Raw genomic sequence first — 115343 nt, forward strand, 5'->3', positions numbered from 1 at the left:
GACCAGGCATCGGCGCGGGCAGGGTCGGCGGCCAAGGCCCGGCGGGCGGCCTTTTCCGCCGCATCCGGCCGGTTCTGTTCCAAAAGCACGGCCGCGAGATTTGACCAGGCATCGATCAGCTTCGGGTTGGCGGCCAGGGCAGCGCGAAAGGCCTGTTCGGCGGCGGCGAACTGGCGGTACTGCATCAGCAGACCACCCAGATTGTTCTGGATCGCCGCCGATCCCGGCGCAGCGGCGGCTGCATCCATCACCAGCCGCAACCCTTCCTCGTCCTGCCCATTCTGACAAAGCGCCAGACCCAGCAAATGCGATATCTCCGCATTGCCGGGCAGGATTTCCCGTACTTTCCGATACAGGCTGATGGCCCCGCGCAGATCACCGCGTTGATGACTGGCTATGGCGGCATCCAACAAACTGGACGGCGAGTCGGGTTTCGGCGGGGTTTTCCGGTCCATTTCGGGCCTGTCTGGGGCGGGCTGCCAACACCTTAGCCCAAGCGACCTGCCGGAACCAACCCGGATGGCATCGGCACAAAGCATCAATCTGCGGAAAGACTTAACCCTGACCGGCAAACTGGCTAGCATGGGCGATTGCCAGCCCGCCAGCGAACCGGAATCCGATGAGCACCGAGCCTACCCGAGCCCCCGCCCTGTTCAAGGGCGCGTCCATCCTGATCACCGGCGGCACCGGATCATTTGGCCGGCAGTTCACGCGGTTCCTGCTCAAACATGGCAAGCCGCGCCGCGTGGTGATCTTCTCCCGCGATGAATTCAAACAATATGAGATGCAGCAGCAATTCGCGGACATGGATAACCGCGATGCCTTGCGCTTTTTCATCGGCGATATCCGCGATCAGCAACGCCTGTCCATGGCGATGCGCGAGATTGATTATTGCATCCACGCCGCCGCCCTGAAGCATGTGCCCACGGCCGAATACAATCCCATCGAATGTATCCGCACCAATATCAATGGCGCGGAAAACGTGGTGCAGGCGGCCTTGGCCAACAAGGTCAAGAAGGTCGTCGCCCTGTCGACCGACAAGGCGGCAAGCCCGGTGAACCTTTATGGCGCTTCCAAATTGGCGTCGGATAAGATTTTCGTGGCCTCCAACAATCTGTCCGGGTCCGTGGGAACACGGTTTGCCGCCGTGCGTTACGGCAATGTGGTGGGCTCCCGCGGGTCCGTGGTGCCATTCTTCCGCCGTCTGATTGCCGAAGGCGCCAGCGAGCTTCCGATAACCGACGAACGAATGACGCGTTTCTGGATCACCTTGAACAAGGGTGTAGATTTTGTTGCGTCCTCCTTCGCCATGATGCAGGGCGGGGAGATTTTTGTGCCCAAGATACCTTCCATGCGGATTGTGGACTTGGCCCGTACCATGGCCCCCCACCTTCCCCACCGGATCGTGGGCATTCGGCCGGGTGAAAAACTGCATGAAATCATGATCACCGAGGATGACGCCCGTCAAACGATGGAGTTGCCCGACCGTTACATCATTGAGCCCGCCTTTAACTGGTGGGATCGCGGCCCCTATGCCAAGCAGGGGGCGCATCCGGTCCCCGATGGGTTCAGCTATCGCAGCGACACCAACCCGGAATGGTTGTCGGACGACGCCATGCGCGGTCTGCTGGAGCGTTCTTCGTGACAGCTCGTTTCTTGCCCTATGGACGGCAATGGATCGACGAAGCCGATATCGCCGCTGTTGAGCAGGTGCTGCGGGGCGACTGGCTGACCCAAGGCCCGTCAGTCGGCTGGTTTGAGCGGGCCTTTGCCGAAAAGGTCGGTGCGCGCCATGCCATCGCCTGTGCCAATGCCACGGCGGCGCTGCACCTGTGCATGCTGGCGCTGAACCTGGAACCTGACGACGCGGTCGTCGTGCCCAGCGTCACCTTCCTGGCCACGGCCAATGCCGTACGATATGTCGGTGCCCAGGTTGCCTTTGCCGATGTCGATCCGCAGTCCGGCCTGATGCGCCGTCAGGATGCGGAAGACGCCATCCGTCGGGCCGAAGCGCGGGGATGGCGGGTCCGGGCCGTGATACCAGTCCATCTGGCCGGGCAGACAGCCGATATGGCGGGCCTGTCGGCCCTGGCCCGTGAGCGGGCCCTCTCCATCGTCGAGGATGCGGCGCATGCGGTGGGCACGCACCTGACCGGGCCCGATGGGCAGAAGGTCGCCGTCGGTGCGTGTGATCGGTCTGATCTCGCCTGTTTCTCTTTTCATCCGGTAAAGACCATGGCCACGGGTGAGGGTGGCATGGTCACCACCAATGACGACGCCCTGGCCCGGCGCATCCGCGTAGCAGTCAGCCATGGCATGACACGCGACCCGGCAGAATTCAGCGATACCCTCGCAGCCACCGCCGCCAGCGGACAGCCCAACCCCTGGTACTATGAGATGGGGGAGATCGGGCTCAATTACCGGATGACGGATCTGCAGGCCGCATTGGGCTTGTCACAACTGTCGAAACTTGACGCTTTTGTCCGCGCCCGTCAGACACTGGTCGATGCCTATGACATGGCACTTGCACCCCTGGCGCCTGTGCTGCGTCCTGCGGCGAAGGTACCGGGCGTGTCCGCTGGCTGGCATCTTTATGTCGCCCTGATTGATTTCGCGGCACTGGGACTGGACCGGGCTGCCGTCATGGGCCGGTTGCGGCAGGATGGCGTGGGCAGCCAGGTCCATTACATCCCCGTCCACACCCAGCCCTATTATCGTCGCCTATATGGTGACCTGACTCTGCCGGGCGCGCAGTCATGGTATCATCACTGCCTTTCCTTGCCGCTCTATCCCGCCATGTCAATGACCGACCATGACCGGGTGGTGGCCACGTTGACCCGTCTCATCAAAGGGTAAAGCATGCCTGCCCTTGTCAATCCCATGGACCTGTCGGGCCGCCATATACTGGTCACCGGGGCATCGGCCGGGATCGGCAGAGCCACGGCCATGTTAGCCGCAGGGCTGGGCGCCCGTATCACGATCACCGGTCGCGATGCAGCACGGCTGGCAGCAACTCTGGCGGCACTCCCCGGAGACGGTCATCGGGCCGATACTTTCGACCTGTCTGCCATCGACGCCATCCCCGGCTGGATAAAGACGGTGGCACAGGCCAATGGGCCCATTGACGGCCTGGCCCATTGTGCGGGCATTCAGACCCTGCGCCCCATCCGCATCTTCCAGGCGGATTTCTTTGAGGAGGTGATGCGCACCAATCTCGGGGCGTCGCTGGCCCTGGCCAAGGGCCTGCGGCAGAAGGGTGTGAAGGCGGGCAAAGCCAGTCTGGTCTATATCTCCTCCACCGCCGCCACCGCCGCCTCACCCGCCAATGTGGTCTATGCGGCGGCCAAGGGCGGCATTATTGCCGCGACCAAGGGGCTGTCAGCCGAATTGCTGCCGGACGCCATCCGCGTCAATTGTGTGGTGCCCAGTATCGTGATGACCGAACTGATCGAACGCGGCTTTGAGAAACTCAACGCCGACCAGATCGATCATCTGGAAAAGCTGCAACCGCTGGGCTTTGGCCATCCCGATGATGTGGCCAATGCCATCTGTTTCCTGCTGTCCGATGCTGCGCGCTGGATCACCGGCACCGCCATGGTGGTGGATGGGGGGCGGACGGCATGACAGGCTGGGCACTGCTGGGGCAAGCGGGCGATCTGGCCGAGCACGGGCAATGGATCACGGGTTGGGTCGGCACTGTACCGGTAGTGGTGCGCAACTTCAGCGGAAGCCTGCGCGGCTTCCGCAATGTCTGTTCCCACCGTTTTGCCCTGATGCTGACCGAACCAGCCGGTCGGGGACCTTTGCGGTGCCCCTATCACGCATGGGTCTATGATGCCGAGGGTATACCCAAGACCATTCCCTTTAACGACAGCGATTTCCATCTGGATGACACGGCGCGACAGGCACTGGCCCTGCCCGCGGTGGCGGTGTGCCTGACCGGCGGACTGATCTTCGTGAACCTGCAAGCCGATGCCGATCCGGCCCTGCCCGCGCAGTGGCTGACCAACGGTGACGGCACATTGCCCGACGGATCCGTCATTAAAGCGGATGGTACGATCCAGCACCGGTCCACAAAGGCCAGGACGGGTCCATGCTGAATTTTGATCAGGCACCACCGCGCCATTGCCTTCTGCCGCACCGCTGGTTCACGGACGCATCAGCCTATGTTTTGGAAAAAGGTGCCTTGGCGCGCCACCTGCCCTGGCGATATGCCGGGCTGGCCGGGGATGATGTCGATGGTGCCGATCTTGTCTCACTGGGGGGATTCCTGTTCCGACAACAGGTGCCGGATGCACCGCCGTTGGCCGAGTGGTTAGGCCCTTTTGCGGCAGACCTGTTGGCACGCGCGACGGCACTGGACAGCCCGGTGGCGCAGGATGCGGCGGTATTCGCCGCCAACTGGAAGATCCTGGTGGAGAACACGCTGGATGATTTCCATGGTCCTACCGTGCACCCGCATACCATCCACCCTGCTGTCCATGCCGACTGGCGCCAGCATCTGTCAACCAAACGGGCCGGACCACATAGCCGATCCAGTTGGAAACTGGCCGATGCCACGGCCGCATGGTGGCAGAAGCTGGTCGCGCGGGGCGGGCTGCGCCGGTTCGCAGACCAGGACCGTTACGACCATGTCTTCATTTTCCCCGACCTTTATGTTGCCAGCTTCTATGGAACAATGGTGATTGTTCATCGGGTGGTGCCAGAGGCGGTGGACCGGTCACGGCTGGAATGGCGGACGTTCCTGCCCAGCAACGGTTTGGTGGATGCGAAATCCGCCAGTTTCCGGCGCGGGCTGGTGGCCATGCTGTCCGCCGCTGCCCGCCAGGTGATTGAAGAAGACAAACCGCTTTGCGAACAGGTGCAGATCGCCCGTGCCGCCGCCATCGGACCCGGCATCCTCGGTTGGCGGGAACAGCGTATCGGTGATGTGCATGCCATGCTTACCCAGCTTCTGGAGAGGCCATGACCAGCCGGCCCCTGAGTTTCCGACTGCCAACACCCGATGATGCCGCCTTGCTGCTAGCCTGGCGCCGTCTGCCAGACATTGCCTCACAATCCTTTTCCGACGTGCCCGATGATGTGGAGCGTCAGCGCGCCTGGATCGAAAAGTCCAACGCCCGCAGCGACTATGTCCACCGCATCATCCAGGTTGACGGGGTGGATGTGGGATATGGCAGCATCACGGTAACCCACGCAGAATGGGGGGTTGGCACCATCGGGGTCTATATGGGTGACCGGCGCGGGCGTACAGGCATCGGCGCGCTGAACTTTGCCCCGATGCTAAACCATTGTTTCTTTCGCCTGGGCCTGCGCAAGCTGGTGAACCAGATTTTCGCAGAGAATCAGAAGGTTTTGAAAGGCCAAACACTGCTGGGATATCGCCATGTCGGGGTGCTGAAGGAACAGGCCCTGAAGGATGGTCAGCCGCGTGATGTCCATTTGTTCGAGATGCGCGCCGCAGACTGGGTCGCGACGCGCCATCGCTTCGGCCTGTTCTATGATCTGGACGGGCAGGATGTGGGGTAACGCCCTACCACCCGCCGCGTTGAAGCCAATCTTCCATCTGATCCATACGATCCGCCCCCCAGAAGGGTTCATGGCCTATAAAGAAGAAGGGGGCACCAAACACACCGCGGGCGATCGCGGCCTCCGTCTCTGCCCGCAGCCTGTCTTTTACCTGTGACTGGGCGATACCGGCCTCCACTGCGTCCCGTTCCAGACCAAGACTGGCAGCGACATCCAGCACATTTTCCGGTAGGGCCATGTCGCGCCCCTCTGCCCAATGTGCCTGGAAGACGGCCCGGGCCAAGGCCGCGGGACTGTGCTCGCCACCTACCTGGTCCAGCCAGTAGAAGGCGCGGGAGGCCGCCAATGATGGAAAGGGGCTTGGGAGCGGCTGGTGCAGCGGGATTTCCCAAAGCCGGGCGCAGCGTGGCACGTCAAGACGCAGATAGTCGCCCTGCAATGGTTTGTTCAGATTGGGCTGACCGCCACTGATCTTGAAGACAGCCCCCAACAGGATCGGGCGCCAGCGTACCGGTCGCCCCACCCTTTGCGACAGGCCATCTACACGCCCGGCGGCCAGATAGGCATAGGGCGAGGCGAAGTCAAAATAGAAGTCGATGACATCACCGCCCATGCGGTCCTCCGGTCACCAGGGGATGCGCCGCCCGTCAAAGGCGAAGAAAGCGCCGCTGTCCGACGCCGTGGCGGCAGCAATGATGCGGCGCATGCCGGCAACGCTGTCGGCGGGCACCACCGGCGCCTTAGGCCCGCCCATATCAGTTTGCACCCATCCCGGATGCAGCACGATACAGGTCACGCCATCATCGCGCCAATCAGCGGCGAGAGAGCGGTTGCCCATGTTGATGGCAGCCTTCGATGCACGATAGGCGTACATTCCGCCGGTTTCATTCTCAGTGATCGATCCAAGTTGGCTGGACACGGTCGCCACCTTGGCGCCTGCCGCCATCAGCGGCTTCAGCGCTTGTGCGATCAGTAAGGGGGCCAGGGCGTTGACCTTCATCGCCAGAAGCCAGCCCTCTGCGTCGATACCGTTCCTGGATTGCGCCGGCAGGTCCGGGCCCATGATGCCAGCATTGTTGATCAGCAGGTCGATGGAACGGCCGGCGAGCGCCGTGCCGAATGCTGCAATCGATGCCGGATCATCAACGGACAGGGCCTGTAATTCCACACCCGGCAGTTCAGACAGCCCACCCGGCTGTGCGAGATCCCGGATGGTGGCAATCACGGACCAGCCATCGGCGCTGTATTGCCGGGCAAACTCAAGTCCGATGCCGCGATTAGCACCAGTGATCACGACGGTGGGCATAAGGTTTCCTCCGGACCTGTTTCAGGGTTGGGCGGACAGGGCCGCCGTTAGTTCCCTGATGTTGTCCCCACCCGTAGCGACAAACAAGACCTGATCCAAGGCATCGGGACATTCCCCGACAAAAGCCCGGACCGTTTCGACGGCGATCCGGGCCGCCTGATCCTTGGGAAATCGATAGGCGCCGGTGGAAATGGCGGGGAATGCAATGGACCGCCCCTGCTTTTCCACACACAGCTCCAGTGCGCGGCGGTAACAGCGGGCGAGAACCTTGTCCTCCCCCAACTTGCCGGTAACATAAACGGGGCCGACAGCATGCACGACCCAACGTGCCTTCAGGGCGAAACCGGGTGTGATCCCGGCATCACCACGCCCGACCGGGTCCAGCGCGGTGGCGGCAGCGAACAGGTCCGGTCCCGCCGCCCCATGGATGGCGCGGGACACGCCGGTGCCCCCACCCAGGCCGGGCGCTGCCGCATTGACAATGACATCAACATCCAGAGTCGCGATATCGCCCTGGAGAACCCGCAGATCGGTCACTTCCCGTTCCTTGTATTGATCAGACCATAAAGGCCAGCGTTGCCGTACGGCCACCATCGGTGACAGTCAGGCCCGAAGACATGACCCGCATGATCTCCAGCCCACGGCCCGACTTCGCCTCCGCATTCGCCGCCGGGCGTATGCTGCCTGGATCATATCCATCACCCTGGTCGCTGATGCGGATATTCAGCCGCCCATCAGCCACCCAGGCGGACAGGTCAATACGCCGTGTCGCCTTGTTTGGATCGGCCAGGGTGGCGGTCAGCCGCTGACAGAAGGCATCGAACTGGCTGGGATCATCCACCAGCGAACCGCCCATGGCCAGATTGCCATGCAGAACAGCGTTGATGATCGCTTCATGCAGCGATAATTCCGCGTCATGCCGCACGGTTGCGGGCAGCAGGCCCCGCAGCAGCAAACCCTCACAGAACTGTGCCGCTGTATCCATTGTCCAGGCCAGCCGCGTGGTGAGCGATACCAGCAGATGCCCCTGTTCAAGGGCTGTCCGCAACGCCGCCGCCGGGAGTGTGCCGGGCGGCCCCTGTTCCACGATCGCCGCACAACCGGAACGCAGCGCGGTGACCAAGTCGGCCGCCGCCCCTTCCGGGATCAGGCGGACCAGAACACCTTCCGCATGCGGTCCCGCATCCGCCAAAGGCAAGCCCAGCTCCGCGGCGATGCGAGCCCGTTCGGCCCCGTCCAGCGTTTCACCGGCCACCTTGAAATCCATCGTCCCCCCGCCCTTCATCCGGAAGTGCCCTTCGACTGGTCTACCGCGACTGACCCGCCCCCGTCATCCGACAGATCGACAACCATGGGCGTGCCAACTGAAAATCCATCACCCGGCAGATAGGCCGCTGCGACCCGTCGTGCCAGATCATCACCCGATCGGGCGAATCCGTACAGTGTCTTTCCATCATTCCAGTCGCTCAGAGACGGATTGGTGACTTTGACCGCCCAGAGCCGGTCGACCCGCGTCCATTGCCGATCCACCATGGAAACGACCCGTCTTGGTGAACTACGTAACCTCTCAATTCGTGTTTCCGATGTGGAAATTATTCCCTGCATTTGCGTGATGTGACGCTCTGCTTCCTCCAGTGCCTGTCGGATCGCGGCCTCTTCCTTTTTCGCGTGTCGCAGGGCGGCAGCCGCGATGTTTTTCTCGTCTACCGCGCGCGACAACTTCCGTTCGACGATCCGGATCACCGCCAGCAGACGGCGCCCGGCCATGACCAGAGCGGCCCCAGCCAGTGCCAGCGCCAACAGACTGACAAGGTTCATCCAACTGGTGATCATCAGCCGTCACCGGCGCTGGACGACGAAATGTACGTTAGATCCTGGACTGCATAACCCGAATCGGCAGGAAATTCTGTCGCCAGCATCTGGCGTGCCGAACGCTCCCCCGGTGCCCAGATCCGCACGGTGTTCGTATAGCGCCAGATTACCGGGGCGCTGTCGAAATCGCGCTGTGCCTGTTCGGCCAACAGGCGGTTAGCGACACCGGCGCTGAACAGGCTGTCAGCCACACCCTGGCGGCCCAACTCATGCCAGACCTCAACCCGATCACGCTCCACCGCACTCAGGGTCATTTCAAGACGCGACACGTGCGATTTCATGCGGAAACGCTCGGCATTACGCCGATCACGCTGAGCAGCATTTTCCCTGTTGCGGGCCAGCAGCTTCTCCAGCGCTGCCTGCGCCTCCCGTGTTTCCCGCTTAACCTTTTCATGGTCGGCCACCCATTCATAAATGTCAGGGATCACGACACGCAGCATCTCCAGCAGGACGATCGCAACAAGGCAGGCGGCAGCCCCTGACAGGATAACAATGTCAGAGGTTGACAATTCCAGTTGCATCGCCCCTCCCGACCCACCGCCCGCGATGGCCCAACGTTTGGTGAGGGGGGTGATGATACGAAGACACGCGCCCGACAACAGCGAAATTTTTCACCCGTTGCCCCTGCCCTTGGCTATCCTGCCCCCAACCGGCGCAGATGCGCCAACATTGTCTGTCGTTGAGGAATCTGGTTATGGACAAGGGTTCGCCGAGGGCCATCCTGTTGAAGGATTACACAGCACCGGCCTGGTGGATCGACAGTGTCGATCTGTCGTTCGACCTGCGGGACGGGGGAACCCTGGTCACCTCCCGCCTGGGCCTTCGCCGCAACCCGGATGTGATCCGTTCTCCCCTGGTTTTGGACGGCCAGGACCTGGAGCTGCTCTCGGTTACGGTCGGCAACCGCCCGCTGGGTCCCGATGATTACGCTTTCACACCCGACCATCTGACCATACCCGACCTGCCGGGCGATCAGGTGGAGATCGAGATCGTCACCCGCATCCACCCGGAAAAGAACACAGCTCTGGAAGGCCTGTACAAATCGTCGGGCAATTACTGCACCCAATGCGAAGCTGAAGGCTTTCGCAAGATCACCTATTTCCAGGACCGGCCCGATGTGATGGCCAAGTACAGGGTACGGGTCGAAGGCGACAAGGCCGCCTACCCCGTGCTGCTGTCGAATGGCAATCTGGTGGATCAGGGTGACACGGCGGATGGCCGTCACTGGGCGCTGTGGGAAGATCCGTGGCCCAAGCCCTGCTACCTGTTCGCGCTGGTCGCTGGCAATCTGGTGCATATTGAGGACCGGTTCCGCACCCGGTCCGGCCGCGACGTCACCCTGCGCATCTATGTGGAGCCGGGGAACGAGGATAAGTGCAGCCACGCCATGGAGAGCCTTATCAAATCCATGAAATGGGACGAAGATGTCTACGGTCTGGAATATGACCTGGACATTTTCAACATCGTCGCCGTCGGCGATTTCAATATGGGGGCAATGGAGAATAAGTCCCTCAATATCTTCAACACCAAATACATCCTGGCCCGCCCCGACACCGCCACCGATACCGATTTCCTCGGCATCGAGGCGGTGGTGGCGCATGAATATTTCCATAATTGGACCGGCAACCGCGTCACCTGCCGCGACTGGTTCCAGTTAAGCCTGAAGGAAGGGCTGACGGTCTTCCGCGATCAGCAATTCAGTGCCGATATGAACTCTGCGCCTGTGAAGCGCATCCAGGACGTCACCCGCCTGCGTCAGGTTCAGTTCGCCGAAGATGCCGGCCCCACCGCCCATCCGGTGCGTCCCGACAGCTATATCGAAATCAATAACTTCTACACGCCGACTGTTTATGAAAAGGGGGCGGAGGTTCTGCGCATGTACCACACGCTGCTGGGTGCGGCGGGGTATCGGCGCGGCATTGATCTCTATTTCGCCCGCCATGACGGGCAGGCTGTTACGACCGACGATTTCCTGGCCGCCATGCGCGACGCCAATCCGGATGCGGACGTGGATTGGGAACAGTTCCGCCGCTGGTACCAGCAGGCCGGCACCCCCGGCGTCAGTGGCGAGGGTGCGTACGATCCCGCCACCCGCACCTATCGCCTGACCCTGCGCCAATCCTTGGCCCCCACACCGGGCCAACCCACAAAGCTGCCCATGCTGATCCCCGTCGCCCTGGGCCTGGTCGGGCCGGACGGGGCGGATCAGCCGCTGAAATTGTCCGGTGACACCGTCACCACCACGGGCACCCGCGTCCTGGCCCTGACGGATGCGGAACAGAGCTTCACCTTCACCGATGTGCCGGCGGTGCCGGTAGCGTCGCTGTTCCGCGGCTTCTCCGCCCCCATTAAACTGTCCTTCGATTATACGGATGCCGACCTGACCTTCCTGATGGCCCATGACAGCGACCCATTCAATCGCTGGGAAGCCGGACAGACGCTGGCGTCACGCCTGCTGTTGGGGCTGGTGGCAGATCGGGCGGCGGGGCGCGACATGCTGGTGGCGACGGGCTTCATCGATGCCATAGGCGCCACACTGTCCCGGGCATCTGAGGACCCGGCCTTCGCGGCCCTTGCCCTGACCCTGCCGTCGGAGAATTATCTGGGTCAGTTGATGGAGGTGATTGATGTGGACGGCATCCATGCCGCGCGCAACCTGGTCCGCGCTGCCATCGGCCGCACACACCGTGATGCATTGTTGTCCGCCTACCGCGCCAATGCCGAGCAGGGCGTGTTCAGTGTCAGTCCGGAGGCCATAGGTCGCCGCGCCCTGAAGAATGCTGCGCTTGCCTATCTGATGGCCGCCGACGATGCGACAGGCACAGCGCTGACCCTGACACAATATCGTACCGCCACCGGGATGACCGACGTGATCACGGCTCTGGCCCTGATCGCCGACAGCACAATGCCGGAACGCGGTGATGCCCTGGCGAGTTTCGCTGCCAAATGGAAGGATGAGGCGCTGGTCATGGACAAGTGGTTCATGATCCAGGCGACCGCCTCCCGCCCCGACACGCTGGCCAATGTCACGGCGCTGCTGTCCCATGCCAGCTTCAACATCCGTAATCCGAACAAGGTCTATGCCCTGGTCGGCGGCTTCACCAGCAACCCCACGGCCTTCCACGCAGCCGATGGTTCAGGTTACGAATTCCTGGCCGACCGGGTGATCGAGCTGAACCGGCTGAACCCGCAGGTGGCCAGCCGCATGGCCAAATCCTTTGCCCGCTGGCGTAAATATGACGGCGAGCGGCAGGCAGCGGCCAAGGTGGCGCTGGAACGTGTCGCCCATACGCCCGACCTGTCACGCGATGTTTATGAGATCATCGCACGTAGCCTGGAGGCTTGACGAAGAATGCCGGCAACCCAGCCTTAACACCGTTGGGACACCGGCACCCCGGAACGCATTGGCGATGAGGCCGCCTTGAATTTTCTGCTTAAGTTCCTGGCTCCCCAGGCGGCCACCGTGAAGCGACGGGTACGCCCGGCCCTGCCCCCCCCCCGCCTTATGGCGGTCGATGGCGTGCCCGTGCCGGTGGAGGTGCGGGTATCGGCACGGGCGCGGCGTCTATCCATGCGGGTGGACGCCGCCCGCAACATCGTGCGTATTTCCACACCCCCCCGGGTGATGGACAAGGATCTGCACCTGTTCGTAGGCCGGCACCGTGATTGGCTGCAACAGCGCCTGTCGGCTGTGCCTGACAAGGTGGTTTTTGTGCCCGGTGCTATCGTGCCCATCCTGGGTGTCGACCATGTTATCCGTCATCTCCCCACGGGTCGTCGCACGCCACAGCCCGTGACCTTGCCCGACGGCACGCACGAGCTGCGCGTGGGGGGGGAGGTTGAATTCGTGCCTCGCCGGGTGGCCGATTTCCTGAAGGCGGAGGCTCGCCGCCTTCTGGTCGCGCGGTCCCAGGACAAGGCCGCCCGCCTGGGCGCCCGTATCGCCGGTATCACGGTGCGCGACACCCGGTCGCGCTGGGGCAGTTGCTCACCTGACGGGCGGCTATCCTATTGCTGGCGGCTGGTCATGGCCCCCGATCCGGTCTTTGACTATGTGGTGGCGCATGAGGTGGCGCATCTGCGCGAGATGAACCATTCCGCGCGTTTCTGGGCGATCTGCGCCAGCCTGACGGACGGTGTGGCCGAACATCGCGACTGGTTGCGCGCCAATGGCGCCCGGCTGCACCGCTATGGCGCCTAAGGCGGTCGCCAGCATTCTGATCGGGCTGGCCGCATTGCTGGCCCTGTCGCTGCTGCTGGGTCTGCCGGCCGTGCCGGGCGACATGCTGGGGCCAGACCATCGGGGACCGGTGCTGGAACTGTCAGCACTGCTGGCCATCGCGCTGCTGCTGCCCCGTCGGCCAGGCAAGAAAGCGATCTGGGTCCTGGCCGTGCTGTGCTGGCTGATCCTGCTGTTACGTCTTGCCGATCTGGTCACGGTCATGACGGCAGGACGTCCGTTCGAACCAGCCTTTGATCCCGCCCTGGCACCCGCCCTGTGGGATGTGGTGATGCGTGGTTCTGGCGCCGTGCCGATGGTAGCCGCCATAGGTGCCGCGCTGGTCCTGTTATTGTTCATCTGCCGCTGGCTGTTGGACGTGATGCTGCGCACGCCCCCCCTGCCACGCGGGCCGTTCTTGAGCATCCTTGCCGTGCTGACACTGGTCACCATGCAGCCGCTGGACCGCGGTCCGATTGGCGCCGTGTGGGATCAGGGCCGACGCTGGCAGGAGGGTGAAGCACTGGCGGCACAGATGGTCACCACATTGGCTGAGGACCCCGTCGCCCGTCCCACAAAGGATCACCTTTTTGCGGCCCTGCGCGGCCGGCCCATCATTCTGGCCTGGGTGGAGTCCTATGGCCAGTCGGCGCTCACCGACCCACGCCAAGCGGACATCGTGGGAAACCGCCTGGATCAGTTGCAGCGTATGCTGACACAAGCAGGTTTCCATATCCGATCCGGGCTGGTGGAAAGCCCAGTAATCGGTGGGCGTTCCTGGCTGGCCCATGGCACGCTGCGCGCTGGCATCCGTCAGGATCAGCCGCTGGCGCAGCGCATGGTGCTGGCCTCCGGCCAGTGCGGCATGGTCTGCGCCCTGAACCGGGCTGGCTGGCGGACATGGGCCGCCATGCCGGGCCTGAGCCTGCCATGGTTGGAGGGACCAGCCTGGGGCTTTGACAAGGTCATGAACCGCGCCAGCTTCACCTATGCCGGCCCCAGCTATGGGTGGTCCCCCATCCCCGATCAGGCACTGTTGGCCAGCCTTTCACCTGACTGGTCAGGGCCACGTCCCCTTTATCTTGAGATTGTGCTGACCAGCAGCCACGCACCCTGGACGCCCCTGCCGCCCTGGAGGCCCTATAGCCAGGGGCTGATTGACGGGTCGGCCTATGCCGATGCAGACAGCGACGCGGATTATACCGACATGGGCGCCGCCTATGGCCGATCGCTGGACTACAGCCTGCGCGCGCTGGGCGATTGGGTCATGCAGGAGGTGCCGGACGACGCGCTGATCGTGGTCCTGGGCGATCATCCCGCGCTGGATTGGATCTCCAGCGGCCAGGAAAACCGTGTGCCGGTCCATATTCTGTCACGTGACCCATCCCTACTGGACCGTCTGAACGGGTTGGACCTGCAGCACGGCATGCGGCCCGGTATCGGTGCCAAATCGATGCCGATGTGGGAAATTTTCCCGACATTGCTGGCCCGTTTCGGCCCCTTGCCCCCGCAAACACCGTCAACCCGTGACGAGATGCCGAACAAGGCGGGGGAGGCCGTGCCGTGATCGACAAGCTGGAACTGTTTCTGGCTCTCGCCCGCGCCCGCCATTTTGGCCGTGCAGCGGCGGAGGCCGGGGTGTCACAGCCCACGCTCTCTGCTGGTGTAAAACAGCTTGAGGAAATGCTGGGCGTGCCCCTGGTGATACGCGGATCGCGGTTCCAGGGCTTCACCGCAGAGGGGGAGCGGCTGCTGGAATGGTCGCGCCGGCTGGTGGGTGACTGGCGGTCCATGCGTCAGGATATCGAGGCGCTGCGCAAAAGTGCTTGCGGCCATTTCCGGTTGGCCGCCGTGCCCACCGCACTGGCCATGGTGCCAAAACTGACCATCGCCGTAATCGACAAACATCCCGGCGTGGATTTCCTGATTCTGGCATCCACATCGCAGCAGATCATCGATCAGGTCGAAAACCTGGCGATTGATGCCGGCCTGACCTATCTGGACAATGAACCTGTCGGCAACTTCATTCAGATACCACTTTATCGGGAGCGGTATCACCTGATTACCGGTCCGGCCAGCGAGTTTTCCGGTCGCTACGAGGTGCATTGGTCAGAATTGCAGGATGTGCCCCTGTGCCTGCTGTCGCCGGATATGCAGAACCGCCGCATCATCGACCGCGCCCTGCATCAGGTGGGGGTAACGGCAGAGGTAGCAGTGGAAAGCAATTCCATGACGGCGCTGGCTGCCCATGTCCGCACAGGGCGCTGGACCAGCATCATGCCGACGGTGCTGATGGAGGCCTTGGGCCTGCCGGCGGAACTGGAGGCCATCCCACTGGTCGATCCCGTGATCGAACATACGATCGGGCTGGTGATGATGAACCGCGACCCGCAATCCCCCATGGCCGCCGCCATGATCGCGGCGGCCCGGAAATTGTCGCTGATGCAGGGGATGTGAGGGTTAGCTCACAATTTCCTTCAGCGCGGTCAGCAGCTTGTCCGTTTCCGCATCGGTGCCGATGCTGATACGCAGGAAATCGCTGATCCGGGGCTTGTTGAAATTCCGGACCAGGATGGCCTTGGCCCGCAATGCGGCCGCCAGTTCCCCGCCCGGACGCCCCGGAAGGCGGGCAAAGACAAAATTGGCGGCGGACGGCAGCACTTCAAAGCCCAGCGCGTGCAACGCCCCTGTCAGACGTTCGCGCGTGGCGATGATCATGTCACGGTGCGTTTCGAACCATTCCCGATCCTGCCAGGCGGCCAGCGCGCCGGCCTGGGCCAGCCGGTCCAGTGGGTAGGAATTGAAACTGTCCTTCACCCGTTCCAGCGCGTCGATCAGGTGCCGCTGCCCCACGGCAAAGCCGACGCGCAGACCGGCCAGCCCGCGCGATTTGGACAAGGTATGGACGACCAGCAGGTTGGGATACTTCTTGACCAGCGGGATGGCCGTCTCGGCCCCGAAATCCACATAGGCCTCGTCGATCACCACCACCTGATCGGGGTGTTCGGCGACCAAAGCCTCGATCCAATCCAGCGGCTTGGCAATGCCGGTGGGTGCGTTGGGGTTGGCGATGATGATGGCACCGCACGGCTGGCGGTAATCCTCCAGCCTCACCTCGAACCCATCATCCAGCGGCACCAGCACCGACGTGATGCCATACAGCCGGCAATAGGTCGGATAGAAACTGTAGGTGATATCCGGGTAGAGCAGCGGCAAGTCGTGGTTCAGCAGCCCCTGGAACACGTGGGCCAGCACCTCGTCCGACCCATTGCCGACGAAAACCTCGCCCGCATCCAGCCCATAGGTTTCGGCCACCGCGCGGCGCAGATGGATGCCCGTCGGTTCGGGATAAAGGCGCAGCGCGTCGCCATTGGCAGCATGGATGGCGGCGATGGCGTGGGGCGACGGGCCATAGGGGCTTTCGTTGGTGTTCAGCTTCACCAGCCCGGAAATCTGGGGCTGTTCCCCCGCCACATAGGGGCTGAGGGTGTGGACGATGGGACTCCAGAAACGGCTCATTCCAGTAACCTGGTTCTCATTTCGGATAAGGTTCACGAAACGAAGGATATGGACTTCCAACGCCCGCCGCCCATGGCGAAATGCCAGCCCTACCATGCATTCTGTCCAGGCTTGATCAGGATGTGCAATCGCTCAACAAAACAATCCCATTGATTCCGGCAGGGAAAGGGGAAACCCTGGCTTATTATTCGCGCCGTGGAGTGCCCGATGACCCCACCCCTGCCCTGGGATGCACGCCAAGCCGCTGAGATCATTGGTCGGCATCTACATCTGGAGGGTCCAGCCCTTCCGATCCTGCATGCGCTGCAGGCGGCGTTCGGTCATATCCCCGACGATGCCGTGCCGATGCTGGCCGATGCGCTGAACCTGTCGCGCGCCGAAATCCATGGTGTCGTCACCTTCTATCATGATTTCCGCCATGAACCGGCGGGCCGCCATACCATCAAGGTCTGCCGGGCAGAAGCGTGCCAGTCGCTGGGGTCAGAAGCGGCGGCAACAGCGTTGCTGGAGCGGCTGGGCATCGGTTGGGGGGAGACCACGGCGGACACAAGGGTGACGGTGGAGGCTGTCTATTGCCTGGGTCTGTGCGCCTGCGCGCCCGCCGCCCTGATTGATGGGGATCCTGTAGGCCGGCTGGACGGGGCGAAGCTGGCGGCGGCAGTGGAAGAGGTACGCTGGTCATGACCCGGATTTTCATCCCCCAGGATGCGGCCGCGCTCGCTGTGGGCGCCGAAAAGGTGGCAAAGGCCATCGCGGCACAGGCCGGCGACACCGTCACCATCATCCGCACCGGCTCACGCGGGCTGTTCTGGCTGGAACCGCTGGTGGAGGTGGAAACCCCTGGCGGTCGCATCGCCTATGGCCCTGTCACGCCGGCCGATGTGCCGGGCCTGTTCGCGGCCGGGTTCCTGACGGGGGCGGCGCATCCGCTGTGTCGGGGGCCGACGGCGCAAATCCCCTGGCTGGCCCGGCAGAACCGTCTGACTTTTGCCCGCTGCGGCATCATCGATCCGCTGTCAGTGGAGGATTACCGCGCCCATGGCGGGTTCAAGGGCCTTGCCCGCGCCTTGTCAATCGGGCCGTCCGACACCATTGAGGAGGTGGTGAAATCCGGCCTGCGCGGTCGCGGCGGCGCCGGCTTCCCCACCGGCATCAAGTGGCGCACGGTCGCGGCTGCCGCCGCCGACCGCCGCTATATCGTCTGCAACGCGGACGAGGGCGACAGCGGCACCTTTGCCGACCGTATGATGATGGAGGGCGATCCGCTGGCCCTGATCGAGGGCATGGTGATCGCCGGTTTCGCGGTCGGCGCGTCCAAGGGCTATGTGTATGCGCGGTCGGAATATCCCCACGCCAATCGCACCTTTGCCCGCGTCCTGGATGTCGCGCGGACGGCCGGGCTGCTGGGCGCCGACATTCTGGGCAGTGGTTTCGGCTTCGATATCGAACTGCGCATCGGCGCCGGTGCTTATGTCTGCGGGGAAGAAACAGCCCTGCTGGAAAGCCTGGAAGGCAAGCGCGGCGTGGTCAGGGCCAAGCCGCCATTGCCCGCCATCAAGGGCCTGTTCGGTCGGCCGACGGTCGTGAACAACCTGCTGTCGCTGGCGACCGTGCCCACCATCCTGGCCAATGGCGCCCAGGCCTATGCCGATTACGGCATGGGAAGGTCGCGCGGCACGATGCCCCTCCAGATCGCTGGCAATGTGAAGTTCGGTGGCCTGTTCGAGGATGCTTTTGGCCTCAGCCTGGGCGAAATCGTGAATGAGATCGGGGGCGGCACCCTGACGGGCCGGCCGGTGAAGGCGGTGCAGTGCGGCGGACCGCTGGGTGCCTATTTCCCGCCCTCGCTGTTCGACACGCAATATGATTATGAAGCCTTCACGGCGCGTGGCGGATTGATCGGCCATGGCGGCATCGTGGTGTTCGACGACAGCGTCGACCTGTCGGCCCAGGCGCGTTTTGCCATGGAATTCTGCGCCATCGAATCTTGCGGCAAATGCACCCCCTGCCGCATCGGCTCCACCCGTGGGGCGGAGGTCATCGACCGTATCCGCGCCGGGATCGAGGTGGAGGCCAACATCGCCCTGGTCGAAGACCTCTGCCAGACTATGAAATTCGGCTCTCTTTGCGCACTCGGCGGCTTCACCCCCTACCCGGTGCTGAGCGCCCTTCACCATTTCCCCGAGGATTTCCGGCGCGGGCACCTGCCCGTGGCGGCGGAATAGGGGGCGGGGATGCTTGGAGATTGTGCCATTTTGGCCTATGTTGATCCTATCGCCAGTGTGCGAAAGGAAACATCATGCCTCAACTTGATCGTATCACGCAGGACCCGTCCGTCATGGGGGGCAAGCCCTGCGTCCGTGGCCTGCGCGTCACGGTGGGCATGTTGGTCGCCCAGGTCGGTGCTGGACGTGGCATTGAGCAACTGTTGGCAGACTATCCCTATCTGGAACGCGAGGACATCCTGCAAGCCCTGCGATACGCCGCTTGGCGCGCGGAGGAGCGTGAGATCATCCTGGCATCGGCATGAGACTGCTGATCGATATGAACCTGTCGCCGCGTTGGGCAGATGCCCTGGCGACGGCAGGGATATCCGCAGTTCACTGGATGAATGTCGGTCCGGTGAATGCACCCGACTGGCAGATCATGGAGTAGGCGGTAGCAAACGGTCTGATCGTACTGACCCACGATCTGGATTTCAGTGCCATCCTGGCCGCCACGAAGGGCGCGCGCCCCAGCGTCGTACAATTGCGCAGCGACGACATCAGCCCGGAAACGATGGTGACCACACTGGTCACAGCCCTGTCGCAGATGGCGGACGATTTAGCCGCTGGTGCCTTGCTGACCATCGACCCGAAGCGGTCGCGGCTGCGGTTGCTGCACCTGGCCTGAGCCATCCCAATCATTCCACGTCGGGCGTCCCCCACAGCCATCCGGCCTCCCCCCTGCATCAGGAGCGGGCACCATGACCCTCATCCATGAAACCGATTTCGGCACGCCGGCGTCAAAGTCGGAAAAGCTGGTGACGCTTACCATCGACGGGCAGTCGATCAGCGTGCCAGAGGGTACCTCCATCATGCGGGCGGCGATGGAGATGGGGACGAAGATCCCCAAGCTCTGCGCCACCGACATGGTCGACGCCTTCGGGTCCTGCCGCCTGTGCCTGGTGGAGATTGAGGGGCGGCCCGGCACACCCGCCTCCTGCACCACGCCGGTATCCCCCGGCCTGAATGTAAAGACGCAGACGCCGCGCCTGAAGCAGCTACGCAAGGGGGTGATGGAGCTGTACATCTCCGACCATCCGCTGGACTGCCTGACCTGTGCGGCCAACGGGGATTGCGAATTGCAGGACATGGCGGGGGCCGTGGGCCTGCGCGAGGTGCGCTATGGCATGGACGGGGCCAACCATTTCAAACCCGACAGCCCGCTGGCGATGCCGAAGGATGAGAGCAACCCCTATTTCACCTACGATCCCGCCAAATGCATCGTCTGTTCCCGCTGTGTGCGGGCGTGCGAGGAGGTGCAGGGGACGTTTGCGCTGACCATTGAGGGCCGGGGCTTTGACAGCCGGGTGTCGCCCGGCCAGCATGAGGCGTTTCTGGACAGCGACTGCGTATCCTGTGGGGCCTGCGTCCAGGCCTGCCCCACCGCCACCTTGCAGGAAAAGTCGGTCATCGAGATCGGGCAGCCCGAACATTCCGTTGTCACCACCTGCGCCTATTGCGGCGTGGGCTGCGCCTTCAAGGCGGAGATGCGCGGGGATGAGCTGGTGCGCATGGTCCCCTATAAGGATGGCAAGGCCAACCGGGGCCATTCCTGTGTGAAGGGGCGTTTCGCCTGGGGCTATGCCACGCACAAGGAACGTATCCTGTCGCCGATGATCCGCGACAGCATCGACCAGCCCTGGCGGGAGGTCGGCTGGCAAGAGGCCATTGGTTTCGCCGCCAACCGGCTGAAAGCCATCCAGGCCAGATATGGCAGGGACAGCATCGGGGGCATCACCTCATCGCGCTGCACCAATGAAGAAACCTTCCTGGTGCAGAAACTGATCCGCGCCGGCTTTGGCACCAACAATGTCGATACCTGCGCGCGTGTCTGCCACTCCCCCACCGGCTATGGTCTGAAGACCACCTTCGGCACCTCTGCCGGCACCCAGGATTTCGACAGCGTCGAGCATACCGACGTGGTGGTCGTCATCGGCGCCAACCCGACCGACGGGCACCCGGTCTTTGCCTCCCGCCTGAAAAAGCGGCTGCGCCAGGGGGCCAAGCTGATCGTCATTGATCCGCGCCGCATCGATCTGGTGAAATCGCCCCATATCAAGGCCGAGGTGCATTTACCCCTGCTGCCCGGCACCAATGTCGCCATCGTCACGGCACTGGCCCATGTCATCGTGACCGAGGGGCTGGTGGATGAAGTGTTTGTGCGCGAGCGCTGCGACTGGGCGGAGTTCCAGGAATGGGCGGCGTTTTTGTCCGAACCGCGCAACAGCCCGGACATCGTGGGGCCGATGGCCGGCGTGGAACCCGACGCCATCCGCCATGCCGCCCGCCTGTTCGCCACCGGCGGCAATGGCGCCATCTATTACGGGCTGGGCGTGACCGAACATTCCCAGGGCACGACGACCGTGATGGCCATCGCCAATCTGGCCATGGCGACCGGCAATATCGGCCGGCCCGGTGTGGGCGTGAACCCGTTGCGCGGACAGAACAATGTCCAGGGCGCCTGCGACATGGGTTCTTTCCCGCATGAGTTTTCCGGCTATCGCCACGTCTCCGACGATGCCACACGGCAGATGTTTGAGGAATTGTGGGGCGTGCCCCTGTCGGGCGACCCCGGCCTGCGCATTCCCAACATGCTGGACGCCGCCGTCGATGGCAGTTTCAAGGGCCTGTATGTGCAGGGCGAGGATATTCTGCAATCCGACCCCAACACCCACCATGTCGCCGCCGGCCTGGCCGCCATGGAATGCGTCATCGTGCAAGACCTGTTCTTGAACGAGACGGCGAATTACGCCCATGTCTTCTTGCCCGGCTGCACCTTTCTGGAAAAGGACGGCACCTTCACCAATGCCGAACGCCGCATCCAGCGCGTGCGCCGCGTCATGGCGCCCAAGAATGGCTATGCCGACTGGGAAGTGACGCTGCTGCTGGCCCGCGCCATGGGCTTTGAGATGGATTACGCCCATCCCAGCCAGATCATGGACGAAATCGCCAAGGTCACGCCCAGCTTCAAAGGTGTGTCCTATCAGCGGCTGGAGGAGATGGGCTCCATCCAGTGGCCCTGCAACGACAAGGCCCCCCTGGGCACGCCCGTGATGCATATTGACGGGTTCGTGCGCGGCAAGGGCAAGTTTGTGATTACCGAATATATCCCGACGGAGGAACGCACCGGTGCGCGCTTCCCTCTGTTGCTGACCACGGGCCGTATCCTGTCGCAGTATAATGTCGGCGCCCAGACCCGCCGCACCGCCAATGTGGTCTGGCATGAGGAGGACCGGCTGGAGATCCACCCGCACGACGCGGAAAACCGGGGTATCTGCGACGGTGACTGGATAAAGCTGCAAAGCCGGTCGGGAGAGACTGCCCTGCGCGCCCTGATCACCGACCGGGTGGCACCCGGCGTGGTCTACACCACCTTCCACCACCCCGACACACAGGCCAACGTCATCACCACCGACTATTCCGACTGGGCCACCAACTGCCCGGAATATAAGGTGACCGCCGTCCAGGTCAGTCCTTCCAACGGCCCCACCCCGTGGCAGCAGGAGTATGAGGCCCAGGCCCAGCGCTCCCGCCGGATTGAGGGCCATGCGGTTGAGGCCGCCGAATGAGCCAGCCTGCAAAACCCCTCCATCGGCTGGCATGGCGCGACGGCGTGATGCGGGACGGAACCCGCGTTGTGGCCGACGAAGTGCCCGTCGCCATCGTCCATGACGGCACCACCTACGCCGTGATGATGGCCAGCCCCGCCGATCTGGCGGATTTCGCCATCGGGTTCAGCCTGACCGAAGGCATTATTGAAACGCCGAAGGAGGTCGACGATCTGGAACTGGTCGAAACCGACCTGGGCTGGGTGGTGCGTCTCTGGTTGTCTGAGCGACCCCGTTCGGCACTGACCACCCGCCGCCGCCATCTGACCGGTCCCGCCGGTTGCGGCCTGTGCGGGGTGGAAAGCCTGTCAGAGGCGGTGAAACCCGCCAAGCCTGTGGGTCCTGGCCGACCGCTGGCACCCTTGGCCCTGGCCCAGGGTTTTGACGCGCTGGCGGCACGGCAACCGCTGGGCGACCTGACCCGCGCCGCCCACGCCGCCGCCTTTCTGGCCCCCGATGGCAGCGTGATGGTGCGCGAAGATGTCGGCCGCCACAATGCACTGGATAAGCTGATCGGCGCCCTGGCCCGCGCAGAGATCGATGCCACCCAGGGCGCCATCCTGATGACCAGCCGTGTGTCGGTGGAACTGGTGCAGAAGGCGGCGATGGCCGGCGCCCCGATCCTGGCCGCGATCTCCGCCCCCTCCACCCTGGCTGTGAAGCTGGCGGACGATGCCGGCATCACCCTGGTGGCCGTCGCCCGCGCCGATGGGTTCGAGGTTTTCAGTCATCCGCACCGTATCCAACCTGAGCAGGAGCACGCCCGTGTCGCCTGACAAGCTGGTCATGATGGCCAACCAGATCGGTGCCTTCTTCGCCAGCCAGGGGCCGGGCGGCGCCAAGGGTGCCGCCGACCATATCAGAAGTTTTTGGGACCCGCGCATGCAGGCACGGATTCTCGACCATCTCGATAAAGGGGGCGAGGGTTTAACCCCCCTTGTTGTCCAGGCCCTCTCCATGCTGCGGTCCAAACCATAAATGGCGAGAACGAGCCGATCGGCCTATTGGCCGCACTTTTGGCCAAAGATGTCACACATCTTGACCCCATGCCTGCCGACTGGGACCATTTGGCAACTTGACCAACCGTGGTGACACCGTATGTCATAATGGTCGCGCCTTGATTTCCGGCGCCGAAGCCCCCAAGGGAGTATCAAGAAATGAAGTCCCTGCTTGCCGCTGTTGCCCTTACTGGTGTCACCCTGATGTCTGCCGGCACCGCCATGGCGCAGGATGCCGCCAAGGGTGAAGCCGTGTTCAAAAAGTGCATGGCCTGTCATCGTGTCGGCCCCGACGCCAAGAACCTGGTTGGTCCCATCCTGAATGGTGTCGTCGGGCGTACCGCCGGCAAGGTGGAGGGCTATAAATATTCCCAGATCAACCATAATGCCGGTGAGGCCGGTCTGGTCTGGACGGAAGCGAACATTGTGGAATATCTGGCCGATCCGCAGGGCTACCTGAAGAAGTTCCTGACCGAAAAGGGCAAGGCCGATCTGGCCGTTGGCGCCACCAAGATGGCCTTCAAGCTGCCGAACGAGCAGGAACGCAAGGATGTGGTTGCGTTCCTGAAGACCAAGTAAAGACGGGTCTGACACGGCCTCGCCCCATAGTTTCCGGCCGGGCCGAACGACCCGCTTTGGTCGGCTCTGGCTGATACGTGTTGATCGTGAACAGCGTTTTACGCCGCTGGACGGGGGCCGCAGCTACTTGGTTGCGGCCCTTTTCCGTGGGAGCGCAATCGGCCCTTGTCGCCAGTGCCCAACGACCTACCTCGGTACTTATGCAGTCGTCCAACTCCATTCCAGCGCCCGCCCGTCTCCTCGGTCTATCCGGGTTGTTGCCGCAATTGCTGTGTCTGGGGACGGCCTTGCTGGACCCAGTGCCACCGGACACATCCGGTTTCGCTGCACTGGGCCTGGTTTATGCGGCCCTGATCCTGTCCTTTCTGGGGGGACTTTGGTGGATGGCAGCGCTGTTGCAAGGCCTGTCACAAACTTGGCCTTATCTGGTGGCCGTTGTTCCCAGCCTGTTGGGCTGGATTGCCCTCTGGCCGCTGGCCATCGGCTTTGATGGCATCGGGACCAGCCTTGTGCTTGTCGGTCTTCTGCTGCTGGCCACGCCGCTGGTGGACCGGCACCTCGCCAAGCGGATCACCCTGCCTGAAGGTTGGATCCGGCTTCGGGTTATCATGGCCACAGGCTTGGGGACACTGACCCTTTCGCTTGGCCTCATATGAGGCACACAATGGATGGCATGGCAACCCGGCGCATAGCGGTCACTGTTTGGTATGACGGAGCCTGCCCTCTTTGCCGCCGGGAGATCAGCCTGATGCAGCGGCTAGATCGACGCCAAGCGATTTTGTTTATTGATGCGTCCGACCCCGGCGCACATTGCCCGGTGGACCGGGCGGAAATTCTGTCGCGTTTCCATGCGCGCGAAGGAGCGCGGCTATTGTCCGGCGCTGCGGCCTTTGCCGCCATGTGGCGGGCCATCCCAATCCTAAGGCCACTGGGCGTGGTGGCAGGCTGGTCGCCGGTCACACCCATTCTCGAAGCGGGATACCGGGCGTTCCTCCGGCTGCGTCCACGTCTGCAAAGGCTTTTTCCATGAATGACCGTTCCCGTCCGGTACCGCAGGCACGTTTTGCCCGTCTCGCAGCCTTTGGTCAGATCGCCGGGGGTGTGGCGACGGGTATGGTCGGCGAAGGCCTGCGACGGCTGGCAAAGGGTGAACGGCCGCAACTGTCAGAACTGATTCTGACGCCCGGCAATGCCCGCAAGGTGACAGAACAATTGTCACGCCTGCGGGGAGCCGCCATGAAACTCGGGCAGATGCTTTCCATGGATGCCGGTGACGTGCTGCCGCCGGAATTGACCAGCATTCTGGCCCAACTCCGTGACAACGCCCATATCATGCCGCCGCCGCAGCTTGATCGTGTGCTGGTGGAGGCGTGGGGCAGCAATTGGCGGCGGCGGTTTCTGCGGTTCGATCCGACACCCATCGCTGCCGCTTCCATCGGGCAGGTCCACCGGGCGACGCTGCCGGGCGGACGGGAACTGGCGATCAAGGTGCAGTATCCCGGCGTTGCCGCCAGCATTGATGCCGATATTGATAATGTCGCCACCCTGCTGCGCCTGTCCGGCCTGTTGCCCGCCACGCTGAACATCGCGCCTTTGCTCGCAGAGGCCAAAAAGCAACTGCACGAAGAAGCGGATTACCAGAGAGAGGCCGCGGAAATGCGGCATTTCAAGACGCTGCTGGGCCAGGACGACCGGTTCCTGGTTCCCGAACCGGTCGATGATTTGCTGCGACCGACAGTGCTGCCCATGGATTTCCTGTCCGGTCGGCCCATTGATAAACTGGCTGATGCCACACAGAGCGAACGCGACAGGGCCGTGACAGCGTTGCTGGATCTTGTCCTGCGGGAACTGTTTGTGTTCGGCCATATGCAGACCGATCCGAACTTTGCCAATTATCGCTGGCAACCAGAGACGGGCCGCATCCTCTTGCTGGATTTCGGGGCCGCCCGTGCCGTGGCACCAGTCACCGCAGAGGCCTACCGTCTGCTGCTTCAGGCCGGACTGGCTGGCAGTGCTGATGATATCCGCAACGCCCTTTTGCGCATCGGTTTTGTCTCCCCGACACAATTGGATCGCCATGGCTTGGCCATCGAGGAAATGATCGGGATTCTGCTGCGCCATCTGGAACGCAGCCGCGACAGCCTGTTCGACTTTGCCGATCGCAGCTTTGTCGCTGGCTTGCGGGAGCGCGGGGCGCCGATTCTGGCCGACCGGTCCACCTGGACGCTGCCACCGGCCGACACCCTGTTTATCCAGCGCAAGATCAGCGGCACAGTCCTGCTGAGTGTACGATTGCGCGCGAAACTGCCCCTGATTGAAATGCTGACACCCTTTGCCAAAGCGTGACCGGTCTGGTCAGAACCCGCGAACCGGTCCGCATGGTCAACCTCACAGCTTGCCTAGAGCCGCATGTAGCACGAACGAATGACCGTCTCATGGACAGCGCGGGCCATCAGTGCGGCCACCGCCACGAAGGCCGCCTCCCAGTTAACCTGATGCGGTCGGGCCGTTGATGTCGGCGGCAGACCGTCCCACAGCCCGTTCCCGCAAGTCCAGGCGAAAGCGCCGTAGATCATCAATGCGCTGGTAAGGCAGAACGGTTTGCAGGTTTTCCGCCGGCTCCCCGCCCAGCAGCGCCAGCATGTGGCGGGCCAGCACCTCGCCATCGCGACGCTGCGGCTGGTAATAATAGGTGACACCCTGTTCAAACGGCATGCGGAAGGGCATGCCGCCGAACCCGATAATGCGCAGCCCGTCGCGCCCCGGCTCTATCCCCTGCTCCAACGCCGCCTCCATCGCCCCGGACATGGATAGCTGGTTGGCGCAGACAATGGCTGTGACGCTGGTGTCACGGGTCAACAGGTCGCGCACCGCGTCCTGGCTGGCCCAGACCGACAGCGGGGAAGTCACCAGCATTGACCGGTCCCAGGGCAGGCCCAGATCAGCCAAGGCGCGCTGATAGCCCCGCAGCCGGAACCCCGCATAGGTCATGCCACCTGCAGGATTAAACAGCGCGATGCGTTTATGCCCGTCGGCTGCCAGCCGCATCACAGCGTCATAAACCCCACCCTCGTCATCATGGTCGACAAAGGCATGGGGGCTGTGCAGTTCGGTGCGCCCGAAGCTGACGAAAGGGAATTTGAATTCCAGGCAGAACCGCGCCCGCTCATCCATGGGGGTGGTGCGGGAAAAGATGACGCCATCGGCCAACCGCTGCTGTAACACCCGCCGTACGGTTTCCAGGGGTGACTGGTTGGCCGTCTGGGCCAGGACAATCAGGTTGTAACTGTCAGTCTCCAGCGTACGCGACACGCCCTCCACCTGCGCCAGAAAGCCGGCATCACCATAATCGGCCACTTCCGGGGCATAAAAGATCGAACAGATCTTCATGGTCCGCCCGGTGCGCAGATAGACACCACCGGCATCGGGAAGATACCCCAGGCTGGCGGCGGCCTCTTTCACCCGCGCCACCGTATCGGGCTTCACCTCCGGCCCGTCCTTCAAGGCCCGCGACACGGTCGTGATCGAGAGGCCCAGATATTCGGCCAGGGTTTTCAGATTGATGCGCGGGCGGGCGGGCATGGCGGGCGGTCAGGTCACCTGTGAAGACGGCTGAGAGTAGGATCAATCACCCGTCATGGGCACTGCATTCTCATGCATCACGCGGCGCATGAAATCAAAGGATGCCTTGGGGGTACGCTTCAGGGACTGATAATCGACATGCACCAGACCGAAGCGCTTGTTGTACCCGTGCGCCCATTCAAAATTATCCAGCAGCGACCAGGGCATATAGCCCCTGATGTCCGCCCCTTCCGTCATCGCCCGGTGCATGCCGGCCAGATAGTCGCGGTAATAGGCGATGCGGTCCTGATCATCAATCCGCCCATCGGGGCCGGGAATATCCAGGAACGCAGCACCGTTTTCCGTAACATAGACGGGCGGGTTGCCATAATCGCGGCGCAAGCCGTCGAGCGCCTGATAGAAGGCGTGCCCGTCAATGCCCCAATTCATCTCCGTCCGGCGCAGATATTTCGGCGGCTCCACAATCTTGAACGGCCAGGCTGTGCCCTCTGCCGGTGACAGATATGTCGGGAAATAATGGTTCACACCCTGGTAATCCACGGGCCGACTAATCTCAGCCATGTCGCCCGGCTGGATATGCGGGGCGAACCGGTCCAGGACACTGTCGGGATAGCGGCCCAGATGGACGGGGCCTAAGAACACCCCGTTCCACTTATCCTCAAACAGTCCCACCAGATGTGCGTCACGCTCGGCAAATTGCGGCAGGGGGCGGCCGGTATGGACCGGCAGGACGAAACCGACCGGGACGCCGGGCGCCAGATCGCGCACCACTCCCACGGCCCGTCCATGGGCGAGGTTCAGGTGATGGGCCACGCGCACGGCGGCGCGTGGGTCAGTCAATCCGGGCGCATGCCGCCCTTCCTCATTCCCGACCCAGGCACAGACAGATGGTTCGTTGAAGGTGACCCAGGTCCGCGCCCGGTCACCCAGCCGGCGCACCATCAGTGCCGTGTAATCGGCAAACCAGCCGGCACTGTCGCGGTTGACCCAGCCACCCCGGTCCTGCAAGGCCTGCGGCAAGTCCCAATGATAAAGGCAGGGCCAGGGCTCCAGCCCGCGTTCCAGCATGCCATCGACCAGCCGGTCATAGAAATCCAGACCCTTGGGATTGGTCACCCCCGTCCCGTCCGGCAGCACCCGCCCCCACATGATGGAGAAGCGGTATTGTTGCGCGCCCAGAGTCCGGATCAGGTCCAGATCTTCCTCCCAGCGATGATAATGGTCACAGGCGACAGTACCGGTATCGCCATTGGCCACCCGGCCGGGGCTGGCGCAATAGGTGTCCCAGATGCTGGGCCCGCGCCCGTCATCGGGCGCCCCGCCTTCGATCTGATAGCTGGAGGTGGAGACACCCCACCTGAACCCGTCCGGAAACCGCATCATTGCCAACATTCGCCATTGGAAAGAGAGAGACAAAAATCGTAACGTTTCGAAAAATCACGGTCCAGTGATAAACAGAGAATAATCCAAATTTTCTGGGTTTGACATTAGCCGCTTCGTGACCATACTCGGCATAAATCGAAACGTTTTGGATTGTGCAGTGCAATGAGGGGCAGGCTCAATAGATCCGGCACCGCCGCAAAGGCCATGGCCATCGCCTGCCTCGCCTTTATGGGCACCGCATCAGCGGCGCAGGAGCTGGAGGTGATGCATTGGCTGACCTCGGGCGGGGAATCGGCCTCGCTGTCGGTGGTGCGTCAGGCATATCGGGATCAGGGTGGGGTCTGGCGCGACGCGCCGGTGCCCGGTGGGTCGGCGGCGCGCGCCGCCGCCGTCAACCGCATCCTGGGCGGCAAGCCGCCGCCGGTCTTTCTGTTCTCGCTGGGGGCACAACTGACGGAACTGTCCAGCCATGGGCTGGTGATCGGCGCCCCTGGTGCCGGCGACGAATGGGACCGTGTCCTGCCGCCGCTGCTGGCCCGCTCGGCCCGGTACCAGGGCCAGTACATGGCCGCACCCCTGAACATCCATGGCGAGAACTGGATGTTCTACAATAGGGCCCTGCTGAACCAAGCCGGGCTGGCAGTGCCGCGCACCTGGGATGCCTTCATCGCGGCGGCGGCCAAGTTGAAGACCATGGGCAAGACCCCGATTGCGCTGGGCGGACAGCCCTGGCAGGAGCGGCTGCTGTTCAACGCGGTCTTATTGGGCGTCGGCGGGCGGGATTTCTACCGCCGTGTTTATGAGGCGCTGGATGAGGCCGCGCTGTCCTCCCCTACCATGCTGGCGGTGTTCCGCACCTTCGCCGGCCTGCGCCCCTTTGTCGATGAGGGCAGCCCTGGACGGCGCTGGAACCAGGCGACGGCCATGTTGATGCGTGGCGATGCGGCGTTTCAGTTCATGGGCGATTGGGCCAAGGGCGATATCAAGGCGGCGGGGATGGAACCGGGGGTACAGATCGGCTGCGCCCTGGCCCCCGCTCCCGACCCGGCTTACATCATGGTGGTGGACGCCTTCGCCTTCACCCGACCGCGCGATCGGGCGACGGCAGAGGCGCAGAAGCGCTTCGTGTCGGTCATGATGGACCCTGCGGTTCAGGCCGGGCTGAACCGGGCCAAGGGGTCGATCCCCGTGCGTACCGACGTGCCCGATGATGGCTTTGATATCTGCGCGAAACAGGCAATGGCCCTGGTCCGCGACCCGGCAACCAACCTGGCCTCCACGGGCATGGGGCTGTCAGGGGGCATGGCGGGGGCGGTTGACGATGCCATTTCGCATTTCTGGAACGATCCGCGCCTGACGCCCGAACAGGGTCAGGAATTGCTGCGCAAATCCATCCTGGCCTTCCGCTGAACCGGATGGCCGACAACAACAAGGGAGGCAGGCAGGGATGAAACCATCGCACCGGGCACCCACGCTCGCCCTGCTGCCAGCGGGGTTGATCACCTTCGTCTGCTTCTATTTGTTCATCGCCTGGACCTTCGCCATCTCCCTGACCAGCTCGCAATTGCTGCCCAGTTGGGATTTCGTCGGGCTGCTTCAGTATGAACGGTTGTTCGCGTCGGCCCGCTGGTGGACGGCGATGGGCAATATGGCACTCTATGGCATCCTGTTCATCACCGGTTGCCTGGCGGTCGGCTATCTGCTGGCCATCCTGATCGACCGGGGCGTGCGGGCGGAGGGGGTGTACCGCACCATTTTCATGCTGCCGCTCTCCATGTCCTTCGTGGTTACGGGCATTATCTGGCAATGGATGCTGAACCCCGGCCTTGGCATACAGCAGGCGGTGCGCGGTCTGGGGTGGGAGGAGTTCGCCTTTAACTGGCTGGTTCGCGCCGACCGCTCCATCTACACGGTGGTGCTGGCAGGCATCTGGCAGCAATCGGGCCTGTGCATGGCCCTGTTCCTGGCGGGATTGCGCGGGGTGGACCCCAATATCTGGAAGGCGGCAAAGGTCGATGGCATCCCCATCTGGCGGGTCTATGCGTCCATTATCACGCCGATGCTTCGGCCTGTCTTCTTCACCGCCGCCATCCTGCTCTTCTCCCTGGTCGTGAAATCCTTCGATCTGGTTGTGGCGCTGACGGGCGGCGGCCCCGGTTTCTCGTCCGACCTGCCAGCCCGGTTCGTGATGGAGCATATTCTGAACCGGCAGGAACTGGGGCTGGGGGCGGCGGGTGCCTGCATGATGCTGGCCACCATCGCGGCGGTCGTCGGCCCCTATCTCTATGCCGAAATCCGGCAGAAGAAGGGGGGCTGATCCATGCGCCGCTTGCCCCTTTACCTGATGCTGTCCATCGCGGCCCTGATGGTGCTGTTTCCGCTGCTGGTCATGCTGTCGACCTCATTGAAGCCGCTGGACGAGATCAATCATGGCAGCCTGTTTGCCCTGCCGCAGGACCCGACCTTGGCCGCCTGGACCAAGGCCTGGGGTGGGGCCTGCATTTCCGGCACCTGCCGGGGCCTGTCGGTCTGGTTTGCCAATTCCTTTGCCATCGTGCTGCCGGCCCTGTTCTGCTCTCTGGCCCTGGGCGCACTGACTGGTTACGCACTCAGCCTGCGCACGGCCAGATGGGTGGATATGCTGTTCGCAGCCTTGCTGATCGGCCTGTTCATCCCGCCGCAGGTGACGCTGTATCCCATGATTGTGCTGGTGCGCGAAATGGGCCTGTTTGGCACGCTCGGCGGGCTGGTCTTTGCCCATACAGTCTGGGGTCTGGCCTTCGTCACGCTGCTGTTCCGCAATTTCTTCCTGTCGGTGCCGCGCGACCTGCTGAAGGCGGCGCGCATTGACGGGGCGGGGTTCCTGGCCACCTTCTGGCATGTGATGCTGCCCTTGTCGCTGCCGGTCTGTGCCGTCGCCCTGGTGCTGCAATTCACCTATATCTGGAACGATTTCATCCTGGGCCTGACCTTTGCGGGGCCAGGGCAGCAGCCGGTGACGGTGGCGCTGAACGTGCTGGCCGGATCACAGTTCGGGCAGCAGGAATACAATGTCAACATGGCGGCGACCATGATCGCCGCCTTGCCCACCATCCTGGTCTATCTCCTGTCCGGACGCCTGTTCGTGCGCGGGATCGCGGCCGGGGCTGTGAAGGGATAAGCGGATGCAGCGCGTACATTTACAAGGCATCGCCAAAAGCTTTGGGGCCACCAAGGTCCTGGAACAGATCGACCTGACTATCGAACCGGGGGAGTTCCTGGTGCTGCTGGGCCCGTCGGGCTGTGGCAAGTCCACGCTGCTGAACATCGTGGCGGGGCTGGAGCAACCGACGGGCGGGCGCATCCATTTCGGCGACCGCGACGTGACGGACCTGGAACCCGACCAGCGCGACATCGCCATGGTGTTCCAATCCTACGCGCTCTACCCCACCATGTCCGTGCGCCGGAACATGGGTTTCGCGCTGAAGATGCAGGGCCTGTCAACGGCAGAGATCGCGGCGAAGGTGGCGGACGTGGCCAAGCTGCTGCAGATCGAACATCTGCTGGACCGCAAGCCCGCGCAACTGTCGGGCGGGCAGCAGCAGCGGGTGGCCATCGGCCGCGCCCTGGTGCGCGAACCGCAGGTGTTCTTGCTGGACGAACCCCTGTCGAACCTGGATGCCAAGCTGCGGGCCGACATGCGGGTGGAGCTTAAGCGCCTGCATGAACGCGGGCGCCGCACCACACTCTATGTCACCCATGATCAGGTGGAGGCCATGACCTTTGCCAGCCGCATCGTGGTGATGGACAAGGGCCGCGTGCAGCAATGCGACCGACCAGAGGTGGTGTACGCGAAGCCCGCCAATCGCTTCGTGGCCGGCTTCGTGGGTGCGCCCACCATGAACTTCCTGGAAGGTGAACTGGCCCTGCTTAGTGACGGCCCCGCCCTGCGTCTGAAGGAAAATCTGCTGCCCCTGCCGGGCCTGTGGGCCAGTCGGGGGTTACAGGTGGGACAGAAGGTCGTACTGGGCCTGCGGCCAGAGCATATTGGATTGGCAGCGGCGGACGATGTCGGCACCTGTCCGGGTCATGTTGTGATGACGGAGCCGACCGGCCCTGACCTTTATGTACGCATCCGCCTCGCTGGTCAGGAAGTGACATCCCGGATGTCTCCAGGACAGGCTCCCTCGCCGGGCCAGAAAGTAGCCCTGGAACTGGATGGAAAGGCGGCTAGCCTGTTCGATGTCGCCGACGGTCAACGCCTGAATTGACTGGCAGGTGGGATCGGGGCATCAGCGATTTCGTGACGAAGGTGTCAATTTCTGCTTCATAAAGCCCCGGAGCAGTGTCAATATAAGTTGACACTCCGAGGGGGAAGCGCGACCCATGCCCATGCCGTTTCCATTCGCTGCCATCGTCGGCCAGGAGGATATGAAAAAGGCGCTTCTGCTGGCGGCGGTTGAACCGACGCTGGGCGGTGTGCTGATCATGGGCGATCGCGGCACCGGAAAATCGACCGCCGTTCGGGCCTTGGCCGAACTGCTGCCGAAGATCGAGACACGCACCGGCTGTCGTTACAATTGTCTGCCTGGGGACCCGCAACCCTCCTGCACACGCTGCAGCGCACCACTGGCGGAGCGGCCGGCGGCGATCAAGATACGCACTCCCATGGTCGATCTTCCGCTGGGTGCAACCGAAGACCGGGTCTGTGGGTCGCTGGATATTGAAAAGGCGCTGGTTGCCGGCGAACGGGCTTTCGAACCGGGGTTGCTGGCCGCCGCCAATCGCGGTTTTCTTTACATTGATGAGGTGAACCTTCTGGAGGATCACCTTGTCGACCTGCTGCTTGATGCCGCTGCCTCAGGGGTCAATGTGGTGGAGCGGGAGGGGTTGAGCATCCGCCATGCTGCACGGTTCGTGCTGGTCGGCAGCGGCAATCCGGAAGAAGGCGATCTGCGGCCGCAGTTGCTGGACCGTTTCGGCCTGGCGGTGGAGGTGCGGACAATCATGGACCTGAAACAACGGATCGAGGTCATTCGCCGCCGCGACGCCTATGAAACCGATCCTGATGCGTTTGTCGCTACTTGGTCCAAACGCGATGCCGCCATCCGCAGCCGGGTGGTTGCGGCCCGAAAGATACTGAAACAGGTGGATGTGCCGGATGCCATCCTGTTCCGTCTGTCGCAATTATGCATGCGTCTGGGCATTGATGGAATGCGCGGCGAACTGACCTTGATGCGGGCTGGGCGAGCATCGGCAGCACTGGATGGCCGCACCGCTGTAAGCTGGACCGATATCGAAGACATCGCGCCCATGGTTCTCTGTCACCGTCTGCGCCGTGATCCGATGGACGAGGCCGGGACGGCACCGCGCATCGAACGGGCCTTGGCGGCCCTGGATGCCGGTCATGGCCATGCGTGAGAGCGACAATGATGGGCCATTCATGGCCCTGCGGCAGCAAAGCGACGATCGTTGGCGCGACGCAGTGACGGCCGCCCAGATCCTGGCCATTGCCGGCCCAGCTATCGGCGGTTTGTGGTTGACGGCGCGGGCCTGTGGCATCCGCGACCATTTCCTGAATTATCTCTGGTCGATTACCCCCGGCATACCGGTCACACGCCTGCCTCCGGGTGCTACCGCCACAAGCCTATGCGGACATCTGGATATTGGCCGCTCCACGGCTGCCGGGCGTATCCATTGGGACCATGGCATTCTTGCCGCCACCGATGGGGGGTTCCTGGTTGTTCCGATGGCAGAACGCCTGGACAGCGGTGCCGCCGCAATGATCACAGAGGCAATGGATTCGGGGACCTGCCCCAGCTTGCGGCCGGTGGCCGCCACACCAGCCCAACCCAGCCATTTTGCAGTCATTGCACTGGACGAAGCTGCGGAGCCGGAGGAAAAGCTCCCGACCTGCCTTGCCGACCGGCTGGGCCTGCATGTCAGTCTGGACGGTGTTCTGCTGCATACGATTATGCCGCCGGTGCCCGCGTCGGGAGCAGCGCTGCTGCCGGACAACGCGTGGCGCCGGGTCAGGCTGGATGATCACCTGCTGGAACAGGTATGCGCCATCACGACCGCCACTGGTCACGGATCGCTGCGTATCCTCCACCACCTGACCAAAGTCATCCGACTGCATGCCTTTATCCATGGCCGGGAGGCCGCGGATGAAAACGATGCGCTGGCAGCGTTGCGCCTGTGCCTGGGCGTCCATCTGACGCAAAGCCAGCCGCGAACCGAAGAACAAGAACAGGCGCAGGCCGCCCCTTCCCCCCCCACCCCACCGCCATCGGAACCGGAAACGGGCGGTGACGGGAATGAGGATGGCGTGCCGCCCAGCTTCGACAATCTGACCGAACTGCTGGCAGCGGTTGAGATGGGACATGTCGAAGGGCTGACACTGAATGTCGGCAACCGGGCGGCACGACAGGGAAACCGGTCTGGCAAAGGGGGGGCAAATGCCCGCAACGCCAGGCGCGGGCGTCCCTACGGCAGCAGCAATAGCCCACCTTTTCCCGATGCACGACCCGATCTGGTTGAAACCTTGCGCGCCGCCGCTCCCTGGCAACGGTTGCGTACACAATTGCTGCAGGGTCAGACCGGGGAAAGGGCTGGCCACCTTCTGGTCCGCAAGGAAGATTTCCGATATCGGCGACTGCGGCACCAGCAGCCCTCTACCGCCATCTTTGTGGTCGATGCCTCCGGCTCTACGGCCCTCGAACGTCTGGGGGAAACAAAGGGTGCGATAGAACAGTTACTGGCCAGTTGTTATGTCCGACGGGACGAGGTGTCGCTGATCGCGTTCCGGGGAAAGGCGGCAGAAATCCTGATGCAGCCAACCCGGTCGCTGGTAGCCGCCAAGCGAAAACTGTCTGCCCTGCCCGGCGGGGGGCCGACACCGCTGGCCTCGGGGCTGGAGCGCGGGCTGGAAATGGCCCTGGCGGCGCGGCGGCGGGGCAGTACGCCGGTCGTGGTGGTGATGACCGATGGCAGCGGCAACATTGCGCTGGACGGCACCGCCGACCGGGCACTGGCTGGCCGCCAGACGGAAACCATTGCCCGCCTTTATCGGGTCCATGGCTTAAAATCCATCTGCATCGACATTGCGCGGCGGCCGCGCGACAGCGTGACCAGTTTGGCCAGACTGCTGGGGGCGGACCTTCACCTGCTGCGTCAGGCCAACGCCGCCCACATGTCAGAGATTGTCCGTGCCTCTATGCATGGAGGCCCGCCATCATGACAGGGACAAGCTGGCTGGACTGGAACAAGGATGGGCAAGACTGGCCACACCGGTCCTCCAGCCGCTTTGTGGAAACAGCGGGGCTGCGCTGGCATGTGCAGGAAATGGGACCAGCGGAAGCGCCTGTCCTGCTGCTACTGCATGGAACCGGGGCCTCCAGCCACTCCTGGCGCCATCTGCTGCCGTTGTTGTCAAACACCTATCGGGTGGTGGCCCCTGATCTGCCCTGCCACGCTTTCAGCCAACCACAACGCAGGTCGGACCTGTCGCTGACCGGTATGACCGCCGCCATCGCGGCGCTGATGGCAGCGCTGGGGATCAACCCAACAGCCATCATTGGCCATTCGGCTGGTGCCGCCATCGCCGTGTCCCTGGGGGGGGCCGCTTCCCCGGTAAGGGCCCCGTTGATTGTGGCGATCAACGGGGCCTTTCGGCCCATCCGGGGCGATCGGATCTTTTCTCCGCTGGCAAAGGCACTGTTCGCCGCCCCCCTGTCGGCCAGTCTTTTATCCCTGGTCGCCCGTGGCGGGTGGTTTGGGGACAATTTGCTGACCGCCACCGGTTCACCCATCGACAATGCTGGGGCCATTCTGTACCGGCGGCTGTTCACGGCGTCAGGCCATGTGCGCGGGGCCCTGGGCATGATGGCGGCCTGGAATTTAAGCCGGTTTGATGTGGCATTGGCGGCACTTCCGGTGCCTCCCGTCCTGATTGCGGCAAAGGATGACCCGATGGTCCCCTGTGCCGATACCCGTCATGCGGCAGGGGTCGCACGCGGCGCGCAGGTTTCGCTGGTCGATCGCGGGGGACATCTTTTGCATGAATGCCGCGCAGAACTGATCGCTGACATCATCAGGGACGCGGTGAAGTCGCGGCCACAGGGACGGGTGGACGCTGCATGAATATGATCACCCCGCTTTCCCACAATGACCGGCAGTCCCCCGATCCATCGCGGCCCCAGGCCATCGTGATCGGGGCCGGCGTCGGCGGGCTGTCGGCAGGAGCGCTGCTGGCCGCGCGTGGCTATGGCGTCACCATCATCGACCCGCTGGACGCGCCCGGCGGCCGGGCATATGCCCACCGCCAAGATGGATTTGTCTTTGATGCCGGCCCCACAATCATCACCGCTCCCTGGATGTTTGAAGATCTGTGGCGCGACTGCGGTGGTCGGCTGGCCGATGATGTGCAGTTGTTGCCCTGCACCCCATTCTACAAGATCCGCTTCGATGACGGGGCCTGGTTCAACTATTCCGGCGACAGGGTCGCGATGGAAGCGGAGGTCGCGCGCTTTGACCGCGGCGATGTGCGCGGTTATCGCAGCTTCATGGAGGAAAGCCGCCGCATTTATGAGGTGGCGTTTGAGCAGCTTGCCGACCAGCCCTTCCACAGCCTGACGCTGACGGCCAGCGTGTTGGCCCGGCTGGTGCGGCTGGGTGGCTATCGTTCCGTCTATTCGGTGGTCGCCAAACATTTCAAGAATGAACGGTTGCGGACCATCTTTTCGTTCCATCCACTGCTGATCGGTGGCAACCCTTTCACCGCCACCTCGTTTTACTGCCTGATCGCGCATCTGGAGGGACGGTATGGCGTGCATTATGCGATGGGCGGGACCAACGCCCTCGTCCAGGGCATCGCCAACCTTGTCAGGCGCAATGGCGGTGTCATTCGCCTGGGCCAAACGGTGGAGACCATCCAGACACAAGGTCGCCGGGCCACAGGTGTCCGTTTGACCAATGGAGAGGTTCTTGCCGCCGACATTGTAATCTCCAACGGGGATCCAGCGACTACCTATGGCAAGCTGTTGCGCCATCACCCCCGCAAACGCTGGACCGACGCGAAGATCGCACGGGGCGATTATTCAATGGGGCTGTTTGTCTGGTATTTCGGCACGAACAGACGGTATGACGATGTGTATCATCACACGATGCTGTTCGGGCCCCGCTACAAGGGCCTTTTGTCCGACATTTTCGGGCGTCAGCAACTGGCCGATGATTTCAGCCTGTATCTGCACCGGCCCAGCGCCGTAGACCCCAATGTGGCCCCTGCCGGTGGCGACGCCTTCTATGTTCTCAGCCCGGTTCCCAATCTGGCGGGTAGCACCGACTGGCAGGCCATGGCTGAAACCTATCGGCAGCGGATCGCGTCCCATCTGGCAAGCACCCTGCTGCCCGACCTTGAACGGCATGTGGTGGTATCAAAAGTTTCTACACCGCTCGATTTTCGTGACCGGTTACTCTCCTGGCAGGGCGCCGCCTTCGCGTTGGAACCTAAACTGCTGCAAAGTGCTTGGTTTCGCCCGCATAACCGCAGCGAGGAACTGGATAACCTGTTCCTGTGCGGTGCCGGTACACATCCGGGGGCCGGATTGCCCGGCGTGTTATCATCGGCACGGATTGTTGACGGCTTGGTGCCAGCGGCCACTACCTTCACCGCCAGAAGCGGGGGGAGATCGTCACCGTGAAAGATCGGATACCTGCCAATGACCATGGCGACGCAGACATGGCGTCCGCTCCCCTGCCGTCAGACCGGGCCGGTCACCGACGGCCGGCCGAGGCAAATTATGGTTTTACCGGGGATATTATTGACCTGGATGCCTGTACCGCCTCCATCCGTCGCGGGTCGAAATCCTTCCATTTGGCTTCGCTGCTGCTGCCACGCGCCACGCGACAGGCTGCCCATGCGCTATACGCTTTCTGTCGCCATTCCGATGACCTGATCGATGATCAAGGGCGCCGCCCCGATGCGTTGTACCGGCTACGGCAACGGCTGGACCGGATCTACAACGGCGTGCCCTGCGACCATGCCTGCGACCGCGCTTTTGGGCGGATCATCCGGGACCATGCGATCCCCAAACACATCCCCCTTGCCCTACTGGACGGGTTCGCCATGGACATGGTGGATCGCCGCTACCGCACCATCGCCGAGGTGAAACAATACGCGGCCCGCGTAGCGTCAACCGTCGGGCTGATGATGTCGCTGGTCATGCGATCGGGCGACGCCTGGACCCTGGCGCGGGCAGCCGATCTGGGGTTGGCCATGCAACTCACCAACATTGCCAGGGATGTGGGTGAGGATGCGCGCAATGGTCGGCTGTATCTGCCATTGGACTGGTTGCGCGAAGCGGGGGTCGATGCACAAGCCTTTCTGGCCAGACCCATTTTCACACCTGCCCTGGGACAGGTCGTGGAACGGTTGCTGGCGGAGGCCGATCGGCACTATATGCTCGGCCATGCGGGAATTGCGCGTTTGCCAGCGGGCTGTCGCCACGCTATTCGCACGGCTGCCCTTACCTATCAGGATATCGGCCGCAGCATCGCCCGCAACGGGTTTGACAGTATTACCCAACGGGCACGGACCACATTACCGCGCAAGTTGGCGCTGGTCCTGGGCGCCGCCCGTCCCCTGGCGCTGCCGGTTGCTATCGCAGCCAAGGCGGCGACCGCGCCGCCCGACCCCGCCGTCGCCCGGCTGGTTACGGTGGCTGCTGATGCCTTTGCAGCAGCGGAGAGCCAACGCGCTGCCCTGGTGCGCACGGGATCGCGCCTGGACAGGGTGACCGCAATCCTGTTGGATATGCAACGGCGTCAGAAGGAGGACAGGCGCACACAACGCCTGCAACGCTGGCAGAAGGTGGCGGGCCTTGGCTGAACATTACTTCGGATTGATCGAAGCGGGGATGGTCTTCGGCCTCGCCATCGCCTTTTACATCTGGCAGCGCCGCGATCTGCGCCGCTATGAAGAACAGGACCGCGCTGAACGTGAGGCGAAACGGGCCAAGGCCGAACCGCGACACGACTAGTCCCGGTCGCTTCTCCTGACACGAGAACCCATCGACGGCGATTCAGGGGGATCGGCCCCAGGATTGCCGACGCGGCATGCGAAACGGCAGCATCAGGCGGACAAGGGGCTGTGCCAGACGGCGGCAATCCAATGTTTCATGCACCATTTCCAGCCGCTGACCCGCCAGCGTGGTTTCTATGCACGCCCTTGTGTAGAAGGGCGAGTCTTCCAGACGTTTGACCAGCGCTGGTGCCATAGACGGGTCACAGGCAACCCCACTGCGCACACCCCAGAACCCGCCGGGCAGATCCTGCCGCGCAGGCAGATCCATGATCTCGGGCGTTGGCGAGCCGCTGTAGCGCAGAGCCAGCCGCCGGGGCAGACCGGTACGCGGGATGGCATCATACAGGATCACAGTATCGCCTTCAGCCCCGGCGCTGCCGCGCGCCCAGTCCCAGCCAATAAAATCCTGCTCAATCGGCCGATCGCCGTAATTCATGTCGTGATAGGCCCGCCCCCGCCAGCCACCGCCGGGCAAAGCACTGCAATTTACCGTCACACTTGCCCGTGGCATCCGGGGTGACCAGACGTGCCGACCGGCCGCATCCAGGTCTACAAAACCATCGCTGACTATTTCTGGTGTCAATTCGACGTGACCCGCCACGCGGCCGGGCAGCAGACGCTGGCCGGGCCAGGGCAACGCCAGTTCATCAAAGGTAATCACCAAGCGACCCGCCTGCATGGCCATGCTGCTGGCACCTATCTGCACATGGGAAGGGCCACGTTCCAGGCTGCGGCATCCCCGTTCGGTCATGCACCAGAAGGCACCTTCGGGACCATAGAAGGCGACATTGAAGGCAACGTGGTTTTCCGGGTGCTGACGGCCCGACCAATGGTAATAGGGCGAGAAGACAGAGCCGACAAAGGCAATGATGGTCAGCGCAAATTGTCCGCAATCGCTGACCGCATCGGCATACCACCAGTGGTAGCCACCGGCCGGGACCGGCCGATCGAAGCCCGGTCCGCCATCAACCGCTCCGCCGCGATTTTGCCCGACAGGGCCGCCATCGGCACGCCTGGCCCCGGATGCACGCTGCCCCCCGCCAGATAAAGCCCCCGCAGCGGCCCCCGCGCTGATGGACGCCAGAATGACGCCATCGCGCCGTGGGATGCCATGCCGTAAAGGGCCCCGCCCGTCGACGGAAACAAACGGTTGAACCCGTCCGGACCCGTTATGGATAATGTGCGACGGTCTAGTGGCAGGATCAGCCCGTTGCTGGCAAGGCGGTGTTCCATCGAAGACAGACATCGGTCGATCTCGCTTTCCGAATAGGCGTGGATATCGCCATCCGCCGGCATGTTGATCAGGCTGTATAGCCGCTCCCCCGCACCGCTGACGGATGGCGGTCGGACAATGCCGGTATCGGTGCGGTCCTGGGCGCATAGGTAAACGGTTGGATCTTCAGGCGGACGTCGATGGCGCAGGATGGCGTCAAACTCCGCCGCATAATCATTGGAGAAAAACACGGTGTGATGCGCCAGCGGTACCCCGCCGGGGGACGCCGGTCCGCAGGCAACAAGCGCCGATAAGGACCGCTGCGCCGATCCCCGGCGGCGAGGTGGTCCGTTTGCGCGCAGCAGCGCGGCAAGTGCCGCAGCATCACCGTTAAAGATGATTGATCCTGCCTTCACCTGGTACTGCTGATCTGTGGTGACACCGGTCACGGCACGGCCTGAACCATCCTTGTCGATGGCGGTGATGCGTTCACCGAATCTGAACTCCACCCCCAACCGTTCGGCAACCGCCATCAGGCGTCGGGCCAACATATGCATGCCGCCGTCCACCATCCACACGCCCGATTGTTCGACATGGGCGACCAGCATCAGCGTCGCCGGTGCCAAATAGGGTGATGAACCACAATAGGTGGCATAACGCCCAAATAACTGCCTGATGCGCGGGTCTCGGAAATAGCCTGAAAGCGCGGACCATAAGCTGCTAAAGGGTTTTAACGCCAGCAGGGCGTCCGGCCGGTGCAGCCCGATCCGAGCGGATAATGACAGCGGGTTAGGCCGGGATGCATCAATAAAGCTACGCTCCAGTAGCTGATAGATACGGGCGCTATCTGCGGCGAAACGCTGGAAGCCGCTGGCTTCGCGGGGCCCGGCAAAGTCCCCGATAGCGTCGATATTCCTTTCAACATCAGCAAACAGGTCCAGCCGCGCCCCGCCCTGCCAGTAATGCCGGGCCAGGAGGTCAGACCGGGTCAGGCTGACTTCGGCGGCCAGCGATGTGCCGCACCGATCCAGCAGCGCATCAAACACCCATTTCATGGTCAGAACAGTAGGACCAGCGTCGAAGGTCTGGCCCGCTGCTGTTACCTGCCGCAGCTTGCCACCCGGCCCCGGTGCCGCCTCAATCACAACAACCTTGTATCCGGCGCTGGCCAACACCAGAGCAGCCGACAGGCCGCCCATCCCGGCCCCCACGATCACCACGTCATCTTCGGTTCCGCTGCGCACGCGCGTCCCTCACGGATTGACATTTGCCGACTGTGTGTCAATCTATGTTTACACTTTTTTCCGTCAAATGGCATTGACATTTGCGTGTGAGGAGACGGCCCCATGGATTTGCCCGAGCGCATCGAAACTGGTCTGCAGCTCGCCCTGCGGCTGTCCACTGCCAATGGCTGCCCGCCAAAACTGTCAAAAGGGCTTCGCCATGCCGTTTTTCCCGGCGGTGCCCGTATCAGGCCACGCCTGTGTCTGGCCGTGGCCACCGCCTGTGGTGATCAGGACCCACAGGCTGCCAACGCGGTGGCAGTGGCCATTGAACTGCTGCATTGTGCTTCGCTTGTGCATGACGACATGCCCTGCTTCGACGATGCCGCAACGCGCCGCGGACAGACATCCGTGCATGCCGAGTTCGGAGAGGATATCGCCCTGCTTGTCGGCGATGGCCTGATCGTCGCGGCGTTTGAAACAGTGGCGCGGGAAACGATGCACGCGCCACGACTGACCGCCCCCCTGGTGGCGACGATTGCCAAGGCTGTCGGTTCGCCCTATGGGCTGGTCGCAGGACAGGCCTGGGAAAGTGAACCCGAAATCGACATTACCCAGTACCACCGTGCCAAGACGGCCTCGCTCTTTGCCGGCGCAGTCTCTGCCGGGGCACTGGCGTCGGGCGGCAACCCACAGGAGTGGCTGACCCTGGCCGATGCGTTGGGTTCGGCCTATCAGGTCGCTGATGATCTTTATGATGCAGTCGGCCTGGCCGGCAGCATGGGCAAGCCGGCTGGCCAGGATGGGCGCAACGGTAAACCCAACATCGCCCTGTCATTGGGTATTCCCGGCGCGCTCGTGCGTCTTCGCACGCTGGTGGAGACCGCCGCCGAAAGTGTTCCAGACTGTGTGGGACGCGATGCATTCCGCGCGATGATCCGCAACGAAGCGACCCGGCTGATGCCGACGACGCTGTCTGTCAGCGCGGCTTGACATCGGCATGACCGTGCCGTCCGCCAACAGCCCGATCAACAGATTGCCCATGCGGGCAAGCCCGCCGCTGGCCTTACGCCTGCGGCTGTGGCGCAACCGGATGATTGCGTCACCCGCCTTTCGCCGGCTGGTCGCACGGGTGCCGCTGCTGCGCGCAATCGGCAATCGCAAAGCCAATGATCTGTTCCGCCTCACCGGTGGGTTTATCTTCTCCCAGGTGATGCTGGCCGGTGTACGGCTGGGGCTTTATGCGGCGCTGGTGGATACACCCGCGACGACCGAGTCCCTGGCCAGCCACACGGGCATTCCGGACACGCGATTGCGCATTTTCCTGCGTGCCAATGCGGCGCTGGGGCTGCTGGTGGAGGCGGCACCCGATCTTTGGGTCCTGGATGATGCAGGTGTCGTTCTGGCAAGTGACCGCGGCCTGAGCGCGATGGTCATGCACCATGCCATGCTTTACCGCGACCTTGCCGAACCAGACCAACTGCTGCGTGGTGCCGTCACCGCGACCGAATTACGGGAATACTGGGCCTATGTCCGTGACATGAGCGGCACTGGCCCAAAACCGGCGGAGGTTGATGGATATTCCCTGTTGATGCGGGAAAGTCAGGCCATGATGGCCGATTGCATCCTTGCTGCCCATGATTTCAGTGGAGTGCGGGTCCTTCTGGATGTTGGCGGGGGTGATGGCGCCTTTCTGGCTGCCGCCGCCAACCGGTATCCTGACCTGGCGCTGCGGCTGTTTGATCTGCCGGCGGTCGCGCCGCGGGCGAACCGCCATCTGGAGTCGTTGGGATTAAGCGACCGGACCTGGGTCCATGGCGGGGATTTCACGCGCGATCCCCTGCCCGATGATGCCGACTGCGTCACCTTGGTCCGCATTCTCTGCGACCATGATGATTCGCGGGTCGCAGCCATTCTTGCCAACCTTCACCGTTCCCTTCGGAGCGGGACCACGCTGATCGTTGCCGAGGCGATGGATGGCAAGACAGAAGGCGCCCGGCTCAGTGCTGCTTATTTCAGCCTTTACTTCCTGGCGATGGGGTCGGGACGCTGCCGAAATGCACAGGAAATAGCCAGTTTGCTGTCGGCAGCGGGGTTCAAGAAGGTGCGCACTGTGGCCACAGCCACCCCGTTGATCGCCACCCTGGTGATCGCGACACGCTGACGATGCCGGCCTGCGCGCCTAAAATGTGTAAATGTTGATTGACAGTGTGAGGTGTCAACTTAATATGACACATGCGTAATCAGCAGCGATGCCTTGGGGAGGCGACAGGATGTACGCGGCGGCAATCGTGTTCGAGAGACCGGGAGAAGTCGCCGTACGGCGGCTGGCTCTCCACGATCCCGGCCCCGCCGATGTGGTCGTCGAAACCGTTGCCAGCGGTGTTTCCACCGGCACCGAGAAAATGCTGTTTCAGGGCACGATGCCCCGTTTTCCCGGCATGAATTATCCGCTGGTTCCTGGTTACGAAACGGTCGGCCGTGTGATCCAGGCTGGACCGGATTCCGGCCAGCGGGTCGGGGCGATGGTCTTTGTTCCTGGGGCGAGCTGTTACGAAAACGCAGCCGGTCTGTTCGGGGCGAATGCATCACACCTGATCGTACCCGGCGCCCGGGTCTTTGAGATTGGTGCGGCACTGAATGAAAACGGGGTCCTGCTGGCGCTGGCCGCCACGGCCCACCATGCAATCAAGCGGGCGCAGGGCCCGGTTGGTCTGGTGGTGGGTCATGGTGTGTTGGGGCGCCTGATTGCCCGATTGGTGATGGCCCTTGGCTTTGCAGCGCCGGTTGTCTGGGAAACCGCTGCGGCCCGTCGAACGGGTGCGTCGGGTTACCGCGTAACCGATCCGGCAGAGGATGGCGATACTCGTTATGGCACGGCCATTGATGCCAGTGGTGATGCCAGTGCGATTGACGGGATCATCACACGGCTGAACAAACCGGCAGAACTGATCCTCGCCGGGTTCTATGGAGAGCGTGTCGGTTACGCCTTTGCACCGGCCTTCATGCGGGAACTGACCTTGTCCATCGCGGCGGAATTCCGCCCGGAGGATGTTGCCGCCGTTATTCGCCTGGCAGAGACCGGGCGCCTGTCCCTCGATGGGTTGCTGACGCACCGGGCCACACCGGCCCAGGCGTCATCCGCCTATCCCACCGCGTTCAACGACCTCGGCTGCCTGAAAATGGTGATCGACTGGAGGATAGCCGCATGAGCCTTGATCTCGACGTCCGCAGCAGCCCGAAGACCATGAACAGGCGCCTGCGTGAGGAGGCGGCCATCGAACCTGACGCGCCGCATGTCGGCAAGGTCACCAAGGAAACCCAGATCATTGCCATTTATGGCAAAGGCGGGATTGGCAAGAGTTTCACGCTCGCCAATCTGTCCTACATGCTGGCGCAATTGGGCAAGAAAGTGTTGCTGATCGGGTGCGATCCGAAAAGCGATACGACTTCGTTGCTGTTTGGCGGGCGCGCCTGCCCCACGATCATTCAGACGGCGTCGCGCCGCAAAGACGCGGGCCAGGAAGTGTCCATCTCCGATGTTTGCTTCAAGCGGGACGGCGTCTTCGCCATGGAGTTGGGTGGCCCGGAAGTGGGCCGTGGCTGCGGCGGTCGCGGCATCATCCACGGGTTTGAAACCTTAGAGAAGCTGGGCTTCCATGAATGGGACTTCGATTTTGTCCTGCTGGATTTCCTAGGCGACGTGGTCTGCGGCGGCTTCGGCCTGCCGATTGCCCGCGACATGTGCCAAAAGGTCGTGGTGGTCGGCTCCAACGATCTCCAGTCGCTGTATGTCGCCAACAATGTCTGCTCGGCAGTGAAGTATTTCCGCAATCTGGGCGGCAATGTCGGGGTGGCAGGGCTGGTCATCAACAAGGATGACGGAACCGGTGAGGCCCAGGCCTTTGCTGATGCGGTTGGCATCCCGGTGCTGGCCTCCATCCCGCAGGATGAGGATATCCGCCGCAAGAGCGCCAATTATCAGATCATTGGCACCCCGGATAACCGCTGGGGGCCGCTGTTTGAGGCGCTGTCGATCAATCTGGCGGAAGCCCCGCCGGTGCTGCCGCGCCCACTGGACCAGGACGGCCTGCTGGGTCTGTTTGATGCCAGCCAGACCGGCGGCACTTTCCAGCTAGAGCCGGCGACGCCGGAAGACATGTGCCCTGCGGGCGCGCTGAAACGCGCCTCGCTCGAAGTCATCTACGACCGGGTCTGAGGGGCACGCAACCATGGACGACCAACCTTTGGACTTCATACGGGAAGCTAACAGCGAAACGCCCCTGACGGGGGACGTGGGCGCGGGCTTCACGGCGGACGGTGTGCAGCCGGCCGCAGCCGGGTGCCATGGTGGCGTCGAACTGTCGCGTGCCGCGGCCCGTGCGGCCGGTAATGATGAGGTGATGGACCGGCTGGAACGGGATTACCCCAAGGGGCCGCATGACCAGCCGCAATCCATGTGCCCCGCCTTCGGGTCGCTGCGGGTGGGGCTGCGGATGCGCCGGGTGGGCACCATCCTGTCGGGATCGGCCTGCTGCGTCTATGGCCTGACCTTCACGTCGCATTTCTACGGCGCCAAACGCTCCGTCGGTTATGTGCCGTTCAGCTCTGAAACGCTGGTCACCGGCAAGCTGTATGAGGATATCGTTGAGGCCGTGCATCTGATGGCGGATCCCGGCCGGTTTGATGCCGTCATCGTCACCAATCTCTGCGTCCCCACGGCCTCTGGTGTGCCGCTGAAGATGCTGCCGAAAGAGATTGACGGGGTCCGGATCATCGGTATTGACGTGCCGGGCTTTGGTGTGCCCACGCATGCGGAAGCCAAGGACGTCCTGTCGGGCGCCATGCTGGCCTATGCACGCCAGGAAGCGGAAGCCGGACCAGTGCAGATGCCGCGGGCGGGGCTGAAGGACAAGCCGACCGTAACGCTGGTCGGGGAAATGTTCCCCGCCGACCCCGTGGTCATCGGTAGCATGCTGGAACCGATGGGGCTGGCCGTGGGGCCAACCATCCCCGTGCGCGAATGGCGTGATCTCTATGGGGCGTTGGATTGTGCCGTCGTGGCTGCCATACACCCCTTCTATACGGCCACTTTCCGTGAATTTGCAGCCGCCGGACGGCCCATCGTGGGGTCGGCCCCCATCGGGCTGGACGGTACCGATGCTTGGCTGTCTGCCATCGGGCAGCGCTGCGGTGTGGGCCAAGCCCGGATCGACCAGACCCGCAACGCGATGCGCGGTGCCATCAGCGCCGGGCTGGCCGCCAACCGGATCAAGGGCCGCATCACGCTGTCGGGCTATGAAGGTTCCGAACTGCTGGTGGGACGCTTGCTGGTCGAACTGGGTGCTGACCTGCGCTATGTCGGCACGGCCTGCCCCAAGACACCCTACAATACCGAAGATGCGGAATGGCTGGCCGCCAAGGGCGTCATCGTCCGTTTCCGCGCCTCCTTGGAGCAGGATCTGGCTGCATTACTGGAGTTCAAGCCCGACCTTGCCATTGGCACCACGCCCGTGGTGCAGAAGGCGAAGGAAGCGGGAACACCCGCCCTCTACTTCACCAACCTGATCTCCGCCCGCCCCCTGATGGGTCCAGCCGGGCCGGGGTCCTTGCCCTCGGTCATTAACGGGGCGATTGCCAACAAACATCGCTTCGATGCCATGAACGCCTTTTTTGACGGTGTGGGAACGGGTGATGCCGCCGGCATCTGGGAAGACGTTCCGCAGGATCGCAGCGCGTTCCGCCGCAAATACGGCGCGCGGGTCAACCAATCGCGTAATGCGGTCGAGAACGGAGATAGCGTCGGATGCTGATCCTCGACCATGATAGAGCCGGTGGCTACTGGGGCAGCGTCTACGCCTTTACGGCGATCAAGGGGCTGCAAGTGATCATCGACGGCCCGGTGGGCTGCGAAAATCTGCCCGTCACCTCCGTGCTGCACTATACCGACGCCCTGCCCCCACATGAGCTGCCGATTGTGGTCAGCGGCCTGTCTGAGGATGAGCTGGGCCGCCATGGTACCGAAGGGGCGATGAAGCGGGCGCGGCTGGCACTCGATCCCAACCTGCCGGCTGTCGTCGTCACCGGCTCCATTGCGGAGATGATCGGCGGCGGCGTGACGCCGGAAGGGTCGAACATTGTCCGGTTCCTGCCGCGGACCATCGATGAGGATCAGTGGCAAAGTGCCGACCGCGCCTTGAAATGGCTGTGGACGGAATTCGGACCGAAGGGCGGCAAGGTCCCTGCCCCGCGCCGGCGCCCGGACGGCGCCAAACCACGCGTCAATATCATCGGCCCGATCTACGGCACTTACAATATGCCCTCGGATCTGGCTGAGATCCGTCGTCTGGTCGAGGGGCTGGGGGCAGAGATCAATATGGTCTTTCCCCTGGGCAGCCACGTTGATGATGTGCGCAAACTGGCCGATGCCGACGCCAATATCTGCCTTTATCGGGAATTCGGGCGTCTGTTGTGCGAAAGCCTTGACCGTCCCTACCTGCAAGCGCCGATCGGCATTCACTCCACCACCGCGTTCCTGCGCGAGTTGGGCGAGATACTGGGTCTGGACCCGGAGCCGTTCATCAAGCGGGAAAAGCACACGACCCTGAAGCCGCTTTGGGATCTCTGGCGCTCGGTCACCCAGGATTTCTTCGGGACGGCCAGCTTTGCCATTGTGGCGGGCGAGACCTACACACGCGGTGTCCGCAACTTCCTGGAAGAGGAAATTGGCCTGCCCTGTGCCTTCGCGGTACAGCGCAAGCCGGGGATCAAGACCGACAATGATGCCGTGCAGGATCTGCTGACCGGCAAACCACCGATGATCATGTTCGGGTCGTTCAACGAACGCATGTACATGGCCGAACGCGCGCAACGGGGCAAGTTCATCCAACTGTCCTATCCCGGCGCCATCGTCCGCCGCCATATCGGCACACCGGTCATGGGTTACTCGGGCGCAGCTTGGTTAATCCAGGAAGTCTGCAACGCTCTTTTTGACATGCTGTTCGAAATCCTGCCCCGTGCAGGCGAGTTGGACAGGATCGAGCCGACAACCACGCGCAGCGGCAGCACGGTGCCCTGGTCACATGAGGCCCAGGCCGCCCTGGAGCTGCGTATCGGCGCAGAACCAGTGTTGGTTCGCATTTCGGCTGCCAAGCGCCTGCGCGAGGCGGCCGAGCGGGAGGCACGCCACGAAGGCGCATCAGAGGTCACGGTGCGTCATGTCGACGAGGCAGCCAACGTACACGCCTGAGGACGTAATCAACATGCCGCCCATGGACGGCAGCGGGGAGGACAGGATGATGTTCAGTATTGGACACGGCGCGGCCAGGGACCGCCAGTTGGAACGCGCAGAAATGCGCATCGTCTTCCTGATCTCTTATCCGCTTTGTCTGGCGGCTGCGATCGCCGGCCGTATCACCCATTTGTCAGACCGCCAGGCCAAGCGCCCCGTGCAGTCAATTTTTGCCGAGGCCCGCTCGTCGGCCCACGCTGCCATCGGTTACGCGTTCAACGTGTGACTTCATCCTTGCCGGTGTGCTCGACACCGACAAAAACCCGGCAGTGCCACGGTGGTGGCGGTGCCGGAACCCTGCCGCGGGGGTACCGCGGCGTTCGAGACTAGGAGGTGAATTTGATGGCTGACTCATCAAACGTCTCACTTTCGGGTCTGACCGAAAGCGAAGCTCGCGAGGTTCACTCGTTCTTCATCCAAGGCTTCCTGATCTTCACGGTGATCGCAATCGCCGCGCATGTTCTGGTCTGGATGTGGCGCCCGTGGATCCCTGGGCCGAATGGTTATGCCTCATTGGAAGGCATTGGCCAAACGGCACAATCACTGCTGCCGATGATCGGCTAAGGAGAACGCGATATGTGGAGAATCTGGCTGATGTTCGACCCGCGCAAAGCGCTGGTCGCACTGTCCGTGTTTCTGTTCACGCTCGCCATCCTGATCCATTTCGTCCTGCTGAGCACTGAGCGGTTCAACTGGCTGGAGGGCAAGCCCCTCAAGACCAGCGCGATCGAACAGTCGCTCTTCCAGGATGCGGATCAACTGGGCGTCGGCTGAAACCTCAAGACGGCAGCAGGCGTGGTCGGAGACGGCCCGCCCGCCGCCAATACTCACCAATGACATCGCCAACTGGATGACCAACTGGCTGGCCTCTCTCGGAGGACACGTACATGGCGCTGCTCAGTTTTGAACGCAAGTATCGCGTGCGCGGTGGAACGCTGATCGGCGGCGACCTGTTCGACTTCTGGGTCGGGCCCTTCTATGTCGGGTTCTTCGGCGTAACCACCGCCTTCTTCGCCGCTTTAGGCACGGCCCTGATCCTGTACGGGGCGGCCATTGGACCGACCTGGAACATCTGGCAGATTTCCATCGCACCGCCTGACCTCTCCTACGGGCTGGCGCTGGCGCCGCTGAAGGAGGGGGGGCTCTGGCAGATCATCACTGTCTGTGCGCTGGGGGCTTTTGTCTCCTGGGCGTTGCGGGAAGTTGAAATCTGCCGAAAGCTGGGTATCGGCTATCACGTGCCCTTCGCCTTCTCCTTTGCAATTTTTGCTTATGCAACGCTGGTGGTCTTCCGCCCGCTGCTGCTGGGCGCCTGGGGCAATGGTTTCCCATACGGCATTTTCAGCCACCTCGATTGGGTGTCGAACGTCGGTTACCAATATTTGCACTTCCACTACAATCCCGCCCATATGATTGCCGTGTCGTTCTTCTTCACGACGACCCTGGCGCTGTCGCTGCATGGTGGCTTGATCCTGTCGGCCGCCAATCCTGGCGCCGCGATAGATGAACCGGGCAAACAGGCGGAAGTGAAGACGCCGGAATATGAAGACACCTTCTTCCGCGACATTATTGGCTACTCCATCGGTACCCTTGGCATCCATCGCCTCGGCCTGGTCCTGGCGCTGAATGCCGGGTTCTGGAGTGCGGTCTGCATCATCATCAGTGGGCCCTTCTGGAACAAGGGCTGGCCTCAGTGGTGGAGCTGGTGGCTTGAACTTCCGATCTGGCGCTGAGGAGGATTGAGTGATGGCACAATATCAGAACATCATCACCCCGATCCAAGTCAGCGGCCCCGCCGAAGAAGGCATGCCGCTGCCCCGGGGAGACAGCCCGCGTACTGGGGAGCCGTTTTTTGTCCGATTGTTCGGCATGATCGGCAACGCCCAGATCGGCCCGATCTATTTGGGATATCTGGGCACGCTGTCGTTGGTTTTCGGGTTTATCGGCTTTGAAATCATCGGCCTCAACATGCTGGCCTCGGTCGGCTGGGATCCGATCGAGTTTGTCCGTCAACTGTTCTGGCTTGGACTGGAGCCGCCGGCCGCCAAATATGGTCTGACGGTCCTGCCACCCCTTGCCGAGGGTGGCTGGTGGCTGATTGCCGGGTTTTTCCTGACCCTGTCGATCCTGCTTTGGTGGGTGCGCGTCTACCGGCGGGCCCGTCAGTTGGAAATGGGTACGCATGTCGCTTGGGCATTTGCTGCAGCCATCTGGCTGTTCCTGGTGCTGGGCTTCATCCGGCCGCTGCTGATGGGCAATTTCTCAGAAGCAGTGCCCTTCGGTATCTTCCCGCATCTGGATTGGACGGCCGCCTTCTCCATCCGTTACGGCAATCTGTACTACAACCCTTTCCACTGCCTCTCCATCGTCTTCCTGTACGGTTCCGTCCTGTTGTTCGCCATGCATGGCGCGACGATCCTGGCGGTCGGCAAGTATGGCGGCGAGCGTGAGCTGGAACAGATCACCGACCGTGGCACCGCGTCGGAACGGGCCGCCCTGTTCTGGCGCTGGACGATGGGTTTCAATGCAACCATGGAGTCCGTTCACCGGTGGGCCTGGTGGTTTGCCATCCTCACCCCGCTGACGGGCGGCATCGGTATCCTGCTCACCGGCACCGTGGTCGATAACTGGTACCTGTGGGGCGTCAATCACGGGCTGGTATCGCCGCTGCCCGATCTGTGGCCCAACGTCGTCGATCCGGCGCAATAAGGGAGGGAGGACCATGAAACTCTGGTTACCATTCGCTGCCTCCGCCGGCGCCCTGCTGGCCGTGGCCAGCTTCGTCGGCGCCGGCTGGGACGCCCCTCCTGTTGCCAGTGAACAGCTTGGGTTCCGCGGAACCGGGATGTTCCAGCACAAGGATATCGAAACGGAGGCCGCCTTGAAGGCCGCCAATGTCGTCCCTCCTGCCCCCTGGCAGGCTGACCCATCGGGTGACAAGGCGTCCGATCTTTATCAGAATGTACAGGTGCTGGGGCATCTGTCGGGTGATCAGTTCAACCAACTGATGGCCGCCATGACGGAATGGGTGTCACCGGAAGCCGGCTGTAACTACTGCCACAATCCAGAAAATCTGGCGTCCGATGAGGTCTATCAAAAGGTTGTCGCCCGACGCATGATCCAGATGACCCAGACGATCAATGTCGACTGGAAGTCCCATGTCGCCGAAACCGGGGTCACCTGTTACACCTGCCACCGTGGCAAGGGAGTTCCCGCCCAAGTCTGGAGTTCCAGCCTGGAGCCTAAGCCGGCGGGCAACATGACCTCCAATCGAAACGGACAGAATGTCGTCGCCGTCAATGCTGGCAACAGTTCGCTCCCGCAGAATGCCCTGATGGACTATCTGCTGGGCGATAAGCCGATCCGCGTCCATGCCAATACTGCCCTTCCCACCGGCGTCAACACTGTTGGCACCATGGAGACAGAGGGGACCTGGTCGCTGATGATGCATATGTCAGAGTCACTGGGGGTCAACTGTACGGCCTGCCATAACACCCGTGCCTTTAATGATTGGGACCAGAGCCCGCCGCAGCGGGTTACCGCTTGGCATGGCATCAAGCTGGCCCGGCACCTGAACGTCACTTACATGGAAGGGCTGACCCCGGTCTTTCCTGCCAATCGTAAGGGGCCGGAGGGTGATGTCCTGAAGATCGGCTGTGCGACCTGCCATAATGGCGTTCAAAAGCCGCTCTATGGTGTATCGATGCTGAAGGACTATGTCGACGCCGTCGCCGTCAAAGGATCAACCGACGTCCCAGATTTCAGCACCTATGTACCGGGCAAGACCGAAGTGCTGGGCGGCGCCGCCACGTCCGTTACCCAGCCCTAAGGGGCCTGCGGGTCATGCCGCAGCCGCCTTACCCAGGACCGTCGTTTTCCTCCACGACGGGAACCTCCAGGGGGAGCCGCAAGGCTCCCCCTGACTGTTTTTTGGCCGCCTGACTTTCCCTTCCCTCACGACGATGAGCCAGGGATCCGCCTCATGCACGCAGCGCCTTTTGTCCCCCAGCGACTGACGCCGGACGGCGACAGCATGATGAAGTTGATCAATGACAAGATCGGTGCCCCGATAGACATGGCTATCTGAGGGCGTGATCGCAGAAAAATGTTCATCCAGCAGCGGATGTGAGCACGGTCATTTGGTTCGTGCCCCCATCCCAAACCTGATCCCGCGCTCTAGCCCACGCAGTTCGGCCAATCCACGCATTCGGCCCAGAAGCGAATAGCCTGGATTGGTGGTTCGGTTCAAATCGTCCAGAATTTCATGCCCATGGTCTGGTCTTATCGGGATGCTGCGCCCCTGGCTTTCGGAGATTTCGCAGATAGCGGCAACGATTGCAGCCATCCCTGCATCGCCTTCCAGATGAGCCGCCTCATGGAACGACTTACCGTCTGGTTCTCGTTGGACCGAGCGGAGATGGGCAAAGCCGATCCGGTCACCCAACCGTCTCACCATGCCAGGAAGGTCATTGTCCGCCCGGGCACCGAAGGAACCGGCACAAAAGCATAAACCGTTCGCCGCGCTGGGAACCTGCGTAAATAAGTGGGTCACATCAGCTTCGGTGCTGACCACCCTTGGAAGGCCAAAGATCGGGAAAGGCGGGTCATCAGGATGGACCACCAGTTGCACACCCGATTGTTCCGCCGTCGGGCAGACAGCTTCCAAGAACAGTTGATGGTGTCGGCGCAATTGGTCAGCGCTGATATCCGCATAGGTCCGGATAGCGGCCAGGAACTGGGCTGAACTGAAACTCTCCTCGCTGCCCGGCAACCCGGCAATGATGGTGCGTTCAAGCCCCGATCGCTGCGCGTCTGTCATAGCGGCAAACAAGGCGGTCGCCCGCCGGATCACATCATCAGTGTAATCGGCTTCGGCCCCTGGTCGCTTCAAAATGAACTGATCATAGGCTGCGACGGCATCCCAGTCGAACCGGAGCGCACGCGCACCGTCGGGTAACGCAAAGGTGAGGTCCGTTCGCGTCCAATCCAACAGTGGCATAAAATTATAGGTAACAACCCGAATTCCCTGCGAACCAAGGTTCCGCAAAGTCTGGCAATAGGCTTCGATCAATGGCGCCCAATTCTTGGCGCATGTCTTGATGCCTTCATGCACAGGCACGCTTTCAACCACCTCCCACGACAGACCAGCCGCTTCAATCATCCGCTTGCGGGTCAGGATGTCGTCCACGGTCCATACATGGCCATTGGGTACTTCATGAAGGGCCGTGACGATGCCAGTGGCACCTGACTGGCGAATATCTTGAAGACGAACCGGGTCATTCGGTCCGAACCAGCGCATCGTTTGCGTCATGAGCATTTCGAAATCCTCTGCCGGGGCATCCATCATGCGCCGAGCATGTCGTGCCAGATCCAAGAAAGGGGTCGCGCCCCTGGTCGCGTCGACACCATCGATTGACCACCAACGCAATTTGAAAGTCAATCGAATTGGTCATGCCACTTCTGTAAAGGTCAGTCCACTTAGACTGTGCGCTGACCTACCGAACCGAAAATCTGACTCTTCCAAGCCCGTTTCACCCCCTGGGCCTACTGTGGATTCCGGCAGAGGTAAAGCCGTTTGGTATCGCCTAATTCCCGATACCTTCTATCAGCATAACTGATAACCCCGGAATTTTTTGACCTGCCGCCCTGAATAATTTAGATAATTCATATGGTTGCGATGTTGTTGGGCAGGGGGCCACATCCTGGTGCCACCGCTATCCTGCGCTGGTTCCGGCCGACCCCACATCCTTGACGGCTGGGGACTTTGGGCCTTATTGGTAATGCCAGTTGATGTTTCCTAAAGGCGCGACGTTCAAGCAAGGATGCATGTTGCAGGCTGATCTGCCGTAACGTCGCTCATCACAGATCCGCTGCTATCGCTGCCGGGCGTGTCGCCACCGGCATAAGGCCCTGTCACAGGCATGTACCCGCTGTGTTGTCTCCAAAGTGGATACAACTGCCCTCCTCCAACGATAAAGATGTTAGGGAGTAAAGAAATGACCCGTTCGATGATGTGCTCTGCCCTGGCCATTCTGGGGTGCGCAGCACCAGCAATGGCGCAAGAGGCAACAGTGGGTTCGGCGCTTGTGTTGGAGGAGATTGTCGTTACCGCACAGAAGCGCGCACAAAGCGCACAGGATGTGCCGGTGGCGATGAGTGTCATCGGCGCCGATGCCCTGGCTGCTGTTGGCGGTAGCAGGTTGCAAGACCTGACACAGCTTTCCCCAAGTCTGACCGTGACTCAAGGGGGCGACCAGAACAATAATTCCGTTATTCTGCGCGGTATCGGCACGTCCGCCTTCTCCATCGGAGTTGAGGCGAGCGTCCTGGTGGTCATTGATGATGTCGCTGCCGGCCTCTCCGGCCAAGGTTTCAACGACTTACAGGATATTGAGCGGATTGAGATCCTGCGCGGGCCCCAAAGCACCTTGTTCGGCAAGGCCGCATCGGCGGGCGTCATCAACATCACCACCAAAGCGCCGACCGACACATTCACAGGTTCAGCGGAGGTTATGGTTACCGATGATGACGAGCAACGGTATTCCGCCGGCCTCTCCGGGCCATTGGCGGAAGGGTTGAGTTTTCGGGCCAGTGCCGCCATCGGCCGGTATGACGGTAACATCCGCAACCTCGCCACCGGCGGCATGATCAATGGTCGCGACAGCGAGAATTTCCGGGCCAAATTCCTATGGGAACCGTCCGAGGCCTTTGATGTGACACTGTCGGGCCATTACGTGAAGACTGAAGCTGATTGCTGCGAGTATGTATCTATCCGCAAAACAGCCGGTATCCGTACCCTGTTCGGCGTTCCCACCAACACTCAGTTGGCAGGTATCACGCCCGGCAGCGATAATTTTACGGCCCGCATCGATCCGGAACCTGTGTCGGATGCCAAGGATTATGGCGGCAACCTGAAGGTCAATCTTTACCTGGGCGAGCACACGCTTACCAACATCATCGCCCGCAACCATTATTTCGCCACCGACAGTTCGGATTTCGACGGCGCGACCGGCCCGCTGCTGGGTCAGCCGAACGGCCTGACACAGTTTGGCTTTTTCCGGGGCGACACATTCAGCAACGAACTGCGCCTGACCTCTCCCGGATCAGGCGACCTGCAATATGTCGCCGGTCTCTATTATGCGGATAATACCTTCACCCGGCGGTTCACCCGCACGGGTCCCGTGCAGCCAGGTAACTGGCGGGGCGAGGCTGGATCGGAGGCCTATGCCCTGTTCGGTCAGGCCGATTACACCATCACGCCAGGAACCAAGCTCATCGCCGGCCTGCGCTGGGGCCTGGAGAATATCAGCTTCGTCTATGACCGCTATAACAATGCCGGCGGCAACCCGCCCTTCAATACCAGCGGATCGGCCAGTGATACGGTGGTGACCGGAAAGGCCGGTATCCAGCAGGATCTGGCTGAGGATGTCATGGGGTTTGCCACCTATTCCCGAGGTTATAAGGGGCAGGCCTATGACCTGACATCTTCCTTCTCCACACCCACCAATCCAGCCCGCAATCCGGTCCGCCCGGAAACCTCCAACAGCTATGAGCTGGGGCTCAAAGGCCGGTTCCTGGATCGCCGTGCCAGTTTGAGCCTGACGGGCTTCCTGACCGACTATGATGATTTCCAGGCGCAGTCACAGGTGGCAGAGTTTGGCGGCAGCCTGTTCCTGGCCAATGTCGGCAAGTTGCGTACCAAGGGTGTGGAGGCTGAAGGCTCCTTGCTGGCCACCGAGATGCTGACCCTGAATGGCAGTGTCGCTTACACAGATGCAAAGATCCGCGCTTTCCCAAATGCTGAATGCTATTTCGGCCAGACAGCGGCGCTTGGATGTACGCCGCGCACCACGGGGGGGCGTGCGCAGGACCTGTCGGGCCAACGTCTGGCCAACGCACCGCAGTGGAAATTCAATGTCGGCGCCGACCTGGAGGTGCCGTTGGGCGATCTACCTGTCACCGGCTTCGTCAATGCCAATTACAGCTGGCAGAGCAAGGTCAATTTCGACCTTCGGGGCAATCCCAACACGGTCCAGGGGGCTTATGGCATAACCAACTTCAGTGTGGCTTTCGAGGACAAGGAGCAAGGTCGCTACCGTCTGACGCTTTTCGTCCGTAACCTGTTCGACAAGCACTATTTCTCCAGCATGAACGACCTGACCAACGGGTTGATCGCCAATCCCTTCCCCAACCCGTCGACAGTGATCGACCTGCGCGGGCGCCGAGCGCGGGATGCCAGCCGCTACATGGGGGCTCGGTTCTCTGTGAAATACTGACCCGCGCCATCGCCTGCGACCGGACCCATTCTGCCGAAAGCTGATCCTATGAAGCGCCACCTTCTCGCCACCGCCATCGCCCTGTCCTTCGCCTTGGGTGCCCATGCACAGGCCCCCGCTAACGGGTCCGAACCGCGGATCACGATGCAACTGAAAGGAGGCTGGCGCTTTCATCTGGGAGAAGCACCATCGGCTGAAAAGGTTGATTTCCCCGACGGCAATTGGGCGCCGGTCACTGTACCCCATACTTGGAACCGGGTTGGTTATTACACCACCCCATCACCGGACCGGGTGAACACGCCCGACACAATCAACAAGACCCAGGGCACCGGCTGGTATCGGCTGTCCTTCACGCCGTCGGGTGATTTTAAGGGTAAGCGGGCATGGCTGCAATTCGACGCAGTCAGCCGGCGGGCAGAGGTCTGGCTAAACGGACAATATCTGGGCCGCCATGAAGGGGGCTTTTCGCGCTTCCGGCTGGATGCGACGGCAGCCCTGAAGCCGGGTGCCGCCAACCTGCTGGTCGTAAAGGCGGATAACAGCAAGCCGGCACCAGGCAGTACCACCGCCGACATCTTGCCCCTGGCGGGTGATTTCTTCGTCCATGGCGGTATCTATCGCAACGTGGCATTAATCGCGACCAGCGACATCCACGCAGACATGCTGGACCATGGCGGTCCCGGCATCTATGCCACAACCAAGACCGTGGACGGGAACAGCGCACAGGTGCAGGTCGCCATTCATGCGCGCAACAGCAGCAGCCGGAAGAACAAGGTGACAATCGTCACCAGGCTGGTTGATGCGACCGGCCGGACGGTGGCGGAGGGCACACAGAGCGCCAACTTGCCCCCCGGTGAAACGGTTAAGATGGAGCAGCCCTTGTCAGTGACCCATGCCCGGCTATGGCAGGGCACCACTGATCCGTATCTGCACGATCTGGTGGTGGAGTTTCAGGATGGGCGGGGTCAGGTCCTGGACCGTGTGACCCAGAAGTTCGGCATCCGCGAAGTACGGGTTGATGCCACCCAAGGCTTGATCCTGAATGGTAAGCCAGTCCGGTTGCATGGCGTGGGCCTGCATCAGGACCTGGAAGGCAAGGGCTGGGCCATGGATGAGACAGACATTGCAAAGGATGTCGAGATTATCCGTGAAATGGGAGCCAACACCATCCGGTTGACCCATTATCAGCATGGCCCCACGATCCATGAACTGGCCGATAAACATGGGCTGATCCTGTGGGATGAAATCCCGCTGGTATCCGCCTGGACGCCACCTGGCAAGATGGTGGCCACGGAGGGCTTGATTGCCAATGCGCGCCGGCAATTGCAGGAACTGATCAAGCAGAACCAGAACCATGCTGCCGTCGTCACCTGGGGCATCGCCAATGAAGTGGACTTCGGGTCGACACCGGTAGCACCCTTTATCGGCATCACGTCCGGTTCCGACCCTGCACCCTTGTTAAGGGAATTGCGGGCGTTGAGTACGGCGATCGACCCCAGTCGCCCCACTGTACTGGCCACCTGCTGCGAAGGCGGCATGTTTGGCGACGCACAGATACCCATTGTTGCAACGGAAGCGGACTTAGGTGGGGCCAACCGCTATTTCGGCTGGTATTACGGCAAGCCTTCCCAGCTTGGGGCAAATATCGAGACCCTTCGCGCTGCCCGCCCCAGCCAACCGCTTGCCATAACGGAATATGGGGCCGGCGGGGCGGTAACGATCCACACAGACGACCCGCTGGGTGGCCCTGTGGATGCGCGCGGCCGTGACCAGCCGGAAGAGTATCTTAGCTACTTCCATGAGGAAAGCTGGGCAATCCTGGGCGCACGCACGGACCTTTGGGCGACCTGGCTGTGGAATGCGTTCGACTTCGCGACACTGGTCCGCAAGGAGGGCGATGCCCAGGACATCAATACCAAGGGCCTTGTCACCTATGACCGCAAGGTCAAGAAGGACGCGTTCTTCTTTTACAAGGCCAACTGGAACCCTGCCCCGACCGTCCATATTACGGGCCGCCGTTATGTGAACCGGGCGTATCCGGTGACACATATCCGTGTCTACAGCAACGCCCCAGCGACGGAGCTTCAGTTAAATGGGCGGGGACTGGGGGTGCGCCGGGATTGTCCCCAGAAGATCTGCGTTTGGGAGGATGTGCTGCTGGACCAGGGGGACAACGCGGTGGCCGCTGTCGGGCTGTTCGCGGATGGTCCGGTCAGGGACAGCGTCAACTGGACCCTGGACGCCGGTTCAGCGCGCGCCTTCCGTATCGACAGCGGCGCGTTGGTGGCCGCGCCGAGCGAACATGGGCGCTTTGGGTCCGATGCCTTCTTCACGGGTGGGACGGCAGGTAGCGTACAGCCAGCCAGCGGCTATGGTCCGCCCCGCCCGCGCAAGGTGGTCAATGGCACCGCTGACACGATGCTGATCTCCACCTATCGCGAGGGGGATTTCACTTATCGCCTGCCAATGGCCGATGGCACCTATCGGGTCACCCTGTCCTTCCTGGAACCCACAGCAGCACCGGGGGAACGCCAATTCGACGTTCTGGCCAATGGTGAAAAGAAGCTGCGTTCCCTGGATGTCGCTGCCCTTGCCGGAGCGCCGATGACAATGGTCAGTCGGAATTTCGAGGTCAAGGTAACGGGCGGAAAGCTCGTTCTGCACTTCACCCCGGTCAAGGGAAAGGCCATCGTCTCGGCCATCGCGGTGGAAGCGATATAGGTCCAAGCGGCCAAGCAAGGGCGGCCCATTCGGTTATCCCCGACTGTGCGGCACTGGAGTTTGGCGTCCCGGTCGCCGGGCAGGAGAATGCCCGCCACCAGATGGCGCTTGATCAACGTCTGGTGGCCACGCTTGCTCATGCCCTGGGTCTGTGGCGCCGGCAGCGCCACGGGCGGCGCATCCCTGCGACACCGGCGCTGCTATTTGGCGACGCCCCATTGGAAAGGTTGAGCAGGCATTTGTTGAAAAACGCCGCCCGCGTCTTCGAGATGAAGCCCAAGCCGACGGTGCATCTGCCAACGGCCGGTACCGCCTGATCGCCGCTCACTCTGCTTCAGTCCCGGATAACCCCGCTCGGTCCGCTGATGCGCGGGGGCAGCCTGCCCAGCCACGGCCGTGCCGCCAACCCCAAAAAAGACGCCCCGAAACATGGTAAGCCGCGGGAACCAGGGCCCGCTTCCGCATGGAAACGCACAGAGCAACCACAAGGCGAAAGCCGGCTGCGAAACGATCCTCTTGCATAATTCGGGCTGATAGCCAGTGGGCGGCTTCCGCTCATCATACCCACCACATAAGCGGCGAGGTGTGATATTGATTTCGGGCATTGTCCGATAGCGTAAAGAAGCATGGCCTCTATCCTGAGAACTCGCATGCAACGCATGCTCGATCAATTCTCGCTCCGACAACGCCTGCTGGCATCATTCGCATTCCTGCTGGTCTTGATGGTGGCCATATCGGTTGTGTCGCTGCAGCGGTTAAATGCGTTGACAGTCGGGATTGACCATTTGTCAGGACAGGAGGCGCGTGTCGCCCTTCTGGCACAACAGGCCAACCAGCACACACAAAGTGCCGCCCATCATCTGCTTCGACTTCTACAGACGCCAGACCGGTCAGAACGCGCACCGCTCTATTCCAGCATGGATGCAGCCTTGGCGCAGTCCGGTGCCGCCATGGCCGAACTTACCCGGTCTGGGTTTGGTGAGGCAGCGACCGGGTCTGAGGCGTTGACCCGGCTTCTGAAGGTGCGCCAGGCGTTCGACGACACGTTTATGGAAACAGTGGATCTGATCGAGGTGCAGGGGCTAACGGCGGCACGGCAGCATTTCGCTCGTGAAACAGATCCGCTGATGGCCGATCTGATCAGCACGGCCTCTGCGCTGGCGGAGGAACGCCAGATACAGGTGCAGATTGAGGCGGAGATGCTGAAGGCCGACGCTGACAGGGCGCGGCTGATCATCCTTGTGTTGGGTCCGGCGGCGCTGCTGATCGGGGGCGGATTGGCTGCCGCCATCGCCCGGTCGATCGCGCAGCCGATCCAGGAGGCGGCGCTGGTCGCCGGTTCCATCGCTGACGGGCATTACTCCTGCAAAGTGCCGGCTGGTCGCGGACCTGAACTCGGCGCCTTGATGCGCTCGCTGGCGACGATGCGCGACAGCATCGCCTCGCGTGAGAAGCGCATCCTGGATTTGGCCTATCTTGACGTTCTGACGGATCTGCCCAACCGCACCCACCTTGTGGAAACCATCACACGGGTCGTCGCTGAAACAAGTGGTGCGCTGTTGCTGCTGAACATCAACCGGTTTGCGCCCATCAACAATGCCTTGGGCTTTCATGTCGGCGACCGTCTTTTGCGGGAGGTGGCGGAACGATTGCGCGTCCATGTTAGTGACCGCTATATGGTCGCAAGGCTGGGCGGCGATGAGTTTGCCCTTTTGATACCCGGCATCGGCGAAGAGGAGGCGCAAGCGCAGGCCCAGCGGCTTGTGTCGCTGATGCGTATGCCGCTATCGCTGGAAGATCAGCGACTGGATGTCGATATCCGGCTGGGGATCGTGATGTTCCCCCGCGACGGGACATCGGCTGCCGACCTCCTGCGCCGTGCTGATCTGGCTCTGGCCTTGGCCAGCCGTCGGCACAATGGCTTCGCGTTTGGGAGTGAGGTGGCCGATCAGCCTCGGCACGAACACCTGACCCTGATTGGCGATATGCGTACCGCCATGGCCGAGAACGAGTTTGTGCCCTTTTTCCAGCCGAAGCTGGAACTGGTGAGCGGTCAAATTGTCGGTGCGGAGGCCTTGCTGCGCTGGCAGCATCCCACGCGGGGCCTTGTCCCGCCCGGCACCTTCATCCCGTTTGCCGAACAGACCGGGTTCATCCGGGAGATCACGCCCTGGCTGCTGGCCACCATCATCCAGCAAAGCGCTGAATGGCACCGCGCCGGCCTGTCGCTGGTGACCTCGATCAACATCTCGACACTGGATCTGACGGGTCGTCAGCTTGTTATAGAGACAGGCCGACTTTTGCGGGAGCATGGCCTGCCACCCGATCTGATCTGCCTGGAAATCACCGAAAGCGCTCTGATGGATGACCCGGAGGTGGCGTTGCGCCATCTGGGGGAACTGGCAGCGCTGGGGGTGAAACTGTCCATTGACGATTATGGTTCCGGCCAAGCCTCGCTTGGTTATGTCCAGCGACTGCCGGTACACGAATTGAAGATCGACCGCGCCTTTGTGGACAAAGTCGATTGCCGCGGCAAGAGTGCGGCCATCATCCGCTCGACCATCCTGCTATGTGAAGAACTGGGCCTCTCCGTGGTGGCCGAAGGGGTGGAAACGGACGCCGAACTGGACTGGCTGAAGCGGAACCGCTGTGGTCTGGTCCAGGGTTACCGCATCGCCAAACCGATGCCCGCCGCCATGTTCAGGCAATGGCTGGCGGATCGGCCGTGACCGGCTGAAGACCCGGGGGGCCAAGCGTAAATGGGCATGGCGGGACCCATCATCGTTGGCACGCGCCAGGTTCGCTGCGCAATTGGCCGTACCCCTGCGGCAGGACGGTGATCGTGCTCCGATCCTGCTGCTCGGCGGGGGGCATCCATACCCCGGACGCGCCCCCTGTCAACGGGAGTGCTGGCTGGCAAGCACTGGACAAGACCGCCCACTGTCAGGCCCGCTCGAAAGACAATAGTGGATCTCCCGCCGTCACAGCTCTTCCCGCCCGGCAATGAACGACCCCTACCCGACCGGCGGTGCGGGCCTGGATGGCGAATTCCATCTTCATGGCTTCCAGGACGACCAATGTCTGGCCAATCTCGACCTGCTGTCCCACCTCCACCAGCACCTTCCAGACATTTCCGGAAATATCGGCCTGGATAGCGTGTTCATCCGCCGCCACCGGCGCATTATCGGCTTCTGCGGTCGGCGCTTTCTCATCCGACTGCCAAAGGGCTACCTCCGCTGTGAACGCCGCCTGCTGGCGGGAACGGAAAGCAGCGATGTCATCGGCATCCAGTGCCCAGGCCGCCTCATGCGCTTCCAGATCGAAGACCGACTCTTCTACCCGCACCTGCACACGACCAGCCCGGAAATCGGCGCGGAACCTGTCCAGTTCCGGCTCCGTCACGGGATAGAAGCGCACCCGGTCGAAAAAGCGCAGCAGCCAGGGTTCGGCACCAAACTGGCGGTTGGCCAGGAACTTGTTCCAGATCGGCACCGTCCGACCAACCAACTGATAGCCACCGGGACTATCCATGCCATAGATGCACATATAGATGCCGCCGATCCCCACCGTGCCTTCCGCCGTATAGGTGCGGGCGGGATTGTACTTGCTGGTCAGCAACCGGTGACGCGGGTCCAGTGGCACCGCACAAGGGGCCCCCAGATAGACATCGCCCAGGCCCAACACCATATAGCTGGCATCAAAAATGGTGTCGCGCACCTGATCGCGGCTTTCCAAGCCGTTGATCCGCTGAATGAAATCGACATTGTTGGGCAGCCAGGGCGCCTCGTGCTTCACCGTCTCCCGGTAGCGGGTGACAGCGCCCAGCGTGGCGCTGTCCTCAAATGCCAGCGGAAGATGCACGATACGGCTGGGCACTTTCAGCCCCTCAACCCCGCCTAACTGACCTTCCAGCACGAGCAACCGCTCAATCAAGGCCGATTGGCTGATAACTCTGCTGTCATAATGGATCTGGACCGACCGCACGCCGGGAGAAAGTTCAGCAACGCCCGTAATACTGGCAGCCTTCACCGCCTCCATCAGCAGATGGATGCGCAGACGCAGGCGCAGATCCAGCACATTTTCCCCATATTCCAGCAGGATGTATTTGTCGCCGGCCTGGCGGTAGGTGACCATGGGTCGGTCATCCGTGGCCGGCAGACGGGTCAGAATGCAGGTTTCGGGGGTAACCGGCGACGGTGCCGGCAGCGGTTGGTCGGACAGGTCGGCAATTGCCGCATCCTGCGCCTGCTCCAGGGCCAGCGCGTCGGCAAAACTGACGGGGCGGAAGCGGATCGTATCGCCCGGCTTCACCTGCCCCACCTTCCACAGATCGGCCTTGATGATGGTGGCGGGGCAGACAAAGCCGCCCAGGCTGGGCCCGTCGCAGGTCAGGATGACAGGTGTGTCGCCCGTGAAATTGATGCTGCCGATGGCATAGACGCAATCGTGGATATTGGACGGGTGCAGACCCGCCTCCCCGCCATCGCTGCGCGTCCATTCCGGCTTCGGCCCCACCAGTCGCACACCCAACCGGTTGGAATTATGGTGGACGCGGTACTCACTGTTAAAGAAGGTTTCCATGGCTTCCGACTTAAAAAAGTCGGGCGCACCATGCGGGCCATACAGCACCGCGACATCCCAGTGCTTACCATAAGCGGGGATCAGCGATGCTGGCGCCGGTGCGGGCTCAAAGGCAGGGGCCGGCGTGGAACAGGCGGAGGAGCCAGGCCGGCTGACCGGCAGTACGTCGCCCACCCGCAGCGTGCGGCCCGCATGGCCACCAAACTGCCCCAGGACAAAGGTGGATTTGCTGCCCAGATAATCCGGCACATCGAAACCATGGCGGATAGCAATATAGGTTCGGCAACCGGTTTCGGCGCGACCCAGGCGCAGCACCTGACCCGCCTTGACACTGATCGGTGTCCAGAAGGACAGCGCCTCACCACCATCCAGGCTGGCCGGCATCGCGCCGCCGGTCAGGGCGATGGTGGCATCACCGTGAAACCGCAGGGTGGGGCCTTGCAGGGTGCATTCCAAACCAGCGGCGGCCCCATCATTGCCAACGATGCGGTTGGCCAGACGGAACGCATAATCATCCATCGGCCCCGATGGGGGCACGCCGATATCCCAGTATCCGTGCCGGCCCGGATAATCCTGGACCGTCGTGTAGGTGCCGGGTTCCACCACCTCCACCACGGGCGAGACATGGTGATAGCTGTCCAGGAAGCGGGTGGACATCCGCCCCTGGATGAAGGTATCGCCAGACAGGATACCGCGCAGATAATCCAAATTGGTGGCGATGCCATGCAGCCGGGTTGCATCCAAGGCAGACAGCATCTTCAGCCGCGCAGCCTCCCGATCCGGACCATGCACAATCAGCTTGGCGATCATCGGATCATAATTGGCCGACACCTCCGTGCCGGTGCGCACCCAACCATCGACGCGCACATTATCGGGAAAGAACACATCGGTCAGGGTGCCGGGGGAGGGTGCGAAATTGCGCACCGGGTTTTCGGCGTATAGCCGGACCTCAATCGACGCACCCTGCGGTTCCGGCAGGTGACTGAAGTCGGGTGGATCGCCGGCGGCGATGCGGATCATCCATTCCACCAGATCCAAGCCGGTCACCGCCTCTGTCACCGGATGTTCGACCTGCAGGCGGGTATTCACCTCCAGGAAGTAAAAGGCGTCGCGGGCGCTGTCGTAAATGAATTCCACGGTGCCCGCCGACACATAGCCCACCGCCTGCCCCAGACGCACAGCAGCATCCAGAAGGCGGCGGCGGGTCTCTGGTGGCAGGCCGGGGGCAGGCGTTTCCTCGATTACTTTCTGATTGCGGCGCTGGACGGAGCAATCCCGCTCGCCCAACGCCACGACATTGCCCCGGCCATCGCCGAAGATTTGTACTTCCACATGGCGGGCATCGGACACGAACCGTTCGATGAACACACCGCCATCCTTGAAGAAGGACTGGCCCAGCCGCTTCACACTATCGAAGGCCGCGACCAGTTCGCCCTCATCGGCGCAGCGCTGCAGGCCGATACCGCCACCGCCCGCCGTGCTTTTCAGCATGACGGGATAGCCGATCTCCGCCGCCGCCGCCTTGGCCTCCTCCACATCCTTCAGCAGGTCGGTGCCCGGTGTCAGGGGAACGCCCGCTGCCTTGGCAATCTCGCGCGAGGTGTGTTTCAGGCCAAAGCGACGGATCTGGTCCGGGGTGGGGCCGACAAAGGCAATACCGGCGGCGGCACATTGTTCGGCGAATTCCGTATTCTCCGACAGAAAGCCGTAACCGGGGATAATGGCCTCGGCCCCCGTCTCCTTGGCAATCTCAATGATCCGGTCACCGCGCAGATAGCTTTCCGCCGGCGTCTGTCCGCCCAGCGGAATAGCGATATCGGCGACCGCCACATGCAGACTGTCGGCATCGGCTTCGGAATAAACGGCGACCGAGCGAATGCCCATCCGCTTCATGGTGGCGGCGATGCGGACAGCGATCTCACCACGATTGGCGATCAGGACCGTGCTGAACATTCTCTCATCCCCTTCGTGTTCAGGCAGCGTTCTGCGCGCGCAGACGCATGTAGGCACGCCATCCGCCCAGACTGGTAATGTCGGCGGCATCACGGGTGGCCCAGGCTTCACACAGGAAACCCTGCACATGGCGGCCATCGACCAGTTCCAAGGTGCCGATGCCCAGCGGCGACGGAATCAGCGCTACAAAGGACCCGTAATGGGCCACCGGCATGTCCCACAATTCCACCGCGATGGGCATCCCCTCCCCCGTTCGGACCAGCCCCGGCTTGGGCGGAGTGGTGCCCGGCAAGGCGTAAAGGCGATAGGCGGCAGAGGTCAGCGTGCTTTCCAGCAGCACGGCCCCGCGTTCTGTCAACTGCCCGTTCAACGGCATGCCCGACAGATGCGCGCCGACCACGGCCAGGGTGATATGCCCGTGCCGCCCCTGCTGTGCCCGTTCCGCCTGCGGCAATAACAGGGGGGAGGCCCCGCGCTTCCAGGGACTGGCCGCCTGCCACAACCGACCGAATTCCAGCAGCCGTGCCTCGTTCCAGGCGGGCGCGATCAGGGTGATGCCGGCGGGCAAACCATCGCCCCGCATGCCGCCCGGCAGGGCGATGGCCGACCAGTCAAGCAAGTTGACGAAGTTGGTGTAGAGCCCCATCCGGCTGTTCACGCCCACCGGATCGGCCATCACCTGGGCAATGGTGGGCAGGGTCGGGGCCGTGGGCACCAGCAGGCCATCCAGCCCCGCCATCAAACCCTCTGCCCGCCGCGCCAGTTCCATACGCCGATACTCAGCCTTGAAACTGTCGGCGGCGTTGAAATTGCGGGCTTTTTCGATGATGGAACGGACGACGGGATGGACCGAATCTGGCCGATCGCGCATGATACTTTCGATGGCGGCATAGCGCTCGGCCACCCAGGGCCCGTCATATAACAGCGCTGCCACATCCCAGAGCGGTTGGAAATCAATCGCACGCAGTTCCACGCCGAGGGAGGTGAGGCGCGATAGCGAGGCCTGATAGGCCGCCTCCGCCACCCCATCACCAAACCAGTTCGGGACCTTCGGGATGCCCAATACGGGCCGCGCCGGCCAAGCGGTTGCGGGTGGCCCGGCCTTGCGGGAGTAGGCATCGGCGGCATCATAGCCCTGCATCTGCTCCAGCACGCTGGCGGCGTCATCAACCGAAAGGGCCATGACGGTGATACAGTCCAGGGTGCGGCAGGCCGGTACCAACCCGCGCGTGGAGACCAATCCCCGTGTGGGCTTCAGCCCCACCAGATTATTGTGCCCCGCCGGTACCCGGCCCGATCCGGCTGTGTCGGTGCCCAGCGCGAACGGCACCAGCCCGCGCGCCACCACCGATGCCGACCCAGAACTGGACCCGCCGGAAACATGTTCCGCACTGAAGGCATTGGAGACAGCGCCATAGGGAGACCGGGTGCCGACCAGACCCGTGGCGAACTGATCCAGGTTGGTCTTACCGATCACCACCGCGCCCGCCGCCTCCAGCTTCGCCACCGCTGCCGCACTGGCATCAGGCTGATAGGCGAAATCCGGACAGGCGCATGTGGTGGGCAGGCCCACAACGTCAATATTGTCCTTCACGGCAAAGGGAATGCCATAGAGCGGGGCCGAAGGGTCCAGCGCGCGCAGCCGCGCCAGCAACGCATCCGGGCCGATCAGGCTGATCCAGGCGGGATCATCCGTGGACAGAGCCTCCAGCAGCTTGGGCAGCAGGTCCTGCGGCCTGCCGCCCGCCCGGTAGGCGCTGGCCCAGTCCTGAAGCGTCCAGAATTGAGTGACAATCATCGCGCTCATGATCCGATCTGGTTCCCGTACCGCTTGCCCCGGTCAGGCCAGTATGCGGACCCATGCTGCACCGCCATATACGCAGGATGACGTATTGAGGGTGTCAGACCAATCTCCCTTGATCGTGACCGATCCAGGGAGATTTCGGGTTCCCTCAGGTGCCGGGCGCTGCCATCCGGCAGCTTGGCTTTCGGCGCACGAGCGCCGGGCTGGCGGTCGCCAGCCTCCAACCTCCCGAAGGTCAAGCCTTCGGGAGGTTAGTATCAGGTCAGCGCAAACGCGCTCAGCCTCTCACCCCTTCCCCGCCATGATCCGCATGGCCAGTGAGGTGGCCGACGCGCGGTTTTCCACGCCCATCTTGGAGAAGATGCGCTCCAGGTGCTTGTTCACCGTGCGCGGGCTGATGCCCAGGATTTCGCTGATTTCCCGGTTGGTCTTGCCATGGATCAGCCAGCGCAAAACCTCCACCTCGCGCAGGGTCAGGTCCAACTGACTGCGCAGAATATCTTCCCCCGACGGCCCGGCGGTCGTCAGTTGGAACAGATATTCACCGGGCCCCGTGGGCAGCAGGTAGCGGGCGGGCCCCACACCAGCCGCGGGGGCAAGGGCGTCCGCCGTCTCCGTATCAGATCCGCCCGCCACGGCGCGCAGCAGAAGGGCTTGGACGGGGGCGGGCGGTGCGGCACCTTCACCAAAGACCGCTGACAAAAGACTGGCCGCCTGTGGCGTCGACCACAGGATATGGCCCGCCGGGTTGATGGCAAACAGGTGCCGCCCCGAAGCGTCCAGCGCCAACCGCGCGCCATGGGCGGCGCGAGCCGTTGCGATATGCACACGGATGCGGGCCAAAAGCTCAACAAGATTGACGGGCTTGGTCACGTAGTCGGTCCCGCCCACCTCCAGCCCGCGCAGAACATGCGTGGTTTCCGTCAGGCCGGTCATGAAAATGACAGGCAAATGGGCTGTGCGCGTGTCGCGCTTGATCTGCTGGCAGGTGGTAAAGCCGTCCATGCCCGGCATGACGGCATCCATCACCACCAGCGAGGGCATCACCCGTTCCAACAGGGTCAGCGCCGCCTCGCCCCGTGTGGCTGCCAGGGCGGTAAAGCCCCCGCGTTCCAAAGCATCGACCAGCATGTTCAGCTCGTCACGATTATCATCGACAACCAGGACCATATCGCCGGCGGGTGCCCCGTCACGCATGCTCAGCCCCCGTCATCCCAGCCGTCCCCAGTACCTCTGCCAAGCGTTCATATTCAAATCCTTGGGCCAGAAGCGACAGCCGGTCGAACCAGCCGTCATGTCCGGGATATTCGGCCCGCAACTCTCGCAGCAGTAGTTCGATCCCGCGTGCATGGCCGATCTTGGCGAGGTTGAGCAGGCCAGCGATCTCCGCTGGTGTGAGGGCAGGCGCCAACGGCACCCCCTCAGTCGCAGGTTCCTCCCGCCGCCACTCCAGGTCCAGCAGCACCTCCAGCCGTTCCAGAAGCTGCGTGATGTCGACCGGCTTCACCAGGAAATCATCATGCGGCTGATCGGCCCCACGCCCACGTTCAGCCAGATCATGCGCTTCGGCCGACAGCAGCAGGATCAACAGATCCTCCATCCCACCATCGCGCAGCGCCTGGGCCACCTGCCAACCATTCAAGCCGGGCATCGAGATATCCAGGATCAGCAGGTCCGGCTTATGCCGGGGGGCCAGATCCAGACATTCCGCCCCATTGCAGGCAAAGATCAGGTCGAAACCCAGCGGTTCCAGTAATTGCCGCATCATGGAAAGATGCTGCGCATCATCATCACATAACAGGATGGTGCGGCGGTCACCATGATAACCCAGCACCCGGTGGCTGGGTCTGGCCTGAATGGGGGCCCGCACCTCTGACAGCAGCATCCGCACCTTAAAGCTGCTGCCCTTGCCCGGCTGGCTGTCCATGGTCAGTTCGCCGCCCAGCACATGCGTCAGCAGGCGCGTGATGGTCAGGCCCAGGCCCGTGCCGGGGATGGCGTCCATGCGACTGGGCAGGTTGCCCCGGTCGAACGGCAGGAAGATACGCTCCCGGTCCTCCGGCGCCACACCGATGCCCGTGTCAGCCACCTCAAACTCCGCCGTTTCCCCACGCCGACGCACACTGAACCGTACCTGCCCACGTTCGGTGTATTTCACGGCATTGGACAAGAGGTTCATCAGGATCTGGCCCAGGCGCTTTTCATCGGTCACAACAAAACGCGGAATGGTTGGGTCGGGCCAATATTCAAAGGCGACATCCTTGGCCGCTGCCTGTGGCCCGAACATATCGGCCAGTTGCGCCAGAAAGGCCGGAAGGTCCACAACATCGCGGCTGATCTGCACCGTGCCCGTTTCGATCTTGGAGATATCCATCAGCCCATCGACCAGACGGGTGATGTGTTCGGCACTGCGCCGGATCACCCGCACGGCATCTTCCGGCTGCCGCAGACCCCCGCGTTCCAGAAGCTGCGCATAGCCATTGATGGAGTTCAGCGGCGTTCGCACCTCGTGGCTGAGGCCTGCGATGAATCGGGTCTTGGCGATGTTGGCGGACTCCGCTGCTTCCTTTGCCTTTTGCAGGGCAGCATCGGTCTGTTCATGGGCCTCAATCTCATCCTGCAACAGCGCCATCCGCCGCTCGCTCTCCTCCTCTGCCAGACGCCGGCTTTCATGGGCCAGGACGATGGCCCAGGCGGCCAGCCCCATGATGATCAGGGCGGCAGCAAACACAATCTGCAAGGTTGTGCGTACCGTCTCCTTCGGCACACCGGGTATCGCGCCATATTGCGTGCCGATCAGGGCCAGCAGCATGGCCATTCCCGCCGTCAGCAGCGCCATGATGGCGGCAAAGCGCCCGATGCGACTGCCCAGCCAACGGCGCAGCGCCGCCGGCAAGTGTTTGCCAACCATATCCGCCAGTTGCTCGCCCAAAGTCGCACGCACCTTGCACCGGTCATGGCAGCGGGTTTCCAGTGAGCAGCACAGCGAACAGATGGGCGCGCCATAGGCTGGGCAGTAGGACATGTCCGGCGGCTCGAACATATTTTCGCACACTGAACAGCGGATCAGCCCCCCCTCAGTCGGCAGCACATCCGGCTGCCGGGCAATGTAATAACGGCCCTTGCTGGCCCAGGCGATGACAGGAGCCGAGACGAAAGCTGCAACCAGACCAATCAGCGGGGCAAAGGCCCGCGCCACCTCCCCCAGCAACCCGAAGGAACTGGTCAGGGATAACAACAGCGATATGCCCATGGCGCCGACGCCAACCGGGTTGATATCGTACAGATGGGCGCGACGGAATTCGATGCTGGGCGGGCTCCAGCCTAAGCGCTTATTGACCAGAAGGTCCGCCGTCAGCGCCCCGACCCAGGCCACCGCCAGATTGGCATAGATGCCGAGGATGCTTTCGATCACCTTGAAGATGCCCATCTCCATCAACATCAGCGCCAGCATGACGTTGAACACCAGCCAGACGACGCGGCCCGGATGCGAATGGGTCAGGCGGGAGAAGAAATTGGACCAGGCGATGGAGCCGGCATAGGCGTTGGTGACATTGATCTTGGCCTGACAGACCACGATGAACACCACTGTCAAAGCCAAAGCCAGACCGGGAGAGGACACAATCCGTTCAAAGACCATGCGATACATGGCGGTTGGCGTGGCGGCCTCCAACGCACTCATCCCTGCCTGCATGGCGGCATAACCCAACAGAGATCCTGCCACCAACTTGGCACCGCCGATGAAAATCCAGCCTGGCCCCGCGATCAGCATGGCACTCCACCACCCAACCGGGCCTGCGCGCCGACGATCAGGCAGGAACCGCAGATAATCCACCTGCTCACCGATCTGCGGCAGCAGCGACAACAGGACGGACGTCGCCAGACCAAAGGCCAGCAGGGAAAAACCACCTTCCGGCGCATGCAGGCCCGCCAGGCTTGTCCAGCCCGACAGTTCGCCCGGTTCGGCCAGGACAACAAAGACCAGGGGGGAGAGCTGTAAAATCAGCCAGATGGGCTGTGTCCAGACCTGCATCAGGCTGATTTTTCGGATGCCATGGATGGCGATGGGCAACACGATCAGAGCGCTGATCATGTGGGACAGCCAGAGCGGGATTCCCAGACAAAGCGTCAGCGCCTCTGACATGATGGCCGCTTCAAGCGCCAGCAGGATGAAGGTGAAGCCCGCATAGATCAGCGACGTGAAGGTGGAACCAATATAGCCGAACCCCGCACCGCGGGTCAGCAGGTCCATGTCTACGCCAAACTTGGCCGCGTAGTAGGCAATGGGCACACCGGTGGCCAGCACCAGCAGCGCCACCAGCACGATGGCCGCCATGGCGTTGGTAAAGCCATAGGCAAGCGTGATCGACGCCCCGATGGCCTCGCATGCCAGGAAGGAGATAGCCCCCATGGCCGTGTTGCCAACGCGGAACGGCGACCAGCGCCGCGCCCGGTCAGCCGTGAAGCGCAGGGCATAATCCTCCACCGTCTGGTCGGAGACCCAACGGTTATACTGCCGCCGCACACGCACAATGGGCAGCGATTTCAGCATGCGCACTTGTCCATCAAAGCCCAAGCCCCCCCAAGAACCTGATCCACCCCATGCCCAGGACCCTAGCCCGGTCCAGGATACGCAGACATACGTCGTCTGACGTATTCGTTTTCGCATATGCGAGACATTAACCTTCCCTTCACAAACAGGGCCATGGGCAGCAACAGCCCAGCCACGGATTTTTCCGCAAAACAGGGGGTGCTTCATGATGGGACGCAAATTTGCGTCGCGGCCGGCGGCTGCGCGCATGGCGGTATCGGCCTTGGCGCTAATGCTGGCCGGCCTGTCCACGACCCCGGCTTCGGCCGGCTTCACACAGACCTTTGGTGAGGGAAAGTCGCTGTCCATCGGGCTTGGCATGCGCGGTTCCTACACCAGTGCCGAAGACGCCGCCCCCAATGGCCGCGACCGGTCCAGCGAGTTCAACCTGGACTCTGTGCGCGTGTTCATCTCCGGCTCGCTGTCAGACACGATCAAAGCGACCTTCAACACCGAACGCGACGCGGACGGGAACCTGAAGCTGCTGGACGGGTACGCGCGGTTCGAGTTTTCAGACGAGTTCAACATCTGGGTTGGTCGCATGCTGCCGCCCAGCGACCGCGCCAATCTGGATGGTCCCTATTACCTGAACGCCTGGTCCTATCCCGGTGTGGTGTCGCAATATCCGGCCAAGTTTGCCGGCCGCGACGATGGGGCCACCGTCTGGGGCAAGCTGCTGGACAAGCGCCTGACCTATGCCGCTGGCGCCTTCAAGGGCCATAACCGCATCCGCGGTGCCAGCAACCAGGGCGACAACATGCTGTTCACGGGGCGGCTGGCCTATAACTTCCTCGATGTGGAAGACAACCCCGCCTATTACACCAGCAGCACCTATTATGGGTCCGCCGATGTCCTGACGCTGGCCATTGCCGGTGCCTATCAGGAAGATGGCGTTGGTACCGCTGCCCGGCCCGGTGATTACGGTGCCGTCAGCATCGACGCTCTGTTTGAAAAGAAGCTGGAGGGCGGGGCCGCCGTCACCCTGGAAGGGGCGTGGTATTCCTATGACACCGATGGTGTAGCCGATGTCGCCCCCGGTTTCGGCGGGTCGTCGGGCACGTCGAATGTCGGCGGTATCGTGGCGGGCGAAGCCTGGTTGCTGGGCGCTGCCTATCTGCTGCCGGGCAAGGTGGGGATGGGCAAGTTCCAGCCCTTCGTGCGTTATCAGACCTTCGACCCGGATGCTTCGCGCTTTGACGTCGAACAGTATGATTTCGGCGTGAATTATGTGATCAGCGGCCATTCCGCCCGCATCAGCGCGGAATATTCCACCATCGATACCGGCCCCGGTGCCGACAGCGACCGCTTCATCGTCGGGCTGCAATTGCAGTTCTGAGGTGGCGACACTTATCGCCCCTTTTCCCTGATAATCCATTCTGCTGACGGGAGATAACCCCATGTCGCGTCGTCAATTCCTGCGTTCCGCCGTCCTCTCCATCACCGGTGCCGCCCTGATGCTGGGGACAGCCGGGGTGGCGCTGGCCGCTGACAAGCCGCCGATCAAGGTCGGCATCCTGCATTCACTGTCGGGCACGATGGCCATCAGCGAGACGACCCTGAAGGACGTCATGCTGATGCTGATCGAGGAGCAGAACAAGAAGGGCGGCGTGCTGGGCCGCAAGCTGGAACCCGTTGTGGTCGACCCGGCCAGCAATTGGCCGCTTTTCGCCGAAAAGGCGCGCGAGCTGCTGGCCGTGCAGAAGGTCTCGGCCACGTTCGGCTGCTGGACCTCGGTGTCGCGCAAATCCGTGCTGCCGGTGTTTGAGGAGCTGAATGGCATCCTGTTCTATCCCGTGCAGTATGAGGGGGAAGAGAGCAGCCGCAACGTCTTCTATACCGGTGCCGCGCCGAACCAGCAGGCCGTGCCCGCCGTCGATTACCTGATCGGCGAAGGGATACAGCGCTGGGTCCTGGCTGGCACCGACTATGTCTATCCGCGCACGACCAACAAGATCCTGGAAGCCTATCTGAAGGCCAAGGGGGTAAAGGCGGAAGACATCATGATCAACTATACCCCCTTCGGCCATGCCGACTGGCAGTCGATTGTGAAGGATATCAAGAAGTTTGGCAGTGCCGGCAAGAAGACCGCCGTGGTCTCGACCATCAACGGCGACGCCAATGTCCCCTTCTATAAGGAGCTGGCCAACCAGGGCATCAAAGCCACTGACATTCCCGTCATCGCGTTTTCGGTGGGCGAGGAAGAACTGGCCGGGATCGACACCAAGCCGTTACAGGGCCATCTGGCCGCCTGGAACTATTTCCAGAGCGTCAAGACCCCCGTCAACGCCGAGTTTATCAAAAAATGGCAGGCCTTCACCAAGAACCCCAAGCGTGTCACCAACGACCCGATGGAAGCCCATTATATCGGCTTCAACATGTGGGTGCAGGCGGTGGAAAAGGCCGGGACCACGGATACCGACAAGGTCATTGATGCCATGATCGGCGTGGCTGTGCCCAACCTGTCGGGCGGTTATTCCGCCATGCTGCCCAACCACCACATCACCAAGCCCGTCCTGATCGGCGAGGTGCAGGCTGATGGGCAGTTTGAAACCGTGTGGAAGACACCGGGCCTGGTGGTGGGTGACGAATGGTCTGATTACCTGCCGGACAGCAAGGACCTGATCGCCGATTGGCGCAAGCCGCTGTCCTGCGGCAACTTCAACACCGCCACGGGCAAGTGCGGTGGGGCGAAGTAAACCGGCAAAGACGCCCCCTTCCCCTTTACGCGGGGGAAGGGGGCTTGATCCTTTCCGAAAGGCCTCCCCATGCGAATACTGCTTCTGCTGCTGTCTCTGCTGGTCACGCCGCTGGTCTGGGCGCAGGCGACGGGTCCCTTGATCGATGCGCTGGGCGCCGATGATTTCGCGGCCCGGGAACAGGCGCTGACGGCCCTGACCGAGACGGACGACCCCGCCATTGTTCCGGCCCTGAAGGCGCTGGAGAACGGTCAGCTTTACCGACGCCTGTCCGATGACAAGGTCGTGATCGGGCAGGAACAGGGGGAGAGTATCACCCTGACCGACCCGTTGACCGGGGAGGCCCTGGGGACACAAGCGGCGGGCGATCTGGAGCGGATCCGTGTCAATAACCGCCTGCGCCGGGCGATAGACGCATCGCTGGGGGCACTGACGCTGCGCAGCCCCGATGCCGCCGTCCGCCAGTCGGCGGCTGATGCTGTTTTTGTCAGCAGGGATGCCGCCACCTTGCCGCTGCTGGAAACGGCACTGGCGGCGGAGACTGACGCAAGGGTCAAGCGCAGCCTGGAACAGGCGCGGGCCGCGATCCTTCTGGCCGATGCGACCCTGGGCACGGACGATAAACTGTCCGCCATCGCCATCATTGCCGACAAGGGCGGGCAGGCAGCCCTGGCCCTGCTGAGCCCGTTGACCAGCAGCACCGAACCGGCGGTGGCCAAGGCCGCGACGGAGGCGGTGCGCCTCATCGAGAATAAGCTGGCCTGGGCCGCAGCAGCACAGAATGTCATCTATGGCCTGTCCCTCGGGTCCGTCCTGCTGCTGGCCGCCATTGGCCTGGCCGTCACCTTCGGCGTGATGGGCGTTATCAATATGGCGCATGGGGAAATGGTGATGTTGGGCGCCTACACGACCTTTGTTGTGCAGGAGATCATCCGTGCCCATGCGCCGGGCCTGTTCGACTGGTCGCTGCTGATTGCCTTGCCGCTGGCTTTTGTCGTGGCGGGCGGGATTGGCATCCTGATCGAACGCGGGGTCATCCGCTTTCTGTATGGCCGCCCGCTGGAAACCCTGCTGGCTACCTGGGGCCTGTCACTGGTGTTGCAACAGGCTGTGCGGTCCATCTTTGGGCCCACCAACATGGAAGTCGGAAATCCAGCCTGGATGGCCGGCGCCTTCCAGGTGGGGGAAGTGACCATCACCTATGGCCGCATGTGGATATTTCTGTTCGGGCTGATGGTCTTTGCCGCCCTGATGCTGTTGCTGCGCCGGACGCCACTGGGTTTGCAGATGCGGGCGGTGACGCAGAACCGTTCCATGGCGCGGGCCATGGGAATTCGCACGGCGCGCGTCGATGCGCTGACCTTTGGCCTTGGCTCCGGCATCGCCGGGCTGGCGGGGGTCGCCCTGTCGCAGATCGACAATGTCAGCCCCAATCTGGGCCAGGGCTACATCATCGACAGTTTCATGATCGTGATCTTTGGCGGCGTCGGTAACCTGTGGGGAACCCTGGTTGGGGCCCTGTCACTGGGCATCGTCAATAAGCTGTTGGAACCCTTGGCCGGCGCCGTGCTGGGCAAGATTCTGGTGCTGGTCGGCATCATCCTGTTCATCCAGGCGCGTCCGCGGGGCCTTTTCGCCCTGAAGGGCCGTGCCATCGAACATTAAGGGGACGCCCATGCAAGGCGGAATTCTGTTGCCACGCCTGGACCGGGCAGGCCTGATCTTTGGGGCGGTAGCGCTGGGTCTGGCCATTCTGATCCCCATCTTGAACCTGATCGTGCCGACGGACAGCGCCTTTCATGTGCCCCCCCATGTGGTGGCGCTGATGGGCAAATATCTATGCTATGCCCTGCTGGCTTTGTCGGTCGATCTGGTCTGGGGCTATTGCGGGATCCTGTCGCTGGGCCATGGGGCTTTCTTTGCCTTGGGCGGCTATGCGATGGGCATGTATCTGATGCGGCAGATCGGGCCGCGCGGCATGTATGGCCACCCCACCCTGCCCGACTTCATGGTGTTCCTGAACTGGCAGGAACTGCCTTGGTACTGGCTGGGCTTTGACCAGTTCTGGTTTGCGGCCATCATGGTGCTGCTGGCTCCGGGGCTGTTGGCCGGCTTACTGGGCTGGTTGGCCTTTCGCAGCCGGGTGACGGGCGTTTACCTGTCGATCATCACCCAGGCCATGACCTTTGCCCTGCTGCTGGCTTTCTTCCGCAATGATATGGGCTTCGGCGGCAATAACGGCCTGACCGACTTCAAGGACATCCTGGGGGCGCCATTGCAGGCTGATGGCACGCGCAGTGCCCTGTTCGCCGCCTCTGCCATCGCCCTGGCCTTCGGGTTCATCCTGTGCCGATGGATTGTGCGGTCAAAGTTGGGGCGTGTGCTGGTCGCCATCCGCGATGCGGAAAGCCGCACACGGTTTCTGGGCTACCGGGTGGAACAGTACAAGCTACTGGTCTTTGTTACATCGGCCTGCATGGCCGGTGTGGCGGGCGCGCTCTATGTGCCGCAGGTCGGGATCATCAATCCCGGTGAGTTCAGCCCTGCCAATTCGATCGAAGCGGTCATCTGGGTCGCCGTTGGCGGGCGCGGCACCTTGATCGGGTCGGTAATTGGGGCGGTTCTGGTCAATTTCGGCAAGACGCTGCTGACCAACGCCTTGCCGGAGATCTGGCTGTTCGCGCTGGGCGGCCTGTTCATTGCCGTCACCCTGTTCCTGCCGCGCGGCATTGTCGGCCTATGGACCGGCTACTGGGCAAAACGGCGCGAGAAACAGGCCGCATCCATCGCCACTCAACCCGTGACGGAGGGGTCATGATGTTGACCAAACCCGATCCGCAGCACACCCAGCTTTATCTGGATGGCGTCTCTGTCAGCTTTGACGGGTTCCGGGCACTGAACAACCTGTCGCTGATCATCATGCCGGGCGAAATGCGTGCCATCATCGGCCCCAATGGCGCGGGTAAGACCACGATGATGGATGTGATCACAGGCAAGACCAAGCCGGACAGGGGCACGATCCTGTTTGATGGCGACACCAACCTGACAGAGATGGACGAGGCCGGGATCGCCACGCTGGGCATTGGCCGGAAGTTTCAGAAACCGACCGTCTTTGAGAGCCACACCGTCTGGGACAATATCGATCTGGCGCTTGCAGGCAGGCGTGGACCCTTCGCCACACTGTTCCATCGTGACGGGGCCGATGATGACCGTATCCTGGCGATCCTGGAGACGATCCGCCTGTCCGGGCGGCGCGATGTCCTGGCCGGGGCCCTCAGCCATGGGCAGAAACAATGGCTGGAGATCGGCATGCTGCTGGCACAGGAACCCAAACTGCTGCTGGTTGATGAGCCGGTCGCGGGCATGACCGATGCCGAAACGGCGGAAACAGCACGGCTGCTGCGGGAGATTGCGCAGACCCGCTCCGTCGTCGTTGTCGAACATGACATGACCTTTGTCCGTGATCTGGATGTGAAGGTGACGGTGCTGCATGAAGGCTCCGTGCTGTCCGACGGGTCGTTGGATCATGTCAGCGCCGATCCGCGCGTCATCGAAGTCTATCTGGGGCGGTGATCCATGCTGAGTGTCAATGAAATCAACTTGCATTACGGTGCTGCCCAGGCGTTGCGCAGCGTCAGCGTTCTGGCCCAACCCGGCAAGGTCACCTGCCTGATGGGCCGCAACGGGGTGGGCAAATCCTCCACGCTGCGCGCTATCATCGGCCACCGCCCGATCAGCAGCGGCTCCATCATCTGGGAGGGGGCGGATATCAGCAGGCTGCCGACGGAGGACCGGGCCCGGCGCGGCATCGCCTATGTGCCGCAGGGGCGGGAGATTTTCCCGCTGCTGACCGTGAAGGAAAATCTCGAAACCGGCTTCGCCCCCCTGCCCCGCCGCCAGCGGTCCATCCCTGCTGAAATCTTCGAGCTGTTTCCGGTGTTGAAATCCATGCTGTCGCGGCGGGGGGGTGATCTGTCGGGCGGGCAGCAGCAGCAACTGGCCATCGGTCGGGCCCTGGTCACCCGCCCGCGCCTGCTGCTGCTGGACGAACCAACAGAGGGCATCCAGCCCAGCATCATCAAGGATATCGGCCGTGCTATCTCCTGGCTGCGCGACCGCGGCGACATGGCAATTGTGCTGGTTGAACAATATTTTGAGTTTGCCCGCGATCTGGCCGACCTTTACGCCGTCCTGGATCGGGGTGAGGTGGTTATCGCAGGGGACAAAGCCGGGCTGGTTGAAACGGAGGTGCGCAAATTCCTGACGGTATGACGGAGGGCCCAGCCTGGGGAGAGTTGGTTGCATTGACCAGGCAGAAGACCCACCATCTGCGGCGTCAGGGGTATGTCGTCAATCACAAGCGGGTACGCCGGCTGATGGGCTTGGTTCACCATGGCGACCGTGGGCCCCAATATCTGTCCATCCGCTACACCGAGAGGCTCGCGGAAGCCGGCATTGAACCCTCGGTTGGCAGCGTCGGAGACAGCGACGACAATGCCCTGGCCGAAACGATCAACGGGCTGTTCAAGGCCGAGGTCATCCAGCGTCGCTGCCCCTGGCGCAGCGCCGGGGGCGTGGAATAAACCACCCTGGAATCGGTCGACGGGTTCAACAACCGACGCCTGCTCGCGCCCATCGGAAACATTCCGCCCGCGGAAGCTGCGGCCAACTTCTATGCTGCTCTGGAAACTACAGCCGAGGCAACGTGCGTCATAAATTCAGGCCTCTGGCAAACCCGGAGTGGTTCACAAAGCCAGGAACGGAAGGGTCATCCTCCAATCGTTCTGGAATTAACTGCCACCCAAACGCCAGTTGCCAACCATGTTCATCATGACTGTCGGGCATCAGATCCGGCGGACAAAGGCTGACAGCATTGATGTCAGATCAAGCGTGGCTGACTTTGGTTGAAAATGGCCAGCTTGTTTATCCTCCCCTCTACGTCGTGACCACCTGATTGATCAAAGCGTGATCTTGATTGCCGTTTCAACGTGCATTGTTGTAGCGGGTCGTCTGCTGAAGGATTGGGCCATCAATCTCGCCCAGCACCTGCCAGGCCAGAGCGGTCAACCGGGTCATATCCCCATTCAGCGCCTGTCGACAGGCCTCCTCAAGAGCCACCATCCGCTCTGGCGTGCGCTCGGCCAGCCGGTCGAGCGACCAGTTCCCCGGCAAGTACCAGTCACGCGCCTGTCCAGCACTGATTACCAGCACCATTTCCACAAGATTGATCAGCCCAAGCATGGTCTGCACCGGCCCCTTACCGGCATGCAGATCCATGAAACGGTTGGTGGCGGTGCCGCGCAGATTCTCGATAAGGCGGGGATCTGGTGGCAACGGTCCCAGTTCCAGAATGGACCGCGCCTCCGCCTGTAGGCGGTTGAACAGGTTCTCATCACCTGTCAGGAGCGAGGCATGGTCCAGTGCGTTGGCGATGAACGGATATTGCCGGCGATCCTGGCGGGGACGCACCAGCAATTCATAAAAACTGTTCGTGTCAAACAGATTGCATTCCAGGGGCACGCCTTCAAAAATCAAACTGCGCTTTTCTGACACTCTGCCAGAGGCGACAATGACATAAAGATCGATGTCGGACAGCGCACCCACCGTGCCACGCGCTACGGAACCGAACAGGAAGGCCATGGCAACATCCTTAAATTCCCGCCGGACATAACTATGGGCAATGTCCCGCAGTTCCGATGAACCAAGGCGGCCGGAAATGCTGTCCGCCCGCAAGCTGCCCAACTGGTCGAGGAAGGCTGTCCTGGTCTGTTCATCCAGCAGGTTTGCGTATGTCATCAAACTCTTCCTTCACCGGGGGGAATGGAACCGATAAGCGCCGGAAGGCGCGTTAGGGCATGTGTCAGCATCTGCAACAGGAAGGCGACCCAGGCACTCCATTGGCCGGCCTGTGTGATCTGCCGCAGGCGGTAATCGTGATAAGTGCGGTTGGACCAGACCACGAGATCGATCGGCAGTTGGGACAGATCACGGTCCAGGCAGGCACCGATCCCGGCCAGCAACAGGCGGCGGCTGGTGCGGCCGTTGCCATCGGCGAACGGGTGCAGGAAATTGATCGAGGCATAGCAGGCCGCCAGCAATGCCAGATTGCCGGCAGCGACCGCGCGATTGGCCTGCGCCATCAGCAAGGCCATCCCCTCTTCCAGCAACGGCGCGGGTGGTGCCTGGAAATCAATGCTCTCATCCGCCCGCCGCAGCGCAATGGAATCCTTGCGGATGCCCGACAGGGTTCCCGGCAGAAGTGCCGCCTGCAAAGCCACCAGATCGCGGGACATCGCCTGCCCGGTCTTGAGGCGCAAACCTAGGGTCCGCAGGGCATCTGTCACGGCGGGCATATCGGGGCGCGCGATCCGCGCGGCGATTTCTACGCTGATCGGTGCCCGCTGGATGCGACCGGCCGGAATCTGCGCAACCCTGTCGATCGGCAGGATCAGTTCCGGCCATAAGGGCGCGGGCAGACAGGGCGGCAGGTCTGCCAGCAAGGGTGCCGTCTGCCGCACAGCCTGTACCAGTTCGGCCTGAAGACGCGGGTGGTCACCCCCCCACTCGGCGATATGGGCCAGGGCTTCCAAGTGTCGCTGCCGGTCAAACCCCGGCGGAATACCGGTATTAGCGGACACGGTTGAGCCTGCCCCCGGTCAGTTGGTAAACCTGCGCGGCGCGGCGCAGTGCCGCTTCGCGATGGGCGACGATCACTGTGGTCATGTGCAGAGAGGCGATATTGTCGACAATCTTTGCCTCGGTCTGCGGATCCAGATTGGACGTCGCCTCATCCAGGATCAAAATCTGCGGCATCTGATAGAGGCAGCGGGCAATCAGCAAACGCTGACGCTGGCCCGCCGACAATCCGACGCCCGCCTCCCCCACCAGCGTGTCGTATCGCATCTGCATATTCCTGATATCATCATCCAGCGCCGCCATGCTGGCGGCCCAGTGCACGCGCGGCAGGTCCGGTTCGTCCTCGAACAGCGAGATATTGTCCAAAATGGTGCCGGCAAAGGGTGTTTCGCCTTGCATCACCACCGCCATGCGATGGGGCATCAGATGCCGGGTGGTGGGGGTGATACGGTCACGGTCCAGACGTATTTCCCCCGCTGTCGGGGCGCGCAGCCCCAGCAAGAGGTTGAGCAAGGTCGTCTTGCCGGCACCGGAGGATCCGACGATGCCCACGGTCTCACCCGGCTGAATTTCCAGGGAAATATCCTGGAACAGCCACGGCAGATGGGGTGCGTAACGAAAAGAGCAGCGGTCAAGAGTGAGACCGATCTGGCCTTCCGTCTTACCCGGCCGGTGGGCCGCACCGGCGGCTCCGGCCATATTGCCTGCCGTGAGCGGCTCTGCCACGAATTCTGCCACGCGCCCGACATGGGCGGCTGTGGTGGTCAGATCGACGATGGCAGATTCCAGCTTCGAAACTTTGCCGGTCAGTTGTCCCATGAAGGCCATATAAGCCACCAGCATGCCGACGCTCATGGTTTTATCATCCACAGACTGCACGCCAAGCGCCAAAACGGCCGCCGTTTGGACCAGCGTCAGCGCCTCGGTTGAGACCATCAAGGCGAGATTGCCCATCGCCGCACGCTCACCAGCATGCATGGAGTCGAACACCCGGCGCCCCCAGCGAGCGTGCACCATGCTTTCCAGCCCGAAGATGCGCAGCGGCACAATGTTGCGGATGGCCTCTAGCAGTAGTGAACTTTCCGCCGAGGCGGCAACAGACGCCTCATTGGTCAGAATCTTCATGCGGCGACCGATGATGCGCACCAGAATGAGTTTCGCCGCGACCACCGCCACCACGATCACTGTGCTCCACAGGTCATAGAGAGCCATGATCACCAGGAGCACCACCGACATCAGCCCTTCGGAAAGGGAGGTAACGACATTGTCCGTCAGGGTGCGCTGGATCTGCCGCAGTGGCGACAGCCGGGTCAGAATGTCGCCCGTTGATCGTTCCTCGAAGAAGGTGGTAGGCAGCCGCAGCAGGCGATAGACAATCCAGTTCATCAGGTCCAGCGACGCCGTGGTGCCGAGCGATACCGAGAAAAGACCCCGCGCGGCCATGGTCAGCAGCGACATCACAGCGACGATCGCAAAGACGACGAACATGGATGCCACCAGGTCGTGCCGCCCCCGCAAGATCACATCATCAATCAGGACTTGGCTGAACAGCGGCAGCCCCAAGGTCAGCAACTGCAACACAAGCGACAGGCCGATCAACAACGGAATGCCACCCTGCATGGTCAGGGTGCGGGTCAACAGGGTGGCGACATTGAATTCCGATCCCGTCCTACCGGCCTTCGCAGCAGCGGGTTCGAAATGCGGTGATGGCCGCACCAGCATGACGAAGCCGGTGAAATGGTCGGAGATGACCGCCCATGGCACCCGCCTTTCGCCGATGGCGGGATCATGTATCCAGGCATAGCGGCGCGATGCCCGCACCAGCACCACAAAATGGCGCATGTCCCAGTGCAGCACCGCCGGCAGCCGGATGCTTTTCAAATGCTCCAGTTCCAGGCGGTACGGTTCGCATTCCAGACCGTGATCCGTGGCAATGGCCATCATCTGCCGCAGGGTCGTACCCCGGAACGAAGTCGGGGTGGCGCGCCGCAGATCGGCGAGCGATACAGCGCGACCGAAGGAGGCGAAGATCATCGACAGGCAGGCTAATCCGCACTCGCTCGGCTCAGACTGCAAGATGACCGGAGTTCTCGGCATGATGGGTCCTGATGGTTTGGAATGCCGCTTGTCAGGCTTGTGGTGTCGGCGTTTCGGGCCGCAGCCCATAACGCTTCATCATCTCCCGCAGCATGAAGGCCATGGGGTCGATGAGGCGCAGCAGCAGCGGCCGCACGCTCATCACGATCTCGCCGTTCAGGGTCATGCCAGGCTTCAGGTCGATCACACGGCCCCGCACCATGAACGGTTCCGTCAGGCGGACCCGAATACGGTAGGCGGGGTTCGTGCGATCCATCCATTCCGGCAGATAGCTGGGCGGCACCAGGGCTTGGGATACGACGCGGACTTCACCGGAAATGGACCCGAACAGGTGGGCCGGAAACGCATCCAGTCGAAGTGATACCGGCATGGCAGCTTCCACGGCGCCGATGCTGTCGCTGCGGACGAACAGATCGACCTCCAGCGGATCATCGGGCACCACCATGGTCAGCACGGGCTTGTCCGGTGCCACGGGTGCGCCGCGATTGACGCTGATGGAGGCCACGATCCCATCATAGGGGGCGGTGATGCTGATGGCCTGATCGGTATCGATATCGACCAGCTTTTCCTTCAGTTCCGCAATTTCCTGGTTGATCAGTGCCGCGTTCATGTCGACGCGGGCGCGCGCCTCGCTGATTTCGGGATCAAGCTGCTGGAGATGCAGGGCCAGCGTCCGCAGGCTGTTGCGCCGGTCGCGCAGGTCGACTTCTGCCTTCAGCAGATCCGTTTGCGCCTTCTCTGTCTGCAAGGCGGTTGAGTTGCCCGCCTGGCGCAGCACGCCCGCGCGTTCCATCTGCACCCGCAGGATTTCGACCACCTGCCCTTGCTGTTCTACCGCCTGGCGGGCGATTTCAATACGGTCGGGCAACGTCAGCCGCTCCTGCTCCAGCCGCAGGACCGTTGCCAGATCAATGTCGCGCTGCCGTGCGGCCCGCTGTTCCAGTTGGGATATCTGGGCCCGCAATTCCTGAAAACGGGAACTGGCGGCACTGACACCCTTGGAGCCATGGAGATCGATGGTCACCACCGCCAGGACCTCGCCGGCCTTTACGGCCTGCCCTTCATGCACCCGCAGTTCGGTGATGGTGCCACGGACGCTGGAAAGGACGCGGCCAATACCGCCGACCGGCACCACTTCCCCCGGCGCTGTGACCACTTCGGAAAAAGGTGCTGCGGACAGACCGAGGATGAGGGCAAACCCCAGGGTCAACATCCACTTGCCAAAGATACGCTTGGGACGGGGATCGAAGAAGGTCTCCGACCCCCAGGTGAGAAAGCGCCGCGCCTCGGCCACCTCGCGGCGGAAGCCTACCGGCTGTTCGGGCAGGGCCGACGATGCCGTCGCCTCGGGGTGGCCAGATGGGGGGTGCGGGGAATGCGCCGGTTTGCGGATGTCTGTCATGCTCATGGGCGGGTCCCGGCATGGATCATGCGCAATGGCGCCGGATCAACCGCGGCGGCGGACACCGCCCGTCCCAGACAGCGGCTAAGAAACCTGTCCTGCATGTCGACAGCAGCAATCGTCGCCTTGGGGTCTGTGAAGGAATGCCCCTCATCCGGCGCCACGGCGAGGGTGACCAGGGCCGGGTTCACGCGGCGCAGAGCGTCGGCATAGAGGTTCACGTCATCCAATGGCGCGCGCGGGTCCCTCCCCCCATGGATCAGCAGCACGGGTGCCTTCACCTTGTCCACGCGTGCGATCGGCGACAGGGCCGTCAACTGCTGGCGGACGGACGGGTCGTCGAAATCACCCAGCGCCCTTTTCAACTGCGCCTTGGAGGAACGTTCCGCCGCCGCATATTTCGGGGCGAAACTGCCCAGGTCCACGGCGGCAGCGATGGCAATCGTGCAGCGCGGCGGCAGTTCATTCTGGCTGGCCAGCATCAAGGCGGCATAGCCGCCATAACTTCCCCCGACGAAGACGGGCGGGGCCGGATCGACACCCGGCTGGTCCAAGGCCCACCTTGTCCCATCGATGATATCGGTCAGCATGGCGCCGGCCCATTGCCCATCCCCCGCCCGGGTAAAGCCGACGCCAAAGCCCGTCGATCCGCGAAAATTGACCCGCAACACCGCATAGCCCCGAGCCGCCAACCAATGCAGTGTCCGGTCATAATCAAACCGGTCGCGACGCCAGGGGCCGCCATGGATCAGCACCACCAGTGGCGCCTTGCCCGGACGGTCTGGCAGCGTCAGGTAAACCGGCAGGGACAGGCCGTCACGGGCCTTGACCCAGGTGGCAACCTGACGGGCCGGCATGGGCGGCCCCGGCATCTCCGCCAGCGGCACCGACCATTGCCGGCTTTCAGGCCGATAGAGGAAATAGGTGGCGGGACGGTCCGCATAACGACGCTTGATCAGCCAAACTCCGTTGCGGGCACGGGCGGCGATTTCAGCAAAGCCGTCATCCACCTTCAAGCCGGCCAGCAGATCGGCCATGGTTGGATCAACAACCTTACGTTCCGGCAGCAGGCTTTCCTGAACATAGGTCAGCAGGGTCGGTTCATCGCGCGCGAACAGCGGCGCTGTCACCTCATGATCGGGTGTCAGGATCACTGTCGGTGCGGCACCATCAAGGTCGAAGCCTGTCAAACCCGGAAACTCCTGGTCTGGCTGGGCGGTGCGGAAGATGGCGATCCGCCGGCCGGTCGCAGTACGCATCAGGGAGACCGGCTCGTTGGTGCCGGCGGTGCCAGCATCCACCAGAACCGCACCCGGTTCCCCTTCTGCTGTCAGGGCGATCCACTGCATCTTGCCGCCGCTGGCGATCTGCAGCGCCACGGCGGGCCGGCCCTGGTCATCGGCAACAAACCAGCCAAAATTGCCGCTGGGGGTGATATCAGTCGCCGGGGCGCTGCCTTTGCCAGAGATCCGCACCAGCCGGACGGGTGCCCCCTGCCGGGGGGTGTGCATCACTAGATAAGCACCGTCGCTGTCCGGTGTACCGGAAACCAGCCGTACCCGGCCCGGCAGATCGGGCGCCAGATCAGCCACGGATCGCCCCGCCATATCAACGGCATAGGTTCTATCGCCGCCGCTGGATGCCTCCACCGCGCGTAGGAAAAGCCGGCTGCCATCCTGTGCCCAGGTCATCGCCTGTACCCTGGTGGGCAGCTCGATGACAACCGGTGCCGCCTGAATGTTCCCGGTGTCCAGAATATGCAACACCGGCACATCGGCAACGGGGATGCGGGCGACACGAAGCCCATCGGGACTGAGCGACAGAAGGCCCGGTCCCGGAAGGGATAGGATGGCCCGGGGCGACGTCAGATCATCCGCAATTGCAACCTGCATGCTGGATACACCCATACCCAGTGAAAGAACCAGAAGCTTAAGAAGCGACCGCATGCACTGGCTCCTTTGGCTCGCGTGGTTTCAGCGCTTCCTGCAAACGCTCAAACGGCAGGCCGGAATTCAGCAGATAGGCGGCAACATGCCCGTAGAAATAGCGCAAATCGGCACAGATGACGCTCTCATTCGCAAAGCCCGTTTCCTTTGCATGCCGGTTAACCAGCCGCCCGCCACGGCACACATTGGACCAGTGGCAATCGTTGCAGGCTGGAGCCAGATTGACAAAAGCGTCGGACATTTCCCGCATATAGGGAAGTGCCATGAAGTCCTTCAGAGTGATATTACTGACAGAGTTTCCCGATGAAAACCAGTCACCATGGGCGGCGCGCAGCGTATCGTCGGGATTGACCTCGCCATTGCTGGAAATGGTCAACGCGCAGTAGTTCTGCATGATGTCGGTTTCAAGCCGCTGCATGCCCGCCCGTCCAAAGGCCAGACGCATCATGTTCTGCCGGAAAAAGCGGACATGGATCGCTGGGTTGTCATCCGCCGTCCATTCATCGAACGCTTCTGTCAGGAAACGGCCAAACTGCCCCACCTGATCGGCCGGCAGCGTGTCGTGGGTTTCCAGCGGCAGCAGGAAATCGATCCCACGCGCACCCAGTTCATCGACAAAGTGACGATAAACCTCGCGCCCACTGAATTCCGGATTGATCACACAAAGCATGCCGGGTGTGCGGATACGTCCGGCGGCAGCGGCATCGCGCAGCAACCGCCATCCGGCAACAGTGGCGGCATAGGTGCCGCGGCCCTGATGATCCACTCGATACCGGTCATTTAACGCCGGGGGGCCATCCAGGCTGACGCCGACCACAAAATCGTAGCGTGAGAATATTTCCAGCCACTCATCGTCGACCAGGGTGGCATTGGTCTGAATCTTCAAAACAAGATCAGCAACTGGGCTGATGATCGCACGGAACGTTTCACAGGCGTCGATGAATGACTCTTTCCTCAGCAGCATGGGCTCGCCGCCATGGAAATCCACCACCACCTGCTCAGCCCCTAGATCCAAAGCACCCTGTGCCAGAAAATGAGCGATCTCCTTCACCACTTTTGGCTTCATGATGGCGGGGTGAAGTTCATAATCCTTGTTATGCTTGTTGAAAAAATAGCAGTAGGTACAATCGATGTTACAGCGTTCTGTCGTCTTTATAATGCATTCAATCCGTCGTGTGCTTCTCTTGCGAATTTCATTCATGATCGCCTCGCGTCGGAAGGAGTGCAGGCTTTCACCTGCACTCCCGGCCACTCGAACCCCCGGTCAGCAGGCGACCGGCAGGAACAGGACTTAGCGCGACCAGCTCAGGTCGAAGCTCAGATCAAAGCTCAGGTCGAAGCTCAGATCGAAGCTCAGGTCAAAGCTGGCATCATCGCCGCCATATACGTCGTCGAGCATCGACGAGGTGAGCCGGGTAGCCGGCAGGCTGTTGCCTGACATTGACGGCACCCAACCATGTTGCGCGAGTTCAGACTGAAGTGTCTGCATATTCGTTTACTCCCTGCCCATAGAAAAACCACCAATGTTTGGTGGCTATAAAAAGCTACATGAACAATTTTTCTATTGGTAGAGAGTCCATGATTTGTATGATTAACATGTAGATTCATATTATGATGAATTTTACGGGAATTTTTTTTCCATTATAGATTATGTATCAAGCACTAAATAGAATTTGTCATATTACGATGATGCAGTACCGAAATCTTGCCAGAGAATTCCCAGGGAATACGATTGAACCCTCTCTCAAATTAACACCCACCTACGAATTTGATTTGATTAAGCGCTGTTCGACCAGTTGCTTTTTGTTAATAAAGTAAACATGCCATTCAATTAATAGTGGCTAACACAAAATATGAATCCTCCAATCATCGGTTAGACCTATCCAGAATCTCCCTGATGTTATCCTGCGACTCGGTGGTGTGAACTGATGATGTGTACAGCGCGAGTAATACTAGTTTGCGCTGGCGGAGACTCACGGGGAATTCCCAAAAGCGTGGGGATGTGAGCCTCGCTGGCGGTCAGGGAGAAATTTTCGGTCGTGTCCCGGGACGTGGTGTAGGAGCGCTGGCGCCGGTTCAGACCCTTAGGTCGGCGTAGCCGGCCGGAGGGTCTGAACCGGCGGGCAGTCATCGTGGTTCTTCGGTAAAGTCTGGTCACCACAACACAAGCCCAACCAAGGGTGACCACGATGACCGACGAGATGATGGTGGACTTGCATTGGAAAAGTGGAGAGCCATCATCCTAAAATTCGGGATTGATGGAGGATTTGATGGTTCGGGTAAAACAGGACAAGATCATGGCGGCCTTTAAGCAGGATGCGCTTCGTATTTTGTCGACAAGCGGTCGGACGGTGGCCGAAGTGGCCGCCGATCTTGGGATTGGGAAGTCGACACTGCAGCGATGGAAGTCGGACGCGGCGGAGACGGAACTTTTGTCTGGACCCCATCCGGACGTGGAGAAGGAACTGGCATGGCTTCGGCTTGAGAATAAGATTCTGCGTCAAGAGCGGGACTTATTAAAAAACGCGGCGGCCTTCTTCGCCAGGGAGACAAGTCGATGATCTACCGGCTCATCGACGCGAAGAAGGCGACAATACCGGTTCGCTGTAGCTATCGTTTATTGGGCGTGAGCAGTTCTGGCTATTATGCCTGGAAGCAACGGAAGCTCAGTCTTCAGAAATATGTGGACATGATACTGTTGGCGCATGTCAATCAGTACTTTACGCTTTCGCATGAAACTTACGGGAGCCCGCGTATGCACGCGGAGTTGAAGGCTGCCGGTCTGTCCTGCGGGCGGCACCGGATTGCCCGGCTGATGCGGGATAATGGACTGAAAGCGTTGATGAAACGGCGCTATAAGAAGACAACCGACAGTGGCCATGGCGGACCTGTGGCTCCCAACCTGCTGGATCAGGATTTCAGCACCGAGGGCTCGAACCAGAAATGGGGCGTCGATATTTCGTACATTTGGACGGCGGAAAGCTGGCTGCACCTTGCCGTGGCGATCGACCTCTACTCCCGCCGCGTGGTCGGCTGGGCGGTCAGCGACCGAATGAAGAAAGATCTGGCGATAACAAATTTGCAGCGTGCCATCGCCACGCGAAGACCAAAGCCCAGCTTTGTCCATCATTCGGACCGGGGAAACCAATATTGTTCAGATGAATATCAGAAAATCCTGAAAGCCCACGGCATGGAGATTTCTATGAGCGGCAAAGGAAATTGCTACGACAACGCCATGGTGGAGACGTTTTTTAAGACGCTGAAATCTGAACTCATCTGGAGAACGATTTTTCTGTCACGTTTGCAGGCAGAACGTGCCATTGGCACATTCATCGACGGGTTCTATAATCCAACGCGGCGGCACTCGGCTTTGGGCTACAAAAGCCCGATCCTGTTCGAGGCCGCCGCCTGACGGCGAGAAGATGGCTCTCCACTTTTCCAGGGCAAGTCCACAATGATGCTGGGCGCCGATTCAGGCGGGCCCCGATGTTGATACCAACACTCTGGAGGACAGCCGAACTGACCGCTACGCGCTGACGTAAGCCCATAAAGCCATCAAGGTGTCGCCATTTGACTTCAACGGTCAGGACATTTTCAGCGCCAGCTTGGAATCGCAGCCAAGCATCGCACTGACGGCGTCCCCCAGGGCGACGACAAACCCATCGGGGTCGATGGCGCGGCGGCGGTACTTGCTGCGCTTGACGTACCAGTCCTGCAACATCGGCTTGATGAGGGCGGCAGCCATGGTCGGGTCCTGTGGGCGGAAGAGGCCGGCCGCGATGCCGTCGGCGATGACATCCCGCAACTGGCCTTCGGTCCAGAGTTCGCTTTCAATGGCCATCTCACGACCTTGTTTGCTGAAGGCCTTCGCCTCCATGAAGGCGAAGACGAACCAGGGGCCCATGCGTTCGGTGAGATAGACATGCCGGGCGATCAGCGCCCGCAAGCGGTTATAGACGCTGCCCGTGGTAACGTCAGGGACTATCAGGACCTGCTGGATGGCGTCCACGACCTGCCCGAGGATCATCAGCAGCAGCGTATCCTTACTATCGAAATAACTGTAGAGCGCCCCCATCGACAGGCCTGACTGTTCGGACAGGTCACGCAATGACGTGGAATGAAAACCCTTGCGATTGGCCAGCGTCAGGGTGGTGTCGATGATGCGCACCAGATTGGCCACCGCCGTATCAGCCTTGCGCACCCGGATCGTGGCCTGATGGCGGTCAAGAATACGCCGGCACAGCGCCTCCATCGACAGGTCAAATTCCTGCTGAAACATGCGGTAACTGTCCATGCCCTATCCCCACCCTTCCCTGTTCATCGCATAGCATGAACACGCATTGCCCGCGACGCCGAAACAAAGTATATAGCGAGCGTTCGCTCGTTTTTTGAAAGGATCGAAAATGGATTTCGTGCTGCCGCCCGAACTGGAGGAGTATCGCCGCCGCGTCCGGGATTTTGTCGATGCCGAAATCCTGCCCGTGGAGGCCGACCGCGCCAATTGGGATGAGCATGAGAATATTGCAGAGGAGCCGTTGGCCACTCTGCGCACCAAGGCCAAGGCGGCAGGCCTGTGGACCTTGCAACTACCAAAGGAAGCTGGCGGTCAGGGATTGCCCTTCATCGGGCTTGCCGCCTGTTATGAAGAGATGAACCGATCCATTTTCGGCCCAGTCTGTTTCAACGCCGCCGCACCCGATGATGGCAATATGCGCCTGCTGAACCAAGTGGGGACAGAGGCACAGAAGCGGCGCTGGCTGGACCCGATTGTATCAGGCCAGGTGCGGTCTGCCTTCGCCATGACGGAGCCGCATCCTGGCGGCGGGTCGGACCCGACCATGATGCGCACCCGCGCCGAACGCCGCGATGGGCGCTGGGTCATCCATGGCCATAAATGGTTCATAACGGGTGCCGGCGTGGCACAGCATTTCATCCTGCTGGCACGTACCTCTGATGATCCGCGTAAAGGGCTGACTGCCTTCCTGTTCGACCGGGACCAGCCGGGTTGGCGCATCGAACGCCGCATCCCCATCATGGGGCCAGAGGAACATGGCGGCCATTGCGAGCTGATCTTCGACGGGCTAGAGATTGCGGACGAAAATGTCTTGATGAATGTCGGCGACGGTCTGAAGGCTACCCAGATCCGCCTGGGCCCTGCCCGCCTGACCCACTGCATGCGCTGGACCGGCCTTGCCAAGCGTTGTCTGGAGATCGCCGGTGCCTATGTGAAGGAGCGCCGCAGTTTCGGCATGCCACTGGCCGACCATGAGGGGGTGCAGTGGATGCTGGGCGAAACGGCCATGCAGATCGAAATCGCCCGCCTCTTGACCATGCGGGCGGCGGCGGAACTGGATCGGGGCCATTTCGCGCGCAAGGAAGTGTCGATGGCCAAGGTGCAGGTGGCCGATACCCTGTCACGTGCCGCCGATACCGCCATCCAGCTGTGCGGGGCACGCGGCTATTCCCGCGATACGGTTCTGGAATGGATTTACCGATATGCACGGCAATCGCGACTGGTCGATGGCGCGTCAGAGGTCCACAAGATGGTGCTGAGCCGGTCCTATCTGACGGAAGGTGACGGGTTCTGGGGGTGGTCGTGACCACACCACTTTCAGCGGAACCATTGACACCAGATCAGGTGCGCAGCCTCACAGAGTGGCTGACCCGACAGGCCGGCGCGCGGTCGGTGGTGGTGGGAAATGTGCGGCGGCTGTCCGGTGGTGCCATTTCCGTCAATCTGGCCATCGACCTGATGATCGAAGGCGGTGACGTGGCGGGCCCCTGTGCTGCGGTCTTGCGATCTGGATCGCCCAGCGGTGTCTCCGCCAGCCTGGACAAGGTGCGGGAAGCCGCGGTCCTGAAGGCCGCCTTCGACGCTGGCGTGATGGCCCCGGAACCGCTCTTCGTAGAAGCGACAGGCAATGTCCTGGGAGCCCCCTTCTACCTCATGCGCCGGGCCACGGGCCTGGCGGCCGGACACCGGTTGGTCAAGGCCCCTACCGTCCCGGCGCTGGCGTATGAGTTGGGCAGACAGTTGGGCCGCCTGCACGCCATCCGTCCCGGTGCGCCGGGCCTGGATTTCCTGCCCATGCCCACGAACAGCATCGTGGATGAGTGCCTGAACGCCTATCGTGACTGGCTGGGTGATGTGGCGGGGAAGGACCCGGTCTTGGCCTATGCCCTGCGCTGGCTGGACCGACGCCGCCCGGCCATGGGCGATCTGGTTCTGTCGCACCGTGATTACCGAACCGGCAATTACATGGTCGATGATGGGCGGCTGACAGCCATCATCGACTGGGAATTTGCCGGCTGGTCTGACGCGATGGAGGATATCGGCTGGTTCTGCGCCGCTTGCTGGCGGTTTGGTCAGCGCGCGCGGGAGGCCGGTGGTATCGGCAACCGGGCCGATTTCTACGCCGGTTATGAACAGGCGTCGGGCCGCAGCATCGATCATACCGCAGTTGGCTGGTGGGAGGTGATGGCGCATCTGCGCTGGGCCGCCATCGCGGTACAGCAGGCGATGCGCCATGTCTCCGGCGCGGAGCCATCGCTGGAACTAGCCCTGACCGGTCGGATGGTGACAGAGATCAGCTATGACATGCTGCAGCAGATCGACCGGATGGAAGGTGGCGCATGACCCCAGAACTGCCCGACGCCGGAAACCTGCTGGAAACGGCCTTGAACAGCCTGCGGACCGACCTTTTGCCCTACCTGCCCGACCATGCCCGCTACACCGGCCTGATGGTCGCCAATGCCTTGAGTATCGCCCTGCGTGACCTGCGCGCGGAGCCGGCACGGGCAGAGATGGAAGCCGCCATGACCCGTCTGATCGGTCGCAATGACGCGACAACCCTGTGTCGCGCCATCCAGGCCGGCAGATTTGACGCACCGGACCACGACAGCGCCCTTCGCCTGAACCTGCTGTTGATCACCAAGGCACGGCTGTCGATCAATAATCCGAAAGCCCTTGGCTGACCCTGCCCTTTGAGGCCCGTTGACGGCGGCCGGCCATGCACATACAGTGACCAATGACTCATCATTCATAATAATGCGGCGACAGGCCGCCGATTGAACAGCGGAGGATGCAACCCATGTCCGTGATCAATACCCAGCCGCCCCGACCCGCCGTCGAGCCCTCGCCGCCGCCGCCAATCCTGCGCGGCGACCCGATTACAGGCAACCGCTACACCAGCCGGGACTTCATGGCGCTGGAATGGGAGCGGATGTGGACACGTGTCTGGCATATTGGTGGCTGGGCGGCCGACCTGCCGCAGCCGGGTGATTACATCACGCACGCCATCGGGCAGGAAAGCATTCTGATGGTGCGGCAGGAGGATGGGTCGGTCGCCGCCTTCTACAATGTCTGCCCCCACCGCGGAAACCGGCTGGTGCATGGCGATCTGGGCCATGCCAAGGTTTTCACCTGCTCGTACCATTCCTGGCAGTTTGACCGGGCAGGCACCACCTGCCGCGTTCAGGACCCCGACGATTTCCCGCAGGGAAATCCCTGTGGCAAAGTCCGCCTGTCGGCCATCAAGTGCGAGGTCTGGGGCGGGTTTGTTTGGTTCAACATGGACCCCAACGCTCCGCCGCTGCGCCAATTTCTCGACCCTGTCGCCCCGCAATTTGACAAATACAGCATGGATGGTCAGGTTCGCGTCTTGTACCTGACGGCGGAAGTGAATTGTAACTGGAAGATCATCCACGACAATTTCAACGAAAGTTACCATCTGCCGACCCTGCATCCTGAATTATCGACCTTCATCGAAGATGCCTACCAGGACACGATGTTCGACCTGTACGCATCGGGCCACAACCGGATGCGGATGAAGGGCGGGCTGCCTTCCTTACGCGCACACAGCGTGACCGATGTAGCGCAGCCGTTGGACGATATCCTGCGCACCTGGGACCTGGACCCGACCAGCTTTCAAGGGCATGCCCGCGATGCCCGCCAGGCCCTTCAGCAGCAGAAACGCCGCCTGGGCACGGGACGCGGCTTTGCCCATTATGATCTGCTGGATGATGACCAACTGACCGATTATCACCACTATACGCTGTTTCCCAACGTATCCCTGACCATGAGTGCGGATGGGTTCCAGCTGCTGCGGCCACAGCCGCACCCGACCGATCCGGAAAAATGCATTTTCGACCATTGGTTCATGGTGCCCGTCGTGCCGGGCCAGACAGAAGCGATGACCCCCGTGGGTCCCCGCCCCCTGGCTGAAGCCGAACATGAAATCTTCAAGCATGGCGAGCAGACACTGGGCTTCGTCGCCGATCAAGACCTGTCAATTGCCGTCGGACAGCAACTCGGCCTGCGGTCCCGTGGCTTCAAGGATGCCTATCTGACAGGGCAGGAGTCGCGGGTGCGCCGGTTCCATGAAATGATCAATGATTATATCGAAGGGCGGCGCTGATGCCGCTGCTCATGCCTCCACCGTTGCCTTCGCGCGGCGGCGTGGGGCGGGTTTTGGGGTGGGTTCCGGCACTGATGTCAGCTCCTGTGCAGCCAGAAGCGGGGCCAATGGCCCTGCTTTGAGGCCTGTCGCCACGAACCGCAGATAGGTATCAAGGATATCGGGCGACAGCGGCTTGATCTTGCCATCGACCGCGCAGAACCGCATCAGCAGGTAAGAGCGCGCGCCCATCAGCATGCTGGCCACCTGTTCCAGCTCAATATCGCTGTAAAGCGGCGGGTCCTGGTCCTTCAGGCTGCGCCGCAGCGAGCGGACATAGCGTTCGACCAGCATGCCGATATGGGCGCGGAAGGCAGTGGGGGCAAAAAGCTCCGCCTCCATCATCAGCCGATACATATAAGGGTGCGCCACCAGATAGGCAAAATTCGCCTCCAGGCCCCGCCGCTCCACCTCCAGCAAGGAGGTGGCGTTGCGCACAGCATCGCTGATCTTATCCAGCATGCGCGCGCCCAGCGTGGGCAGCAGCAGGTCAAACAATTCCTGCTGCGATTTGAAATGCAGGTAGAAGGTGCCATGCGCCACCTTGGCCTTGGCCGTCACCCGCGCGATGGAACAGCCGGCATAGCCATAACGACCGACAATCTTCGCCGCTGCCTCAATCAAGGCAAGCCGCGTCGCCTCATTCTTCTCCACCTTTTCGGCAGAAGGCTTTCGTTTGCGAACCTGTGCGCTTGCCCCCACCGTCGACACTCCCTGCCCCTCGAACCATCATCGGCCGGATATCGGCCTACCTCATCATTAAGGTAATGATAGCAAGGGTTGTGGCAAGGGTTCAATCCGGGGCAACCACGATGGAGAGGCCGGCCAACGTTGGCGTCACCGGGATTTGACAGGACAGGCGCGAGTCCGCCGTCACGTCGGGCAGATCGGCGAGCAAGGCCGCCTCATCCGCGCTGACCGGCGGCAATTGGCCGGGGGCCGCGTTTTGCACATAGATGTGACAGGTACCGCAGGACATGTTCCCGCCGCAGGTACCCTCCACCGACAGCCCGGCATTGCGGAGCGCGACCATCAGGCTGTCACCATCAGCGGCTGCAAGTGTGTGGGCGGTTCCGTCGCGATCTTTTGCCAGAATAGGGGGCATGACACTTCCTTGACTGACTTCTGATTCATCGATCATAATCACGCTGAAGCGGGACAGGTCAAGCACCGGTTATCGCCGTTCGTGCAAAATGACAGGGGAGAGAAACCGATGACAGCGGCGGAGTTGGTCGGGATTGAACGGCGCGGTGCTGTGGCACAGGTCACCGTCAACCGTCCGGAAGCGTTGAATGCCCTGAACATGGGGCTGGCGCGCGCTGGATCAGGCGCTGGCGACGGTAGAGGCTGACCGATCTGTGCGGTCCGTCATCCTGACCGGCGCCGGCCGTGCCTTCATGGCCGGGGGGGATGTAAGGGAATTCGCACAGACCCTGGACGGGACCGCCACAGAGCGTCGGCAGTATTTCAACCGGCTCATTGACCATGCCCATGGCGCGGTACAGCGCATCTGGCGCATGCCCAAACCGGTGATCGCCGCAATCAACGGGCCTGTTGCAGGCTTTGGCATCGGGCTGGCCGCGGCCTGTGATGCCTCCATCGCCGCAGAGGGAGCGATGCTGTCGCTGGCTTACTGCCATCTGGGTGCCACACCCGACGGGGGGGCCACCATGATCCTGCCGCATCTGTGTGGCCTGAAACGCGCCAGCGAACTGGTGATGCTGGGCGACCGGATCAGTGCAGCAGACGCCAGGGTATTGGGTATCGTCAACCAGGTCGTGCCTGCGGACGCCCTTCCCACCACGGTGGAGGACCTAGCTCAGCGTCTGGCCAAGGGCCCCGCCGGCGCACATGGGGCTGGCAAGGCGCTGTTGCGCGGGCCGCTGACCGCCGCCTTCATGGCCCAGCTTTTGGCCGAAAAAGACCAGTTCGCCGCCCGCGCCGACAGTGCTGAGTTCGCCGAGGGGTTGCGGGCCTTTCTGGCGAAACGACGCCCGGATTTCATGGGCTGCGGCGCTTGACAAGGCCGGACACATCACACAATGTGACTGCCGGATCACTAATCAGCAATGACGCCTTGCGGCTGGACCAACCGGCCCCGCACATCATCATAAAACGGGAGGATAAGATGCCGTTCACGGGACCGGTGGAGGACCGTCTGGCCATCCGCGAATTGAACGAAACCTATGCAGATGCCGTCAACCAGCATAGTGCCGAAGATTGGGCATCGACCTGGGCCGAGGATAGTTTCTGGTGCCTGCCGCATGTGCCGGGCATGGAGAAATTGTCGGGCAAACAGACCATCGTCGATGCCTGGGTGGCGGCGATGAAACATTATCCCGACATTGTGTTCCTGGTGCTGCCTGGCTCCATCACGGTTGCGGGCGATCAAGCAACCGCGCGCATGTACACCGCAGAATCCTACACCGATGCCGAGGGTGTGGCGCGGCGCACCCATGGCCAGTATGACGATATCCTGGTGAAGATTGATGGGCGCTGGGCCTTCAAATCCCGCACATTCTCCGTGCGCTATTGGGTCTGAGGAGGGGTGTGATGGGACGTCTTGCCGGCAAGGGCGCCATCGTCATCGGCGCTGCCAATCGCGACAATATGGGCCAGGTCATCGCCCGCCGCTTCGCCGCCGAGGGGGCGACGGTGGTAGTGGCCGGCCGCAAGCGGGATGAGCTGGACCGGTTGGCCGATGAGATCGGTGGCCATGCCGCCCTGTGCGACATTACCAGTCGGGCCGATATCTTCGCCCTGGCGGCGTTCGCGAAGGATAAGCTGGGCCATGTCGACATTGCCCTGAATGCCACAGGCTGGGGCCTGTTGAAACCCTTCCTGGAGACGACCGAGGAAGAGTTTGATCAGATGAGCGCGCTTCAGTTCAAAGGCCCGTTCATGTTCTATCAGGCCGTGATCGGGGTCATGGATCGCGGCGGGTCGATCATTCAGATCAGTTCGGCCACCGCTACCATCATGTTGAACGACCACGCCGCCTATATGGGGGCCAAGGCCGGCACCGATCACATCATCCGCGTCGTCGCCCATGAATTCGGGCAGCGGGGCATCCGCGCCAATTCCATCTCCCCCGGCCTGACCGCCACACCAATGACGGCCGGCCATATGGCCATCCCCGGCCTGACAGAGGCGTTCCTGCCGGAATATCCGCTGGGGCGCATCGGCACGTCGGACGACATCGCCGCCGCCGCCGTCTGGCTGGCGTCTGATGAATGCTTCATGACGGGCGAGAATTTGCAGGTGAATGGCGGCCTGACCCTGCGCCGCAACCCCACACGCGAAGAGGTGGCGGCGTCCATTGCGCGGGCGGCGGGGGCCTGACGTCCCTACGCCCCCGCGACCTTGCGCTTGCGACGTGGTGTCAGGGGTACCACCTCCGCCGCTGATGCCGCTGGTGCTGCTGTCGCTTTGGCTGGTGCTTCCGGCTTGACCCCCAAACCCTCGGCGACAAAGCGCAGGTAGGTTTCGGTCAACTCGCGGGTCAGCGGTTTGAGGCAGTTGCCCTGCACGCAGAAGCGGGTCAGGAGGTAATAGCGCGCGCCCAGCAGCATGGAGATGACGGCGTCCAGCTGTTCCTCGCTGAAGGCAGGCTGGCTTTGGGCGGCCATGGAGCGGCGGAGCGATTTCTTGTAGGGTTTGGCCAGTTCCTCAAAATATTGACGATAGGCGACGGGGGCGTAGAGTTCCGCCTCCGACGTCACACGGTGCAGGTACGGGTGCTGCACCAGGTAATCAAAATTGGCCACTAGGCCACGATGTTCCAGTTCGATGAGGCTTCTGCTGTCGCGCACCGCCTTGCCGATCACCTCTAGCATCTCAGCGCCTAAGGCCGGCAGAAGCTGGTCGAACAGATCCTGCTGCGATTTGAAATGCAGATAGAAGGTGCCGTGCGCCACCTTGGCCCGCGCCGCCACCCGTGCGATGGAACAGCCAGCATAGCCATATTTGCCGATGACGCGCGCCGCAGCATTCAACAGACGCACCCGCGTCTCTACGTTCTTCTGCTGCTGTGCCTCTGACCGTCGGCGGCGGGGGGGAACAGGCTCCCCCTCGGGCCGATCTTCGGCAGGGGGGGCGGCTTTCGGCTTCCTGGATGGCACGGGATCACCCTGACTGATGCGGGTTGTGCGGACGGGCGCACATGAAATGATTAGTGACTCGAAAGTCATTTTGTCACAGTTCATTCCTGACTGCAATCCCAGTCTCGGTCCCATCAATTCGCCGTATTGAGCGAGCGAGAGCCGTTGACGGACAGGGATCACGACGTTATAATGACTAATGAATCAAAAATCATTGTCAGGAGGATGGGGCCCTGCCCCAAGGCCGCTTCAAGACCGGGAACCGTCATGGCACCCTATGCCCTGACCAACCGCGGCGGCCCCACCATGACCGCCTGACAGCACAGGGAGATTTCCATGCAGATCAGCCGCGAGCAGATGCTGCGGGCCTACCGCCAGATGGTGACAATCCGGGAGTTTGAGGAACGGATTCATGTCGATATCCAGCGCGGCGGAATCGCCGGCTTCACCCATCTTTACGCGGGCCAAGAAGCAGTGGCCGTCGGGGTGTGCGAACACCTGACGGATACGGACACCATCATCAGCACCCATCGTGGTCATGGTCACTGCATCGCCAAGGGCTGTGACGTCATCGGCATGATGAAAGAGATTTATGGCCGCCAGGATGGGCTGTGCAAGGGCAAGGGCGGGTCGATGCATATCGCCGATCTGGACCGGGGCATGCTGGGGGCCAACGGCATTGTCGGCGGCGGCCCCCCCATCGCCGTTGGGGCTGCCATCTCTGCCAAGGTGCTGAAGACAGGCGGCGTCGCCGTCTCGTTCAGCGGCGACGGGGCCAGCAACCAGGGCACCGTGTTTGAGGCCATGAACATGGCGGTGGTCCTGAAGGTCCCGAAGATTTTTGTGTTCGAAAACAATGGCTACAGCGAACATACCGGCTTCAGTTATGCGGTTGGCAGCAAGGATATCGTGCGCCGTACCGAAGGGTTCGGGATGCCGGTGTTCAAGGCCGACGGGTATGATTTCTTCTCCGTCTATGAGGCGATGCGTCAGGCCACGGAATTGTCGCGCCAGGGTGGCGGCCCCTGCGCCATCTATGCCGAATGCACCCGCTTTTTCGGGCATTTCGAAGGCGACCCCCAGCTTTACCGTGCCAAGGACGAGGTGGCGCGGCTGCGGGCCGAAAATGACAGCCTGAAAATCTTCCGCCAGCGGGTGACGGAAGCCAACCTGCTGCCCGGCGGGGACCTGGATCAGGTCGAAGGGGAGGTTCGTGATCTGATTGATCGCGCCGTGCGCGAGGCGGTTGCTGCCCCCGCCCCGACCGCCGCCGATGTCCTGACCGACGTCTATATCAGCTACTGAGTGGGAACCGTACCCATGCCCAAGATTTCCATGCGCCAGGCGATCAACGACGCCCTGCATCTTGAAATGGAACGTGACCCCCGCGTGATCGTGCTGGGGGAAGATGTATCCGGTGGAGCCGGCGGCACATCCGGGGAACGTGAGGCCGCCGGCGGCGTCTTCGGTCTGACCAAAGGGCTGCTGCCGCGGTTCGGTGAGGACCGCGTCATCGACACGCCGATCAGCGAAAGCTGCATCGTTGGTGCCGCCAATGGGGCGGCGCTGACGGGCCTGCGCCCCGTGGCGGAGATCATGTTCGCCGATTTTGTCGGTGTGTGCATGGACCAGCTGCTCAACCAGGCGGCCAAGTTCCGCTATATGTTTGGTGGCAAGGCGCGCACGCCGCTCGTCATCCGCATGACCTGTGGCGGCGGCATGAATGCGGCCGCCCAGCATTCGCAAACCATCTATCCCATCCTGACCAGCATTCCGGGCTTGAAGGTGGTGATCCCCTCCAACGCCTATGATGCCAAGGGCTTGCTGCTGACCGCCATCCGCGATGATGATCCGGTCATCTTTTTTGAGCATAAATCCCTGTACATGGATGAATGCGAGGTGCCGGACGGAGATTACACTATTCCCTTTGGTGAGGCCGCGATGGTGCGTGAAGGGGAGCATGTGACCGTCGTGGCGCTGGCCCGCATGGTGCCGCTGGCCATCGGCGTGGTGGATAAGCTGGCGGCAGAAGGCATCACCTGCGACCTGATCGACCCGCGCACCACCAGCCCGTTGGATGAGGAATCCATCCTGGAAAGCGTGCGGGCCACGGGCCGGCTGGTCGTCGTGGATGAAAGCCCCCCGCGCTGTTCCGTTGCCGCCGATATCGCGGCCATGGCCGCAGAGAAAGCCTTTCACCACCTGAAGGCCCCCATCATTCAGGTGACAGCCCCGCACACGCCGGTGCCGTTCGCGCGGGAATTGGAGGCCGCCTATCTGCCCTCGCCCGAGAAGATTGAAGCGGCCATCCGCAAAGTGCTTTCCGGCCGTTGATAAAGGGGTAACGCCGCGATGAACGCCATCACCCCGATCATCATGCCCAAATGGGGGCTGGAAATGTCGGAAGGGACGATTTCCAACTGGCATGTGGCAGAGGGTCAGACCCTGTCGCGTGGCATGGAAATCGTCGATATCGAAACCGCCAAGATCGTCAACACACTGGAATCCGATCTGGAAGGGGTGGTCCGACGCCTGATCGCCCCTGTCGGCCAGACCCTGCCCGTGGGTGCCCTGATCGCCATTGTCGCCGATGCCGCTGTGTCCGATGCCGATATCGACCGTTACCTGCGCGGCGATACCCCGGCACAGACGGCCGCCAACAGTGCGCCCACCAGCGCACCCACGCTTGACACAGCACCGGTGATTGACAGAACGGAACCGGCCGCGGCAGAGCGGGCGGCTGATCCCGATCTGGCGCGTCGCAACGAAGGGGTTCCCGCCACCCCCCTGGCGCGGCGCATCGCCAACCGCCATGGGGTGAACCTGTCGCGCATCACCGGCACCGGTCGCAACGGCCGCGTCAATCAGGAAGACGTGGAGGCATTTATCGCGGCCAATCCGGCGATGACATCCGCACCAGCACCGGCACCCGCAGTGACAGCAGCCCTGGACAACCGGTCGGTGCACGCCACCTCTCACGCCATCCGCATGGCCAACCGTCTGGGTATCGACCTGAAGCGCCTGGCCGGTACCGGTCGCCATGGCCGGGTGAATGTGGCGGATGTGGAACGGTTTGCGGCCGCCAGCGGCCTCACCGCCCCCGCCCCGGTGGCCAGCATCGCCCCGCCCGCAGGTCCTGCCGCGCGCAAACTGGCGGCCGACCTGGGTGTGTCGCTTTCTAGTGTCAACCCCACCGGACCCAAGGGGCACGCCACGAAAGAGGATGTGCGCAATGCCCTGGCGGCACCGGCAGGCGGCTTGGACCCGGACCCGATCCCAAAGGGCCGCGATCTGGTGCCCCATACGGCCATGCGCCGCGCGATTGCCACGGCCCTGACGGCCGCAAAGCGGGATGTGCCGCATTTCTATCTGACGGCCGACATCCTAATGGACGAGGTGCTGAGCCTGCGCGGTCAGTTGAACGCCATGGCGGGGGCGAAGATATCTGTCAATGATTTCATCGTTCGTGCCTCTGCCCTGGCGCTGGGCGATGTGCCGGACGTGAATGTGCAATGGACCGATGCCGGCATGCGCCGGTTCAATATGGCCAATATTGCCATTGCTGTGGCGATTGAGGGCGGCCTGGTCACGCCGGTCGTGCGGGATGCCGGTGGCAAACCCTTGAGGACCATTGCGGCAGAGACAGCGGCCCTGGCCAGCCGGGCACGTGATCGCCGGCTGACACAGGCGGACCTGTCTGACGGCAGCTTTACCGTTTCGAACCTGGGCATGTTCGGCGTCCGGGATTTCCAGGCGATCATCGCCCCGCCCCAGGCTGCCATTCTGGCCGTCGGTGCCACACGGCGGGAGGCGCGGGAGGAAGCGAACGGTGCCATGCGGTTCCGGTCGGTCATGTCGGTCACCCTGTCTTGCGACCACCGCGCCATTGATGGTGCCATCGGCGCCCGGTTCCTGGCCGCCCTACGCCAGCATCTGGAACAGCCATTGGGCCTGTTGAGCTGAACGGAAAGGAGCGCGTCACCATGACCGACCTTGATATCCTTCTGGCCAAGCAGGCCTTGCATGATCTGAACATGGCTTATAATCGGGCCGTGGACCGTGCCGATGAGGCGCTGTTGCGCAGCGTCTGGCACCCGGGTGCCACGGTCGATTTCGGGTATTTCACGGGATCGGCGACGGAATTCTGCGGTCTGGCGGTGGGGGCGACGGGCGGGCTGGCCCGATCCTTCCATATGGCCGGCAATGAATGGTTTGAGGTGCGGGGGGACAAGGCGGTGGGCGAGGTTTACAGCCTGACGCTGGCGGCCGCCGCGGGGGCCGACACCGACAGCATCCTATATGGTCGCTATTTGGACCGGTATGAACGGCGCGACGGCGTCTGGAAGTTCAGCCACCGCCAGTATCTGATGGACTGGAATGCCAGCCCGCCGCGCAGCGTGTCCTGGGATCAAGGCGTCTTCGCGCTGATGCGGCACCGGGGCGGCCACGCGCCCAACGATGCTGTTTATGCGCTGTGGGACACGTAAATCAGGGCGTTTGGCAGGCGACCCAGGTTGATCGCCCTGATCACCCTATTCTGTCTTCCCAGCCAAACGCCGGGAAGACAGAAGATTTTCGCCCTTCATCATTGGCATGAAAACGTGGGCCCTGGTGTTATCGCGCCAGGATGGTCACGGCCGATACGCCCGGCGCCCCGTAAACATGGGTATAGCCGGTGCGCAGCGTCTTCGGCACCTGCCGCGCCCCCGCATCCCCGCGCAGCTGCAGCACCGTTTCATAGACCTGCCGAAGACCCGATGCGCCTATCGGCTCGCCATTGGCCAGACAGCCACCGTCGGTGTTGACAGGCAGCTTGCCTTCCAGCCGGGTCATACCCTCACGCAGCCATTTCTCCTGCTCTCCGTCCTGGCAGAAGCCGTTTTCGGCCATATGCATGATCTCCGCCCCGCTTTCCGTGTCCTGCAACTGGGCAATGTCGATCTCATCCGGGCCGATGCCGGCCATGGCAAAGGCACCGCGCGCGGCGATGGGGGTCGCCCCCTCCCCATCCTCAACCGACAGGCTGGGGCTGAACACCTCAAACGACCCGGCCCCGCGCGTACGCATGGCCGCCGCCTTCAGCCAGACAGGTTTGCGCGTTAGTTGCGCTGCCCGCTTCGGGCTGGCCAGAATCAAGGCAACCGCCCCCTCACCCGGAGAGCAGAACATGTATTGGCGCAGCGGATCGCTGATCATGGTCGACTGCGCAATCTCTTCGTACGACAAGGCCCGCCGACGCCAGGCGTTGGGGTTCAACGCCCCATTGGCAAAGGCCTTTTCCGCCACCCGGATCAAGGTATCATCAGTAATGCCATGCAGGGCCATATAGCGCTGGATCTTCATGGCGAAGAACTGTGTGGTCAGCGCGAAACCGACCTCCCCATACCATTCCGGCAGGCCCCAATCGGCAGGGCGTACCCGGAACGAACCCTGTTCATGCTTGTCGAAACCGACCACAAGGCCCAGATCATACTGGCCCGACCGGATGGCCCCATAGGCGGAGATAAGCGCGCTGCCGCCTGTGGCGCAGCCATTGGCGACATTGATGAATTGCAGGCCGGTCAATCCCAGGTCCGACACCAGTGTGTCGGCATTTCCGGCATCCTGGCTGCCGCCATAGGCGAACTGCACCTGATCCCAGCCGACACCGGCATCGCCCAGCGCCTGCCGCACGGCAAAGGCACCCTGTTCCAAACCGGTGCGGTCGGGCGTCCGCCCGAACGGATGGATGCCAATCCCTACAATCGCCACATCCGACATGGCCCAACCCTCCCCCTTCTTCTTTCAACCAGCGGGATGACCGGTGTTCTCAAGCCACCGGTTGGAACGCAAACATCAGCAGGTCCTGTCCCTGTTCGTCGCGAAACAGCGGGCGGATGGTGAGGCGCATGGGCATGCCGATCCGCAACTGTTCTGGCGCGCAATCGACAAGCCTTGTTTCCACCCGCACCTGCCCCGGCAGTTCCACATAGCCCAGCGCAAACGGCCTGAACTCCCCCTTGGTTTCCCGACCCAGATAGGGGGGCTGCTTGGGCAGGAACCGTTGCACGGTCCAGCTCCACAACAGGCCTTCACGCGCCAGTTCGACCGGTGTTTCCCCCGGCCGACCCATAAATGGAAAACGCAGACGTCCCCTGCTATCCACCCCACCGATCAGGGCGGGATTGTCGCTGGGCCAGGTGAAGACATGGTCGGCAAGCGGCCTGCCCTCCATCCCCATGATGGTTCCTCCGTTACTATGCCGTTTTCGGGGGTGATCAACATCATGGCGGCGCCGATGCGTTGACTTTTGATTCATCAGTCATGATAATGGCGCCGACACGGGTGCTTGTCAATTGCGCAGCGGTCGCTAACCTGACCCGCAACAATCAAGCGCCACAGAACCAAAAGCCAATGAACAGGACAGAACGGGAGGACATCCGATGGACCTTCGGCTGACAGGGCGCAAGGCGCTGATCACCGGTTCCACACGCGGCATCGGCCGGCGCATCGCCGAGGCTCTGGCGCGGGAGGGCTGCGCCATCGCCATCGGTGCGCGCAAGATCGAGGAGGTGGAGAGTGCGGTGTCCGATCTCTCCGGCCTGGGTGTTACCGTGGTCGGTGCTGCCATGGATGCGGCCGAAGCGGGGTCGATCCGGGATTGGGTCACCCGCATGGGCGACGCCCTGGGCGGCATTGATATCCTGGTTCCCAATGTCTCAGCCGGCGGCAGCTTGAATGGCGAGCAGAGTTGGAATGATGCCTATCAGGTGGATGTGCTGGGGACATTGCGTGCCATTGAGGCCGCATTGCCGGCCCTGGAAGCATCGGACCAGGGGGCCATTACCATCACCGGTACCACGGCGGCTGTGGAGACCTTCATGGCGCCCATGGCCTATAACGCCATGAAGGGCGCGCTGATCGTGCATGCCAAGCAACTGTCGCAGACCCTGTTGCCCAAGGGTATCCGCGTCAACGTCGTCTCCCCCGGTCCCATTGAGTTTCCGGGCGGTGCCTGGGAGGGGATCAAGGCCGGGATGCCAGAACTTTACGCCGCCACCCTGGCGTCACAGCCGTCAGGCCGCCTGGGCACACCAGAGGAAGTGGCGGCCTGTGTCGCCTTCCTGTCCAGCCCGGCCGCCAGTTGGGTGACCGGGGTCAACCTCGTGGTTGACGGCGGCTACACCAAGCGCGTGCAGTTGTAACAGCCGGCGGGAGCGACAGGCATGTCCAACAGGATCGACGTCTATCTGGTGGCCGGTGGCAAATACCACGATATCAATTTCGCACGGCTAGAGCTGTTGAAGCTGCTGGCCGAACATGAAGATATCCGCGTCGAGGTCGGCCCCGACTACAGTCGCATCGACGAAATCGAAGCAGCCGATATCCTGGTCACCTATACCTGTGACGTGCTGCCGACGGTCGAGCAGCAGGCAGGTCTGCGCCGCTTCTTGGCTAAGGGCGGCCGGTGGCTTGCCCTGCATGGCACCAACTCTGTCATCCGATTCCTGGATGACGGGCGCATCGACTGTCCAGACCTGGATGCCGACCTGTCGGACATGCTGGGCAGCCAGTTCCGCGCCCATCCGCCCATCTGCAGGTATGAGATCCAGGTCACGGACAGCGCCCACCCCCTGATGCGGGGGATAAAGAATTTCTGGGTGGAGGATGAGCTTTATCTAGGCACGGTCAGCCCTGGCAATAAAACCCTGCTGCACACACGCTGGGGCGGCACCTGCGCGCCGTTTGTGCATGAGGATTGGCCGGAGGCAGACCACCCCGTGATGTATCTGCGCGACCATGGGGCGGGTCAGGTTCTGTATTTGGTGCTGGGCCATTGCCGGGGCAAGCATGACCTGCGCCCCCTGATGGAGGAATACCCCCATAACGAGCGTTGCTCGTGGCAAAGCCCGGTATTCTATGATCTGCTGCGTCGGGGTATCCGCTGGGGGATGGCGCGCAGCGATGATGGCGCGGGGTTTTAATCCCTCAACCCTTCATCCCCAGCAGCACGCGCCCACCCTCTACCTTCACCGGAAAGCAGGTCAGGGGGCGGTAGCCGGTGCCACCCAGGGCACGGCCACTGACAAGGTCAAAACGGGCGCCGTGCAGGGGACAGGAGATGCTGTTCTGTCGCAGCCGCCCCTCATGCAGGGGCGATTCCGCATGCGGGCACCGGTTGCGCAGGGCAAAAACCCCCGCCGGCACCCGGCACAGCAGAACCTCCTCCCCCGCTAACATGAGAAGCCGCTTCTCGCCGGTGGGCAGCTCATCTATCGAAATCAGATCATGATAGGTCAGTTTTTCGGCGGAGTTTTCACCGGACATACGTGCACCCTGGACAAAATCGGCAAGGAACAAGGGGTTCACTGGATGATGATTGCTGATCATTGAATCATCAGTCAACGCAAAAATCATCAGGACGCCACTCCAGACCGTTGACGAACAGACAGCGCCACACTAGTCTGATTTGTGACTCACCAATCATAACAAAAATCTGGAGGAAGGCCATGTTAGGGATCGACCTCATGCGCGACCCGGCCATCCAGGCGTTCCGGGCAGATGTGAAGCAGTTCTGTGAAAAGAACCTGCCCCGCGACATCCGCGACAAGGTGCTGGCGGGCCAGCATCTGGCCAAATCGGACTATGTCCGCTGGCAGAAGATCCTGTTCGATAAGGGCTGGATTGTCGGCCATTGGCCGCGTGCCTATGGCGGGCAGGACTGGACGCCCCTGCAACGCGCCATCTTTGACGATGAAACCAGCAAGGCGGGCGCACCCTGGCTGACACCGTTTGGCGTTTGCTATGCCGGACCCGTCATCTACACCTTTGGCAGCGCGCAGCAGAAGGAACGGTATCTTCCCGGTATCCGCAGTACTGACACCTGGTGGTGCCAGGGCTATTCAGAGCCGGGTGCCGGGTCGGACCTAGCCAACATCAAGACCCGCGCCGTCCGCGACGGCGATCAATACGTCGTCAGCGGGCAGAAGACTTGGACAACCATGGCGCAATGGGCCGACATGATGTTCGCCCTGGTCCGCACCAGCAATGACGGCAAGCCGCAAAACGGCATTTCCTTCCTGCTGATCGATATGAATTCGCCCGGCGTCACGGTCCGGCCTATCATCAGCATCGATAAATGCCATCACCTGAACGAAGTGTTTCTGGACGATGTTAGGGTGCCGGTCGAGAATCTGGTGGGGGTGGAAGGGCGCGGCTGGACCTATGCCAAGTTCCTGCTGAACAATGAGCGCCTGTTGGGCGCGGAGGTGGGGAAATCTACCCGCCTTCTGCATCAGCTGCGCCAGACCATGGCCGATATCCGCGAGGGAGGCCGCCCCCTGACAGACGATCCGCACTGGCGGCGACGTCTGGGCGAACTGCGCGCCCGGCTTCTGGCGCTGGAGGCTGTATGTAATGAGTATCTGGCCGCGGCTGAGGCGGGATCCACGCCCGGACTGGAAGTCTCAGCGCTGAAGATCATGGGATCAGAACTTATCCAGGGCATCACCGGCGCCATGGTTGACGCCCTGGCCATCAAGGGACTGGTCTATCAGACAGAGGGGCTGGAACCGGGCTGGCAGGCACCGCTGGTCGGTGTGCCCGGGGCACCCGGAATGATCCGCGAACATCTGCATGATCGCGCCACGACCATCTATGGCGGCGCCAACGAGATACAACGCAACATCCTGGCAAAGGCCGTCCTTGGCCTCTAGGGAGCATCATGTCGGCATTCACCCAAGAAGACCGCAACATGCTGGCCGACAGCCTCAACCGCTTCGTGGAGGAGGCCTATGACGGGGAACGGCGGTTCGCGATCCTGAAATCAGACGATGGGTTCGGCCGTCAGGAATGGGCCACCTATGCAGAACTGGGTTGGCTTGGTATCGCCATTGACGAGAGGCATGGCGGTTCGGGCGGCGGGCTGGCTGAACTGGCGGTTCTCATGCGGGCCGCCGGGCGTGGCCTGCTGATGGAACCGCTGCTGCCGACCCTGATCCTGGCGGCGGGCGCCATTTCGCAGGGCGGCAGTGCGGAACAGAAGGCCCTGTGGCTGCCCGCCATCGCCGAAGGCCGGGCCATCCTTACCCTGGCACAGGATGATGCCGCCCAAGACGCGGCACCCGTGACCGCCACCAAGGCTGGCGACGACTATATCCTGTCTGGCCAGCGGGGCTTTGTTCTTTATGGCGCTGCGGCTGACCGCATCATCGTGAAGGCCGATCTGGCGGGCAATACGGCGCTGTTCCTTGTCCCCCCCACCGCGCACGGTGTCAGTCTGGCCCACGCGCGCAGCATCGATGACCGCCCCGTCGCCGATCTGGTGCTGGACAATGTCCGCGTTGCAGCGGGCGACTGTTTGCCAGGCGGCGATGCCCGCCTGCTGGAGAGCCTGAACCAGACGGCGGCGCTTGCTGTCTGCGCGGAGGCCGTGGGTGCCATGGAAATTGCAAACCGCCTGACCTTGGACTATCTGAAAACCCGCACACAGTTCGGCACCACCATCGGCAGCTTTCAGGTGCCACAGCACCGGATGGTCGATATGACCTTGGCCGCGCAGGAAGCCGCTGCCATCACCTGGGCCGCCATTGGTGCAGCCAGCGTCCAGGCCCCGGATGCCGACCTTCTGACCGCCGCTGCCAAGGCGCGCAGCGCCGCCGCCGCCCGCCTGATCGGCGAACAGGCTATCCAATTGCATGGCGGCATCGGCATGACAGAAGAGTATGTTATCGGGCATTACTATCGACGCCTGATGCTGCTGGAGACCTTGTTTGGAGGTGCGGGCTGGCATCTGGACCGATTGGGCGGTTGGACAGCCGCCGGCATGGCGGAAGGAAGTGTGTGATGGCATTGCCCACGGCATTGGTCCCGGCAAAGGCACGCCCAACCTGGACGGCACAGCCGCTGGCCGTGCTGGCCCGTCAGCATGCCGAACAGTCGCCGGATACGGTGGCCTTCCTGAACCAGGATCAACATGCCTGCACATATGCCAGCCTGCTGACGGACGCTGAAGCCCTGGCGGTGGGGCTCTGGGACCTGGGTCTGCGGCCGGGCGACGTCATCAGCTTCCAATTGCCCAACTGGATGGAGGCCGTACTGGTAGACATAGCGGCCAGCCTACTGGGACTAGTCTGCAACCCCATCGTACCCATCTACCGGGGGGCCGAGGTGGGCCTGATCCTGGCCGACTGCAAAAGCCGGCTGATCTTCATCCCCGATACCTATCGCGGTTTCAGCTACACCGACATGCTGACGGGACTGCGCCCATCCCTGCCTGACCTGCGCCATGTTGTGCACGTGCGCGCGGCCGGGGCACCGCTGTCACTGGCGGCGCTGATCCAATCCGGTCGGGGGCGACGCATCGACTGGCCGACCGTCGCCGCCGATGCGTTGAAGCTGGTCATGTACACGTCGGGCACAACAGGCCGGCCCAAGGCCGTGATGCATAATCACCATTCCATTGCCCGCGTGTCCCACATCTATATGGGCTACTGGGGGCTGGTGCCAGGCGACCTGATGCTGATGCCCTCGCCCGTTACCCATATCACCGGCTATTCCAACGGCATCGAGCTTCCTTTCACCGACGGCACCCGCACCCTGTTCATGGAACGCTGGAACGCGGACGAGGCGGTGGCGCTGATCGACCGGTACGGGGTGAACATCACCATCGGCGCGACGCCGTTCCTTCAGGAACTGCTGGAGGCGGCGGAGCGGGCGGCGTCGCGCCTACCCTCGCTAAAGATTTTCGCCTGCGGGGGGGCTGCGGTCCCGCCGGACCTCATCCGCCGCGCCAACGCGCTGTTCGCGTGTGGCCGGGCCTTCCGGGTCTATGGCAGTACCGAGGCCCCGCTGATTACCCAGGGCTGCATGGGGGCGGACGAACTGGAGATGGCGGCCACCACAGACGGCAAGGTCATCGACTACGACATCCGCATTGTGGACGAGGCCGGCACCGCCCTGGACTGCGGCCAGGATGGCGAAATCCTGGTGCGGGGCCCGTCCTTGTTCATGGGCTATGCCGATGCAGAGCAGACGCGCGAGGCCCTGGACAGCGATGGCTATTTCCGCACAGGCGATATCGGGCACCTGACGCCTGCTGGCGCGATTGTCATCACGGGCCGCAAGAAGGACCTGATCATCCGGGGCGGTGAAAACCTCTCCGCCAAGGATATTGAGGATGTGCTGCACCGTCATCCCGGTGTGCAGGAAGCGGCGGCTGTATCCATGCCACATCCGCGGCTGGGCGAGACAGTCTGCGTCTATGTGGTGCCACAGCCGGGGGCAACACCCGATCTGGACAGCGTCACCCGGCACGTGGCAGCGGCGGGGCTGGCCAAGCAGAAATTCCCCGAACGGGTGGAACTGGTGTCCGACCTGCCCCGCACTGCGTCGGGCAAGGTGCGTAAGGACATCCTGCGCCAACGGATCGCGGCACAGATCGCAGAAGAACAGGGAGGCGTGAATGGCAAGGCTTGACGGCAAGGTGGCACTGGTCACCGGCGGCACGGCGGGCATTGGTGCTGCGGCGGTGCGGCGTCTGTCGGCCGATGGGGCCAAGGTGGTGTTCACGGGTTCCAATGCTGCCGCCGCCGAAGCGGTGAGCCAGGAGACGGGTGCCCATTTCCAGGCCCATGACGTGACGGATGAGGCCGCCTGGCCTGCCCTGATGCAGACCATTGCTGAACGGTTCGGGCGGCTGGACATCGCCTTTGCCAATGCCGGCATTGAAGTCGGCGATGGCAGTATCGAGACCATCGGGCTTGCCGCCTGGAACCGCATCATGGCCGTCAATGTGACGGGCACCATGCTGACCTGTCAGCATGCGATTGCCGCCATGAAGGCCAATCCCGGCGGTTCCGGCGGGTCGATCATCATCAATTCCTCCATTAACGGTCTGGTGGGCCTGCCGGCGAACATCGCCTACACGACCTCCAAGGGGGCCGTCCGCCTGCTGGCCAAGTCGGTGGCGGTGCATTGTGCGCGGACGAAGACCAATATCCGCTGCAACTCCATCCATCCGGGCATCATTGACACGCCGATCATCCGCCGGGCCGTGGCCGACACAACGGACCCCGAGGCCTCGCTGGCCTATCTGGGCAACATCTCGCCCCTGGGCCGCCTAGGCCAGGTGGAGGAAGTGGCGGCCCTGGTCAGCTTCCTGGCCAGCGAGGACTCCTCCCTGATCAACGGGGCGGAACTGGTGGCCGATGGCGGCACCACCGCAGGGCTGGTCGGGGTGTAAGTCGGAACAGGCTTTGTAAAAACAAAAGGTTCAGGGAGGTTGCCGTGCCAGATGATCTTTCGTCACAACCCAAACCCGGCGAGGCCCGCTGCCCCGGCACGTCGTGGAACGATCTGATGGATACGGACACGCGCCCCGTGCCCGATTTCCTGCGTCAGGAAAGCTATCAGTATATGGGCAGCGCGCCGTTGCAGGCCGATCGCTACACCAGCCCCACCTTTTTCCGCCAAGAGCTGGAAAAGATGTGGCCGCGCGTCTGGCAGTTTGCGGCCCGTGAAGAGGATATGCCGGAACCGGGCGACTTCGTGCTGTATGAAAATGCCGGCCGGTCCTATCTGGTGACAAGGCAGCAGGATGGGTCCATCCGCGCCTTCCATAATGTCTGCCTGCATCGCGGGCGCAAGCTGCGCCTAGAAAGCGGATCAGCGGCGGAGTTCAAATGTCCCTTCCATGGATTTGCCTGGAGCACCGATGGCAGTCTGAAGAACATCCCCTGCCGCTGGGACTTTCCGCACCTGCAGGACGAAGAGCTGGCGCTGCCCGAAGCGCAGGTGGGACGTTGGGCGGGCTATATCTTCATCCGCGAGTCCGCCGAAGGCCCCAGCCTGGAGGACTACCTGGCCCCCCTGCCCGACTTCTTCAAACGTTGGCGGCACGAGGAGTGCACCACCGTGATCTGGGTGGGCAAGGTGGTGAATGCCAATTGGAAGGTAGTGGCGGAAGCCTTTATGGAAGCTTGGCACACGGTGGAGACGCACCCCCAGATCCTGCCCTTCACCGGCGATGCCAACACCCAGTACAGCACCTATGGCGACCATGTGAACGCCGCCCTGACGCCGTTCGCCGTCATGTCCCCGCATATTGACCCCGCCGGCAAGGCGCAGCAATGGATCGTGGATGAGTTCCTGAAGTATAATGGGCGCGCCGGTGGCACTGAAATGTCAGTTGATGTGCCAGACGGGATGACCGCACGCCGGGCCATGGCCGCCGCCAACCGCGAAAAATATCAGGCGGACAGCGGTTATGATCACAGCCATGTGACCGATGCCGAGCTGCTGGACGCCTTTGTCTATAACGTGTTCCCGAACTTCGCTCCCTGGGGCGGGTTCATGCCCAACATCGTCTATCGCTGGCGGCCCTGGCCTGATCAGGACAAGACCCTGATGGAGGTGCGCATCCTGGTCCGCCTGCCCGCGGATGCACCAAAGCCGCCA

The 115343-nt window shown here is 62.3% G+C and carries 103 protein-coding genes and 2 pseudogenes (2 of these 105 cut by a window edge); 74 read left to right on the plus strand and 31 right to left on the minus strand.

Features of this window, described 5'->3' with window-relative positions; all coding sequences use genetic code 11:
- On the minus strand, positions 1–455 hold the start of the coding sequence (locus tag CHU95_RS12265; RefSeq protein WP_165772137.1) for a tetratricopeptide repeat protein. 6133 nt of this gene lie to the left of the window's left edge; 455 of the gene's 6588 nt are visible here — the first part of the coding sequence; it begins with the start codon at positions 453–455; its stop codon lies off the left edge, out of view.
- A gap of 164 nt (positions 456–619) precedes the next feature.
- Here CHU95_RS12265 and pseB point away from each other — a divergent pair, with 164 nt between their 5' ends.
- Genes pseB through CHU95_RS12295 form a run of 6 tightly spaced genes read left to right on the plus strand, consistent with a single transcriptional unit; the run spans position 620 to position 5529 of the window.
- Positions 620–1645, plus strand: a complete 1026-nt coding sequence (pseB, locus tag CHU95_RS12270) for a UDP-N-acetylglucosamine 4,6-dehydratase (inverting) (RefSeq protein ID WP_207762476.1) — start codon at positions 620–622, stop codon at positions 1643–1645.
- The gene (gene pseC, locus CHU95_RS12275; RefSeq protein WP_245838186.1) at positions 1642–2856 is read left to right on the plus strand and encodes a UDP-4-amino-4,6-dideoxy-N-acetyl-beta-L-altrosamine transaminase; all 1215 of its coding nucleotides are present in this window, start codon (positions 1642–1644) and stop codon (positions 2854–2856) included. Before pseB ends, pseC begins: the two co-directional genes overlap by 4 nt.
- Before the next feature lie 3 nt (positions 2857–2859).
- The gene (locus CHU95_RS12280; protein ID WP_094456632.1) at positions 2860–3624 is read left to right on the plus strand and encodes an SDR family NAD(P)-dependent oxidoreductase; all 765 of its coding nucleotides are present in this window, start codon (positions 2860–2862) and stop codon (positions 3622–3624) included.
- Positions 3621–4100 carry a Rieske (2Fe-2S) protein gene (locus CHU95_RS12285; RefSeq protein ID WP_094456633.1) on the plus strand — a complete coding sequence of 160 codons (480 nt, stop codon included), beginning with the start codon at positions 3621–3623 and terminating at the stop codon, positions 4098–4100. Before CHU95_RS12280 ends, CHU95_RS12285 begins: the two co-directional genes overlap by 4 nt.
- Positions 4094–4969: an RHO alpha subunit C-terminal catalytic domain-containing protein gene (locus CHU95_RS12290; RefSeq protein WP_094456634.1), complete on the plus strand. Its 876-nt coding sequence runs from the start codon at positions 4094–4096 to the stop codon at positions 4967–4969. The genes CHU95_RS12285 and CHU95_RS12290 overlap by 7 nt, the downstream gene beginning before the upstream one ends.
- Positions 4966–5529, plus strand: coding sequence for a GNAT family N-acetyltransferase (locus tag CHU95_RS12295; RefSeq protein WP_094456635.1), 564 nt, complete (start codon positions 4966–4968; stop codon positions 5527–5529). Before CHU95_RS12290 ends, CHU95_RS12295 begins: the two co-directional genes overlap by 4 nt.
- 4 nt (positions 5530–5533) lie before the next feature.
- Here the strand turns inward: CHU95_RS12295 and CHU95_RS12300 are convergent, their stop codons facing one another.
- Genes CHU95_RS12300 through CHU95_RS12325 form a run of 6 tightly spaced genes read right to left on the minus strand, consistent with a single transcriptional unit; the run spans position 5534 to position 9228 of the window.
- Positions 5534–6142, minus strand: coding sequence for a 2-hydroxychromene-2-carboxylate isomerase (locus tag CHU95_RS12300; RefSeq protein WP_094456636.1), 609 nt, complete (start codon positions 6140–6142; stop codon positions 5534–5536).
- A gap of 12 nt (positions 6143–6154) precedes the next feature.
- Complete coding sequence (locus tag CHU95_RS12305) at positions 6155–6835, minus strand: SDR family oxidoreductase (RefSeq protein ID WP_094456637.1); 681 nt, start codon at positions 6833–6835, stop codon at positions 6155–6157.
- A 21-nt stretch (positions 6836–6856) separates the two neighbouring features.
- Entirely contained in the window at positions 6857–7372 is a 516-nt protein-coding gene (locus CHU95_RS12310; protein ID WP_245838187.1) for a macro domain-containing protein, read from the minus strand.
- A 19-nt stretch (positions 7373–7391) separates the two neighbouring features.
- Entirely contained in the window at positions 7392–8120 is a 729-nt protein-coding gene (locus CHU95_RS12315; protein ID WP_094456639.1) for an ATP-binding protein, read from the minus strand.
- On the minus strand, positions 8117–8668 hold the full coding sequence (locus tag CHU95_RS12320; protein WP_094456640.1) for a hypothetical protein: 552 nt from the start codon (positions 8666–8668) through the stop codon (positions 8117–8119). The genes CHU95_RS12315 and CHU95_RS12320 overlap by 4 nt, the downstream gene beginning before the upstream one ends.
- Complete coding sequence (locus CHU95_RS12325) at positions 8668–9228, minus strand: hypothetical protein (RefSeq protein ID WP_094456641.1); 561 nt, start codon at positions 9226–9228, stop codon at positions 8668–8670. The genes CHU95_RS12320 and CHU95_RS12325 overlap by 1 nt, the downstream gene beginning before the upstream one ends.
- 173 nt (positions 9229–9401) lie before the next feature.
- On the opposite strand from CHU95_RS12325, the gene pepN reads away from it, so the two are divergent.
- The 4 genes from pepN to CHU95_RS12345 all read left to right on the plus strand — a co-directional run bounded on the left by pepN (position 9402) and on the right by CHU95_RS12345 (position 15383).
- Positions 9402–12053, plus strand: a complete 2652-nt coding sequence (gene pepN / locus CHU95_RS12330; RefSeq protein WP_094456642.1) for an aminopeptidase N — start codon at positions 9402–9404, stop codon at positions 12051–12053.
- Positions 12054–12128: 75 nt separating this feature from the next.
- The gene (locus CHU95_RS12335; RefSeq protein ID WP_245838189.1) at positions 12129–12908 is read left to right on the plus strand and encodes a M48 family metallopeptidase; all 780 of its coding nucleotides are present in this window, start codon (positions 12129–12131) and stop codon (positions 12906–12908) included.
- Complete coding sequence (locus CHU95_RS12340) at positions 12898–14493, plus strand: alkaline phosphatase family protein (RefSeq protein WP_133065516.1); 1596 nt, start codon at positions 12898–12900, stop codon at positions 14491–14493. Before CHU95_RS12335 ends, CHU95_RS12340 begins: the two co-directional genes overlap by 11 nt.
- Positions 14490–15383 carry a LysR family transcriptional regulator gene (locus CHU95_RS12345; RefSeq protein WP_094456644.1) on the plus strand — a complete coding sequence of 298 codons (894 nt, stop codon included), beginning with the start codon at positions 14490–14492 and terminating at the stop codon, positions 15381–15383. Before CHU95_RS12340 ends, CHU95_RS12345 begins: the two co-directional genes overlap by 4 nt.
- Before the next feature lie 3 nt (positions 15384–15386).
- Here the strand turns inward: CHU95_RS12345 and hisC are convergent, their stop codons facing one another.
- A complete protein-coding gene (gene hisC, locus CHU95_RS12350) occupies positions 15387–16445 on the minus strand; it encodes a histidinol-phosphate transaminase (RefSeq protein ID WP_094456645.1) in 1059 nt (352 codons plus the stop codon).
- Positions 16446–16652: 207 nt separating this feature from the next.
- Between hisC and CHU95_RS12355 the strand changes: the two genes are divergently transcribed.
- From CHU95_RS12355 to CHU95_RS12405, 11 genes and pseudogenes are all read left to right on the plus strand, one after another.
- Positions 16653–17129: a formate dehydrogenase subunit gamma gene (locus CHU95_RS12355; protein ID WP_094456646.1), complete on the plus strand. Its 477-nt coding sequence runs from the start codon at positions 16653–16655 to the stop codon at positions 17127–17129.
- Positions 17126–18670 (plus strand): formate dehydrogenase beta subunit, encoded by a 1545-nt coding sequence (locus CHU95_RS12360; RefSeq protein WP_094456647.1) that lies wholly within the window; start codon positions 17126–17128, stop codon positions 18668–18670. The genes CHU95_RS12355 and CHU95_RS12360 overlap by 4 nt, the downstream gene beginning before the upstream one ends.
- A 74-nt stretch (positions 18671–18744) precedes the next feature.
- Positions 18745–18975, plus strand: a complete 231-nt coding sequence (locus CHU95_RS12365; protein ID WP_094456648.1) for a DUF433 domain-containing protein — start codon at positions 18745–18747, stop codon at positions 18973–18975.
- Positions 18976–18989: 14 nt separating this feature from the next.
- A pseudogene (locus CHU95_RS23135) lies at positions 18990–19337 on the plus strand (DUF5615 family PIN-like protein).
- 73 nt (positions 19338–19410) lie between these two features.
- Positions 19411–22278, plus strand: a complete 2868-nt coding sequence (gene fdhF / locus CHU95_RS12375) for a formate dehydrogenase subunit alpha (protein WP_094456649.1) — start codon at positions 19411–19413, stop codon at positions 22276–22278.
- Positions 22275–23093, plus strand: coding sequence for a formate dehydrogenase accessory sulfurtransferase FdhD (gene fdhD, locus CHU95_RS12380; protein WP_094456650.1), 819 nt, complete (start codon positions 22275–22277; stop codon positions 23091–23093). The genes fdhF and fdhD overlap by 4 nt, the downstream gene beginning before the upstream one ends.
- Positions 23083–23295: a formate dehydrogenase subunit delta gene (locus CHU95_RS12385; RefSeq protein WP_094456651.1), complete on the plus strand. Its 213-nt coding sequence runs from the start codon at positions 23083–23085 to the stop codon at positions 23293–23295. Before fdhD ends, CHU95_RS12385 begins: the two co-directional genes overlap by 11 nt.
- 179 nt (positions 23296–23474) lie before the next feature.
- Positions 23475–23894 carry a c-type cytochrome gene (locus tag CHU95_RS12390; RefSeq protein WP_094456652.1) on the plus strand — a complete coding sequence of 140 codons (420 nt, stop codon included), beginning with the start codon at positions 23475–23477 and terminating at the stop codon, positions 23892–23894.
- 200 nt (positions 23895–24094) lie between these two features.
- A complete protein-coding gene (locus tag CHU95_RS12395) occupies positions 24095–24550 on the plus strand; it encodes a DUF3429 domain-containing protein (RefSeq protein WP_094456653.1) in 456 nt (151 codons plus the stop codon).
- A 92-nt stretch (positions 24551–24642) separates the two neighbouring features.
- Positions 24643–24924: a DCC1-like thiol-disulfide oxidoreductase family protein gene (locus tag CHU95_RS12400; RefSeq protein ID WP_245838190.1), complete on the plus strand. Its 282-nt coding sequence runs from the start codon at positions 24643–24645 to the stop codon at positions 24922–24924.
- Positions 24921–26240: an ABC1 kinase family protein gene (locus tag CHU95_RS12405; RefSeq protein WP_094456654.1), complete on the plus strand. Its 1320-nt coding sequence runs from the start codon at positions 24921–24923 to the stop codon at positions 26238–26240. The genes CHU95_RS12400 and CHU95_RS12405 overlap by 4 nt, the downstream gene beginning before the upstream one ends.
- Positions 26241–26381: 141 nt before the next feature.
- Here CHU95_RS12405 and CHU95_RS12410 read toward each other — a convergent pair whose 3' ends face one another.
- Both CHU95_RS12410 and CHU95_RS12415 read right to left on the minus strand, forming a co-directional pair.
- Positions 26382–27476 carry a LacI family DNA-binding transcriptional regulator gene (locus CHU95_RS12410; protein WP_094456655.1) on the minus strand — a complete coding sequence of 365 codons (1095 nt, stop codon included), beginning with the start codon at positions 27474–27476 and terminating at the stop codon, positions 26382–26384.
- Positions 27477–27518: 42 nt separating this feature from the next.
- Complete coding sequence (locus tag CHU95_RS12415; RefSeq protein WP_245838191.1) at positions 27519–28859, minus strand: GH1 family beta-glucosidase; 1341 nt, start codon at positions 28857–28859, stop codon at positions 27519–27521.
- Between the two features lie 204 nt (positions 28860–29063).
- Here CHU95_RS12415 and CHU95_RS12420 point away from each other — a divergent pair, with 204 nt between their 5' ends.
- The 10 genes from CHU95_RS12420 (at position 29064) to CHU95_RS22450 (ending at position 39877) form a co-directional block, all read left to right on the plus strand.
- The gene (locus tag CHU95_RS12420) at positions 29064–30269 is read left to right on the plus strand and encodes an ABC transporter substrate-binding protein (RefSeq protein WP_165772141.1); all 1206 of its coding nucleotides are present in this window, start codon (positions 29064–29066) and stop codon (positions 30267–30269) included.
- A gap of 37 nt (positions 30270–30306) precedes the next feature.
- Positions 30307–31176 (plus strand): carbohydrate ABC transporter permease, encoded by an 870-nt coding sequence (locus CHU95_RS12425; protein WP_094456657.1) that lies wholly within the window; start codon positions 30307–30309, stop codon positions 31174–31176.
- A gap of 3 nt (positions 31177–31179) precedes the next feature.
- Positions 31180–32019, plus strand: a complete 840-nt coding sequence (locus tag CHU95_RS12430; protein ID WP_094456658.1) for a carbohydrate ABC transporter permease — start codon at positions 31180–31182, stop codon at positions 32017–32019.
- Positions 32020–32023: 4 nt separating this feature from the next.
- Complete coding sequence (locus tag CHU95_RS12435) at positions 32024–33109, plus strand: ABC transporter ATP-binding protein (protein WP_094456659.1); 1086 nt, start codon at positions 32024–32026, stop codon at positions 33107–33109.
- A 115-nt stretch (positions 33110–33224) separates the two neighbouring features.
- Entirely contained in the window at positions 33225–34259 is a 1035-nt protein-coding gene (bchI, locus tag CHU95_RS12440) for a magnesium chelatase ATPase subunit I (protein WP_094456660.1), read from the plus strand.
- Positions 34246–36078, plus strand: a complete 1833-nt coding sequence (locus CHU95_RS12445) for a VWA domain-containing protein (RefSeq protein ID WP_165772142.1) — start codon at positions 34246–34248, stop codon at positions 36076–36078. Before bchI ends, CHU95_RS12445 begins: the two co-directional genes overlap by 14 nt.
- Positions 36075–36980 (plus strand): alpha/beta fold hydrolase BchO, encoded by a 906-nt coding sequence (gene bchO, locus CHU95_RS12450; protein ID WP_094456662.1) that lies wholly within the window; start codon positions 36075–36077, stop codon positions 36978–36980. The genes CHU95_RS12445 and bchO overlap by 4 nt, the downstream gene beginning before the upstream one ends.
- Complete coding sequence (locus tag CHU95_RS12455) at positions 36977–38539, plus strand: phytoene desaturase (RefSeq protein WP_342744727.1); 1563 nt, start codon at positions 36977–36979, stop codon at positions 38537–38539. The genes bchO and CHU95_RS12455 overlap by 4 nt, the downstream gene beginning before the upstream one ends.
- Positions 38536–39726 carry a phytoene/squalene synthase family protein gene (locus tag CHU95_RS12460; protein WP_245838192.1) on the plus strand — a complete coding sequence of 397 codons (1191 nt, stop codon included), beginning with the start codon at positions 38536–38538 and terminating at the stop codon, positions 39724–39726. The genes CHU95_RS12455 and CHU95_RS12460 overlap by 4 nt, the downstream gene beginning before the upstream one ends.
- Positions 39719–39877 carry a hypothetical protein gene (locus tag CHU95_RS22450; RefSeq protein ID WP_165772143.1) on the plus strand — a complete coding sequence of 53 codons (159 nt, stop codon included), beginning with the start codon at positions 39719–39721 and terminating at the stop codon, positions 39875–39877. The genes CHU95_RS12460 and CHU95_RS22450 overlap by 8 nt, the downstream gene beginning before the upstream one ends.
- Positions 39878–39919: 42 nt before the next feature.
- On the opposite strand, the gene CHU95_RS12465 is transcribed toward CHU95_RS22450, so the two are convergent.
- Both CHU95_RS12465 and crtD read right to left on the minus strand, forming a co-directional pair.
- Entirely contained in the window at positions 39920–40672 is a 753-nt protein-coding gene (locus CHU95_RS12465; RefSeq protein ID WP_245838194.1) for a carotenoid 1,2-hydratase, read from the minus strand.
- 122 nt (positions 40673–40794) lie between these two features.
- Complete coding sequence (gene crtD, locus CHU95_RS12470; protein WP_094456664.1) at positions 40795–42378, minus strand: 1-hydroxycarotenoid 3,4-desaturase CrtD; 1584 nt, start codon at positions 42376–42378, stop codon at positions 40795–40797.
- Between the two features lie 102 nt (positions 42379–42480).
- Between crtD and CHU95_RS12475 the strand changes: the two genes are divergently transcribed.
- The 12 genes from CHU95_RS12475 (at position 42481) to pufC (ending at position 53477) form a co-directional block, all read left to right on the plus strand.
- On the plus strand, positions 42481–43350 hold the full coding sequence (locus tag CHU95_RS12475) for a polyprenyl synthetase family protein (protein ID WP_094456665.1): 870 nt from the start codon (positions 42481–42483) through the stop codon (positions 43348–43350).
- 7 nt (positions 43351–43357) lie between these two features.
- A complete protein-coding gene (locus tag CHU95_RS12480; protein ID WP_207762478.1) occupies positions 43358–44521 on the plus strand; it encodes a methyltransferase in 1164 nt (387 codons plus the stop codon).
- A gap of 109 nt (positions 44522–44630) precedes the next feature.
- The gene (bchC, locus tag CHU95_RS12485) at positions 44631–45569 is read left to right on the plus strand and encodes a chlorophyll synthesis pathway protein BchC (RefSeq protein ID WP_094456666.1); all 939 of its coding nucleotides are present in this window, start codon (positions 44631–44633) and stop codon (positions 45567–45569) included.
- Positions 45566–46576, plus strand: a complete 1011-nt coding sequence (locus tag CHU95_RS12490; protein WP_245838197.1) for a chlorophyllide a reductase iron protein subunit X — start codon at positions 45566–45568, stop codon at positions 46574–46576. Before bchC ends, CHU95_RS12490 begins: the two co-directional genes overlap by 4 nt.
- A gap of 13 nt (positions 46577–46589) precedes the next feature.
- Entirely contained in the window at positions 46590–48170 is a 1581-nt protein-coding gene (gene bchY / locus CHU95_RS12495; protein WP_094456667.1) for a chlorophyllide a reductase subunit Y, read from the plus strand.
- Positions 48164–49606 carry a chlorophyllide a reductase subunit Z gene (bchZ, locus tag CHU95_RS12500; protein WP_094456668.1) on the plus strand — a complete coding sequence of 481 codons (1443 nt, stop codon included), beginning with the start codon at positions 48164–48166 and terminating at the stop codon, positions 49604–49606. The genes bchY and bchZ overlap by 7 nt, the downstream gene beginning before the upstream one ends.
- 13 nt (positions 49607–49619) lie before the next feature.
- Complete coding sequence (locus CHU95_RS12505) at positions 49620–49874, plus strand: hypothetical protein (RefSeq protein WP_094456669.1); 255 nt, start codon at positions 49620–49622, stop codon at positions 49872–49874.
- A gap of 116 nt (positions 49875–49990) precedes the next feature.
- Positions 49991–50212 (plus strand): light-harvesting antenna LH1, beta subunit, encoded by a 222-nt coding sequence (pufB, locus tag CHU95_RS12510; RefSeq protein ID WP_094456670.1) that lies wholly within the window; start codon positions 49991–49993, stop codon positions 50210–50212.
- A 12-nt stretch (positions 50213–50224) separates the two neighbouring features.
- Positions 50225–50422 carry a light-harvesting antenna LH1, alpha subunit gene (gene pufA / locus CHU95_RS12515; RefSeq protein WP_094456671.1) on the plus strand — a complete coding sequence of 66 codons (198 nt, stop codon included), beginning with the start codon at positions 50225–50227 and terminating at the stop codon, positions 50420–50422.
- A gap of 113 nt (positions 50423–50535) precedes the next feature.
- The gene (pufL, locus tag CHU95_RS12520) at positions 50536–51381 is read left to right on the plus strand and encodes a photosynthetic reaction center subunit L (RefSeq protein WP_094456672.1); all 846 of its coding nucleotides are present in this window, start codon (positions 50536–50538) and stop codon (positions 51379–51381) included.
- 13 nt (positions 51382–51394) lie between these two features.
- Positions 51395–52357, plus strand: coding sequence for a photosynthetic reaction center subunit M (gene pufM, locus CHU95_RS12525; protein ID WP_094456673.1), 963 nt, complete (start codon positions 51395–51397; stop codon positions 52355–52357).
- Between the two features lie 13 nt (positions 52358–52370).
- Entirely contained in the window at positions 52371–53477 is a 1107-nt protein-coding gene (gene pufC, locus CHU95_RS12530; protein WP_094456674.1) for a photosynthetic reaction center cytochrome PufC, read from the plus strand.
- Between the two features lie 306 nt (positions 53478–53783).
- Here the strand turns inward: pufC and uxuA are convergent, their stop codons facing one another.
- Positions 53784–54965, minus strand: coding sequence for a mannonate dehydratase (gene uxuA / locus CHU95_RS12535; protein ID WP_094456765.1), 1182 nt, complete (start codon positions 54963–54965; stop codon positions 53784–53786).
- A gap of 679 nt (positions 54966–55644) precedes the next feature.
- Between uxuA and CHU95_RS12540 the strand changes: the two genes are divergently transcribed.
- The 4 genes from CHU95_RS12540 (at position 55645) to CHU95_RS12555 (ending at position 63374) form a co-directional block, all read left to right on the plus strand.
- Positions 55645–57924 (plus strand): TonB-dependent receptor, encoded by a 2280-nt coding sequence (locus tag CHU95_RS12540; protein ID WP_165772144.1) that lies wholly within the window; start codon positions 55645–55647, stop codon positions 57922–57924.
- Positions 57925–57972: 48 nt separating this feature from the next.
- On the plus strand, positions 57973–60645 hold the full coding sequence (locus tag CHU95_RS12545; RefSeq protein WP_094456676.1) for a glycoside hydrolase family 2 TIM barrel-domain containing protein: 2673 nt from the start codon (positions 57973–57975) through the stop codon (positions 60643–60645).
- 101 nt (positions 60646–60746) lie between these two features.
- Positions 60747–60962 (plus strand): hypothetical protein, encoded by a 216-nt coding sequence (locus CHU95_RS12550; RefSeq protein ID WP_094456677.1) that lies wholly within the window; start codon positions 60747–60749, stop codon positions 60960–60962.
- 333 nt (positions 60963–61295) lie between these two features.
- On the plus strand, positions 61296–63374 hold the full coding sequence (locus CHU95_RS12555; RefSeq protein WP_165772145.1) for a putative bifunctional diguanylate cyclase/phosphodiesterase: 2079 nt from the start codon (positions 61296–61298) through the stop codon (positions 63372–63374).
- A gap of 214 nt (positions 63375–63588) precedes the next feature.
- Here CHU95_RS12555 and uca read toward each other — a convergent pair whose 3' ends face one another.
- The 4 genes from uca to CHU95_RS12575 form a co-directional block, all read right to left on the minus strand.
- A complete protein-coding gene (gene uca, locus CHU95_RS12560; RefSeq protein WP_094456679.1) occupies positions 63589–67179 on the minus strand; it encodes an urea carboxylase in 3591 nt (1196 codons plus the stop codon).
- Positions 67180–67198: 19 nt separating this feature from the next.
- Positions 67199–68986: an allophanate hydrolase gene (gene atzF, locus CHU95_RS12565; protein ID WP_245838200.1), complete on the minus strand. Its 1788-nt coding sequence runs from the start codon at positions 68984–68986 to the stop codon at positions 67199–67201.
- A 282-nt stretch (positions 68987–69268) separates the two neighbouring features.
- A complete protein-coding gene (locus CHU95_RS12570) occupies positions 69269–70180 on the minus strand; it encodes a response regulator transcription factor (protein WP_094456681.1) in 912 nt (303 codons plus the stop codon).
- Positions 70173–73535, minus strand: coding sequence for a hybrid sensor histidine kinase/response regulator (locus CHU95_RS12575; RefSeq protein WP_094456682.1), 3363 nt, complete (start codon positions 73533–73535; stop codon positions 70173–70175). The genes CHU95_RS12570 and CHU95_RS12575 overlap by 8 nt, the downstream gene beginning before the upstream one ends.
- A gap of 205 nt (positions 73536–73740) precedes the next feature.
- Here CHU95_RS12575 and CHU95_RS12580 point away from each other — a divergent pair, with 205 nt between their 5' ends.
- The 7 genes and pseudogenes from CHU95_RS12580 to CHU95_RS22900 all read left to right on the plus strand — a co-directional run.
- On the plus strand, positions 73741–74910 hold the full coding sequence (locus tag CHU95_RS12580; RefSeq protein WP_207762479.1) for a porin family protein: 1170 nt from the start codon (positions 73741–73743) through the stop codon (positions 74908–74910).
- A 118-nt stretch (positions 74911–75028) separates the two neighbouring features.
- On the plus strand, positions 75029–76270 hold the full coding sequence (gene urtA / locus CHU95_RS12585) for an urea ABC transporter substrate-binding protein (RefSeq protein WP_094456767.1): 1242 nt from the start codon (positions 75029–75031) through the stop codon (positions 76268–76270).
- 69 nt (positions 76271–76339) lie between these two features.
- Complete coding sequence (gene urtB, locus CHU95_RS12590) at positions 76340–77935, plus strand: urea ABC transporter permease subunit UrtB (RefSeq protein WP_094456683.1); 1596 nt, start codon at positions 76340–76342, stop codon at positions 77933–77935.
- 10 nt (positions 77936–77945) lie between these two features.
- Positions 77946–79088, plus strand: coding sequence for an urea ABC transporter permease subunit UrtC (urtC, locus tag CHU95_RS12595; protein ID WP_094456684.1), 1143 nt, complete (start codon positions 77946–77948; stop codon positions 79086–79088).
- The gene (gene urtD / locus CHU95_RS12600; protein WP_245838203.1) at positions 79085–79843 is read left to right on the plus strand and encodes an urea ABC transporter ATP-binding protein UrtD; all 759 of its coding nucleotides are present in this window, start codon (positions 79085–79087) and stop codon (positions 79841–79843) included. The genes urtC and urtD overlap by 4 nt, the downstream gene beginning before the upstream one ends.
- Before the next feature lie 3 nt (positions 79844–79846).
- Positions 79847–80542, plus strand: a complete 696-nt coding sequence (gene urtE / locus CHU95_RS12605; protein ID WP_094456685.1) for an urea ABC transporter ATP-binding subunit UrtE — start codon at positions 79847–79849, stop codon at positions 80540–80542.
- Between the two features lie 107 nt (positions 80543–80649).
- A pseudogene (locus tag CHU95_RS22900) lies at positions 80650–81138 on the plus strand (hypothetical protein); the annotation flags it as partial.
- Between the two features lie 115 nt (positions 81139–81253).
- Here CHU95_RS22900 and CHU95_RS12615 read toward each other — a convergent pair.
- The 7 genes from CHU95_RS12615 to CHU95_RS22095 form a co-directional block, all read right to left on the minus strand.
- Positions 81254–82066 (minus strand): nucleotidyltransferase domain-containing protein, encoded by an 813-nt coding sequence (locus tag CHU95_RS12615; protein WP_094456686.1) that lies wholly within the window; start codon positions 82064–82066, stop codon positions 81254–81256.
- Positions 82066–82908, minus strand: a complete 843-nt coding sequence (locus tag CHU95_RS12620; protein ID WP_133065517.1) for a Fic family protein — start codon at positions 82906–82908, stop codon at positions 82066–82068. The genes CHU95_RS12615 and CHU95_RS12620 overlap by 1 nt, the downstream gene beginning before the upstream one ends.
- Complete coding sequence (locus tag CHU95_RS12625; RefSeq protein WP_165772147.1) at positions 82898–85003, minus strand: peptidase domain-containing ABC transporter; 2106 nt, start codon at positions 85001–85003, stop codon at positions 82898–82900. The genes CHU95_RS12620 and CHU95_RS12625 overlap by 11 nt, the downstream gene beginning before the upstream one ends.
- Before the next feature lie 31 nt (positions 85004–85034).
- Positions 85035–86411 carry an HlyD family secretion protein gene (locus CHU95_RS12630; protein WP_094456689.1) on the minus strand — a complete coding sequence of 459 codons (1377 nt, stop codon included), beginning with the start codon at positions 86409–86411 and terminating at the stop codon, positions 85035–85037.
- Positions 86408–88351 carry an alpha/beta hydrolase family protein gene (locus CHU95_RS12635; protein ID WP_094456690.1) on the minus strand — a complete coding sequence of 648 codons (1944 nt, stop codon included), beginning with the start codon at positions 88349–88351 and terminating at the stop codon, positions 86408–86410. The genes CHU95_RS12630 and CHU95_RS12635 overlap by 4 nt, the downstream gene beginning before the upstream one ends.
- The gene (locus tag CHU95_RS12640) at positions 88335–89552 is read right to left on the minus strand and encodes a radical SAM protein (protein ID WP_094456691.1); all 1218 of its coding nucleotides are present in this window, start codon (positions 89550–89552) and stop codon (positions 88335–88337) included. Before CHU95_RS12640 ends, CHU95_RS12635 begins: the two co-directional genes overlap by 17 nt.
- Before the next feature lie 90 nt (positions 89553–89642).
- On the minus strand, positions 89643–89840 hold the full coding sequence (locus CHU95_RS22095) for a hypothetical protein (protein ID WP_133065518.1): 198 nt from the start codon (positions 89838–89840) through the stop codon (positions 89643–89645).
- A 781-nt stretch (positions 89841–90621) separates the two neighbouring features.
- Between CHU95_RS22095 and CHU95_RS12645 the strand changes: the two genes are divergently transcribed.
- Positions 90622–91763, plus strand: a protein-coding gene (locus tag CHU95_RS12645; protein ID WP_094456769.1) for an IS3 family transposase whose coding sequence is annotated in 2 segments (ribosomal slippage) — positions 90622–90880 and positions 90880–91763 — 1143 coding nt in all. Because the reading frame shifts where the segments join, the coding sequence is not laid out codon by codon here.
- Positions 91764–91934: 171 nt separating this feature from the next.
- On the opposite strand, the gene CHU95_RS12650 is transcribed toward CHU95_RS12645, so the two are convergent.
- The gene (locus CHU95_RS12650; protein WP_094456692.1) at positions 91935–92645 is read right to left on the minus strand and encodes a TetR/AcrR family transcriptional regulator; all 711 of its coding nucleotides are present in this window, start codon (positions 92643–92645) and stop codon (positions 91935–91937) included.
- A 109-nt stretch (positions 92646–92754) separates the two neighbouring features.
- Between CHU95_RS12650 and CHU95_RS12655 the strand changes: the two genes are divergently transcribed.
- The 4 genes from CHU95_RS12655 to CHU95_RS12670 all read left to right on the plus strand — a co-directional run bounded on the left by CHU95_RS12655 (position 92755) and on the right by CHU95_RS12670 (position 96768).
- On the plus strand, positions 92755–93951 hold the full coding sequence (locus CHU95_RS12655; protein WP_094456693.1) for an acyl-CoA dehydrogenase family protein: 1197 nt from the start codon (positions 92755–92757) through the stop codon (positions 93949–93951).
- Entirely contained in the window at positions 93948–94988 is a 1041-nt protein-coding gene (locus CHU95_RS12660) for a phosphotransferase family protein (RefSeq protein WP_245838206.1), read from the plus strand. The genes CHU95_RS12655 and CHU95_RS12660 overlap by 4 nt, the downstream gene beginning before the upstream one ends.
- A complete protein-coding gene (locus tag CHU95_RS12665; protein ID WP_094456694.1) occupies positions 94985–95326 on the plus strand; it encodes a DUF6285 domain-containing protein in 342 nt (113 codons plus the stop codon). Before CHU95_RS12660 ends, CHU95_RS12665 begins: the two co-directional genes overlap by 4 nt.
- Before the next feature lie 116 nt (positions 95327–95442).
- A complete protein-coding gene (locus CHU95_RS12670; RefSeq protein ID WP_094456771.1) occupies positions 95443–96768 on the plus strand; it encodes an aromatic ring-hydroxylating oxygenase subunit alpha in 1326 nt (441 codons plus the stop codon).
- Positions 96769–96777: 9 nt separating this feature from the next.
- Here CHU95_RS12670 and CHU95_RS12675 read toward each other — a convergent pair whose 3' ends face one another.
- Entirely contained in the window at positions 96778–97518 is a 741-nt protein-coding gene (locus tag CHU95_RS12675; protein WP_094456695.1) for a TetR/AcrR family transcriptional regulator, read from the minus strand.
- 82 nt (positions 97519–97600) lie between these two features.
- Positions 97601–97912 carry a 2Fe-2S iron-sulfur cluster-binding protein gene (locus tag CHU95_RS12680; RefSeq protein ID WP_094456772.1) on the minus strand — a complete coding sequence of 104 codons (312 nt, stop codon included), beginning with the start codon at positions 97910–97912 and terminating at the stop codon, positions 97601–97603.
- Positions 97913–98020: 108 nt separating this feature from the next.
- Here CHU95_RS12680 and CHU95_RS22455 point away from each other — a divergent pair, with 108 nt between their 5' ends.
- The 4 genes from CHU95_RS22455 to CHU95_RS12695 all read left to right on the plus strand — a co-directional run bounded on the left by CHU95_RS22455 (position 98021) and on the right by CHU95_RS12695 (position 100149).
- Positions 98021–98158, plus strand: a complete 138-nt coding sequence (locus CHU95_RS22455) for a hypothetical protein (RefSeq protein WP_165772148.1) — start codon at positions 98021–98023, stop codon at positions 98156–98158.
- A 7-nt stretch (positions 98159–98165) separates the two neighbouring features.
- On the plus strand, positions 98166–98828 hold the full coding sequence (locus CHU95_RS12685; RefSeq protein ID WP_165772149.1) for an enoyl-CoA hydratase/isomerase family protein: 663 nt from the start codon (positions 98166–98168) through the stop codon (positions 98826–98828).
- Positions 98829–98935: 107 nt separating this feature from the next.
- Entirely contained in the window at positions 98936–99349 is a 414-nt protein-coding gene (locus CHU95_RS12690; protein WP_094456773.1) for a nuclear transport factor 2 family protein, read from the plus strand.
- An 11-nt stretch (positions 99350–99360) separates the two neighbouring features.
- Positions 99361–100149, plus strand: a complete 789-nt coding sequence (locus CHU95_RS12695) for an SDR family oxidoreductase (protein ID WP_094456697.1) — start codon at positions 99361–99363, stop codon at positions 100147–100149.
- Positions 100150–100154: 5 nt separating this feature from the next.
- Here CHU95_RS12695 and CHU95_RS12700 read toward each other — a convergent pair whose 3' ends face one another.
- On the minus strand, positions 100155–100928 hold the full coding sequence (locus CHU95_RS12700) for a TetR/AcrR family transcriptional regulator (protein ID WP_165772150.1): 774 nt from the start codon (positions 100926–100928) through the stop codon (positions 100155–100157).
- A gap of 315 nt (positions 100929–101243) precedes the next feature.
- Between CHU95_RS12700 and CHU95_RS12705 the strand changes: the two genes are divergently transcribed.
- Genes CHU95_RS12705 through CHU95_RS12720 form a run of 4 tightly spaced genes read left to right on the plus strand, consistent with a single transcriptional unit; the run spans position 101244 to position 105394 of the window.
- Entirely contained in the window at positions 101244–102212 is a 969-nt protein-coding gene (locus CHU95_RS12705) for a thiamine pyrophosphate-dependent dehydrogenase E1 component subunit alpha (RefSeq protein WP_094456699.1), read from the plus strand.
- Positions 102213–102227: 15 nt separating this feature from the next.
- Positions 102228–103241 carry an alpha-ketoacid dehydrogenase subunit beta gene (locus tag CHU95_RS12710; protein WP_094456700.1) on the plus strand — a complete coding sequence of 338 codons (1014 nt, stop codon included), beginning with the start codon at positions 102228–102230 and terminating at the stop codon, positions 103239–103241.
- 18 nt (positions 103242–103259) lie between these two features.
- Positions 103260–104870, plus strand: coding sequence for a 2-oxo acid dehydrogenase subunit E2 (locus tag CHU95_RS12715; protein ID WP_094456701.1), 1611 nt, complete (start codon positions 103260–103262; stop codon positions 104868–104870).
- Positions 104871–104890: 20 nt separating this feature from the next.
- A complete protein-coding gene (locus CHU95_RS12720) occupies positions 104891–105394 on the plus strand; it encodes a nuclear transport factor 2 family protein (RefSeq protein ID WP_094456702.1) in 504 nt (167 codons plus the stop codon).
- A gap of 127 nt (positions 105395–105521) precedes the next feature.
- Here the strand turns inward: CHU95_RS12720 and CHU95_RS12725 are convergent, their stop codons facing one another.
- Both CHU95_RS12725 and CHU95_RS12730 read right to left on the minus strand, forming a co-directional pair.
- Positions 105522–106667, minus strand: coding sequence for a thiolase family protein (locus CHU95_RS12725; protein WP_094456703.1), 1146 nt, complete (start codon positions 106665–106667; stop codon positions 105522–105524).
- 49 nt (positions 106668–106716) lie between these two features.
- Entirely contained in the window at positions 106717–107127 is a 411-nt protein-coding gene (locus CHU95_RS12730) for a Zn-ribbon domain-containing OB-fold protein (protein WP_207762480.1), read from the minus strand.
- Between the two features lie 202 nt (positions 107128–107329).
- Here CHU95_RS12730 and CHU95_RS12735 point away from each other — a divergent pair, with 202 nt between their 5' ends.
- Together CHU95_RS12735 and CHU95_RS12740 are read left to right on the plus strand one after the other, a co-directional pair.
- Positions 107330–108091: an SDR family NAD(P)-dependent oxidoreductase gene (locus CHU95_RS12735; RefSeq protein WP_094456704.1), complete on the plus strand. Its 762-nt coding sequence runs from the start codon at positions 107330–107332 to the stop codon at positions 108089–108091.
- A gap of 21 nt (positions 108092–108112) precedes the next feature.
- Positions 108113–108871 (plus strand): ThuA domain-containing protein, encoded by a 759-nt coding sequence (locus CHU95_RS12740; protein ID WP_207762481.1) that lies wholly within the window; start codon positions 108113–108115, stop codon positions 108869–108871.
- Between the two features lie 4 nt (positions 108872–108875).
- On the opposite strand, the gene CHU95_RS12745 is transcribed toward CHU95_RS12740, so the two are convergent.
- The gene (locus CHU95_RS12745; protein WP_165772151.1) at positions 108876–109214 is read right to left on the minus strand and encodes a Rieske (2Fe-2S) protein; all 339 of its coding nucleotides are present in this window, start codon (positions 109212–109214) and stop codon (positions 108876–108878) included.
- Between the two features lie 182 nt (positions 109215–109396).
- Here CHU95_RS12745 and CHU95_RS12750 point away from each other — a divergent pair, with 182 nt between their 5' ends.
- The 5 genes in view from CHU95_RS12750 to CHU95_RS12770 are tightly spaced (at most 44 nt apart) and all read left to right on the plus strand, a layout consistent with a single transcriptional unit that may run on beyond the window.
- Positions 109397–110602 (plus strand): acyl-CoA dehydrogenase family protein, encoded by a 1206-nt coding sequence (locus CHU95_RS12750; RefSeq protein WP_207762482.1) that lies wholly within the window; start codon positions 109397–109399, stop codon positions 110600–110602.
- A gap of 8 nt (positions 110603–110610) precedes the next feature.
- A complete protein-coding gene (locus tag CHU95_RS12755) occupies positions 110611–111732 on the plus strand; it encodes an acyl-CoA dehydrogenase family protein (protein WP_094456707.1) in 1122 nt (373 codons plus the stop codon).
- Positions 111732–113363: an AMP-binding protein gene (locus CHU95_RS12760; RefSeq protein ID WP_094456708.1), complete on the plus strand. Its 1632-nt coding sequence runs from the start codon at positions 111732–111734 to the stop codon at positions 113361–113363. The genes CHU95_RS12755 and CHU95_RS12760 overlap by 1 nt, the downstream gene beginning before the upstream one ends.
- Positions 113350–114129: an SDR family oxidoreductase gene (locus tag CHU95_RS12765; protein WP_094456709.1), complete on the plus strand. Its 780-nt coding sequence runs from the start codon at positions 113350–113352 to the stop codon at positions 114127–114129. The genes CHU95_RS12760 and CHU95_RS12765 overlap by 14 nt, the downstream gene beginning before the upstream one ends.
- Positions 114130–114173: 44 nt before the next feature.
- Positions 114174–115343 carry the 5' portion of an aromatic ring-hydroxylating oxygenase subunit alpha gene (locus tag CHU95_RS12770; RefSeq protein WP_207762483.1) on the plus strand. It continues 213 nt past the right edge of the window, so 1170 of the gene's 1383 nt are visible here — the first part of the coding sequence; it begins with the start codon at positions 114174–114176; its stop codon lies off the right edge, out of view.

It is taken from the genome of Niveispirillum lacus (genome assembly GCF_002251795.1).
GTDB lineage: Bacteria > Pseudomonadota > Alphaproteobacteria > Azospirillales > Azospirillaceae > Niveispirillum > Niveispirillum lacus.

Bases quoted from the DNA above. Each gene is read 5' to 3' on its own strand.
- CHU95_RS12630 (WP_094456689.1), bottom strand. From the start codon at position 86,411: ATGAGCATGACAGACATCCGCAAACCGGCGCATTCCCCGCACCCCCCA.
- CHU95_RS12625 (WP_165772147.1), bottom strand. From the start codon at position 85,003: ATGCCGAGAACTCCGGTCATCTTGCAGTCTGAGCCGAGCGAGTGCGGA.
- CHU95_RS12705 (WP_094456699.1), top strand. From the start codon at position 101,244: ATGCAGATCAGCCGCGAGCAGATGCTGCGGGCCTACCGCCAGATGGTG.
- CHU95_RS12670 (WP_094456771.1), top strand. From the start codon at position 95,443: ATGTCCGTGATCAATACCCAGCCGCCCCGACCCGCCGTCGAGCCCTCG.
- CHU95_RS12655 (WP_094456693.1), top strand. From the start codon at position 92,755: ATGGATTTCGTGCTGCCGCCCGAACTGGAGGAGTATCGCCGCCGCGTC.
- urtE (WP_094456685.1), top strand. From the start codon at position 79,847: ATGCTGAGTGTCAATGAAATCAACTTGCATTACGGTGCTGCCCAGGCG.
- CHU95_RS12285 (WP_094456633.1), top strand. From the start codon at position 3,621: ATGACAGGCTGGGCACTGCTGGGGCAAGCGGGCGATCTGGCCGAGCAC.
- urtD (WP_245838203.1), top strand. From the start codon at position 79,085: ATGATGTTGACCAAACCCGATCCGCAGCACACCCAGCTTTATCTGGAT.
- CHU95_RS12480 (WP_207762478.1), top strand. From the start codon at position 43,358: ATGACCGTGCCGTCCGCCAACAGCCCGATCAACAGATTGCCCATGCGG.
- CHU95_RS12475 (WP_094456665.1), top strand. From the start codon at position 42,481: ATGGATTTGCCCGAGCGCATCGAAACTGGTCTGCAGCTCGCCCTGCGG.
- uxuA (WP_094456765.1), bottom strand. From the start codon at position 54,965: ATGCTCATGACGCAAACGATGCGCTGGTTCGGACCGAATGACCCGGTT.
- CHU95_RS12400 (WP_245838190.1), top strand. From the start codon at position 24,643: ATGCAGCGGCTAGATCGACGCCAAGCGATTTTGTTTATTGATGCGTCC.
- CHU95_RS12415 (WP_245838191.1), bottom strand. From the start codon at position 28,859: ATGATGCGGTTTCCGGACGGGTTCAGGTGGGGTGTCTCCACCTCCAGC.
- CHU95_RS12295 (WP_094456635.1), top strand. From the start codon at position 4,966: ATGACCAGCCGGCCCCTGAGTTTCCGACTGCCAACACCCGATGATGCC.
- CHU95_RS12325 (WP_094456641.1), bottom strand. From the start codon at position 9,228: ATGCAACTGGAATTGTCAACCTCTGACATTGTTATCCTGTCAGGGGCT.
- CHU95_RS12505 (WP_094456669.1), top strand. From the start codon at position 49,620: ATGCCGCCCATGGACGGCAGCGGGGAGGACAGGATGATGTTCAGTATT.
- pufB (WP_094456670.1), top strand. From the start codon at position 49,991: ATGGCTGACTCATCAAACGTCTCACTTTCGGGTCTGACCGAAAGCGAA.
- urtC (WP_094456684.1), top strand. From the start codon at position 77,946: ATGCAAGGCGGAATTCTGTTGCCACGCCTGGACCGGGCAGGCCTGATC.
- CHU95_RS12745 (WP_165772151.1), bottom strand. From the start codon at position 109,214: ATGTCCGGTGAAAACTCCGCCGAAAAACTGACCTATCATGATCTGATT.
- pepN (WP_094456642.1), top strand. From the start codon at position 9,402: ATGGACAAGGGTTCGCCGAGGGCCATCCTGTTGAAGGATTACACAGCA.
- CHU95_RS12715 (WP_094456701.1), top strand. From the start codon at position 103,260: ATGAACGCCATCACCCCGATCATCATGCCCAAATGGGGGCTGGAAATG.
- CHU95_RS12420 (WP_165772141.1), top strand. From the start codon at position 29,064: ATGGCCATCGCCTGCCTCGCCTTTATGGGCACCGCATCAGCGGCGCAG.
- CHU95_RS12710 (WP_094456700.1), top strand. From the start codon at position 102,228: ATGCCCAAGATTTCCATGCGCCAGGCGATCAACGACGCCCTGCATCTT.
- atzF (WP_245838200.1), bottom strand. From the start codon at position 68,986: ATGAGCGCGATGATTGTCACTCAATTCTGGACGCTTCAGGACTGGGCC.
- CHU95_RS12730 (WP_207762480.1), bottom strand. From the start codon at position 107,127: ATGGGGATGGAGGGCAGGCCGCTTGCCGACCATGTCTTCACCTGGCCC.
- fdhD (WP_094456650.1), top strand. From the start codon at position 22,275: ATGAGCCAGCCTGCAAAACCCCTCCATCGGCTGGCATGGCGCGACGGC.
- CHU95_RS12750 (WP_207762482.1), top strand. From the start codon at position 109,397: ATGTTAGGGATCGACCTCATGCGCGACCCGGCCATCCAGGCGTTCCGG.
- CHU95_RS12365 (WP_094456648.1), top strand. From the start codon at position 18,745: ATGCCTCAACTTGATCGTATCACGCAGGACCCGTCCGTCATGGGGGGC.
- CHU95_RS12735 (WP_094456704.1), top strand. From the start codon at position 107,330: ATGGACCTTCGGCTGACAGGGCGCAAGGCGCTGATCACCGGTTCCACA.
- pufA (WP_094456671.1), top strand. From the start codon at position 50,225: ATGTGGAGAATCTGGCTGATGTTCGACCCGCGCAAAGCGCTGGTCGCA.
- CHU95_RS12390 (WP_094456652.1), top strand. From the start codon at position 23,475: ATGAAGTCCCTGCTTGCCGCTGTTGCCCTTACTGGTGTCACCCTGATG.
- CHU95_RS12665 (WP_094456694.1), top strand. From the start codon at position 94,985: ATGACCCCAGAACTGCCCGACGCCGGAAACCTGCTGGAAACGGCCTTG.
- CHU95_RS12435 (WP_094456659.1), top strand. From the start codon at position 32,024: ATGCAGCGCGTACATTTACAAGGCATCGCCAAAAGCTTTGGGGCCACC.
- CHU95_RS12315 (WP_094456639.1), bottom strand. From the start codon at position 8,120: ATGAAGGGCGGGGGGACGATGGATTTCAAGGTGGCCGGTGAAACGCTG.
- bchZ (WP_094456668.1), top strand. From the start codon at position 48,164: ATGCTGATCCTCGACCATGATAGAGCCGGTGGCTACTGGGGCAGCGTC.
- urtB (WP_094456683.1), top strand. From the start codon at position 76,340: ATGCGAATACTGCTTCTGCTGCTGTCTCTGCTGGTCACGCCGCTGGTC.
- CHU95_RS12725 (WP_094456703.1), bottom strand. From the start codon at position 106,667: ATGTCGGATGTGGCGATTGTAGGGATTGGCATCCATCCGTTCGGGCGG.
- CHU95_RS12340 (WP_133065516.1), top strand. From the start codon at position 12,898: ATGGCGCCTAAGGCGGTCGCCAGCATTCTGATCGGGCTGGCCGCATTG.
- pufL (WP_094456672.1), top strand. From the start codon at position 50,536: ATGGCGCTGCTCAGTTTTGAACGCAAGTATCGCGTGCGCGGTGGAACG.
- CHU95_RS12570 (WP_094456681.1), bottom strand. From the start codon at position 70,180: ATGCGTGACGGGGCACCCGCCGGCGATATGGTCCTGGTTGTCGATGAT.
- CHU95_RS12430 (WP_094456658.1), top strand. From the start codon at position 31,180: ATGCGCCGCTTGCCCCTTTACCTGATGCTGTCCATCGCGGCCCTGATG.
- CHU95_RS12425 (WP_094456657.1), top strand. From the start codon at position 30,307: ATGAAACCATCGCACCGGGCACCCACGCTCGCCCTGCTGCCAGCGGGG.
- fdhF (WP_094456649.1), top strand. From the start codon at position 19,411: ATGACCCTCATCCATGAAACCGATTTCGGCACGCCGGCGTCAAAGTCG.
- CHU95_RS12650 (WP_094456692.1), bottom strand. From the start codon at position 92,645: ATGGACAGTTACCGCATGTTTCAGCAGGAATTTGACCTGTCGATGGAG.
- pufC (WP_094456674.1), top strand. From the start codon at position 52,371: ATGAAACTCTGGTTACCATTCGCTGCCTCCGCCGGCGCCCTGCTGGCC.
- CHU95_RS12755 (WP_094456707.1), top strand. From the start codon at position 110,611: ATGTCGGCATTCACCCAAGAAGACCGCAACATGCTGGCCGACAGCCTC.
- CHU95_RS12320 (WP_094456640.1), bottom strand. From the start codon at position 8,668: ATGATCACCAGTTGGATGAACCTTGTCAGTCTGTTGGCGCTGGCACTG.
- urtA (WP_094456767.1), top strand. From the start codon at position 75,029: ATGCTGGGGACAGCCGGGGTGGCGCTGGCCGCTGACAAGCCGCCGATC.
- pufM (WP_094456673.1), top strand. From the start codon at position 51,395: ATGGCACAATATCAGAACATCATCACCCCGATCCAAGTCAGCGGCCCC.
- CHU95_RS12395 (WP_094456653.1), top strand. From the start codon at position 24,095: ATGCAGTCGTCCAACTCCATTCCAGCGCCCGCCCGTCTCCTCGGTCTA.
- CHU95_RS12455 (WP_342744727.1), top strand. From the start codon at position 36,977: ATGAATATGATCACCCCGCTTTCCCACAATGACCGGCAGTCCCCCGAT.
- CHU95_RS12765 (WP_094456709.1), top strand. From the start codon at position 113,350: ATGGCAAGGCTTGACGGCAAGGTGGCACTGGTCACCGGCGGCACGGCG.
- bchI (WP_094456660.1), top strand. From the start codon at position 33,225: ATGCCCATGCCGTTTCCATTCGCTGCCATCGTCGGCCAGGAGGATATG.
- CHU95_RS12280 (WP_094456632.1), top strand. From the start codon at position 2,860: ATGCCTGCCCTTGTCAATCCCATGGACCTGTCGGGCCGCCATATACTG.
- CHU95_RS12540 (WP_165772144.1), top strand. From the start codon at position 55,645: ATGACCCGTTCGATGATGTGCTCTGCCCTGGCCATTCTGGGGTGCGCA.
- hisC (WP_094456645.1), bottom strand. From the start codon at position 16,445: ATGAGCCGTTTCTGGAGTCCCATCGTCCACACCCTCAGCCCCTATGTG.
- CHU95_RS12760 (WP_094456708.1), top strand. From the start codon at position 111,732: ATGGCATTGCCCACGGCATTGGTCCCGGCAAAGGCACGCCCAACCTGG.
- CHU95_RS12490 (WP_245838197.1), top strand. From the start codon at position 45,566: ATGAGCCTTGATCTCGACGTCCGCAGCAGCCCGAAGACCATGAACAGG.
- CHU95_RS12690 (WP_094456773.1), top strand. From the start codon at position 98,936: ATGCCGTTCACGGGACCGGTGGAGGACCGTCTGGCCATCCGCGAATTG.
- CHU95_RS12720 (WP_094456702.1), top strand. From the start codon at position 104,891: ATGACCGACCTTGATATCCTTCTGGCCAAGCAGGCCTTGCATGATCTG.
- bchY (WP_094456667.1), top strand. From the start codon at position 46,590: ATGGACGACCAACCTTTGGACTTCATACGGGAAGCTAACAGCGAAACG.
- bchC (WP_094456666.1), top strand. From the start codon at position 44,631: ATGTACGCGGCGGCAATCGTGTTCGAGAGACCGGGAGAAGTCGCCGTA.
- CHU95_RS12300 (WP_094456636.1), bottom strand. From the start codon at position 6,142: ATGGGCGGTGATGTCATCGACTTCTATTTTGACTTCGCCTCGCCCTAT.
- CHU95_RS12640 (WP_094456691.1), bottom strand. From the start codon at position 89,552: ATGAATGAAATTCGCAAGAGAAGCACACGACGGATTGAATGCATTATA.
- CHU95_RS12410 (WP_094456655.1), bottom strand. From the start codon at position 27,476: ATGCCCGCCCGCCCGCGCATCAATCTGAAAACCCTGGCCGAATATCTG.
- CHU95_RS12545 (WP_094456676.1), top strand. From the start codon at position 57,973: ATGAAGCGCCACCTTCTCGCCACCGCCATCGCCCTGTCCTTCGCCTTG.
- CHU95_RS12465 (WP_245838194.1), bottom strand. From the start codon at position 40,672: ATGACCGAACGGGGATGCCGCAGCCTGGAACGTGGCCCTTCCCATGTG.
- CHU95_RS12360 (WP_094456647.1), top strand. From the start codon at position 17,126: ATGACCCGGATTTTCATCCCCCAGGATGCGGCCGCGCTCGCTGTGGGC.
- CHU95_RS12550 (WP_094456677.1), top strand. From the start codon at position 60,747: ATGGCGCTTGATCAACGTCTGGTGGCCACGCTTGCTCATGCCCTGGGT.
- CHU95_RS12445 (WP_165772142.1), top strand. From the start codon at position 34,246: ATGGCCATGCGTGAGAGCGACAATGATGGGCCATTCATGGCCCTGCGG.
- bchO (WP_094456662.1), top strand. From the start codon at position 36,075: ATGACAGGGACAAGCTGGCTGGACTGGAACAAGGATGGGCAAGACTGG.
- CHU95_RS12575 (WP_094456682.1), bottom strand. From the start codon at position 73,535: ATGCTGAAATCGCTGCCCATTGTGCGTGTGCGGCGGCAGTATAACCGT.
- CHU95_RS12305 (WP_094456637.1), bottom strand. From the start codon at position 6,835: ATGCCCACCGTCGTGATCACTGGTGCTAATCGCGGCATCGGACTTGAG.
- CHU95_RS12635 (WP_094456690.1), bottom strand. From the start codon at position 88,351: ATGCGGTCGCTTCTTAAGCTTCTGGTTCTTTCACTGGGTATGGGTGTA.
- CHU95_RS12695 (WP_094456697.1), top strand. From the start codon at position 99,361: ATGGGACGTCTTGCCGGCAAGGGCGCCATCGTCATCGGCGCTGCCAAT.
- pseB (WP_207762476.1), top strand. From the start codon at position 620: ATGAGCACCGAGCCTACCCGAGCCCCCGCCCTGTTCAAGGGCGCGTCC.
- CHU95_RS12580 (WP_207762479.1), top strand. From the start codon at position 73,741: ATGATGGGACGCAAATTTGCGTCGCGGCCGGCGGCTGCGCGCATGGCG.
- CHU95_RS12355 (WP_094456646.1), top strand. From the start codon at position 16,653: ATGACCCCACCCCTGCCCTGGGATGCACGCCAAGCCGCTGAGATCATT.
- CHU95_RS12290 (WP_094456634.1), top strand. From the start codon at position 4,094: ATGCTGAATTTTGATCAGGCACCACCGCGCCATTGCCTTCTGCCGCAC.
- CHU95_RS22455 (WP_165772148.1), top strand. From the start codon at position 98,021: ATGACAGCGGCGGAGTTGGTCGGGATTGAACGGCGCGGTGCTGTGGCA.
- CHU95_RS12680 (WP_094456772.1), bottom strand. From the start codon at position 97,912: ATGCCCCCTATTCTGGCAAAAGATCGCGACGGAACCGCCCACACACTT.
- CHU95_RS12555 (WP_165772145.1), top strand. From the start codon at position 61,296: ATGCAACGCATGCTCGATCAATTCTCGCTCCGACAACGCCTGCTGGCA.
- uca (WP_094456679.1), bottom strand. From the start codon at position 67,179: ATGTTCAGCACGGTCCTGATCGCCAATCGTGGTGAGATCGCTGTCCGC.
- CHU95_RS12405 (WP_094456654.1), top strand. From the start codon at position 24,921: ATGAATGACCGTTCCCGTCCGGTACCGCAGGCACGTTTTGCCCGTCTC.
- CHU95_RS12615 (WP_094456686.1), bottom strand. From the start codon at position 82,066: ATGACATACGCAAACCTGCTGGATGAACAGACCAGGACAGCCTTCCTC.
- CHU95_RS12740 (WP_207762481.1), top strand. From the start codon at position 108,113: ATGTCCAACAGGATCGACGTCTATCTGGTGGCCGGTGGCAAATACCAC.
- CHU95_RS22095 (WP_133065518.1), bottom strand. From the start codon at position 89,840: ATGCAGACACTTCAGTCTGAACTCGCGCAACATGGTTGGGTGCCGTCA.